The organism is Nonomuraea sp. NPDC049141 (genome assembly GCF_040648415.1).
Classification (GTDB): Bacteria; Actinomycetota; Actinomycetes; order Streptosporangiales; family Streptosporangiaceae; genus Nonomuraea.
On record NZ_JBEZDR010000015.1, the window covers coordinates 55,999 to 168,638 of the forward strand.

The window sequence follows — 112,640 nt, forward strand, 5'->3', positions numbered from 1 at the left end:
TCGTGCGTTTCGGCCGTGCCGCCGTCGACGCTCACCGTGACCGCGTTGAACAGCTCGGCGAACCGCCGCGCCATCGCGGGCGTCCTGATCATGGTGGCGTTGGTGATGATGTTCGACCTCAAGCCGCTCCGATTGGCATGCTCCACGATCTGGAACAGGTCTTTTCTGAGCATGGGCTCGCCGCCGGTGAAGACCAGGGTCGAGGCGCCGATATCGGCGATCTGAGAGACCAGGCCGAGCGACTCCTCGGTGTTGAGCTCACCCGGCAGGCACTTCTCCGAGGACGCGTAGCAGTAGGGGCAGCGAAGGTTGCACCCGTCGGTGATGGCGTAGTAGGCCATGCGGAGCGGCGGCTCTTTCAGCGTGATCCGCGGACGGTTCCCGTTGTAGTAGACGACCCACGCCAGAATGAGCTTGGCGAGGGCCCGATCGGTCTCATCGGTCTCTTCGAGCCGAGCGTAGGGTCGGGCCAAGGTCTGCAGGACGCCGAACTCACGCGAATCGAGGACACACCGACCGCCGGAATGCGGGTTGACGACCAGGTAGGACCCATCGTGCATGAAATAGGTGAGGTCTTCTGGTACGTCGAACAGCGAGTGGTTCCGGGCCAGCTTCCCAGACATCCATTTCCCTTCACGCTCTCTGCGGCAGGCGCGACCCCGGCCCTGTCCGGCGACATGCCACCGGGACCGCACCCGTGAGCCGTCGGATTTAGGTGGCCGGCTTGGACGGCCCGCCGGACCCGGACCCGGACCAGGCTCCGCACAGGCACGACGCCTCGGCCTCGCCCTCGTTGTGCACCTCGACCTCGGGCCGCTCCCACTGCCCACCCGCCATCACCAGCGGCAGTGCGGTGGGAAGCTTGCCCTTGAGCGAGATGAGCAGGTCGGTTTCCTCTTTGGTCAGGGTGGCGAACGCCGCCTCGACTTCCGCGGCGATCGGGTCGTTCAGGACGCCGGCTTCACGCAGAGCTTCCTTCGGATCGAAGGCCATGCCCTCACCTCTCCGTCTTGGGGGGATGCGTTGCAGGTCGAGTATCGGCTGGCGATGCGGAGGTGACACAACCCCACAAACGTGGGCTCACCGCCTTTCACCTGGCAGAGCTACGACCACACGAATGTGGGTGTCCGGAGCTCTTGCGATCGCCGATGAGCCGTTTCAGGCTTGTGGTTCATGAACGGAACCGGATCGGGCGGGTTCGACGCACTGGCCACGCTGCGGGCGGCCGGGCACCCCATCGACCTGCTCGATGAGCGGCAGCGAAGGGTGTTCGCCGAGCTCACGGCGACCGAGGTCGCCGTACTGAACTCGATCAAGAAGCGTCTGGACGACCACGCCGGCGAGGTGGAAGGACAGGAGCTCAAGCTCGTATGAGCGACAGGGACCCGCGACCCACCCGTCGTCACGTCGTGGTCCTGTTCATCGACATCGTCGGGTCGACGGAGCTCGCCGAGCGTCTCGACCCCGAACTGCTCCTGCGGATCCTCGATCGCTACTACGCCGCCTGCAGGACAGAGATCTTCGAGCACGGCGGCGCGGTGGAGAAGTACATAGGCGACGCGATCATGGCGGTGTTCGGCGTCCCGGCCGGCCGGGAGGACGACGCGCTCCGGGCGGTCCTCGCCGCGGACGCGGCGATGTCGGCCGTGCGCCGGCTCAGTGCCGAGATAGCCCCCACCCACGGAGTCCGGCTGGACGCCCACTGCGGCATCGCCTTCGGAGAGGTGATGGTCGCCGACGGATCCGGCTCGAACGTGCGGGTGATCGGTGACGCGGTCAACACCGCGAGCCGGCTGCAGTCCGCGGCGGGAGCCGGCGAGATCCTCCTGGGGGACGACGTGGCCCGCCTGGTCAGGCAGCACGCGCTGCTGGACGGCGTCCCCCCGCTCACGCTTAAGGGCAAGAGAGATCCGGTACGGGCGTGGCGGCTCATCGCCGTGGAGCCCGATCGCGGCGGGCCGGAGACCGACACGATCCCGTTGATCGGCCGGACCGAGGAGCTGCACCAGCTGACGCGCTTCCATGACCGCGCCGCACGCGACCGGCAGTGCTGCATGGCGACTCTGCTCGGCGTTCCGGGCATCGGCAAGTCCCGACTCGTCAGGGAGTTCCTGACGAACCTGCCCGAGGACGTGACCGTGCTCACCGGCCGGTGCCCGTCCTACGGCATCGGCGCCACGTACCGGCCCATCACGGAGATGCTCGAAGCACTCAACGGCGAGTGGCCCGCCATCGCCGAGGCCGTGGGCACGGAAGGCGCGCGGGCGTTGCGCGGGCTGGCGGGCCTCGGTGACGCGGACTACGAGGACACTCCCGGGGTCGCGGAGATCGCGCAGGCCGTACGGTCGCTCTTCGAGGTTCTCGCGCGGGACCGGCCGCTGGTGGTGGTGCTGGACAACCTGCAGTGGGCCGAGCCGACCCTGGTCGACCTGATCGAGGACTGCGCGGCGTGGCTCGCCGACGTGCCCGTGCTCCTCGTCTGCGTCGCCCGGCCCGAGCTCTACGAGGCCCGCCCCTCCTGGGGAGGGGGCATGACCTGCGCCATGTCGCTGGAACTCGGCCCGATGAGCCCGCCGCACATGACCCGGCTCGTCGCCGAGCTCCGCGCCGAGCGGGCGGACGTCGTCGCCCACGACGACGACGGCACGTATCAGCGGGTGATCCACGGTTCGGACGGCAACCCGCTCTTCGCCGAGCTGATGTTGGAGACCCTCGCCGAGGGCGCCGTCGCCCTCCCGCCCACCATCCAGGCGCTGCTCGGGGCCCGGCTGGATCGGCTGGGCGCGGCGGAGCGCCACCTGCTCGAGCGGGCCGCGACCATCGGGCAGTCCTTCACAGTGGAGCAGTTGGAGGCCCTCTTCGACGGCGAGCCTCCCATGACGGCGACTCCGCTGCGGCGGTTACAGCGCGACCGCCTGATCCGGCGCGGTGCGCTCCCGGGATCGTACGAGTTCACCCAGACCCTCACCCGGGAGAGCGTGTACGCGCTGACGAGCAAGGAGGTGCGCGCGGACTGGCACCGAAGGCTGGCCGACTGGTTCGGCGACCGGGCCGCTGCCTCGGACGACGCTCCCTTCGCCGGATCGGCGTCCGGAGACGTCAGCCGGCACCTGCTGGCGGCCTGCCGCCTCACCCGGCAGGTACGCCCCGGCGATCCGCTGCTGCCCGAGCTGACCGACCGGGCCGCGGACCGGCTCATCAGGGACGGCGGTCAGGCGTTGCACCGCAGAGACCTGCCCGCCGCGATCGCGCTGCTGGAGCAGGGACGGGAGATGCTGCCCCCGGGCAGGGACGAGCATCGATCGCTGGCCGTTCGCATCAGCGACGCGGAGCTGGGACGGGGGGAGGCCGGCGCGGCGGCCGCGGCCCTGGACCGCGCGGAGGAACTGCTGCCGGAAGACCCGCGGAACCGGCTCACCTGTGTGATCCAGCGGGAGATCCTCGCCCTCCGCTCGGGCGCCCGCGCGCCGGACCTTGAGTCCCTGCGCGGGCGGCTGGCGCTCGACCCCCGGGACGACTTGAGCTGGTGCCGGTTCCACCAGCTCCAAGCCCTGATCCACATAGAGGACGGCCGTTTCGGCGCCGCCGACCGGGCGCTTCGTGACGGGCTCGAGCGGGCCCGGCCGATGGGCGACCGCTACGAGGAGGACCGGCTGCTCGGCGGGCTGTGCGAGCTGGTGCAATGGTCCTCCACCCCCGTGCGGGAAGGGCTCGCGCTCTGCGCCGGTCTGCTGGCCCGGTTCGCCGGCGACCGCGCCCTGCTGGTGCCGGTGCTCGTCACCAGGGCCCGCCTGCTCGCGCTCTCCGGCGACCTCGGCGGCGCCCGTGAGGCGCTCGACACGGCCGGCCACTACGCGGCGGATCTGCACCTCGGCCTCTCGGCGATCGCGGTCGTCCAGGTGCGGGGGCTGGTGGAATCCCTGGACGGGAACCACGAGGCCGCGAGGGACCTGTTCGGGCGGGCCGCCGCCGCGCTCCGTACGGCGGGGCACGGGGCGTCCGCCGCCACCCTGGAGGTCTACGCGGCGCGTGAGACCCTCCGGCGGGGAGACGTCCGGCAGGCGGCGGAGGAGCTGGCGCGGAGCGAGGCGGGGGTGCCTCAGCTCCGCGGCGAGCTCACGGCCATCGCGATGAGAGGCACGATCGCATCGTTCGACGGTGCGCACACGGACGCGATGAGCGCCGCGGAACGCGCGACCGCGCTGCTCGAATCGACCGATGACCCTTGTCTTCAAGGCGACATCCTTGTGGAGATCGCCCGGATCCAGCGGGCCGCCGGACGCGACCCGGCCGAAGCGGCCCGCCGCGCGCTCGACGCGTACCTGAGCAAGGGCGCGAGCCTGCCGGCGGCGCGAGTCCGTGACTGGATGAGGGGACTGTCATGAGCACGCCGCCCTGGCGCCGGGCCCAGCGGGCGCACTTCCCCGGGGTGCCCGCGTGGGGGCTGGCCACCACCCGGCAGGCCCCGGAGTCCTTCCAGATCAGCCCGCTGGCGGAGGTGACCAGAGAGTGGGCATGGGGCCGGTCCGACGGCACCGGGGTACGCGTGTGCGTCGTCGACACGGGCGTGGCGGGAGACCATCCCAAGATCGGCGGCCTTGAGCGGTCGGTCGAGGTCGTCCGCGGGGACGAGGGCAGGCTGACCGTCGCCGAGTGCGCCCCCGCCGACCCCGCGGGGCACGGCACGGCCTGCGCCGGAGTGATCAGGTCGGTCGCCCCCGGAGCGGCGATCACCTCCGTCCGCGCGCTCACCGACGGGAAGTCCGGCACCGGCGACGCCCTCGTGGCCGGGCTGCGCTGGGCCATCGACGAAGGGTTCGACCTGGTCAACCTCAGTCTCTCCAGCACGAAGTCGGCCCTGCGGGAAGCCCTGCACGAGCTCGCCGACCGCGCGTACTTCCGGCGTTGCCTCCTGGTCGCCGCGGCGCACAACATGCCGGTGCTCAGCTTCCCGTGGACGTTCTCCTCGGTCGTCTCGGTGGCCAGCCACGACGAGGCGGACCCGATGACGTACTACTACAACCCGGCGCCACCCGCGGAGTTCCTCGCGCGCGGGGTCAGGGTGCCGGTCGCCTGGCCCGGCGGCCGGGAGGTCCGCAGCACCGGCAACAGCTTCGCGGCACCGCACATCACCGGCATCTGCGCGCTCATCCTGAGCAAGCACCCGTGGCTGACGCCGTTCCAGCTCAAGACGGTCCTCTACCTGACCGCGGACAACACCACGACGCAGAACGGAGAAGCCCATGTCCTCTGACTTCGCCGACTCTCCCGACTCCCTCGACGGCACCGAACACCGGCTGCTGCAGTCCATCGTCGAGGTGGCCCGCCACATGTTCGGGGCCGCCGCCGCGTCCATCTTCCTCGTGGATCCGGACACCGGTGACCTGGTCTTCGAAGCCGTGTCGGGCGCGGGCGAGAAAGAGCTGGTCGGGAGCCACTTTCCAGCGGGAACCGGGATCGCCGGCTGGGTCGCGGCGAGCGGGCAGCCGATGGTCGCGGACGACGTGTCGGCCGTGACGCAGTTCGCCCAGGACGCCGCGGAATCCACCGGTTACGTGCCCCGGACCATCATGGCCGCACCGCTCATCCGGTTCGAGGAATGCGTGGGCGTCCTGGAGGTGCTGGATCGCACGGCCTCCCGCAGCGATCTGGACGACGTGGAGCTCCTGGGCCTGTTCGCCACGCAGGCCGCCTGCGCCCTGGAACTCCTGCTCCGCGTACGACAGAGCGATGGCCGGGAGCCGGACGGCGACCCGCACGTGCTCCTGCGGCGGATCGGCGAGCGACTGCGGGGGAAGACCCCGTCGTCGGAGGCGGCGGCCGTACGCCTGCTCGCCATCGCCGACGATCTTCTCGCACCGTAGGTCGCCGCACCTTCCAGGATTGACCCTGACGCCACCCCCTTGATAGGCCTCAAGCGGGGGCCGTTGGCGTGGTTGGACGCCGCCACGTCACCTTCCGGCCACGCCTGTTTGAAGGGCGTCAAAGGGGAGAACCCTTCACATGGAGAAGATCAAGGACCTGCTTGAGTTTCAGGTGGAGGGACGCGGCACGAGGATCGCCGCTCGGCTCATCTCCGGTCAGGGCACGACGTCGCAGTGTGACGACATCCGGAAGGGACGACATGGCTGACAGCCATTCGCACGACGCACGCCCCGGGAACTTGTGGCCACTCGTCGGGCGCGCCGCGGCGCTGCGCACGGTCATGGAAGCGGCGACGCAGGCGGACGTCGGCGGTGTGATGATCGTGGGACCACCGGGTGTGGGCAGGACGCGCCTGGCCAAGGAGGCGGTCACCCGGCTGGCCGCGGCGGGCCACCCGACGGCCTGGGCGACCGGGACCCGTGCCGCCGCGGCGATCCCCTTGGGCTCATTGCTGCACCTCGCGGATGTCGCGGGCCCCGTCACGGGGCATATCTTCGGCCAGCTCGTGGAACGGTTCAGCGCTCCCACCGGAAAGCGGCCCGTGTTCGTCGTGGACGACACCCATCTGCTCGACAACGTCTCGGCCGCGCTCGTGTACCAGCTCGCCGTGCACACCAGGACCTTCGTGCTGCTCACGGTACGGCAGGGGCAGACGGCGCCCGACGTGATGACCGCCTTGTGGAAGGAAGGGGTGGCACGCCGCGTCGAGCTGCGGCCGCTGAGCGACAGCGAGATGGACACGCTGCTCGAACGCGGCCTGGGCGGCCCGCTGGACGCCGTCACGCGGCACACGTTCCGTCGCCTGTCCGCCGGCAACCCGCTCGTGCTGCGGGAGCTCGCGCAGTCCGCCCTGGAGGGATCGGCGCTGCTGCGGACCGACGGCCTCTGGCACCTGGGCGGTCACCTGCGGATCACCGGCCGGCTCGGTGATCTGATCGAGGCGCAGATGCAGGTCGACGATCCGGCCGTGCTGGCCGTACTCGAGGTGCTCGCCTGCAAGGAGCCGCTCGGCCAGCCCGTGCTCGAGGACCTCACCGGGCACTCCGCCGTGGTGCAGGCCGAACGGCAGGGGCTGGTGATGGTCGAACCCTCCGGAGCGCGACACCAGACGCGACTCGCGATACCCGCGTACGGGGAGGTCATCCGCGCGCGCATGCCACGCGCCCAGGCGCACGCGATCTGGGCCCGGCTGGCCGAGTCCCTTGCCGCGTCGCCGCGCCGTCGCGCGGACGACCCACTCGACCTGGTCATGTGGCGGCTCACCGCGGGCCTCGACTCCTCCGGGCAGGAACTGCTGGCCGCCGCGGAACGCGCCGCCGAACGGTTGGAGCTCGAGGTCGCCGAGCGGCTGGCGACCGCGTCCGGTGCCGCCGACGGCGGGGTGGACGCGAACCTGACCCTGGCCGAGGTGATGGCGCTGCAGGGCCGCTTCGTCGACGCGGCCGACGTGCTCCCGGCGCCAGAGGAATGCGACAACGACGAACGCGCCGACCGGCGCGCGATACTCAGGGAGAAGATCGAATACTGGCAGTACGAAACCGCACCGGCTCAGGGGAACCCGACCGGCGAGCGGGCGGCGGAGGCGGTGCGAGCCTGGACGATGCTGATCGAGGGACACGTCGCGGGATCCCTCTCCATCGGTACGGCGCTGCTCACCCGGCCGGGTCCGCCGCTGCCGGCGGAGGCGACGGCACGGGCGGCCACGGCGGTCGTGATCGCCGCGGGTCTCATGGGAGACATCCGCCTCATTGAACGCGCGAGCGCCACCGGTCTGGAGGTCGCCTCGGCGCACCGGATCGCCTCGCCGTGGACCCAGGCCCAGGTCGGCGCCGCCAGATGCCTCGCCCTCCTGCTGGCAGGCGCTCTCACCACCGCGGCCAAGGCCGTGGAGCTCGCGTATCGAGAAGCCGTCGAGACGCAGCTGGCGGCACCCATGGTCGGCGTGTGGGCGATCGTGCGTGGCCTGGTGGCGAAGGCTCAGGGACGGGTGAAGCTGGCACAGCAGGCGCTGCGCGAGGCGGTCGTGTTACTCAGCGAGCACGACCCGCTGCGATTACGGGGTGTCTACCTGGCCGAGCTGGCCGGCGCGCACGCGATGGCAGGAGACACCGTCCAGGCGGATGCGTGGCTCAGCCGAATGGACGGCTGCCCACCACCACGGGGTGCGCTCTTCGACGCCTGGATCGAGCGTGACCGCGCCTGGGTCGCCGCCGCGGCGCTCGATCTCTCCAGCGCCGCCGGCCACGCCCTCAGGGCCGCGAAGACCGCGGGCAAGGCCGGAGCGCCGATGCTCGAGGCCCTGGCGTTGTTCGACGCCGCGCGATTCGGCGCCGCGAACGAGGTGTGCGACAGGCTGCACCAGGTCGCCAGGGACACCGCCGCACCCGCGACGGCGGCCTTCGCCACGATGGCCACCGCGCTCGCCACGGACGACGCCCACCTGCTAGGAGAGGCGGCCGAGCGGCTGCATCGCCTCGGCCATCTGCTGCCCGCCGCGGAGGCGGCCGCGACGGCCCATCGGCTGCATGCCGGGGCGCGTCGGCGTACGGCGGCGAAGGCCGCGCTCGTGTTCGCTCGTGAGCTGCTGACCGAGTGCGACGGCGCCCGCACGCCGCTGACGGAGCTGACGGGGAGCGAGGTGTCGTTGACTCCTCGGGAGCTGCAGGTGGCGAAACTGACCGCGGCGGGATTGCCCAGTCGCGCCGTCGCCGACCGCCTCGGCCTCTCGCTCCGAACCGTCAACAACCATCTGGGCCGGGTGTACGCCAAGCTCGGGGTGTCCGGGCGCGACGCCCTCGCGCAGGTGCTGGGCCAGCCGGATGGCGAGGAGCCCCACGCTCAGGAGCTCCTCCGGGGTGATGCCTGCCGAATGCGGCCCAACTAGCCGCATTACATGGCATGTAATCGACACCACCCCTCGGCCGGTGTCAGCGTTCTCTCATGACGAACAGCAAAGAACTGATCATGTCCGGCTTCGCGGAGTTCGCCGCCGGCAACATCGAGGTCCTTGAGACTCTCCTGCGAGAGGACTTCGTCGAGCACAGCCCGGGCAACCCGTCCGGCAGACGCGCCTTCATCGACTTCATCAAGAACTCTCCCCTGGCCAGCTCGCGCCTTGAGCTCAAGCGGGTCGTCGCGGAGGGCGATCTCGTGGTGATGCACTATCACCTGATCCCGCGAGAGGGCGGGCGCGGGCTGGCGGTCGCGGACTTCTGGCGGCTCGAGGGCGGCCTGATCGCCGAGCACTGGGACGTGGTCCAGCCGGTCCCCGAGCCGGAGGAGGTGCCACACGGCATGTTCTGACGGGTTCGCGACGGTACCTCGTTGGTACCAGGTCACAGCCAATACGTGTCGTGTTCGCGGAAGAACTCCGCCCTCTCCTCCTCGCTCTTGCCCGCCAGGGTGAGCAGCCCCTCGAAGTATCCCTCTCGTGGCGCGCCCGGCGCGAAGTGCAGCAGCATCGACGCCGGCGCGCCCGATTCGTTACGGAACGCGTGTACGCCACCCTCCGGGACGTGCACGAAGTCGCCCGGCGTCGTGTCGATCCAGCGCCGCCCGTCGTAGATGCGCACGCTGCCGGACAGGATGTAGAACGACTCAGAGATCGACCGATGGAAGTGCGCCGCGGGACCGCTGGGCTCCGGTCCCATTTCCCAGCGGTACATCCCGAACTGTCCGTTGGTCGACGCACCGGTCGCCAAGTAGTGCACCGTGTTGCCGCTCGGATAGGTCAGCTCCGGCACCGCATCCGGGCGCCGGTATGTCGCGCTCAGCTCGCCGGCGTCACCGTCGTAGGTCGGCGGTGGATAGGTCATGGCTGTCCTGCCTTCGCGTCTCGGATCTTCATCAAGTACCGGACAAGTTACCCTGGTCCTTGATCAGCCTCCTGTTCCCGAAGTGGTCGCGAGGGTGAGGCGGGTGCCGACCGCCGCGGCGGCGAGACTGGCAACGGCGCAGACGAGGTAGACGCGGGTGAAGTCGGACACGCCATCGGCGGGAGTGTGTCCGGCGAACAGGGCCACCAGAACGGCGACGCCAAGCGCGCCTCCCACCTGGCGAGCCGCGATGTTCAAGCCGGTGCCCGCGGCGAAGCTCGGCGGCGGCACCGACAGGGCCGCCGCGCTGGAGACACCGACGCTCACAGCGCCCATCCCCGCACCGCTGATCAGACCCGCCGGCAGCCAGACGCCGAGGAAGTCCGGCTCCGCGGGCAGCCACAGCGCGAGCGCCCCGCTGGTGGCGGCGAGCGCGAGCGCCCCGATCACCGTCAGGGTCCGCGGCGATGGCCGGCGCGCGATGCGGCCGACGACGAGTCCCACGAGGGCCGACGCGATGGCGCCCGGGGTCATGGCCAGACCTGCCTGAAGCTCGGAGTAGTGCCACACCTCGGTAAGGAACAGCACGCACAGCAGCAGCGACGCGTACAGTGCGACGCCGAAGAGCACCGAGACGACGTTCGCGCCGGCATAGGCGCGGACGCGCCAGAGGGTGATCTGGACCGCCGGCTCAGCATGCCGCGAGGAGCGGACGAGTGAGACGCCGACTGCCGTCACGGCGCCCAGGAGGCACGCCAGAGTCCGGCCGTGCGTCCATCCCCAGCTCTGACCCTGGGTGACCCCGAGTACCAGAAGGGCGACCCCGCCGGTCAGCAGCATGGTGCCGATGACGTCGGGCAGACGCTTACGGGTGGTCACACCCGCGGGCATGCGCAGGGCGAGCAACCAGAGGGCGACCCCTGCGGGAACGTTGACGAAGAAGAGCGAGCGCCAGCCGAAGGCGTCCACGAGCACTCCCCCGAGCGCCGGTCCCAGGGCCGCCGCGACCGAGGCGGCGGCGCTCCAGAGGCCGATCGCGCTCGCGCGCCGCGCCACCGGGGTGTCGGCCAGCACGAACGCCAGCGACGCGGGCATCAGCGCCGCCGCCCCCACGGCCTGCGCTCCGCGCGCCACCAGCAACAGCCCGAACGTCGGCGCGAGCGCCGCCAGCAGTGACGCGACCGTGAACACCGCGACCCCCACGGCGTACAGGCGGCGGCGCCCGAGCGCATCGGCCATCCGCCCGGCCGGGGCCAGCAAAGCGGCAAAAATGATCGTATAGAGGGTTACCACCCATGACAGTGACGTCAGCTCGACTCCGCCGAAGTCGACCGCCAAGGCGGGCACCGCGAGGTTGGTGATCGTCACATCGAGGAACGCCAGGAAGGAACCTCCGCAGGCCAGCAACAGAGGGAGCCTGATAAAGGGTTCCGCCTTGGAACGAGAGATGCTCATGGCAAGCAGTCCAGCAGCGGGCGGTCATCGTGGTCTGGCAGGTTTGCGACGACACCGCCGCGCTGGACCGACATCATGGTCATGTCGGATTTCCGCCAGCCCCGATGGTCTGCCCCAGGCGATGCTGGCAGGGTGCATGACGACGTGGAGCAGTGCATTCGGGCGGTCCGATCCAAGGACGCCCGGTTCGACGGCTGGTTCTTCGGGGCGGTGATCACCACCGGGATCTACTGCAGACCGAGCTGCCCGGTGGTGCCGCCCAAGGTGGAGAACATGCGCTTCTATCCCAGCGCCGCCGCGGCGCAGCAGGCCGGGTTCCGGGCGTGCAAGCGCTGCCGTCCCGACGCCAGCCCGGGCTCCCCCGAGTGGAACCAACGCGCCGATGTGGTGGCGCGGACGATGCGCATGATCGCTGACGGCGTCGTCGACCGCGACGGCGTGCCCGGCCTGGCGGCACAGCTCGGCTACAGCACCCGGCAGATCGAACGGCAACTGCTCGCCGAGCTCGGAGCGGGACCGCTCGCACTCGCGCGGGCGCAGCGGGCCCAGACCGCCCGGCTGCTGATCGAGACCACGGCCCTGCCGATGGGCGACGTCGCCTTCGCGGCCGGGTTCGCCAGCATCCGCACGTTCAACGAGACCGTGCGGGAGGTCTTCGCCCTGACGCCGACCCAGCTCCGGGATCGCGTCGCCCGTGGACGCCCGGCCGACACCCCCGGGGTGCTGTCGCTGCGGCTGCCGTTCCGGGCTCCGCTGTGCCCCGGCAACCTGTTCGGCCACCTCGCGGCCACCGCCGTACCAGGGGTGGAGGAGTGGCGCGACGGCGCTTATCGCCGTACCCTGCGGCTGCCCCACGGCCAGGGCATCGCCACCCTGCGCCCGCAACCCGACCACATCGCCTGTCAGCTGTCCCTCACCGACCTGCGGGACCTGTCCACCGCGATCAGCCGGTGCCGGCGTCTCCTCGATCTCGACGCCGACCCGGTCGCCGTCGACGATCTGCTGCGCGGGGACCCGGTGCTGGCTCCCGTCGTGGACAAGGACCCCGGCCGCCGGGTGCCCCGTACCGTCGACGCGTTCGAGTTCGCGGTACGGGCGGTGCTCGGGCAGCAGGTGTCCACCGCGGCCGCCCGTACCCACGCCGCCCGGCTGGTCACCGCCCACGGTGAGCCGATCACCGACCCCGCCGGAGGCCTCACCCACCTGTTCCCCGATCCGTTCGCGCTGGCCGGCCTGGACCCGGCGGCGCTCGCCCTCCCCCAGGCCCGCCGCACCACGCTCACCGGGCTGATCACCGCTCTGGCCGCCAACGAGATCGACCTCAGCGTCGGAGGCGACTGGCACCGGGCGCGGGCACAGCTCTCGGCCTTGCCGGGACTCGGGCCCTGGACCGTCGAGACCATCGCGATGCGCGCCCTCGGCGACCCGGACGCCTTCGTCCCCACGGATCTCGGCATCCGCGTGGCCGCCCGCGAACTCGGGCTACCCGCCACCCCCGCCGCGCTCACCCGCCGCGCCGCGGCGTGGCGGCCATGGCGCGCGTACGCCGTTCAGTACCTGTGGGCCACCGGCGACCACCCCATCAATCACCTGCCCACCGACTCGCGAAAGAACACACCATGACCCACAGGACGCACACGGTGGTGGACAGCCCTGTCGGCCCGCTCACCCTCGTCGCGGACAACGGAACCCTCGCCGGCCTCTTTATGCGAGGCCAGCGACACCGACCTCCGGAGGAGACCTTCGGCGAACCCGACCCGGCACCCTTCACCGAAGTCGCCAACCAGTTGCAGGCGTACTTCGACGGCCGGCGAACGGTCTTCGAGCTGCCCATGGTCTTCGCCGGAACCCCATTCCAGCAACGGGTCTGGGCCGCACTGCGGGACATCCCCTACGGCGAGACGATCACCTACGGTGAGCTGGCCGACCGGATCGGCCAGCCGACAGCGGCCCGTGCCGTGGGCCTGGCCAACGGCAAGAACCCGATCGGCATCATCGTTCCCTGCCACCGCGTCATCGGCTCCACCGGCAACCTCACCGGGTACGGCGGCGGCCTGGCGACGAAGCAGTATCTCCTCGGCTTCGAGGAAGGGGTCAGCGGGGCCTCCCTCTTTTGAACCGGTCGGCACCGGGCGGGGAACGCGACATGCCCGCCCGCCTGACCTCGCTGTCCCGTCGCCGCACCCGAATCTGCTGGTCGTGAGGCGGTGGTGCAACCGCCTCCCGCTCGCCGGTGTTCCTCTCCTGTCGGCTCGATCGCACGCCGACGGCCGGCCGTGAGGTCGGACGCGACAGTCACCGGACGAGAGGGAAGCAATGACCGAACTCGATGCCATCACCGGGGCGCGGGACAGGCCCGCCGACGATCGGATGACGTCCCGGCACCGTCTGATCCTGAGCCTTCTGCTCGGTGCCCAGTTCATGCTCGCGGTCGATTTTTCGGTCCTCAACATCGCCGTGCCCACCATCGGATCCGAGCTCGGCTTCGGGCTGAGCAACCTGCAGTGGATCGTCACCGGATTCATGCTGCCGGCAGCGGGCTTCACGCTGCTGTTCGGCCGCGTCGCCGATCTCTTCGGCCGGCGCAACCTCTTCCTGGTGGGCATACTCGTCCTCGGCGTGACGTCGCTGGTCGGCGGCCTCGCCCAGTCACCGAGCATGCTCCTGGCGGGCCGCATCGGACAAGGGCTCGCCACCGCGCTGGCGACGCCCGCCGCGATGTCGCTGCTGACCACGTCGTTCCCCGAAGGCCCGCTACGCCGACGCGCCCTCGGGCTCAACGGAACCCTGCTCACGGGTGGCTTCGCGCTGGGCTCGGTGCTCGGCGGCGTCCTGACCGAACTGCTGAGCTGGCGCTGGGCATTTCTGATCAACCTGCCGGTCGTCGTCCTCATCCTCGCTCTCGGGTCGCGCGTTCTGAGCGACACCAGCGTCCGGACCCGCAGCCGGCTCGATGTTCCCGGCGCGGTCACGGTCACCGGCGCTCTGCTGAGCCTGGTCTACGGCATCTCCGCGACCGAGCAGAGCGGCTGGGGCGACCCCGCCGTCATCGGCTGCCTGGTTCTGGCCGTGGTGCTGATGGTGGCCTTCTGGTTCATCGAACTGCGCAGCTCCAACCCGCTGGCGCCGGTCAGCGTGCTCAAACGGCCCACCGTGCGCTGGGGCAACTGCGCCGGGCTCTTCGTCATCAGCATGCCCAGTGCGGTGGTCTTCCAGATGACGCTCTATCTCCAGGACGTACTCGGCTACAAACCGCTCACCGCGGGCCTCGCGTTCGGCGGATCCAGCATCGCGGCCATCGTGGGCGGCCTCCTCGCTCCTCGCGTGATCGGCGCGATCGGCAGCAAGCGGACCCTCGTCACCGCCCTGACGGTTCAGGGCCTCGGCATCCTGGCGCTGCTCACCGTGGACGAGGGCGACGCCGGAATCTACCTCGTCCTCACCGCCGTCGCGGTCGCCTTCTTCGGTCACGCCATGGGCCTCGTCTCCTACACGGTCATCGCCACCTCCGGCCTGCCCGACGAAGAGCAGGGTCTGGCCACCGGCCTGAGCACGATGAGCCAGCAGATCGCCCTCACCCTCGGTACTCCGGTGCTGGCCGCCGTCGCGGCCTTCGGCACCCACACGGCCAACGGCGTGGCGGCGACCATCGGCGACACCCTTGACGGCATGCACCGGGCAGTGCTCGCAGCCGCGGTCGCGAGCCTCGTGATCGCGGCCCTGGTGGCCGCCTTCTTCCGCCCCGAAGCCGCGGCCCGCACCAAATGAACCCGCCCCTCCGACCCATCCCCGCCGGCGATTCCCGTCCCGGCACGCCGCCTGCGGACGGCCTCAGGGCGCGCGTTGGGTGATGGCGTGTACGGCCGGGCGGAGTACGTGGCATCGCGAGTTCGGACCTCCCACCGCGTCGTCGGCTCCACCGCCGACCTCACCGGGTACGGCGCTCAGCTTCGAAAGAGGCGCCATCGGAGCCTCCCTCTTTTGAACCGAGGGCCATCGGTTGCGCGGAACCGCGACAACAGCGGGCGCGGATACTGAGGCAGAGCACTTGTTCGATAGGTGCGGTAGCCCGTGATCAACACTGCCAGCTGGAGTTGCGACGGTGTCTCGCGGGATGAACTTCGAGATCATCGAGAGCCTTGGCGGCGAGACGGCCATCGGTCGTGGCATTGACCCATGAGGCTCCCTGAGTAGCACCGCCAGGTATTTCCTGGCGCGCTACTTGAAGCCGGTCGGTCCCGTTGATCGCTGTTGATTCACGGCCGGACCATAGCATCGCGCGGCGAGGCAGGCGCTCCAGTCCCGTCGGGCAATGCCAGCCCACCGAATAGGAGGGGGCCCGGAACGATGTCCGGGTCCCCTCCTCAAACAGGCACCATGGGCCTTAGCCGATCAAGCCGAGTGTCGCATTTGCTGGCCCAAAACTAGCTGCAGCCGCTGGTCGAACCGCAGCCCTCGCAGACGTAGCAGCTGCCCGCCGGGCGCATCTTGGTGCCGCAGGTCATGCAGAGCGGCGCGTCGGCGGTGATGCGCTGGTGGTTCTCCAGCGTGAGCTGCTCCCGCACCGGCTCCTGCTCGGGCTTCGCCTCGATCGGCGCCGACTGGGCCAGCGCCTCACGGTCCACCGTCTCCTGCTGCGCGGCCGGGTCCTCGCCACGCTGCTGCGCGGCGCGCTCGGCCGCCGAGAAGATGCCCAGCGCCGCCCGCTCGTCGTAGGGCAGGTGGTCGAGGGCCAGGCGGCGGAAGATGTAGTCCATCACCGAGGTGGCCATCCGGATATCGGGGTCGTCCGTCATCCCGGCGGGCTCGAAGCGCATGTTGACGAACTTGCTCATGTACGTCTCGAGCGGCACGCCGTACTGGAGCCCTATCGAGATCGCCACCGAGAAGGCGTCCATGACGCCCGCCAGCGTCGAACCCTGCTTGGACATCTTCAGGAAGACCTCGCCGAGCCCGTCGTCGGGGTAGGACGAGGCGGTCATGTAGCCCTTGGCGCCGCCGACCGTGAAGCGGGTGGTCATGCTCGGCCGCTGGTTGGGCATCCGGCGCCTGGTGGGCCGGTTGACCTCGATGACCCGGACCTCCGGCTCGGCGACCTCGGCCGCCTTGTCGACCCTCTCGGCATCCTTCTTCGTGCCGCCGGCCGACAGCGGCTGGCCGACCTTGCAGTTGTCGCGGTAGACCGCCAGCGCCTTGAGGCCGAGCTTCCAGCCCTCCAGGTAGACCTGCTCGATGTCGTCGATCGTGGCCGACTCCGGCAGGTTGACCGTCTTGGAGATCGCGCCCGACAGGAACGGCTGCGCGGCGGCCATCATGCGGACGTGGCCCATCGGGGCGATGGCCCGCTCACCCATCGCGCAGTCGAACACCTCGTAGTGCTCCCTGCGCAGGCCGGGGGCGTCGACGACGTGGCCGTGCTCGGCGATGTACTCGACGATGGCCTCGATCTGCTCCTGCTGGTAGTTGAGCTGCCGGAGCGCGCGCGGGATCGTCTGGTTGACGATCTGCATGGAGCCGCCGCCGACCAGCTTCTTGAACTTGACCAGCGCCAGGTCCGGCTCGATGCCGGTGGTGTCGCAGTCCATCATCAGGCCGATGGTGCCCGTGGGCGCGAGCAGGCTGGCCTGGGCGTTGCGGTAGCCGTACTTCTCGCCGAGCTTGAGGCACTCCGACCACTGGCGGGACGCCTCGGCGTGGATCTTGGCGTCCGTCGTGCCGACCGTGCGCAGGTCGTCGTTGGCGGCGGCGTGCTTGCGCATGACCCGCTTGTGCGGCTCGGCGTTGCGGGCATAGCCGTCGTACGGGCCGACGACCCCGGCCAGCTCGGCGCTGCGCCGGTAGGACACACCGGTCATCAGCGACGTGATCGCCCCGGCGACCGCGCGGCCGCCGTCGGAGTCGTACGCGTGGCCGGTGGCCATGAGCAGCGCGCCCAGGTTCGCGTAGCCGATGCCGAGCTGGCGGTAGGCGCGGGTGGTCTCCCCGATCTTCTCGGTCGGGAAGTCGGCGAACGTGATCGACACGTCCATGGCCGTGATGATCAGCTCGGTCAGCTTGACGAAGTTGGCGACGTCGAAGGTGTCGTCGTCCTTCAGGAACTTCAGCAGGTTGATGCTGGCCAGGTTGCAGGAGGAGTTGTCGAGGTGGACGTACTCGCTGCACGGGTTGCTGGCGGTGATGCGCCCGGTCTCGGGGGTGGTGTGCCAGTCGTTGATCGTGTCGTCGTACTGGACGCCGGGGTCGGCGCACTCCCAGGCGGCCTTGGCCATCTTGCGGAACAGGTCCCGCGCGTCGACCTTCTCGATCACCTCGCCGGTCAGGCGGCCACGCAGGGCGAAGTCGTCACCCTTCTCCACCGCGTGCATGAACTCCTCGGAGACACGCACCGAGTTGTTGGCGTTCTGGTACTGGACCGAGACGATGTCCTTGCCGCCCAGGTCCATGTCGAACCCGGCGTCGCGCAGCGCGCGGACCTTGTCCTCCTCGCGAGCCTTGGTCTCTACGAACTCCACGATGTCGGGGTGGTCGACGTCGAGCACGACCATCTTGGCCGCCCGGCGGGTGGCGCCGCCGGACTTGATGGTGCCCGCGCTCGCGTCGGCGCCGCGCATGAACGAGACCGGGCCGCTGGCAGTGCCGCCGCTGGAGAGGAGCTCCTTCGAGGAGCGGATGCGGGACAGGTTGACCCCCGAGCCCGAACCGCCCTTGAAGATCACACCCTCTTCCTTGTACCAGTCGAGGATCGACTCCATCGTGTCGTCCACGGCCAAGATGAAGCAGGCGCTCACCTGCTGCGGGCTCGCGGTGCCCACGTTGAACCAGACCGGCGAGTTGAACGCGAACACCTGGTGCGTCAACGCGTGCTTCAACTCATGGTCGAAGATCTCGGCGTCCTCGTCGGTGGCGAAGTAGCCGTGCTCGACCGCGGTCTTCGTGTAGACGCCGACGACCCGGTCGACCAGCTGCTTGAGGCTCCACTCGCGCTGCGGCGTGCCCACGGCGCCACGGAAGTATTTGGTCGTGACGATGTTGGCGGCGTTGACCGACCAGAACTCGGGGAACTCGACACCCCGCTGCTCGAAGTTGATCGAGCCGTCGCGCCAATTGGTCATGACGACGTCGCGGCGCTCCCACTTGATGTCGTCATAGGGGTGCACACCGGGCTTAGTGAAGATCCGCTTCATCTTGAGCCCCTTACGCGGACGCTTACCTCCGCGCGTGACTGAACCGCTGGCCGTCTCCGTCATGACTCCCCCTTCTCCGCCTTCAACTGTTCGATCTCGGCTTCGAAGTCCGCCAGGCTCTCGAAACCGCGATATACCGATGCGAACCGCAGGTAGGCCACCTCGTCCAACTCCCGCAACGGGCCCAGGATCGCCAACCCCACCTCGTTGGAGGGGAGCTCGGCGGCACCCTTGGCCCGGATGGCCTCCTCAACACGCTGCCCCAACTGGGCCAGCGAATCCTCGCTCACCGGCCTGCCCTGGCAGGCCCTTCGCACTCCCGCGACGACCTTGTCGCGCGAGAACGGCTCCGTCACTCCGCTGCGCTTGCTCACCATCAGCAGTACGGTCTCCTGCGTGGTGAATCGGCGCCCGCATTCCGGACAGGTACGGCGGCGCCGAATGGCCGCGCCGTCCTCTGTCGAGCGGCTGTCGATGACCCTCGTGTCGGGATGACGACAGAACGGACAATGCACGCTTTCGCCCTCCTCGACCACGTGGCCACCACAGGCGTAAAGCGCTCGTCGGCGTACGCTCGCGCACGCACCACGGCTCGGCATGGTGCGGTCACGGAAACACAATTTGTGGTGAACTACATCGGTGTAACTACTAGATGTTGTGGTCCAACCGTAGAAGCGAGCGACCATGAACGCAAGTTGGGCGCGGCCTTCTCGCCGAAGTCGCTGATCAGCGCAGCCACCTTAGTCCGACCCGGGCGTGTCGTCGTCAACACCGGGCCGGGAGGGCGTGTTCCTGGGCTCGCGCGTCACCTTGGTTCGCCCGTCTCACGTGGGTGAACACAGCTCACAGGCATCTCGTACGGCACATCTGTCCGCACTCGTCGCCGGGGTTTCGGTTGGGGACAGACCATTTCCGGGCCTGTACCGGCACGGCGCTTCGGGGGGTGCGATACGGGCTCCCGACTCGCCGACGCCGCAGCCGGCCCACCCGACAAGGGGCCGCACGCTTGGACGGCGGCGAGCCCGGACCGCCGGCGATCGCCGGGAGGCGACCCGGCTTCGCCGCGACGTACGCCTCCGCCGACGGCCGCCCGTAGGCACCGCGGTGGCCGCCCGTAGGCACCCCGGTGGCCGCCCGCGGACACCGTGGCCCCGCCAACCAGACCGTCCAGGTCGGCCCGGCCATCAGGAAGGCGGCCGAAGCGGTTCTCTGTCCGTGTTTGCCGCTCAGCGCTCGTTTCCCGGCTTACGGTAAGGCGCGGGCGCTCGGGACGTACAGGCGGGTGCCGGGGCGGATGAGCGAGTCGGACAGGCCGTTCAGCCGCTTGATCTCGGTCACGACCGCTCCGGGGTCGTTCTCCTCGGGAGCCACCGCGTCGGCGATCGTCCAGAGCGTGTCCCCCTCGTGGACGGTCACCCAGGGCAGACCCGCGTGACTCGGTACGGCGGGCGCCACGTTCGCCAGGCTGACCGCGCGGGTGCCGAGCCAGAACCCGCCCAGGGAGAGCAGAGCCATGGCCATCACCAGCACGGCCCGCCCCCTCCGCGTGAGCCGTACGGGGGGATTGCGCCTCGGGGCACCGGCACGCCTCCTGGACAGACGGGTCCGATCTGCGGGCAGGCCGCCCTTGCGCCGGGGGCGGCGCGCGTACGAGCCCGGCACCTCACGGGCCCGACCACCGGAACGACCAGCCGCTTCACGGGCCTGGCCACTGGAACGACCAGCCACCTCGCGACCCCGACCACCGGAACGACCAGCCACTTCACGGCCCCGACCACCAACACGCCCACCCGCACCCCGAGACCGCGCACCGTAACGGCCCCCCGCCCCGCGCGACCGCCCCTTGGACCGGACTGCCGCCTCGCGGGACGGATCCTCCGCTCCTTCACGCAGCAGCGCCTCCACGTGGCTATCCCGCGCACGAAGCGACGAGTTCCCAGCCTCGGCCGATCGCCCAGCCTCCGTTGTGCGTCTGGGGACCGCTGAGCGACCAAGTCCTGCCGAGCGCCCGGACTCCGCCGACCGCCCAGCCCCCGCTGAACGTCCGAGGTCCGCTGAGCGACCAAGTCCTGCTGAGAGCCCGGACTCCGCCGACCGCCCAGCCTCCGCTGAACGTCCGAGATCAGCTGAGCGACCAAGTCCTGCTGAGAGCCCGGACTCCGCCGACCGCCCAGCCTCCGCTGAACGTCCGAGATCAGCTGAGCGATCAAGTTCCGCTGAGCGCCCGGGCTCTGCTGAGCGCTCGGTTGCGCCCATAGGCCGTACACCTTCGCCAGGCGGCGGCGTGTCGTCGGCGTCAGGGCGCGGCGCGGGCACGAGCCGCAGGAGCGGCCTTCCCTGTGCCGAAGCCCGACGGCGGACGGGCCCTCCGCCAACAGATCCGCCCCCGGCACGCCCGCCGCCTCCCCTGGGACGGCCTCCGCTGCCGTATTCGGGATGACCTCCGCCCCCACGTTCAGGGTGTCCCCTACCCTCGCTACCGGAACGCCCTCCGCCCCCACCCTCACTGCCGGAACGCCCTGCATCGCCGATTTCGCGAGGACGGCCGCCCCCGCTCCGGAGACGCCCCCCATCCCCGCTTCCGGAACGGGCGCCACCCTCGCCCCCAAGCCGGCCTTCACCCTCAGGACCGGCGGATCTCATACTTGCGGATCCTGGACCGACGGACCTCGAACCAGCGGACCTCAGACGAGCGGGCAGAGGACCGACAGATCCCGGTCTGGCGGACTCTGGACCGACGGACCCCGAACCAGCGGGTTCCGAACCAGTGGGCCCGAGAGCTGACGGCCCCGCATCGGCAGACCCCGAGCTAGTGGGTCCTGAATCTGACAGCCCCGCACCTGCGAACCCCCGACCCGAGGGCCGAAGAGCGGCAGGCTCCGGCTCTCGGCCGCCGGAGCGGTCACTGACATTCGTATGTTCGAAACTTGGCCGGCCGGCGGAATCGCCACCCCGGCGGCCGTCCCCCTGGTCCGCACCCGCTTTTCCGGCCCGCGGCGCCGGTCTCCGGGTGGCGTCTGCCAGAAGGGTGAGGCGCTTGACGTCTTCGCTGGTGGCATCTGTGATGGTGGTCGCTCGCATGTTTGACCTCCCCGCCGTCCCGGCCCGAAAAAAAGACCCAATAAAGATCGGCAAATCGAACACGGTGTCGATCGAACTCCCGTACGATGTTGTACACCACGCTGCCAACAATTTCGAGGAAGACTCGAACAATTGTTTGAAGATGATCTTCAACAGCGATACGGTCGCTGTGTGCGACACGAAGACCACGGACCGGGAGATTCGCCGGTGAGGCGGGCCGCCGGGCGAGGAGGCAGATCATGAGCGATCGGGATGACACCAACGGGGTCAGTGACCTCGCGGTGCGTCGGCGTGACTCCCTGGGCCTGACGCCCAGGCAACGCAAGATCCTCGAGGTGATTCGCGACTCGGTCCAACAGCGCGGATACCCGCCGTCCATGCGCGAAATCGGCGAGGCCGTACAACTGACCAGCACGTCCAGCGTGTCGCACCAGTTGACGGCGTTGCAGCGCAAGGGCTACCTGAGACGTGACCCGCACCGGCCGCGCGCGCTCGAGGTGCGCCTGCCCGGCGAGCCCGTGCTCTGGGTCGACCCCGACGCCGCCGAAACCGACTCTCCGGTGAGCAGGCCCACGGCCGCCTACGTGCCGCTGGTCGGCCGGATCGCCGCCGGTGGTCCGATCCTCGCCGAGGAGAGCGTCGAAGACGTCTTCGCCCTGCCCAAGCAGTTGGTGGGTGAAGGCACCCTCTTCCTCCTGCAGGTCGCGGGTGACTCGATGATCGAGGCCGCCATCGCCGACGGCGACTGGGTCGTCGTACGCCAGCAGCCGGTCGCGGAGAGCGGCGACATCGTGGCGGCCATGATCGATGGCGAGGCCACGGTGAAGACGTTCAAGCGCAAGGACGGCCACGTCTGGCTGGTGCCGCACAACTCCAACTACGACCCGATCCCCGGCGACGAGGCCAGCGTCCTGGGCAAGGTCGTGGCGGTCCTCCGCCGCCTCTAGCACCTGCGGATATTTCAGGCGTACGGCAGGGTGACGGGCCTGCCATACGCCAGCAGCACCGTACGCATACGACAGAGGGCATGGCAGGCAACACGCCTGCCATGCCCTCTGTCCGTGTCGAGTTGCCGGAATTCCCACCCCGAGAAGCTCGCCCGAGCCAGCGATACGGCTGGGACGGCTGGGACGGCGGCCGTTGGATTGTTGCCGCCGCTCGTCGATGTTCGCGACCGCCGCGGCGGAATCCTCCTCGGCCCGCAGCAGCGCCGGCGGCCGGTGCCGGCTTGTCCAACCGGTCAGGCGTCGACGGGCTCGGCGGTCCGCTCCCACAGCGACTTCATCTCGGCATACCCCTGTTCCAGGGTCTCCACCATGGCCTCCCGGGCCCGCTCTCCGTCGCGGCGCTGGATCGCCTGGGCCACGTCGGTGTGCAGCTGCAGCGCGTGCTCGTCCGGATGATGAGGCATCAGGTGGTGGTGGTGCCGGCCGGCGAGCACCTCGGTGACGATCAGTTGCAGTTTCGCGAACATCTCGTTGCCGGAAGCGACCAGCACCCGCCGGTGGAACTCGATGTCCAGGTCGACGAAGCGGGCCACGTCGCCGGCCTTCCCGGCGGCCCACATCTTGGCCGCGAGCCCGACCAACTCGCTCGCCTCGTCGTCGTCGACCCGCTCGGCGGCCAGCCAGGCGGCGTACGGCTCGATAGCGGTCCGCAGCTCGGTGAGCGAGCGCATCTGCGCCATCCGCCCGGCTGAGGCGAGCCGCCAGCGGATCACCTGCGGATCGAAGACGCTCCAGACCCCGGGGGGCTGGATCATGATCCCGACCCGGCGCCGGGTCTCGATGAGCCCCATGGACGCGAGCACCCGCAGCACCTCGCGGATCACCGAGCGGGAGACCTGGTAGCGATCGACCAGGTCTTCGATGCTCAGGACCGAACCAGCGGCCACGTCGCCGCTGCATATGGCGGTGCCGAGGTGGTCGAGGACGCGTGCGTGCAACCCGGCCTCCGCAGGGGCGGGCCGAGCGGGGGCGGTCCCCGGGGCGGACTGATTCACGGGAAAGAGCATATCAGTTGAAGCCTGACTCTTGAATAAGTCTGCTTTTTGGGCCTAGCATCCCGTCATTAAGCAGATGTTAAGAGAGTGTGGCGCTCTTCGCGGGGGATGGCGGCCATGACAGAAAGGTGGAATGACGTGCTACGTCGATCGATATTCGGTACATCTCTGGCCATGGTTGCCGCCATGGGCCTGACCGCCTGTGGCGGTGGCGGCGACAGCGGCGCGTCCAAGACGGTCCGCATCACGCTGACCAACCACGTGTGGACCGAGAACATCAAGCAGGCCCTGCCCGAGTTCGAGAAGCAGACCGGGCTCAAGGCCGAGATCACCCAGCTCGGCGAGGACCAGCTCTCCGACCAGTACAACGTCAAGCTGAACGCCGGCTCGTCCGACATCGACGTGATGATGTACCGCCCTCTTCAGGAGGGCAGGCTCTTCGCCAAGAACAAGTACCTGGCCGACCTGTCGGAGCAGGTGAAGGCCAACAAGGACTGGGACTTCGGCGACTTCCAGGCCGGCCCGGTGGAGGCCACCACGTACGAGGGCAAGCCGGTCGGCGTCCCGATCATCACCGAGCAGGAGGTCCTCTACTACCGCAAGGACCTGCTCGGCAAGGCCGGCCTGAGCGCCCCGCCGAAGACCCTCGACGAGCTCAAGGCCGCCGCCGCCAAGATCAAGGCGGCCGAGCCGGACGTCGCCGGTTTCGTCGCCCGTACCGGCAAGTCGGCGGCGGTCACCCAGTTCTCCAGCTTCCTGTACAGCTTCGGCGGCGACTTCGTCGACGGCAGCGGCAAGGCCGCGGTCAACAGCGAAGCGGCCAAGCAGGCGTACGCCTACTACGGCGGGCTGATCAAGGACTCCGGCCCGGCGAACGTCAGCACCGACATGAGCTGGTCCGAGGCGATGGCCATCTTCACCCAGGGCAAGGCTGCCTTCTACACCGAGGCCAACTCGCTCTACAAGAACGCCACCGACCCGGCCAAATCCAAGGTCTCGGACAAGGTCGGCTTCGCGCCGTTCCCGGCCGGGCCGAGCGGTTCCAAGCCGTACAACATCCCGGCGTGGGCACTGGGCATCAACTCCAACTCGGAGAACACGGGCAACGCCTGGAAGTTCATCGAGTGGGCCACCAGCAAGGCGCAGACGCTCGCCCAGCAGAAGTCCGGCGTGCCGGGCGCCCGCAGCTCCGTCTGGACCAATCCGGAGGGCACCTCGACCTTCCCGAAGGACATGGTGGCGGCCATCGCGGCCAGCACCAAGGACGGGGTGGGTCATGACCGGCCGCGGGTCGTGAAGGTCGCCGAGTCCCGAGAGATCGTGGGCCAGCCGATCGTCGACGCGATCACCGGCAAGGACGCCGCCGCGGCCGCCGACACGGCCAACGCCGCGTTCCAGAAGTTCCTGGACGACGAGGCCAAGTAAGCGGCACCGCCGACCCCTGGAGTCCCCATGGCAACGATCACCACAGCCACCACCGAGTCGCCGCGAGGCGCCCCCGCCGCCCCCGACACGCCCGGCTGGCTGCGCTGGGCCGACGACCACCGCAAATGGCTCTTCGCCGCGCCCGCGATGGTCTTCGTCGCCGCGCTGCTCGTGTTCCCGCTGGCCTGGACCGGCTATCTCAGCCTGACCGACGCCGAGGGATCCGTCCGCGCGGAGAGCGAGTTCGTCGGCTTCCAGAACTACCTCGACGTCCTGTCGGACACCGAACGGTTCTGGCCCGCGGTCGGGCGGACCGCCACGTTCACCGTCGTCGCGCTGCTGTTCGAGGTGGTCCTCGGGATGGCGATCGCGCTGCTGCTCTGGCGGCCGTTCAAAGGGCAGCGGTGGGTCCGGGTCGCCATCCTCATGCCGCTCGTGGCCACCCCGGTGGCGGTCGGCATGATGTGGCGGCTCATCTTCGACCCGAACATCGGCCTGGCCAACCAGCTACTCGGCTGGTTCGGCATCGGGCCGCAGCCGTGGCTCGCCGGACAGCACTCGGCCCTGCCCACCACGATCTTCATCGACGTGTGGCAGTGGACGCCGATGGTGGTGCTGATCCTGCTCGCCGGGCTCACCTCGCTGTCGGAGGAGCCGCAGGAGGCGGCGCGCATCGACGGCGCCAGCACCTGGCAGCGCTTCCGGCACGTCACCCTGCCGCTGCTGATGCCCACGCTGACCGTGGCGGTGCTGCTGCGCGGCATCGACGCGCTGAAGACCTTCGACATCCTCTACGCCACGAAGGGCCGCGGCGGCGGTTCGTTCCACGAGGTGGAGACGCTGAACGTGTACGCGTACGGCCTCAGCTTCGACTACAACGAATACGGCGTCTCCTCCACCGTCCTCATCATCTTCTTCCTCATCATCATCGGGGCGATGTGGGCCCTGACCACCCGGCGCAAGGAGGCGCAGCGATGAAGCCCCGGTCCGCGTACCAGGTGTTCCGGGTGGTGGCGCTCACCATCGTGGTGCTCGCACTGGTCGCGCCGCTGCTCTGGATGATCACCGCGTCGTTCAAGACCAACGTCGACATCTACGACACGGGCAAGGCACTGGCCTTCTCGCCCACCGTGGACAACTACGCCAAGGTGCTCCAGCAGGCGAACTACGTCGAGTTCATCGTCAACAGCCTCTGGGTGGCGTTCGCCGCCACCGTGGCGTCGCTGATCCTCGGCGTGCCGGCCGCGTACTCGATGAGCCGGTTCAACATGCGGAAGTCCGCACTGGTGGTGCTGATGGCCCGGGTCATCCCCGGTGTCTCGCTGCTGGTGCCCTGGTACTACGTCTTCTCCAACCTGAAGATGGTCGGCGGCTTCGGGGTGCTGATCATCAGCCACATGTTCGTCTCGCTGCCGCTGGTGGTCTACATCATGATGGGCTACTTCGACAGCCTGCCCGAGGAGCTGGAGGAGGCGGCGCTGGTCGACGGGCTGACCCACGTCGGCGCGTTCCGCCGCATCACCCTGCCGCTGTCCGTGCCGGGCATCGCCACCGCCGGGATCCTGTCCTTCATCTTCTCCTGGAACAACTTCATGTTCGCGCTCGTGCTCTCCGACGCCGACACCAAGACCCTGCCCGTGGCGATCTTCGACTTCGTCGGCTACGCCAGCATCGACTGGGGCGGCCTGATGGCCGCGGCCACCGTGGTCACCGTGCCGATCATGGTGATCGCCCTGTTCGTGCAGAAGTACGTGGTCTCCGGCCTCACCGCCGGCGCGACGAAGGGCTGACCGGCATGACGACCATCGCGCGCATAGAGACCTTCCTCGTCGCCCCCCGCTGGCTGTTCGTCCGGGTGGAGACCGACTGCGGGATCGTCGGCTGGGGCGAGGCCACCTGCGAGGGGCGCTCCGAGACCGTACGCGCCGCCGTCGACCAGCTCGCGGAGCTGCTGGTCGGCCGGGACGCACTGCGCATCGAGGACCACTGGCAGGTGCTGACCAAGGGCTCGTTCTACCGGGGCGGCCCGATCCTGGCCAGTGCCGTGGCGGGCCTCGACCAGGCGCTCTGGGACATCGCCGGCAAGCACTTCGGCGCCCCGGTGCACCAGCTGCTCGGCGGTCCGGTCCGTGACCGGATCCGGGTGTACGGCTGGGTCGGCGGCGACGAGCCCGGCGAGGTCCGCGACCACGTCGCAGCCCAGGTCGAGGCCGGGCTCACCGCGGTCAAGATGAACGCCTCCGGCAGGATGAGCCCGGTCGCATCGATCGCGGAGCTGGACGGCGTGGTCGCCCGGGTGGCCGCCGCCCGCGAGGTGCTCGGCGACCACCGCGACGTGGCCGTCGACTTTCACGGGCGGTTCACGCTGGCCAACGCCCGCCGGGTGGCGCCGCTGCTGGAGCCGTACCGGCCGCTGTTCCTGGAGGAGCCGGTCGTCCCGGAGAACTCGCACCTCATCGGCGAGTTCGTCCGCTCGACCACCATCCCGGTGTCGACCGGGGAGCGGCTCTACAGCCGGCAGGAGTTCCTGCCCGTCCTGCAGGCCGGCATCGCGGTCGCCCAGCCGGACCTCTCGCACGCCGGCGGCATCACCGAGGTACGCAAGATCGCAGTGCTGGCCGAGGTGTACGACGTGCAGCTCGCCCCGCACTGCCCGCTCGGCCCGATCGCCCTCGCGGCCTGCCTGCAGGTCGGCTTCGCCACGCCGAACTACCTGATCCAGGAGCAGAGCATCGGCATCCACTACAACCGCGGCGCGGAGGTGCTCGACTACTGCCTCGACCAGACCCCGCTGACCTTCGTGGCCGGGCACATCGAGCGGCTCACCGCGCCCGGCCTGGGCATCGAGATCGACGAGCAGGCGGTCCGCTCGGCCGGCAAGAGAGGGCACGCCTGGCGCGGCCCCATCTGGCGGCACCCGGACGGCTCCTTCGCGGAATGGTGACCCTGACCCGCGACCTCACCGAAACCCTCGCCACCACCCGGCTCCTGGCGATCATCCGGGCACCGGCACCCGGCGAACTCCTCAGCCGGTGAGCGGTCGGTGAGTCCACGGTGAGCCATCGCCGTCACTGTTGAGCCATCGCCGGATCCACCGAGGGCCCGGCCGCTGAGCGAGGAGCAGAGATGGATGTTCTGGCAGGCAAGACGGCATTGGTGACGGGCGGTTCGCGTGGCATCGGCCGGGCGGTGGCGCTGCGACTGGCCGCCGAGGGCGCGCTGGTCGCCGTCCACTACGGCAGCGACGAGGGCGCGGCCAAGGAGACCGTGGGGTGGATCGAGGAGGCAGGCGGCCGGGCGTTCGCCGTTCGGGCCCGGTTCGGTGACGACGGCGCGGTGGATCAGCTGTTCGAGGGCCTGACCGCAGGGCTGGCGGGACGCGGGCTGGACATCCTGGTCAACAACGCGGGTATCAGCTCGGGCAACCCGATCTCACAGGTCACACCGGAGGAGTTCAGCAGGCTGCTCGCGATCAACGTCGCCACCCCGTTCTTCGTGATCCAGCGCGCGCTGCCGCTGCTGAACGACGGCGGCCGCGTCATCAACATGGGCTCGACGGCCAGCCGGTTCGCGGTCTCCACGCAGATCGGCTACACCATCAGTAAGGCAGCGCTGGAGTCGATGGCTCCGTCGCTGGCCAACGAGCTCGGCGGGCGGGGCATCACGGTCAACACGGTCGCGCCCGGCGCGGTGCGGACCGACCTGACCGCGGGCTATACCTCCATCCCCGAGGTGGTCGCCGGGCTGGAGTCGATCACCGCGCTCGGCCGGCTCGGCGAGCCCGAGGACGTCGCCGACGTCATCGGCTTCCTGGCGGGGCCGCAAGGCCGGTGGGTGACCGGTCAGACCATCGACGTCTCGGGGGGCACCTACCTCGGCCCGATCGCCCCCCGCGCGTGACCATCCCCACATGGGATGGGCTGGCAGAACCAGAGGTGGTTTCTAGAATGACCGCGTGACCGACATAAAGCGGGCAGAAGACATCAAGGCAACGCATGACGGATTCAAGTGGGCCAAAGCCGCCCCCGGCGTAATCCCCGCCTGGATAGCCGACATGGATCTCCCCACCGCTCCCGAAGTCGTCAGCGCGCTCCAGCGTCGGGCCGAGGGGGATCTCGGCTACCCCACCTGGCTTGACAGCCCTCAGTGCGGGCCCCTGGCCGAAGCGTTCGCCGAGCGCATGGCTGGGCGGTACGGCTGGCGGGCGGATTCCGAGCATGTGCGTAGCTACAGCGACATCAATCAGGCGCTCCAGGTGCTGCTCCACGTGTGGACGCGGCCCGGTGACGGGGTGGCCGTACACACGCCCACCTACCCGCCCTTCCTCGGGACGCTGGAGGGCATGGAACGCCCCCTGCATCCCATCCAGCTACGCCCCGATGGGCCCAGCGGGGGGTCGTGGCGGTTTGAGGTGCCTGATCTGTCTGGGTGCAAGGTTCTGTTGCTGGTCAATCCCCACAATCCCACCGGCCGGGTCTTCACGCGTGAAGAGTTGACCGAGCTGGCTGAGCATGTCGAGCGGCACGATCTTCTCGTCATCTCCGATGAGATCCACGCCGACCTCGTCTATGCCCCGCATCAGCACATCCCGTTCGCCACCATCCTGCCCGAGCGCACCGTCACCCTGACCTCCGCCACCAAGGCGTTCAACCTGGGCGGGATCCGCTGCTCGGTCGCTCACATCGGCTCGCCGGACATGCGGAAGGTCCTCGCCGCGCAGCCGCCCTTCGTGTTCGGGTCGGCGAACCTGTTCGGGGTGGAGGCCACGGTGGTGGCCTGGCGGCATGGCGACGCCTGGCTTCAGGAGACGCTCGCCCTGCTGGACAGGAATCGCCGCACGATCGCCGAACTCCTGCCCGAAGAGGCTTCCTACCGCATGCCGGAGGCCACCTACCTGGCCTGGCTCGACTACGGGCGCCCGGGTGTGCAGGAGGTGCTCGAACGCGAGGCCAAGGTCATGCTGAGCGACGGCGCGACGTTCGGGCCCGGTGGCGCGAACTACGTCCGGCTGAACTTCGCCACCACCGAGCCGATCTTGGCCGAGATCCTGCACCGGATGCGGGGCTGAGGCCGATGACACAAAAGAAAAGCTAGAAACGAGGGAAGTCCGTCTCTTCCACCCCCGACGGCCCAGCGCCCACCGAGTCCTTCTTCATGGACTCTGCCACCAGATACTCCAGCCGCCCAGTTATGGCCCCCTGAATCAAGATAAGGGCCATGGACAACCGCCATCCCACCTTGATGCTCCCCAGCAGGGAAGCCGGGTTGACGGACGCGGCCAGGCGCAGCGCCATGATCAATCCCAGCTCGCTCACAGTCGTCCAGAACGCGAGTGTGTGCAGCAGGTTCAGCTGCCGCACCGCGTCCTGCAGCCCGACGGCCCGGCCTGCGGCGTAGTCGGCGAGCTGGATACCCGCGGTGACGAAGTCGCGTAACTTCTGGTCGGCCACGTCCTTGGCGCCGCCGTGCCACGCGGCCGCCAGCGCCTCCAGCTTCATCGGGTCCCCGGCCCCGAAGGTCTGACCCAGGGTGTTGGCGGCGTGCCGCCAGGCCGCGATGGCCTCGTCGACCTTCTCGTCGTGCCAGGTCACGGTGACCAGCCAGAGCATGAGACCGGTTAGGGCCGTGGCCGACATCGTGGCGGCGACCTTGAGCATGGACAGCGTGCGCTGGCTCAGGTTCGCCATCTTCGCCGCCTCGGCCGGCAGGTTCGCGATCCCGGCGGCCGAGCCGCGCTGGAAGTAGGAGGACGCCTCCGCCAGCCGGACGAGGGTCACACCCGAGGTGCCGAGCGACATGAGGCCCTGTACCACACCGTTCCGGACCTCCGGCTCAGGCGAAGGCGCGTCCCCGCGTACGAGAGGCTGCTGGTGGTGGCTGACGGCAAGGACCGCGCGCATGACGTCGTTGGAGGCCCGCACGTACCCGTCGGCGGTGAGCTTCAGGTTGCGCGAGATGCCCTCGGCCGACTCCACGCCTCGTTTCGCCCGGCTGTTGAACTCGTTACTGGCCTGGTTGTGGCGGTCTCTCGCCGTGGCACCGGCCATGCCGAACGTCCCCAAGGGGAGCTCTGGAACGGCGAGCCCTTCAAGGGCCTTGCGGATGTCCTGGGCATTGAGTCCGGTTTCCCGGATACCGCTCTGACGAAAGCCGAGAGGTTCCACCGCCTTATGCCTGAGGGGAGAAGGTGGGCGGGAGCCAGGGGCGAGACGCTAAGGGCTTCATGGGGTCAACCCTGCCGACGGGACCCGCTCCGATCATCATCGGAGCGAATCCCGTGATGAATCCGTTATGTCGTGAGAGGCGGCAGGTCTGGAGGTGTGGCCGCCGGATGCTCGGCCAAGGCGGCGAGTGCGAGTTCGACCGCCTTCTCCAGCTGCGGATCGCGACCGGCCACCCGGTCCTGCGGCGTGATGATCACCTCGATGTCGGGGTCGACGCCGTAGTTCTCCACGCCCCAGCCCTGGCCCGCCAGCCAGAACGAGTAGCGAGGCTGGGTCACCACGGTGCCGTCCACCAGCGAATACCGCGAGTCGATGCCGATCACCCCGCCCCACGTCCGGGTGCCCACCAGCGGACCGAGCCCCCGGTTCTTGATGCCCGCGCTGACGATGTCGCCGTCCGAGCCCGCGAACTCGTCGGTGACGGCCACGATCGGGCCACGCGGCGAGTCCTCGGGGTAGCGCATCGGCTCGTAGCCGCGCGCGTGCGCCCAGCCGGAGACCCGGCGGGACAGCTTCTCCAGGACGAGCTCGGAGGTGTGCCCGCCGCCGTTCTCGCGTACGTCCACGACCAGCCCCTCGCGGGCCATCTCCGTACGCAGGTCACGGTGGAACTGCGCCCACCCGGAGGCCACCATGTCGGGTACGTGCAGGTAGCCGAGCCGCCCGTCCGACGCCTCCCTGACGTAGGCCCGGCGGCCCTCCACCCAGTCGTGGTAGCGCAGCTGCGTCTCGTCCGAGATCGGGGTGACCACCACCCGGCGCGTCTCGCCGCCCGACGCCGGTCGTACGGTCAGCTCGATGGGCTGGCCGGCCGTGCCGGACAGGGCGGCCAGCGGGCCGCGTACGGGATCGACGGGCCGGCCGCCCACCGCCACGATCGCGTCGCCCGCGCGCACGGCGACGCCCGGCGCGAGCAGCGGTGAGCGCGCGTCATGGTCGGACGACTCGCCGGGCAGGATCCGCTCGACGCGCCAGACGCCTTCCGGGTCGCGGGTGAGGTCGGCGCCGAGAAGGCCCTGGCGGCGGCGCGGGTCGTAGGATCCGCCGCTGGCGCGGGCGTAGGCGTGCGAGGTGCCCAGTTCGCCCTGTACCTCCCAGAGCAGGTCGATGAGCTCCGAGTAGGCGCCGATCCGTTCGACCAGCGGCGCGTAGCGGTCGAGCGCGCCCTGCCAGTCGACGCCGTTCATGTCCGCGCGCCAGAAGTGGTCGCGCATCAGCCGCCCGGCTTCGGCGTAGCCCTGCCGCCACTCGGCGATCGGGTCGATCTGGACCGTGATCCGGTCGAGATCGATGGTGACGACCTCGTCGCCCTCGCCGCTGGCGCGGGTCTGCAGGCCGTTCTTGCCATTGAGTACGAGTCTGGTGCCGTCGCCGCTCACCTCGAAGGCGCGCATTTCCCTGCCGAGCTCGGACTTGGCGCGCTTCTTGAGGTCGTAGCGTTCGAGGACGGTCTCGGCCGCCGAGTCGGTGCCGTCGCCGAGCTGCCCGGCGACGGGGTGGCGCAGCCAGAGCAGGGCGTCCTTGGCGGTGCGCAGGTTGCGGTAGTTCGCGGCGGGGACGGGCACGGGCACCACCCGCGAGGCCAGCCCCTCGGCGTCCACCTCGGTGCGCGGCGGCTCGGCGTCCTTCTTGTCCGAACCCTTCTTCTCCTCCGAGGCCGAGGCGGGCTTGTCGTCCTCGCCGTTGAACCCGCGCCCCTGCAGGCTCGGGTCGAACGGTGAGGGCGTCGTCGCCTGCAAGGGCACGATGTACGGCCGGCAGCCGGCCGGGAACGACAGGTCGAACACATGCGCGTCGTAAATCGGATCGAACGTCCGCACCGACAGGAACGCCAGATGCTTCCCGTCCCTGGTGAACACCGGGTCATAGTCGGCGAACCGCAGCGGCGTCACGTCGATGACGGAGGTCCCGTCGAGGCGGCCCATCCTGATCTGCGACAGCCGCTCGTCGTGCGGATGCACCCAGGCCAGCCAGGACGAGTCCGGCGAGAACGTCAGCCCACTGACGTCGCCCTGCGTGGTGCGATCCAATTCACGGACATTTCCGGATTCGAGGTCGACGACCAGCAGCCGCCCGTCGTGCGTGGCCGCGGCCGCGTGCTTGCCGTCGGGCGAGGCGGCCAACTGGAGCACCCGGCCCAGCTCTCCCGCCGCCAGCGTACGGATCTCACCGCCGGGCGTGCCGATCTCCAGGCCGTCCTCGCCGGTGGCGTCCGACACCCAGACCGCCCGGCCGTCGGCGTCGAGCACGCGCGGCAGCCGTACCCGGACCCCGGGCTCCACCCGCAACGCGCCCGCGGGCCCGTCGCGGTGGGTCACCCAGTGGGCGGTGCCGCGGATCTCGACCGCGCTCGCCCGGCCGGTTTCGTCCGGCGAGAACCCGCCGACGCGGGCCGGCGCCGGTCGCCGCGCGCGAGCCGGGCGCGGCCCGCCGAGCTTGACCTCCAGCTTGTACGGCTCGGCGTCGAGGCTGTCCAGCACCCACAGGTCACCGGCATGGCTGTAGACCACCCGCTCCCCGTCGGTCGAGGCGTGGCGGGCGTAGAACTCGTCGTGCCCGGTGTGCTTGCGCAGGCCGGAGCCGTCGGGCAGGGCCGAGTACACGTTGCCGGTGCCCTCGATGTCGGCCAGGAAGGCGACGCGGTCCCCCACCCACATGGCCGACCAGTACTGCGCGCCGCTGTCGGCGAACAGCCGGGCGAACTCACCGCTCCCGTCGGCGTCGACCCAGAGCTTGCCCGCCGTACCACCCCGGTAGCGCTTCCACTGTGACGGCTCGCGCCAGATCGAGGACACGGTCGCGACCCGGTCGCCACTGACGGCGGCCTCGCTCACCCACCCGTACGGCAGGCGCACCGCCTGGCCCCCGTCGAGCGGCACCGCGTACGCCCAGGTCCTGGTGCGCCCGCCCTCGCCCGCCGCGCTGACCGCGAGCACATCCCCGCCGGCGGTCCAGCCGCGCGCGCCGGTCGTCGAGCTGCCCCAGTGGGTCAGCCGCTCGCCCTCGGCCCCGTCGAGCTCGGCGGCGAACACTTCGGGCTGTCCCTCACGATGGCTGGTCCACGCGATGCGGGCGCCGTCGGGCGAGAACCTGGGGAACGACACGGGCGTGCGGTCGGCGGTGAACCGCCATGCCCGTCCGCCCGTGACGGGTGCCAGCCAGACATCGTCGTCGGCGACGAAGGTGACCAGGTCACCGTGCAGATGTGGATATCTCAGGTATGCGCCAGTTGTCACAGCAGCACACTAGTGCGCGTCCGGCCGTGGAGGCTGCCCTTGAAGTCTTGGTCAAGGCCGGTCGCCGGGCGCGTGTGTTGGATGCTAGGGGGCACGACCCGAACGCGACGTCGGTTTCGGGAGGAATCATGAAGATCTTCGCCCGCGCCTACCAGTGGCCGCCTCGTGTGGCCGCAGGGGCGTACATCCTGAACTCCGGGCTGTCCAAGGCCCAAGCCGATCGGGACACCGCGACCGGCGTGCACGGCATGGCGGCCACGGCCTTCCCGTTCCTGGGCGAGCAGGACCCCGAGACGTTCGTGGGGCTGTTCTCGAAGGCGGAGATCGCCGTGGGGGCGGCGCTGCTGCTCCCGACAGTGCCGTCGCTGGTCGCGGGGGCGGCGCTGACCGCGTTCGCCGGCGGCCTGCTCGGCTTCTACCTCAAGATGCCGGGACTGCGCGAAGAGGGCAGTCTGCGCCCGTCGCAGCAGGGGATCGGCATCGCCAAGGACATCTGGCTGCTGGGCATCGGGCTGGGCCTGGTGCTGGACGAGCTGACCCGACGTTAACGCCCGCAAGCCCGGGTAGGCGGCACACCATGGCAGAAATCGGATACACCCTGATGTGCGAGCAGACTCCGGCCCGCCAACTCGTGGACGACGCTGCCGCGGCCGAGCGAACCGGATTCGACTACGCGGTCATCTCCGACCACTATTTCCCCTGGCTCGAGGAGCAGGGTCACGCGGCCTACGCCTGGTCGGTGCTGGGCGCCGTGGCGAACGCCACCGAGCGGCTGCCCCTCATGACCTATGTGACGTGCCCGATCATGCGTTACCACCCGGCTGTGGTCGCCCAGCAGGCCGCCACGATGGGCGTGCTCAGCCAGGGCCGGTTCACACTGGGGCTGGGCTCCGGCGAGAACCTGAACGAGCACGTGATCGGCGAGGGCTGGCCACCGGTCAACACCCGGCACCGGATGTTCCGCGAGGCCGTCCAGATCATCAAGGAGCTGTTCTCCGGCGACTACGTCACCTACCAGGGCGAGTTCTTCGACGTGGACTCGGCCAAGCTCTACGACCTGCCCGAGCGCCCGGTACCGATCGGCATCGCGGCCTCCGGCGGACAGTCGGCGGACCTCGCCGCCGAGCTCGGCGACCTGTTGATCATCAATGAGCCGATGCCGGGGGCGGTGGATCAGTTCAACGCGCTCGGCGGATCGGGCAAGCCGGTGTACGGGCAGCTCGCCATCGCCTACGACACCGACGCGGAGGCGGCCAAGGAGCGGGCCCACCGGCTGTGGCGCTGGTCGGCGGCCGGATGGAAGGTCATGGCCGAACTGCCGGGGCCGGTCAACTTCGCCGCCTACGCCGACTATGTACGGCCCGAGGACGTCGCCGCCAGTGTGCCGTGCGGCGACGACGTGGACGCGGTGGTCGAGGCGGTCAAGAAGTACACCGACGCCGGCTTCACGCACGTCGCGCTCGTACAGATCGGCCACGACCAGCAGCAGCCCTTCTTCGACTGGGCCGAGAAGGAACTGCTGCCGGCGCTACGCCGCCTCTGAGCGGAGCTCGTCAGGGGACGATGTTGACCAGCTTCGGCGCCCGTACGATCACCTTGCGCGGCTCACCCGTCAGGTGGGAGCGGACCTTCTCCGACCCCAGGGCCAGCGCCCTCAGGTCGGCCTCCGAGATGCCGGGCGACACCTCCAGGCGGTCACGCACCTTGCCGGCCACCTGGACGACGGCGGTCACCGACTCCTGCACCAGCAGCGCGGGGTCGGCGGTGGGCCAGCCGGCCCGGCCGACGCCGGTGCCGCCCACGTGGCCCAGGCGCTCCCAGCCCTCCTCGGCGGTGTAGGGGGCCACCAGCGACAGCATGACGGCCAGCGTCTCGGCCGCCTCGCGGACCGCGGGGTCGGCGGCACCGGGACCCGAGTCGATGGCCTTGCGGGCCGCCGACGTCAGCTCCATCATGCGCGCGATCGCCACGTTGAAACGCTGGGACTCGACCAGCCTGGTGACCTCGTCGATCGTGTGGTGGGTGACCTTGCGCAGCTCGACGTCGCCGCCCTCGAACGGCACCCCGGGCTCACTGGCCACCTCGGTCATCACGCGGAAGGCGCGGGCCAGGAACTTCTGCGACGCGGCCGGCGACATGTCGGCCCAGTCGATGTCCTCCTCGGGCGGCCCGGCGAACAGCATGGTCAGGCGGACCGCGTCGACGCCGAAGTCATCGATCTGCTTGCCCAGGTCCACGCCGTTGCCCAGGGTCTTCGACATGGCCTTGCCGCCGTTGATCACCTGGCCCTGGTTCAGCATGCGCAGGAACGGCTCGGTGAAGTCGAGCATGCCCATGTCGTGCAGCACCTTGGTGAAGAACCGCGAGTAGAGCAGGTGCAGCACCGCGTGCTCGATGCCGCCGACGTACTGGTCGATCGGGCCCCACTTGCGGACCTGCTCGACGTCGAACGGGCCCTCGGTGTAGCCGGGCGAGGTGTAGCGCAGGTAGTACCAGGACGAGTCGACGAAGGTGTCCATCGTGTCGGTGTCACGCTGGGCGGGACCGCCGCACTTGGGGCACTCGACGTTGACCCAGTCGGTGGCGCTGGCCAGCGGGGACACACCCTTCGGCGCCAGGGCCTCGCCACGCAGGTCGGGCAGCGTGAGCGGCAGCTGATCGTCGGGGACGGGCACCTCACCGCAGTCGACGCAGTGGATGATCGGGATCGGCGTGCCCCAGTAGCGCTGCCGGGACAGCAGCCAGTCGCGCAGCCGGAAGTTGATCGCGCCCGTGCCCCTGCCGTCGGTCTCCAGCACTTCGATGATCTTGGAGATGGCTTCGGTCTTGGTCAGCCCGTCCAGCGGGCCGGAGTTGACCAGCTTGCCCTCGCCCGGCGTGGCCTCGCCGGTCTCGCCCGGGTCGGCCAGGCCGGTGTGCACGACGACCTTCACCGGCAGCCCGAACTTCAGCGCGAAGTCCAGGTCGCGCTGGTCGTGGGCGGGGACGGCCATGATGGCGCCGTGGCCGTAGTCGGACAGCACGTAGTCGGCCGCCCAGACCTGGATGCGCTCGCCGTTGACCGGGTTGATCGCGTAGCGGCCCAGGAAGACGCCGCTCTTGTCCTTGTCGGTGGACAGCCGCTCGATGTCGCTCAGCTTGGCCGACTCGGCCCGGTAGGCCTCGAACGCCGCGCGCTGCTCGTCCGTGACGATCTCGTCGGCCAGCGGCGCGTCGACGGCCACCACGAAGAACGTCGCGCCGAACAGCGTGTCGGGCCGCGTGGTGTAGACGTGGACCGGCTCCTCGCGGCCCTCGATCTCGAACAGCACGTCGGCGCCCTCGGAGCGGCCGATCCAGTTGCGCTGCATGGTCAGCAGGCGCTCCGGCCAGCCCTCCAGCTGCTCCATGTCGTCCAGCAGCCGCTGCGCGTAGTCAGTGATCTTGAAGTACCACTGGGTCAGCTCGCGGCGGATCACGTCGGCGCCGCAGCGCTCGCACTTGCCCGCCACGACCTGCTCGTTGGCCAGCACGGTCTGGTCGTTGGGGCACCAGTTGACCAGGCCGCCCTTGCGGTAGGCCAGGCCGCGCTCGAAGAAGCGGATGAACAGCCACTGGTTCCAGCGGTAGTAGTCGGGGTCGCTGGTGTGCAGGCGGCGCGACCAGTCGAAGGAGATGCCGTAGCGCTTGAACGAGCCGGCCTGCGTCTCGATGTTGGCGTAAGTCCATTCGGCGGGGTGCGCGTTCCGCTTGATGGCGGCGTTCTCGGCCGGCAGGCCGAAGGAGTCCCAGCCGATCGGGTGCAGGACGTTGTAGCCCTGCTGGAACCAGAAGCGCGCGACCACGTCGCCGATCGCGAACACCTCGGCGTGGCCCATGTGGAGGTCACCGGAAGGGTAGGGGAACATGTCCAGCATGTAGCGCCGCTCACGCGTGTCGGCGGCGTCCTCGCTGGCCCGGAACGGGTCCTGCTCCTCCCATCGCTGCTGCCACTTGGCCTGCAGCGCCTGCGGGTTGTACTCACTCACGGCGGTTGTCCTTTTGGATTGTGTCGGACCCATAAGAAAACCCCTCGTGCGCACAACGAGGGGCCAGCCGCGACGGCGAGATGTCAGAGCCGTCGCGGCCCGCTAAGAAGCAGGGTCGCGGAACGCATAGGTCAAGCCTAGCGCACCTCTTCGGCTGAATGCGGGCCATCGATCCGGCCTAGTGGGCACAATGGAACCTTCTGGTCTGGTGAGACCCGATGGTGATCTATCCGTTGTGACCTCTAATGTCCCATTAGAATACTGTCGTCGCCGTGGTGTACCTAGTTGAGCCAGAACATCCAGAAGGTGGCCTGCCCATGCAGGACCCACCGACGGATCCGCACGGCTTCGCGCGTTTTACTGCGAAACCCCTGGTCTCGCGTGAGATCATGCCGGATGCGTCAAATCCGGACATAACCTCGGGAGGTACGGCAGCAATGGCAACGGAGAATTCCGGAGCACCCCATCTGCCACCGTCCTGGCCCGAGGCGCCACAGCCGGAGGTGCCGACATCCTGGCCCGAGGCGCCTCGGCAGGACTCGTCATGGCCCGACTCCTCACGGAGCGGCGCCGGTCAGTCACCATGGCCGGACCCGGCACAGTCACAGCCTTCGTGGCCCGACCCCGCGCAATCCGCACCGTCGTGGCCGGACCCCGCGCAGTCGGCGCCGAACTGGCCCGACCCATCGCAGTCGGCGCCTTCTTGGCCTGACCCGTCGCAGTCGGCACCGAACTGGCCCGACCCATCGCAATCCGGGTCCTCCTGGCCCGACCCCTCGCGGCACGGCGCCCCGCCGCCGCAGGGGGCGCAGCAGTCCCGCCCGGATGCCGCCTGGTCCGAGGCTCCGCCCGCGTCGAACGCCTGGTCGAACCTCGGCCATCCCGACTCCCGGCCCCAGCCGCGTCCCGGCGACCCGCTGGGGCACCCGGCATCCCCGGACAACCAGCCCACGGCGTACCACCAGTTCCCGAATCCTCTCGGTGAGCGCGCGTACCCGCCCCAGGACGACCGGGGGGCGCCACGCGGCGACTTCGACCAGCGCGGCGGGCCGCGCCCCGGCTTCGACGACCCGGGGGCACCCCGGTCCGACTTCGACCACCGCGGCGGGCCACAGCCCGGCTTCGACCAGCGCGGCGGGCCGCAGCCTGGCTTCGACGACCGCGGCGCGCCCCGCTCCGGCTCCCCGCTGGACGGCCCACGGGGTAACGTCACTCCGCTGGACGGCCCGCGCGGCAACGTCACTCCGCTGGACAGCCGGCGTGGTGGCACTCCCCTGGACGAGCGTGCGGTGCCGCGTTCCGCGCCCTCTCCGGACGACCGCCTGGTCGCGTACGGTCAGGCGCCGGGCCAGGCCCCGCCCCAGGCGCCGGGCGCCGAGCACCACCAGGGCGAGCACCACCAAGCCGAGCACGGCAGGCCGGGCGGCAACCTGAGCCGCGACCCGTCCGACCCGGAGAACAGGTTCGTGACGGCCGGCCAGATCAGCGGCTCCCGCACCCCGCCGCCCGAGCGCCAGCAGGAGCTCTGGGACAACGTCTTCGGCGACGACTACCAGGCGATGGGCGAACCGGATTCGCTGGACAACCCCGGCAAGCCCATCTGGATCTACGCCCTGGCGGGCTCGGTGGCCCTCGCCTTGGTCGGCGCCGTCCTCTGGGCGTTCCTCGCCGGCCCTCTGGCGGCCGACAAGCCGACCGCCAGCAGCAGCGCGGCCGCCAACGCCAAGTCCAGCGCGTCGCCCAGCTCCACCCCCGCCAAGACGACCAACTCGATCCCCCGCCTGCCGCGGTGGTCCGGCAAGGCCGCCCCCGTGCTGGGCACCGTCGCCAACCCCACGGCCGGCATCACGATCCCGCGCCTCGGCGGCACCTGGCAGCAGGACCAGCGCACCACCGTCAAGACCACGTACGGCTTCGACACCCGCCAGTACGTCGTGACGGGCAACAACACCTCCGCCCAGATCCTCACGGGCCCGCTTCCGGCCAAGCTGGCGTCCTCGTTCACCAGTGAGGACGACCTGGAGCCGGTGATCAAGCAGGTGGTGCTGAACGCCCGCAAGCGCTTCTTCCCCACGGGCAACACGGTCCGCAAGATCGCCCAGCAGCCGATCAAGGTCGGCCAGTCCTCGGGCCGTGTCATCGCCTACGCCCTCACCTCGGGCACCGAGAAAGCCACCATCGTCACGGCCGCGATCAACACGGGCAAGGACGTACCGGCGATCGTCTACATGTCGATCCCGTCGACCAGCAAGCAGCTCCTGCCCGACGTCAACACGATCATCAAGCAGATGAAGGTCACCACGTCCTGACCCCCGGGTCCCGGGGGCCAGAACGTTCCTAGAAGGTGCACTCCAGGCGCTTGATGCCGTTGATGAAGCTGGAGTGCAGGCGGTCCGGCTTGCCCGCCTCGATGCCCGGCACCCGGCGGAGCAGCTCGCGGTACATCACCGTGATCTCCCGCCGGGCCAGGTGCGCCCCCAGGCAGAAGTGCGGCCCCGGCCCGCCGAATCCCACGTGCGGGTTGGGCGAGCGGGTGATGTCGAACCGCTCGGGGTCCTCGAAGACGGCCTCGTCGCGGTTGGCCGCCCAGTAGAACAGCACCGCCTTCTCCCCCTCCCGGTACAGCTGCCCGTTCATCTCGAAGTCCCTGGTCACCTTGCGGCGCATGAAGTTCACCGGCGACCCGAGCCGGACGATCTCCTCCACGGCCCCCGCCGCCCGGCTCTCGACGTCCTCCAGCCAGAGCGCCCGCTGGTCGGGGTTGTTGGTGAGCAGGCGCAGGCCGTACGAGATGGCGTTGCGGGTGGTCTCGTTGCCCGCCACCACCAGCAGGATGAAGAACGACCCGAGCTCCTGCAACGTCAGCCGCTCACCGTCGATGTTGGCGTTGACCAGGGAGGACGTCAGGTCGTTCGTGGGGTGGTCGGCGCGGTAGGAGGCCAGGTCCTGGACGAGTTGCTGGAGCTCCGCGCCGGCGTTGAGCAGGAGCGGGACCACCTGGCTGACGTCGCCGCCGGTGTATTCGGGGTCGAAGCCGCCCAGGATGAGGTTCGAGCGGTCGTAGACGAACTGGTAGTCACGCTCGGCGATACCCATCATGTCGCAGATGATCTTCAGGGGCAGGCGGGCGGCGACCTGGGTGACGAAGTCGCAGCCGGGACCCGTGTCCAGCAGGTCGTCCACGATCTTGGTGGCCGCGGTGTTCACGTCCGCCTCGAACTGCTTGATCATCTTGGGGGTGAAGGCCCGGGAGACGATCCGGCGGAGGCGGGCGTGCCGGGGGTCGTCCATGTTGATCATCGAGCCGAAGTACTCGGCGAACTCGGCGGGCATGTCGGGGATGTTCGTGGCGCCGCCGCTGCCCGAGGAGAAGATCTCCGGATTGCGGCTGGCCTCCAGGATGTCGGCATGCTTGACCAGCGCGTAGTAGCCGGGGCCCGGCTGTGCGAAGTCGACCACGGGCTCGGCGAAGAAGGCCGGTGTATCTCGCGCCCGCAGCCGGTCGAAGGCCTCCCTCCGCTCCGCCATCGGCTTGGCCCAGAACTCACGATCCGACAGGTCGAAGTCAAGCACGTCCATGAAACACCATCATTCGATTAGCGGCCTATGCACGTCAACGTGATCGAAGTACACCGTACGTCCGCGTGGGCGGGCGCGCGCGGAAAATCGGTGGCCTCGGCAGGCGGTTGATCTATAGCGTGGGCCCATGACGTTCTTCTTCTTCCTGCGTTAGCGACCCGCCGGCGGGGCGTGGATGACCCACCGCCGGTGATGCGGGACGGTCTGCCGCCGTCCCGGGTCGCGACGTGGGAGAAGGACACGTGCATACGCTTGCCGTGGCCAGGGCGGTGCGTGGCATCGAGCCCCTGGTGGCCGCGGAGATCCGACGTGCCGGGCTCGGGGTGGTGCGCGGGATGCGCCACCGTGAGGTGTGGTTCGAGCCGGCCGAGCCGGGGCCTGAGCTGCTGGGGCTGCGGATGGCCGACGACCTGCTGCTGGTGGCGGCCGTCGTGGAGGGGATCGGGCCCGACAGGGAGTCCCTTGCGCGCCTGACGCGGGCCGCTCGCGAGATCGACACCGAGAGCCTGACGAAACGCGCCGAGCAGATCACCGGCCGAGCCGCCAGAAGCCCGTGCGGGGCACTGGACGGCAGGCTGTGGGATGGCGGGCTGTGGGATGGCGGGCTGTGGGATGGCGGGGCGCCGGACGGCGGGGTGGAGGTGTCGGCGTCGTTCGTCGGGCGGCGGAACTACAGCCGGTTCGACCTTGAGGACGCCGTCGGGGCCGAGCTCGCCCGGCCGCCGGGCCTGACGTACCACTCGCGCCGCGACGGCCGGGTACCGCCCGAGGGGTCGATGGCCTGGAGGGTCACGGTGGAGGGCGAGCAGGCGGTCATCGCGCTGCGGGTGCCCCCGAGGCCGCTGCACCGCAGGCCGTACAAGACGGAGTCGATCCCGGGGACGCTGCATCCACCGGTGGCCGCCGCCATGGCCGGGCTGGCGCGGCTCGACCGCGCCGCCACGGTGCTCGACCCCTGCTGCGGAGCCGGTACGACGCTCATCGAGGCCCGCGCGCTCGCCCCGCACACCCGCCTCCTCGGCCTCGACCACGACCCGCACGCCGTTCACGTCGCCGCCGCCAACGCCGCCCGCGACGCGACGGACGGGATGAACGTCCGAGACACGGCTCGCGGCTTGGCTACCCCGGACGCGACAGGCAGCGTCTGCAGCGCCCCAGGCGCGACAGGCGGCATTTGCGGCGTCCCGGACGCGGCGGGCGGCGTTTGCGGCGTCCCGGACGCGGCGGGCGGCATCGCCTGGGGGGTGGCCGACGCGGGGCGGATTCCCCTGCCGGGGGGCAGCGTGGACCGGGTTCTGGTGAACCCGCCCTGGGACCGTCAGGTGGCCCCGACCGGCCGCCTCCGCCGCGACCCCGCCCGACTGTGGCGCGAGATCCACCGTGTCCTGACCGTCGGCGGCATCGTCGTGGCGCTCCTTCCGAAGCCCTGGCAGCCGCCCGGATTCAAGGTGAACAGGATGGTTCACCTCACCCTTTCAGGGCGTCATCCAGTCATCGCGGTCCTCAGGAGGTCACCCAGTCGAGGATGAGCCGGTTGACCTCCGCCGGCTGTTCGAGGTGCAGGAAGTGACCCGCGCCGGCCACCAGCTCGGTCCGCGACCCCTCGGGCAGGTGGCTCTGCGCGTCCTTGACCAGGTCGGCCGCGAGGCAGCCGTCCCGCGACCCGTGCAGGTAGAGGATCGGCCCGGTGGTCGCGGGCTCCGGTGCCGGGTGGCGCCCGGTGGGCGGGGTGGTGCCGAGCATCGCCCGGTAGTAGCCGATGGCCGCCGCCAGGTTCGCCGGTGCGCCGATGCTCTGGCGGACGAACTCCAGGTCCTGCTGGGCGTCGTAGCCGGGAGACCAGTCGCGCCAGAGCCCTTCCAGGAAGCCGGGGGCGGCGGCGGCCGTCTCGGCCAGGCCGGTCTGGAAGAGGAAGACGTAGAACGAGCGCTTGAGCTGCTCGTACTCCAGGAACCCGGCCATCATCGCGGCCGTCGGCGGCACCGCCATGGCCACGGACCTGCGGAAGCGGTCGGCGGTCGCGTAGACGGGGAACGCGCCCCAGTCGTGGCCGACGAGCACCGCGGCGGAGTCGCCGCCGAGTTCCTCGTGCAGAGCCCGTACGTCGGCGACGAGCGCGCCGCCCTCGTAGGCGCCGTCGGCGGGGATCTCGGTCGGTGCGTAACCGCGCATGAACGGCGCGACCGCGCGGTAGCCACGCTCGGCCAGCGCCGGAAGGAGGTGGCGCCAGGTGTGGGCCGTGTCGGGGAAGCCGTGCAGGCAGAGGGCCAGTGGCCCTTCCCCTACGGTCAGATACGCGAACTCCACCCCATTGGCGTGGACAGTCCTGATCTCCATGACTGCGAAACCTAGCATTCGGCTCCCGGTTGGAGTACCACTTCGCTTATGCGACGAGGTTGGGTGTTAGCACTCGCTTCTCTCACGATCGTGCTCGTGGTCGTCGACCTGACGGCTGTGACGATCGCCCTGCCCGCCATCCGCTCCGATCTGGGGGCGAGCCTGCCCGAGGTGCAGTGGGTGGTCGACGCCTACGCGCTCACGCTGGCCGCCGTCCTGCTGCCGGCCGGAGTCCTGGCGGACCGGTACGGCCGACGCAGGCTGCTGGCGATCGGCGTGACCATCTTCACCCTGGCCTCCCTGGCGTGCGCCCTGGCCCCGAACGCGCCACTGCTCGACCTGGCCAGGGGCGTGCAGGGCCTGGGCGCTTCGGCCCTCTACGGCACGACGACGCCGCTGATCGCCTCCGTCTATCCGAAGGGCCCGGAACGCGGCAAGGCGCTCGGCATCTTCAGCGCGGTGTCGGGGCTGGCGATGACGCTGGGCCCGGTCGTGGGCGGCGCGCTGACGGCGGGGTTCGGCTGGCGGGCCATCTTCTTGATCAACCTGCCCATCGGCGTGTTCGTGCTGGTCGCGTTACGGCAGCGGGTGGAGGAGTCGCGGGGCGCGGGGCATCTCGATCCGCTGGGCATCGTGCTGATCAGCGCGGCGCTGTTCGCGATCATCCCGGCGCTCATCCACGACCTGCCGTGGCTGCTGGTGGCGGGGCTGGTGCTGCTGGCCGCGTTCGTGCTCGTGGAGTTGCGGCGGCGCAATCCGATGGTCGACTTCGGGCTCTTCAGGGACCGGGTGTTCGCGGTCGGGTCGGGCACGACACTGCTCATGCTGGCCGCGCTGCTCGGCGCGTTCACCTATCTCACGCTGTACGTCCAGGGGCCGCTCGAGGCGACGCCCGTCGAGGCGGGGGTGCGGTTCCTGGCCTTCAGCGCGGCAGCCGTCATCGGGCCGGTGGCGATCGGCCGGGTGCTGCACCGCTGGCCGATGGGCGTGCTCATCGCGGTCGGCCCGGCGCTGATCGCGGGCGCGCTGCTCGTGATGGCGATACCGGCCGCGAACCGGTGGACGCCGATCATGTTCGGGCTGTTCCTCGGCGGTCTCGGCCTGGGCGCCGGGAACGTGGTGGCCAACCAGGTCGGCCTCACCGCGCCCATGGACCGGGTCGGCATGGCCACGGGCATCGTCAACACGCTCAAGCAGGTCGGCACCGCCGTCGGCGTGGCCGTGCTGGCGGCGCCGTACAGCTCGGGGATCGGCACGATGCTGCTCGTGGCGGCCGGGCTGGCCCTGGCCGGCGCGCTGCTGCCGGTGGCTCTGGCCGGCCCGCTGATCAGCCGGTCTCCTCGACCCCCCGCAGCAGACAGCGCAGCCCGAACTCGAACTGATCGGTGAAGTCCAGGTCGTCGGCCTCCACCACACTCCTGGCGAACTCCGGATAGTCACCGCTCGCGACGACCTCCCGGATGTACGGGGCGACGCTCGCCCGCCACTCCTGCTCGGTCATCCCCGTACGGCGGCTCGCCTCCTGCTCGGCGAGCTCCCTGGCCACGGCCCCCAGCACATAGTCGCCGATCAGCGCCATGACCGCGGAGGCCCGCGTGATGTCGGGGGTCAGAGCGACGGCGGCCTTCAGCGCCGCGTCGAAGCGGCGTAGCGAGTTGGGGCCGAGCGAGGGCCTGCTCGCCAGCAGCGCGCCGAGCCAGCCGTGGCGCAGCAGCGTCGACCGCTGCCGGCGCGCCACCTCGGCCAGATCGGCCCGCCAGTCACCGCTGACCTCCTGAGGCGGGTCCTCGCCCCAGACCGCGTCGGCCATCAGGTCGAGCAGCTCGTCGCGGTTCGCCACGTAGCGGTAGAGGGAAGTGGTGCCCGACTTCAGCTCGGCCGCCACCCTGCGCATCGACAGGGCGTCGAGGCCCTCCGCGTCGGCGATCCCGATCGCGGCGCGCACGACGCGCTCGACGCTCATCGCCTGCCGCTTGGGCGAGTACGGCTCGCGATTCCACACCAGAGACATCCGGCCACCCCCTCTGGACGCCATCGTACGACAGTGGTTACAGTGTTCCCACAAACGGGAACACTGTTCCCACAACCGGAAGGGGAAGCGCCATGCACGACGTCATCATCGCCGGAGGCGGCACGGTGGGCCTGAGCGCGGCGGTGTTCCTCGCGCACCACGGCGTCCGGGCGCTGGTGGTCGAGCGCCGGCCGGGGCCGCAGATCCATCCGCGCGCCACCGGCCTGGGCATGCGCACCGCCGAACTGCTGCGCGAGGTCGGCCTGGAGGAGGCCGTCAACGAGGTGGCGGTCAACATGACCGGCATGACCCTCGGCAAGATCACCGTTGACACGCTGGCGGGGGCCGACCTGGCCGCCCTGGCCAAGACCGTCCCCACCCGCGCCCAGACCGTCGCGAAGATGGACTACACGCCGGCCCGGATCCGCGGCACCTGCCCGCAGAACCGGCTGGACGCGGTGCTCCTCGACAAGGCCCGCGACCTGGGCGTGACCGTCCGCTACGGGGCCGACGTGGTCTCGGTCGAGCAGGACGGCGAGGGGGTGACCACACAGCTGTCCGACGGGACCGCGCTGCGGGCCCGCTACCTGGTCGCCGCCGACGGCGCGCGCAGCAAGGTGCGCTCGGAGCTCGGCATCGGCCTGTCGGGCCCCGGCGTGCTCGGCCCCTCCATGAACAACATCCTGTTCCGCGCCGATCTGAGCGGGCTCACCGGCGAGTACACCTTCGGCCTCTGCGAGATCACCAACCCGGCGGCGCCCGGCATGATCATCACGATCGACGGCGAGAGCGAGTGGGTGTTCCACACCGGCCTGGAGCCCACCGCCGACCTGATCAGGACCGCGATCGGCGACCCCGGCCTGGACGTCGAGATCCTCAGCGTGCTGTCCTGGCGGGGCCGCGCCCAGGTGGCGGACCGGCTGTCGCTGGGCCGGGTGTTCCTGGTCGGGGACGCGGCGCACGCCGTACCACCCACGGGGGCCTTCGGCCTCAACACCGGCGTCGCGGACGCCCACAACCTGGCGTGGAAGCTCGCCTGGGTACTGTCGGGCAGGGCCGCGCCCGGCCTGCTCGACACCTACCACGACGAGCGGCGCCCGGTGGCGGTGCTGGCGATGGAGCAGTCGCTGCTGCGGATGCGCGACCTGAGGCTCCACTTCGACGGCGGCCCGGACGCGCCCCGGCTGCGTGCCGAGGCGGGCGCGGTGAACGCGCCCATCGTCCACCTGGGCTACCGCTACGGCGCCACGATCAGCGAGCTGCCCTCGACCGAGGACGTGGCGCTCACGCTGGACGGCTCGCCCGGCTCGCGGCTGCCGCACGTCTGGGTCGGCGACCGCTCCACGCTCGACCTGGTCGGCTCGGCGTTCTGCGTGTTCGCCGCGGCGCCGGTGACCGGGCTCGACGTGCCGGTGCACGTGGTCGACGGCTGGCCGTACGGGACTCTGCTCGTACGACCGGACGGGTTCGTGGCCTGGCGCGGCGAGGAAGGGCTCGCCGAGGCACTCAGAAGGTGTACTTCAGGTGCTTGATCCCGTTGATGAAGTTGGACAGCAGGAAGTCGGGCTCCCCCTCCGCCCTGATGCCCGGCAGGCGGGTGAACAGCTCGCGGAACATCACGGTCATCTCCCTGCGCGCCAGGTGGGCGCCCAGGCAGTAGTGCGGGCCCGGGCCGCCGAAGCCGACGTGCGGGTTCGGATCGCGGGTGATGTCGAACGCGTCGGGGTTCTGGAACACCGTCTCGTCGCGGTTGGCCGAGTTGTAGAAGAGCAGAACCTTGTCGCCCTTCTTGTAGTGCGTGCCGTTCATCTCGTGGTCCTGGGTGAGCGTGCGGCGGAACTGGATCACCGGCGTGGAGTAGCGCACGATCTCGTCGCACGCCTTGGTGACGCGGCCGTCGAAGTCGGCAAGGAGCAACTCCCGCTGGTCCGGGTGGTCGGTGAAGAGCTTGAGCCCGTACGCGATCGCGTTGCGGGTCGTCTCGCTGCCGGCCACCACCAGCAGGATGAAGAACGAGCCCAGCTCCTGCGAGGTGAGCCGCTCCTCGCCGTTGACCAGCAGGCTGACCAGGTCGCCCGTGGGATGCTTGCGCCGCTCGTCGCCCAGGCGGGCGGCGAGGCGGTTGAGAGAGAAGCCCGCGTGCAGCAGCTTGGCCAGGCCCCGGGCCACGTTGACGCGGCTGAACTCGGGGTCGATGCCGGTGTACTCGGGGTCGGCGTTGCCGAGGATCACGTTGGTCCGGCGAAGCACCATGTCATGAAATGTCGCCGGAATCCCCATCATGTCGCAGATAACGCGGACGGGGAGCCGGGCGGCGATCTGCGCCACGAAGTCGCCCGGCCCCTCCTTGATCGCCTGGTCCACGATCTCGGCGGCGGCCGTGGCCAGGTCCTCTTCCATCTTGGACAGGATGCGCGGGGTGAAGGCCCTGGACACGATCCTGCGCAGCCGCGCGTGCCGCGGGTCGTCCATGTTGATCATCGACCCGAAGTACACGGCCAGCCAGCGCGGCATGTCGGGCACGCTGTTCGAGCACGGCTCGCTGCTGAACACCGCCGCGTTCCTGCTGGCCTCGGAGACGTCCGCGTGGCGCACGAGGGCGTAGTAGCCGGGGCCGCCCTTGATGAACGGCACAGCCTGCTCCGTCAGGAACACCGGCTGGTCGAGCTGCCGCAACCGGCGGAAGGCCGCCATGCGCTCGGCCTGGGGCAGCCCCCAGAACACGAGCTGCGAGATGTCCAGGTCACTGGAGATCGTCATGAACCAAGCCTTCTGCAAGCGCTCACTTACGTCAAGAGCGCTCGGCGATGAGCTCGGCCCCCTTCTCGCCGATCATGATGGCCGGGGCATGCGTGTGCCCACGGTTGAGGGTCGGCATGATCGACACGTCCACGACCCTGAGCCCGTCGAGGCCGCGTACCTTGAGCGACGGGTCGACGACCGACTCGGCGTCGGTGCCCATGCGGCAGGTGCCGACCGGGTGGTAGAGGGTCTCGCCGCGCTCGCGGATCCACTGGGCGAGCTCGGCGTCGCTCTCCGGCCCCGCGTACGGGGCCATCGGCCCGCCCGCGTACGCCTTCATCGCGGCGGTGGCGAAGACCTGTTTGGCCGTCTTCAGCCCGGCGACGAGCCGCTTGACGTCGGCCTCCTGGGTCAGGTAGCCGGGGTCGATCACCACCTCGCGGCCGTTCAGCCCGATCCTGCCGCGGCTCTCCGGCTGCAGCAGCACCACGCCGACGGTCAGCCCGTGGCCGGTCGGCGGCGTGAGGCCGTGGTCGATGAACGGGCCGGGCGCGAAGATCAGCTCGATGTCGGGGGCGGGCTCCTCCGGCGAGGTCCTGATGAACGCCACCGCCTCGCCGACGTTCGTGGTGAGCATGCCGGAGCGCAGCACGATGTAGCGGAGCAGGTTGCCGATCGACTCCGCCTTGGTCAGCGTGACCGGCTGCTTGGACTGCACGTACACACCCGTCGACAGATGGTCCTGCAGGTTCTTGCCGACTTCCGGCAGGTCCCGCACGATCGTCACGTCCGCGTCGCGCAGCTCGTCGGCCGCGCCGACGCCCGAGCGCATGAGCAGGTACGGCGAGCCGATCGCGCCCGCCGACAGGATGACCTCCCGCTTGGCCCTGACCTGCGCGCCGCCGCCGTGCTCGATGCCGACGGCCCGCGTGCCCTCGAAGACCACCCGGTCCACGGTCGCGCCGGTGATCACCGTCAGGTTGGGCCGCTTCAGCGCCGGGCGCAGGTAGGCGTCGGCGGCGCTCCACCTCCGGCCGCGGTGCTGCGTGACGGGCGTAGGACTGTAGCCCTCGTTGGAGCGGCCGTTGAGCTCGTCGAGCCGCTCTAATCCGAGCTCGCCGCAGGCTTTGAGGAAGGCCGCGGTGGTGACGTTGGGGCTGCGCAGCTCGGAGATGAACAGCGGGCCCGCCGTGCCGTACGCGCCGCCGCCGTTGCTGCCTACGCGGTGCTCGGCCTTGGTGAAGTACGGCAGGACGTCTTCGTAGGTCCAGCCGGGGATCCCCCACTGGTCGTAGTCGCGCTGGCAGCCGCGCACCCACATCTGCGCGTTGAGCGACGAGGAGCCGCCGATCACCCGGCCCCTGGGCCAGTAGAGCTCCCGGCCGGACATCTCGCTCTGCTTGGCGGTCGAGTAGTTCCAGTCGTAGTCGGTCTTGAACAGCTTGGCGAAGCCCGCGGGCATGCGGATCTCCAGCTTGTCGTCCTGCCCGCCCGACTCGACCAGCGCCACGGACACCCCTGGATCGGCCGACAGCCGGTTGGCCAGGACGCACCCCGCCGACCCCGCCCCGACGATCACGTAGTCGTACTCCATCGCGCCCCTCCCAGGGGTAAGTAATCTGGTACTTGCTTACTCCAGGCGGACTACGGCGTCCATACACCTATCTGCCCCCAGTGTTACCCATGGTGGGCCGCGTCCAGCGGAGTTCGGCAGGTTATGGAGTTTGCACCTACCGGTCGGTATGTCCTTGCTGCGATGATGGCGCCGCAAGCCGCATACAGGGAGGAAGGCGCTCATGCTCAACCTGTCGATCGTCCTGGAGGACAGCGCCAGGAACACCCCCGACGGCACCGCCATCGTCTTCGGTGACATGCGGCTGCCGTACTCGATGATCGACACAGTGGCGAACCAGGTGGCGAACCTGCTCGTCTCTCGTGGCATCGCCAAGGGCGACAAGGTCGCGCTCGCCTGCCCGAACCTGCCGTACTTCCCCTTCGTCTACTACGGCATCCTCAAGGCGGGGGCGACGGTGGTGCCGCTCAACGTGCTGCTGCAGTCGCGCGAGATCGCCTACCACCTCGACGACAGCGACGCCAAGGCGCTGTTCTGCTTCGAGGGCACGCCCGAGCTGCCGCTGGGCGAGCGGGGCAAGGCCGGGTTCGAGGGGGCCGAGGGCTGCGAGCACCTGTTCGTGCTGCCCGCCACGCCGCTGGCGACCGAGTCGGAGTACGGCGAGTCGATCTGGGCGGCGCTCGGCGGCATGCCCGGCGAGTTCGAGACCGTGCAGACGGCGCCCGACGACACCGCCGTGATCCTCTACACCTCCGGCACCACCGGCCAGCCCAAGGGCGCCGAACTCAGCCACCAGAACATGCTGCTGAACGCCATGGCCAGCGACAAGATGTTCCCGCGCGGCGACGGGGGCGACACCTATCTGGCGGTGCTGCCGCTGTTCCACTCCTTCGGCCAGACCGTCGTCATGAACACCGGCTTCCTGCGCGGCGCCACCGTCGTGCTGATGCCCCGCTTCGAGCCGGGCGAGGCGGTCGCCCTCATGCGCAAGGAGGGCGTCACGTTCTTCGCCGGGGTGCCGACGATGTACTGGGGCATGCTCACCTCGATCCACGCCGAGGGGGCCGACGTGCCCACCACGCTGCGGATCGCCGTCGCGGGCGGGGCGTCCTCCCCCGTCGAGGTGCTGAAGGACTTCCAGCAGACGTTCGGCCTCGGCATCCTGGAGGGCTACGGCCTGTCGGAGACCTCCCCGGTGGCCAGCTTCAACCAGCTCGGCCGGCCCACCAAGCCGGGCACGGTCGGCACCCCGATCTGGGGCGTCGAGATGAAGCTGATCGACGGCGACTGGAAGACCGTCGAGGGCGAGGGGCCCGGCGAGATCGCGATCCGCGGCCACAACATCATGAAGGGCTACTACGGGCGCCCCGAGGCGACGGCCGACGTGCTGCGGGACGGCTGGTTCCGTACGGGCGACATCGCCACCCGCGACGCCGACGGCTACTACTCGATCATCGACCGCTCCAAGGACATGATCATCCGCGGCGGGTTCAACGTGTACCCGCGCGAGCTCGAAGAGGTCCTCATGACACACGAGGCGGTCTCGCTGGCGGCCGTCGTGGGCGTGCCGCACGAGTCGCACGGCGAGGAGATCAAGGCGTACGTGATCCGCACCCCCGGCTCGACCACGACCGAGGAGGAGCTGATCGCCTGGGCCAAGGAGAACATGGCGGCCTACAAGTACCCGCGCGTCGTGGAGTTCCGCGACGCGCTGCCGATGACCGCCACAGGCAAGATCCTCAAGCGCGAGCTCAGGTAGCCCTGTTCTCCAGCCTGGTTCCCGCCTATCGGGACCGCTGCGCGGCGACGGCCCGGCCCATCGCCGGGTCGTCGCAGAACGCGCCGTCCACGCCCAGGTCGAGCAGCCTGGTCAGCCAGCCCATCACGTCGCCGGTGGCGCGCGGGAAGGCGGGGCTGGCCGGGTTACCCAGCCGGTAGTCGAGGGGGAGCTGGGAGTTCTCGTTGCGGATGGTCCAGACGTGCACGTCCAGCCGCCTGCGGTGGGCGTCCGCGACGAGCGTGGTGGGCTCCGTCAGCTTGCCGTCCGCGCCCACCGGCACGACGCGGCGGGTGTCCACACCGATCCCGTTCGCGTACGAGGCCACCTCGCGCAGCCCTTCGGGCTTCACCATGTCGTCATAAGTGCGCGGATCGCCGGCCGCGACCCAGTCGTACGGCGCCCCGCCGAACGTGATGAGCTGGATCAGCGGCAGCCTGGTCTTCTTGCGCAGCTCCCGCAGGTTCGCGGTCTCGAACGACTGGATGTACGCCTTGCGCACGTGGTTGGCGTTCAGGATGTCGAGCAGCGGCTCCTCCAGCGACAGGCCGATGGAGTCGAAGTACGTCGGATGCTTGGTCTCGGGATAGACGCCCACCCCGTGGCGCTGCGCGAGCCGCACGACCTCCTCGAACGTCGGGATCTCCGCCACCCCGTCGAAGGCCGTGTTGTCGGGCCGCAGGTCGGGCACGCGTTCCTTGGCCCGCAGCGTCTTCAGCTCGGCCAGTGTGAAGTCCTCGGTGAACCAGCCGGTGATCGGCCGCCCGTCGACCGTCTTGGTGGTGCGCCGGTCGGCGAACTCCGGATGCGCCGCCACGTCGGTGGTGCCGGTGATGTCGTTCTCGTGCCTGGCCACCAGGATGTGGTCCTTGGTGGAGACCAGGTCGGGCTCGATGTAGTCGGCGCCCATCGCGATGGCCGCCTCGTACGAGAGCAGCGTGTGCTCGGGACGGTGGGCGCTGGCGCCGCGGTGACCGATGACGACGGGAGCCTGGGCGCGGCGCTCGGCCGTGGCGGCGTGGGGCTGGAGCAGCACGACGGCGACCGTACCACCGGTCAGGACGGCCAGGGCACTCGCGAATAATCTGCGCGTCAGCATGCCGGGAACGATAAACCGGCAAAGTGGCCGGTGAGTGACGACCGGGCACACAGCCGTTGATCTCATGACCGGCGCGGCGCGGCGGCCGGGGTGACCTTGAACGTGATGCCCTCCATCAGCCGGTTGCGCTTGGTGTTCTGGAAGGCGGCGATGCGCCACCGGCCGTCGGCGTCGCGGACCAGCGTGTACGTCTGCACCTTGGGCAGCTTGCCCGGCCGCTTCTTGGCCACGTCGCCCCGGCCGAGCACGACGGCCGTGTCAGTGCCGTAGAGGCGGACCTCGACGATCTCGTTGAACATCCTGGTGCCCTTGAGCACGCTGTCGAACAGCGCCTGGTGCCCGCCCGCGATGTCGGCGCGGCCACGGTAGACGGCGCCGAAGAACGCCGTGTAGCTCGCGTCCTCGGTGAAGCAGGCGGCGTAGGCGTCGCCGTCGCCCCGGTTCCAGGCGTCCTCCATGGCCGTGAACAGCTCCCGGATGGCCTGCTGGGCGTCGCGCGTGGTGTTCATCCTCTACCCCTCTGATAGCTTACTCAATGCAGTGTCTGCATTTAATGTTTATCTGCTTGATTGCAGATATTAGATTAGAGAAGAGGGTTCGCAGTGTCAACAGACCCGAGCGCGGTCTTCCGCCGCTACCTGAGCGCGATGGTGCTCAACAGCCTGGCGAGCGCCGAGGCGGCCGGCCTGAACGCGACCGACTACTACGCGCTCAATCTGCTCGACCTGGCGGGCCCGCTCACTTCGGGCGAACTGGCCGCCCAGACGGGCCTCACCACGGGCGCCACCACCCGCTTGATCGACCGCCTGGAAAAGGGAGGCCATGTCCGCCGGGTCCCGGATCCGGCGGACCGGCGCAAGGTCATCGTGGAGGCCGCCGGCCAACCGGAGTCCCTGGACGAGGTCCTGGCCGGCACTCGGCGACGGCTCGGCGAGCTGCTGAGTGGCTATTCTGAGGAGGAGTCAGCGATCTTGTTCGACTTCTTCCATCGGGCCGCGGCCGCCTATCAGGAGGCGACGGACGAGCTCGTCAACAGCAGAAAGGGCTGAGCCGTGCTGGCGCTCTTCGACCTGGACAACACCCTGATCGACCGCCTCGACGCCTTCCGTCGCTGGGCCGCCGAGTTCGCCGCCGACAGGGGGCTGGGCTCGGAGGACGTGGCCTGGATGATCGAGCTGGACGCCGACGGCTCCTTACCGATGAGCACCTTCTTCACCCACGTCCGCGAGCGGTTCGCGCTCGCCGAGTCGGCGGACTCGCTGTGGCGCGGCTACCGGGAACGCCTGCCACAGCTCGTCACCTGCCGGCCGGCCGTACTGGAGTCCCTCGATCGGCTGCGCCTGTCCGGCTGGATGGTGGGCATCGTGACGAACGGCATGACCGACAACCAGTCCGGCAAGATCCACCACAGCGGCCTGGTGGACCGGGTGGACGGCTGGGCCATCTCCGACGCCGAGGGCGTCAGGAAGCCGGCGGCCGAACTGTTCGAGATCGCCGCCCAGCGCTGCGGCACCACGCTGGCGGACGGCGACTGGATGGTGGGCGACGACGTCGAGAAGGACGTGGCGGGCGGGCGGAGCGCGGGCCTCCGTACGATCTGGATCGACCGCGGCTTGTCCCCCGGACTGTCCCCGGGGGCCGACCACGAGGTGACCGACGTACTGGACGCGATCGCCCTGCTCGACGTCGTCCCTTAGAGGGGCTTCAGGCTGGGAGGTTGCCGAGCAGGGCGTTGAGCGCGCCGGGCTCGGCAGCGCCGCCTGCCGCCAGGACGACGCCCTGCCGGTCCGTCAGCACCGCGTACGGCGGCCAGGGGATGCCGTGACGGTCGAACACCCCCGGATCGATCACCAGCGGCAATGAGACCTCGTGCGCGGCCAGGTAGTCGCGGACCTGCCCCTCCTCCGCGGCGCTCACCAGGACGACGTCCACCCGCTCCGCCGCGACGAAGGCGGGCAGCATGGCGCTGCAGACACCACACGTCGGCGCGATCAGGGCGTACAGGACGCCGAGCTTTTCCGAGGTAAGGGCCGCGGGCTGTGGGGTCACGTCCCAGTGGGTGCCGGGGCGGGGGCCGACGCGGCCGCGCTCCGCTGCTCCGATCAGCCGGCCCGGCAAGAAGGTCAGCGCCAGGTACGCCGCTCCCACCAGCAGGTGGACGAAGCTGAACGGAGAAGCTCCCGCGACGGCGGCCATGACCGCCAGCGCCGCGAGCAGGCCGGTACGGGTCACGGTGGCGGGGCCGACGAGATCGCGGTCGCCGAAGCAGCCGCAACCGACGCTCAGCCCGCGCCGCAGCACGGACGCCATCGCGGCGAGGAAGGCGGCGAACAGCACCGCCGCGAGGAGTGCGCCCCAGCGCCGGGTGGGTGGCGCGGTGAGCAGCCCGGCCGCCGCCAGCTCCGCACCCACCACCACGACGGCGGCGGCGACCGTGAGCCGCTGCGGGATCAGCTGGTAACCCGCGATATCGGCGGCGAATCCTGACAGGTCACGAGCCTTGCTCACAGCCGCGTACAGCAGCACCGCGATCAGAGCCGCATAGGCCGACGTCAGAATGATCACCGGACCGCCCCGGAGCGTCTCACGGGAGCATCGCGCCAAGCGGTCATGTGACCGCCTCCCGGTAGGCCTGGGCCTGGAGGGTGTACATGTCGGCGTAGGAGCCGCCCTTCTCCATCAGCTCGGCATGCGTGCCCTGCTGGGCCACCCGCCCGTGGTCGAGGACGTAGATGCGGTCGGCGTACCGGACGCTGGCGAGCCGGTGCGTGATGAGGACGATGGAGCGGCCGTCGGCGTGCTTGCGGATGCGCTCGAACAGGGCGTGTTCGGCGCGCGCGTCCAGCGCGGAGGTCGGCTCGTCGAAGATCACCAGGGCGGCGTCGCGATAGAAGCCACGGGCCACGGCGATCCGCTGCCACTGCCCGCCCGACAGGTCGTGGCCACCTCGGAAGCGCTGGTCGAGCAGCGAGTCGTACCCTTGTGCCAGCCCCGCCACCACCTCGTCGGCCCCGGCGGCGGCCGCGGCGGCGGCCAGGCGCTCTTCGTCCAGCGGGCGGCCCATGAGGATGTTCTCGCGGAGGGTCAGCGGCCATCGGGTGTGGTCCTGGGCGATCACCGAGATGAGCCCGCGCGTGTCGAGGTCGGCCAGGTCGGCGCCGTCCCAGCGGATCGTCCCCGAGTCCGGCCGGTACAGCCCGGCCAGCAGCTTGGCCAGCGTGGTCTTGCCGGAGCCGTTCTCGCCGACCAGCGCGATGACCTCGCCGAACCCCACCGAGACGCTGATCCCGGTGAGCGCGGGGCCGCTCGCCCCCGGGTAGCTGAACGTCACCTGGTCGGCGGTCAGCCGCCCGGACGGTTCCGGCGCCGCCGTACCGGATGGCTGTCGCACGCGCGAGGCGGCCAGCGCGCGGAACGACAGGTAGTCGCCGAAGTAGAGGCCCGCCTCGTACAGCCGGTTCATCATCTGCACCAGCGCGGCAAGTGACATCTGGCCGGCGCGGATGGCCAGCACGGCCGCGCCCGCCACCGCGAGCGGGATGACGCCGAGGGCCAGCAGCCCGGCGAGCGCGGCGTAGACGGCGACGGTCGCGGCGCCGGTCAGCAGGTCGCCGGCGGCCTTGGTGACGGCGCGGCGGCGCGCGACGTCGAGTTGCACATCCTGTTCGAGGTCGGCGACGTTCCCGTACTCGCCGAGCAGGAAGTCGCGCAGCGCGAACGCGCGCACCTCGGCGGCGGGCAGCCGCTCGGCCATCAGGTCCGACAGCATGAACTTGCGCCGCCGCGCGGCCGACAGCCGGTAGTACGCCTGGTACTGCAGGCGTGCCGCCCGTATCGCGGCCCAGCCCGCGGGCACGACCGTGACCAGCAACAGCGGTGTCAGGAGCGGGTGCATGAGGCCAAGCGCCACGGCCGAGGCCAGCACACCGATGGCTCCGCCGATCACGGCGACCGTCACCTCGACCACGCCCGCGGCGTCGGGCACGCCGCTGTCGCGGGCCCTGCGCATCGCGTTGTGGAACTCGTCGTCGTCGAACGCGGTCAGCTCTACCTGGGTGGTCAGCTCGAAGAGCCGCGTCTCGGCCAGCCGTTCGACCTGTACTTTCAGCCGCGCCTGGGCCCAGGTGGCGGCGGTCAGCAGCGTGCCGCGCAGCCCGGCGGCGGCAGCGACGAGCGCCAGCGAGGGCAGCGCCGCCCGGATGCGCTCGGGCGTCGGCCCGCCGGCGAACAGCGAGGCGAGCACGTCGGAGGTCGCGACCAGGCCGTAGACGGTGAAGACGCCGGCCACCAGGTTTCCGGCCAGCGCGATGATCGTGTCGCGGCGGTGGGCCTCCCATGCCATCCGCAACGCGGACATCACCAGGTACGGCAGGCGGCGCGCGATCTTCGACAGGCTCGCCGTCAGGAGTTCGTCGTCGTGGCTCTCCCAGTAGGCGACCGCCAGTCCCGACCTGTCCGCCGGAACGTCCGGGGTTCGCTTCTTCCAGAACGACTTCATGCGGGTGACCAGATCACCTAGCCAATCTAGGTGACCAATGTGTCAGCGTAAAGCCCTGTTGTAAATGATTTGTTCCGGAGGCGGTGCGACCTGGCACTTGTTGAGTGGCGTCTGGACATGGTTGGTGAAATATGCACATAATGCGTCCGTTTGGCCGCGACAGGCGATTCCTATCGCGGTCAGGGCGCGGGTAACGGCACCTACCCAGTGCCGTCCCGAGGCTCGAATCCACCGTCGGCCACCTACCGGTGGCCAAGGAAGGAGCCCTCATGTCCGTTCTTACGCTTGAGCCCCGCGACGCGGGCGTTCTGGAGTACGAGGACCTCGCCATCGACTTCGAAGGCGAGCTCACCGCACTGCTCCACGGCCCGCAGGCTTGCGTCAACACCTGCAAGCGCACCGTGTGCTCGACATTCCCCTGCTGCCCTTCGATCGTGTAATCGCGCGGTAACGCGTTCGGCGTCCACGGCGACGCACGACTTGTTCCGTAACGCGGCGGAAAGGCCATCGGCGCACTTCCGGTGGCCTTTCTTGGAGCATCCGGCCGCCCCGGCGCAGAAGGGTTATCCCGTTGACAGTAAATGTGGTTGTCACCCTTACCCATTTTGCCGATTCGAATAATAGGGAAATCTACGAGGGCGACACCTGGGTCAGTGTTCACGACCCGCGTGCGACGACGCCCAACCAGGGCTGGAAGCTGCACGTCTCCGCCCGTCCCGGCACCCTGGCCGCCACGCTCGACCGGGTCCTGCCCGTCCTGGCCGACGTGTCGTGCGACTTCAAGGTCGCCTGCTCGCCCGGCAAGCTCGCTGAACTCAACTCCGGAGACCTCGACCCAGGCGCGGTCGGCAAGGCCATCACCATCTACCCGCAGCCGGACGAGGTCGTCCCCCTCGGCCACCGGCTGGCCGAGGCACTGGCGGGGCTGACCGCGCCGCGCATCGTCAGCGATCGCAGAGTGCGCCCCGACGCACCGGTCTATTACCGGTACGCCCCCTTCGCCCCGCAGTACCGCGTAGACGAGAACGGTGACTTCGAGCTGATCATCGTCGCTCCCGACGGCGAGCACCTGCCGGGCGCGGCAGGACCCGAGTTCTCCTGCCCGCCGTGGGCGACCGACCCGTTCCGCCCGCAGGGCGGCGTCCCGGGCCCGTCCCGGGAGAGCGTTGACAGGCCTGAAGCGCCCGCCAAGCTGATAGGCAACCGGTACCGCCTCACGTCCGGCGTCATGCGCGGCCCGCGCGGCAACGTCTACCGGGCCGAGGACGCCGACGGCCGGCCGGTCGTGGTCAAGGAGTCCCGCGCCTACGTGGGCGAGAACGCCGAAGGCTGGGACCTGCGCATGTACCTGCGCAACGAGCTGCGCATCCTCAAGGCCCTGGACGGCGTCGCGGGCGTCCCCACGCCGATCGACCACTTCCGGCACGGCGACGACGAGTTCCTGGTCATGACCGACGCCGGCAGCCTGGACCTCAACCGGTTCGTCGGCGAGCGGGGCCGTTTCACCGAGGACGGCGACCCCACCGAGGACAGCGGCGGCAGGAACCTCGCCGCGCTGGCGGGCCGGTTGCTGGAGGTGCTGGACACCGTGCACGCGCGCGGCGTCGTCGTCAGGGACTTCTCCCCCAAGAACGTGGTGCTCGGCGAGGACGGCGGCTGCACGCTGATCGACTTCGGCAACAGCAGGTACGAGGGGCTGCAGCTTCCCGGGTGGAGCCGTGGCTACAGCGTGCCCGGACAGCAGGCGGATCACCCCTCCGAACCCGCCGACGACTACTTCTCGCTCGGGGCGACGCTGTTCTTCGCGGCGACCGGGATGAACCCCATCATGATCGACTCCGACCAGGCCCGGAACGTCGAACGGACGTTGATGTGCTTGGCGCGGATGTTCCCCGGCGTCACGACGGGCGTCATCGGGCTGCTGCCACGCCTGCTGAGCCTCGACGCCGGGGAGCGTGTGTCGGCCGCGGCCGACATGAGGGCCGGAGCCGGGCCGTCGGGCCGTACGGTGTCGCGATCCGACGGGGTGCGGTTCACCGGTGATCTGCTGTCGCGGGTCCTGGACCACACCACCCGCGCATGCGTACGGTTCGCCGAGGGCCTGATGGACGGCCCGGCGGACCGCACGTCGAGCCCGCCGGTGACGAACGTCTACGGTGGGTCGGCCGGCGTCGGCATGGAGTTGCTGCACCACCCCGAGGCCAAGGCCGTCGCCGCCGACCTGGCTCGCTGGACGGCCCGCGTCATGCCGCCCACCGCGCTCCCCCCGGCGCTCTACTTCGGCCGAACCGGAACGGCGCTGTTCCTCGCCGCCGCGCGGCTGACCGCCGTCCCCGAACTGCCGGATCCTGGGCCGATCGTCTTGGAGGGCGAGCAGCGCGCGGACCAGGCGCACGGCGTCGCCGGGATCGGCGCGGGACACCTCTCGCTGGCCGCGCTGGAACAGGATCCCCGCCACCTGGAAGTGGCCGCCGAATGCGCCAGGCTGCTCGTCTCCGGTGAGGTGACGGACTCCAAGGACGCGGTGGCACCGGCCCAGGCCGGTTCGGGGGTGAACGTGGAGATGGCTTTCGCCCACGGCGCCGCCGGCTGCGCGGAGTTCCTGCTCTCCTACCACGAGGCCACCGGCGACCACGACGCCGGGCAGGCGGCCAGGGAGCGCTTCGAGTCGCTGGCCACCGCCACCGAGGCCATGCTCGGCGAGCTCACCGGACCGGACGCCAAGGCCATGGGCGCGTCCTGGTGCCAGGGCATCTCCGGCATCCTCGGCCCGCTGGCGCACGCGGCGACCGCGTACGGCGAGGACCGCTACCTCGATCTGGCGGAGCGTGGCGCCCGCGCGAGCCTGGCCATCGCACCGCAGGCGTGGGTCGTGTCCCAGTGCTGTGGCCTGGCGGGCATCGGCGAGGCGCTGATCGACCTGGCGATGGCCACCGGCGACGACGGCTACTGGCAGGGCGCCGAGGAGGTCGTCGAGCTGATGCTGATGCGCGCGGGCGGCGAGGTCTCCACACCGGTCTTCACCGGCAACGACCTCGACAAGCCCGGCTACACCTGGGCGACCGGCGCGTCCGGCGTCCTGTCGTTCCTCCGCCGCCTCGACCGCCGCACCGGCCCTCGCCTGTGGACGGCGAACTGGCGCCTCCCCTGATGGACGACAGCACTGAGCTCACGAGGACGTGGCGGTGGGCATCCGGGTGAAGCTCGCGCGATAGGCGCTGGGAGTGAGCCCGACCCGGCCGACCATGTGCTTGCGCAGGGAGTCCGCGCTGCCCAGGCCGCTCTTCTCCGCCACCTGATCCATGGGCAGCTCGGTGGTCTCCAGCAGCTCTCTGGCCCGGTCGATGCGCCGGTGCAGCAGCCACTGGAGCGGGCTCAGCCCGGTCTCCGCGTGGAAGCGCCTGGTCAGGGTACGCACGCTTGCCTTGGCGTGACCGGCCAGGTCGGCCAGGGTGAGCGGGCGATCGAGGTGCGCGAGCGCCCAGGCCCGGGTGAGGGCGAGTGAGGTGCCGCGCTCGGGAGGCAGCGGGGTCTCGATGAACTGGGCCTGGCCGCCCGGCCGTACGGGAGGGACGACCGCGAGCCGCGCGGCCGCGTTGGCGACCGCCGCGCCGTAGTCCACCCTGACCAGATGCAGGCACAGGTCGATGGCGGCGGCGGCGCCGGCCGAGGTGAAGATGCCGCCGTCCTCGACGAAGAGGAGGTCGGGCTGGACCTCGACCGAGGGGAAGCGGGTGGCCAGGTCGGCGGCCAGCCCCCAGTGGGTGGTGGCGCGGCGCCCGTCGAGCAGGCCGGCCTGGGCCAGTACGAACGCACCCGTACACAGGGAGGCGATTCGTGCGCCACGGTCCGCGGCCTTCCTCAAGGCGTCGAGGGTCTCCATGGGAGCCTGCTCGCCGCCACTGCCGACGGCGATCACCGTGTCGGCGCCCTCCACCGTGTCCAGGCCATCCGTCACCACGATGTCAGGGCCCCCGACTGTCGGCATCGGGCCGGGCCGCGCCGTACAGACGCGCACGTCATAGTGGGGAACGCTGTTGAACACCATGAGAGGGATCGAGACGTCGAAACCCAGCACGGGGGGCACGACGACTGCGGCGACACGGTGCATGGCCAGATCCTCCGGATAGTCGGCATTCCGGCCACTATGCTACGAGGCCGCAAGTCGGCACCGTTGTCATCATGAAATTTCACGTGATCGTGGGTCGCGGGGCCGCCGCGTCGAAGACCGCTCTGCTGCTGGCCGAGGACGGCGAGCGGGTACGAATGATCAGCCGGACCGGCGGCGGGCCCGAGCACCCGCTCATCGAAAAGGTCGCCGCGGACGCGACCGACACGGATCGGCTCACCCAGCTGACGGAGGGGGCGACCACGCTGTTCACCACCGCCGCCCCGCCGTACCACACCTGGCCCGAACAGTTTCCGATCATCTCGGCGTCGCTGCTCACCGCGGTGCGGCGGACGGGCGTCGCCTACGTCATGCTCGGCAACCTCTACGCCTACGGGCCGGTGGACGGGCCGATCAGGCCGGACTTCCCGCTGGCCGCGACCGGGCCCAAGGGGCGGGCCAGGGCGCTTGTCTGGGAGGAAGCCGCCGCCTCGGGGGTGAAGGTCACCGAGGTGCGGGCCGGTCAGTTCTACGGCGCCGGCGCGTTCTCGGTGTTCAGCCTCATGGTGCAGCGGCAGGTTCTCGACGGCAGGCTCGCCCTGGTGCCGCAGGAACTCGACCTGCCCCACAGTTACTCGGCGATCGGCGACACCGCACGCACACTGGTCGCCGCCGGCCGCGACGAGCAGGCGTACGGCCGGGCCTGGCACGCGCCCACCTCGACCCTGTCGGTGCGGGAACTGGCCGGGCGGCTCGCCGAGCTGGCGGGGGCGCCGAAGCCCCGGATGGAAGAGATGACCGAACGCGATCTGGTCCTGCTCGCGTTCACTGAGCCGTTCTGGGCGGAACTGCACGAAGTGCTCACCAAGCCCGGCCACCCGTTCGTCGTCGACTACTCCGAGACCGAGAAGATTCTCGGCGTGGGCGCCACACCGGTCGACGACGTGCTCCAGGAAATGATCTGAGTCAGTCGATGGCGTCGGCGAGCCGGGCGGTGAGGTCTCGGATGTGGGCGATCAGTTCGGGTGGCTGGTGTATCCGGAAGCGGAAGCCGAACAGCGCGACGTAGATGGCGAGTTCGTCGAGTGAGTTGGATCCGGTATGGAGCAGGCAGCTGTCCAGGTCGACGGCCTCGATGACGCCGACGGTGGGCGGGATCCGTTCGGCGGCGGTCTCGGCCGAGGCGTACAGGGTGATCCGGGCCTGGTAGCGGTAAGGGGCGGTGGAGACGCCGAGCGCGAGGTAGCCGGCGAGGTCGACGTCGGGTGCCTGCCGGGGCGTGAAGCGAGGACCGGTGGGGATGCGGGGACGGATCCGGTCGACCCGGTAGGTCCGCCAGTCGCCCCGGTCGGTGTCCCAGCCCACCAGGTACCAGCGCCGGCCCGTGTGGACCAGCCGGTGCGGTTCGGTTTCGCGTACCGAGTCGGTGCCGTCGTGGCTCCGGTAGTCGAAGCGGAGTCGTTCGTGCTCCCGGCAGGCGGCGGCGACGCCGGTCAGCACGTCCGGGTCCACGGTGGGGCCGCCGGTGGGGAGCGTCACGGTGACCGAGTGCAGCAGGTTGACCCGGTGTCGCACCCGCGACGGCAGCACCTGTTCGAGCTTGGCCAGTGCGCGTAGCGAGGTCTCCTCGATGCCGTTGACCGTACCGCTGGCGGCGGTGCGCAGCCCGATGGCGACGGCCACGGCCTCCTCGTCGTCGAGCAGCAGCGGCGGGAGCTTCGTTCCGGCGCCGAGCCGGTAGCCGGCCGCGCCAGGGGTTGCGTGCACCGGGTAGCCGAGGTCGCGCAGCTTCTGGATGTCGCGGCGCACGGTCCGTACGTCGACCTCGAGGCGCTGCGCCAGGTCGGCGCCGGTCCAATCGCGCGGGGTCTGCAGCAGCGAGAGCAGTTGCAGCAACCGGGCAGACGTTTCCAACATGTTCCGCAGATTACTGCTCCTAGGACAGAAGTCGTCCTAGCTTGCTCGTAGCGTGTGCGACATGAGCGAAGAGATCACCGCATTTGAGATCAAGATTCCCCAGGATCGCCTCGACGACCTGCACCATCGGCTCGACCAAACCCGCTGGCCGGACGGACTGCCCGGCGCCGGCTGGGAGGCCGGGGTGCCGCTGGGCTACCTGAAGGATCTGGCCGCCTACTGGCGTACCGGTTACGACTGGCGCGCCCATGAGGCGCGACTGAACGAGTTTCCGCAGTTCACCACCGACATCGACGGACAGAGCGTGCACTTCCTGCACGTCCGTTCGCCGGAGCCGGAAGCGCTGCCGCTCGTCATCACCCATGGCTGGCCCGGCTCGGTCGTGGAGTTCATGAAGATCATCGGCCCGCTGACCGACCCGGCGAGCCATGGCGGAGACCCCGCCGACGCCTTCCACCTGGTGGCCCCGTCGCTGCCGGGCTTCGGCTTCTCCAGCCCGCTCGCCGCCCCGGGCTGGGACACCAGCCGGGTGGCCCGCGCCTGGGCCGAGCTGATGGAACGCCTCGGCTACCACCGCTACGGCGCGCAGGGCGGGGACACCGGGGCGATCGTCTCCCCCGAACTGGGTCGCATCGACCCCGATCACGTGATCGGCGTGCACGTCAACAACCTGGGCACCTTCCCCTCCGGGGATCCGGCCGAGCTGGCCGGCCTCACCGAGGCCGACCAGGCCCGCCTCGGGCTCATGTCGACCTGGAGCCATGACATGGCCGGGTACGCCATCGTCCAGTCGACCCGGCCGCAGACGATCTCCTACGCCCTCACCGACTCACCCGTGGGCCAGCTCGCGTGGATCGTCGAGAAGTTCAAGGAGTGGACCGATCCGAGCGCCGACCTGCCCGAAGACGCCATCGACCGCGACCTGATCCTCACCGACGTCTCGGTGTACTGGCTGACCGGCACGGCCGGATCCGCGGCCCGCATCTACTACGAAGGTGCCCGCAGCTGGGGTCAGGCCCAGACGCGGTCATCGGTGCCGACCGCGGTGGCGGTGTTCCCCAACGACCTCACCCTTCGGCCCCTCGCCGAACGCGACCACAACGTCGTGCGCTGGACCGAGTTCAGCCGCGGCGGGCACTTCGCCGCCATGGAGGCACCCGACCTTCTGGTCGACGATGTACGGGAGTTCTTCCGCCGGTTCCGCTGACGGCCGAGCTCGCCTGGTACGCGAGCTTGAGACCACCGTCCGGACCTACGCCGAGCGCTCCTGGCGATGGCGGGTCAGTGTGAATGAACCGCTTCGTGAGCCTCTTCGAGAGAAGCTCCCGCCAAATGCGCCGCGATCCCGCCGACGAAGTTAGGGCACTCGAAGATGTCCTTGTGCGGGCAGGCCAGGCCATGGGCGATGGCAGTGCGCGCCACCTGCGCCTGGGCAATCCGTTGATCCAGCTCGGTGAGTTTGCGTTGGTACAGCTCCCGCCAGCCGTCGCCGGTCGGCGAACGAGACGCGATGAACGCTTTGATCTCCCGCAGCGTGAAACCGACATCTCGCAGCATCACCACCACACCCACCAGCCCGACCGCCGATGGCGGATAACGCCGTTGGCCGGAGACGCGGGCCGGCGCCGGGAGCAGGCCGAGCTCCTCCCAGTAGCGCAGGGCGGAGGTGGCGACACCGGTGCGGTTCGCCAGCTCACCAATCGTCAGCTGTTCATCCATTGACTTCAAGCGTACTTGAAGCCGTTGACTGCGATCATGCGATCTCTCAAGCAACGCGTGATCAGATACCTGGTGGGCCAGGCCCATCACCCCCGGGGCATCGTCGGGTGGGCGAACGGCTGGATGTTCGCCCATCGCCCGTCCAACCGGCAGCGCAACATCTGGGCGGTGTCGTTGCTGGACGTACGGCCCACCGACCGGGTGCTCGAGATCGGCTTCGGTCCCGGCGTCGCCATCGCCGAGTTCGCCGGCCGCGCCACCCGGGGCCACGTCTACGGCATCGACCACTCACGGGCCATGGTCCGGCGGGCCACCCGCCGCAACGCCGCCGCCGTCCGCGCCCACCGCGTGCACCTCACGCACGCCTCCGTGGAGCGGTTGCCGAGCTTCGGCGATCCGCTCGACGCCATCCTCGCCGTCAACTCCGCGGGGTTCTGGCCCGACCCGGTGGAACGGCTCCGCGAGCTACGCCGCCTGCTCCGCCCCGCAGGACGCGTCGCGCTCGTCAGCCAGCCCCGCTGCCCCGGTGCCACCCGGGACACCACAGCCCGAGCCGCCCGAGAACTCCAGAACCTGCTCACCCAGGCCGGCTTCACCCATCTCCGGGTCGAGACCCTTGAGCTCGACCCGCCCGTCGCCTGTGTGCTCGCCAACAATCCGACCGGTATGCCGTCATGACCGCGGACAACACACCGGCCGGCTTCCCCGCCGACGTCCTGCGGAAGTGGACCGCTGATGATCTACCGGGATTGTCGGCGCCGTCCGGCATGCTGGGCTCTGCCGCCAAGAGTTCGGAAGGGATGTCCTCGTGCCGATCCGGATCGCCAGCCGTCGTCGTTCGGCGGCCTCGCTCGCCAAGGCCTTTCCCGGAGCTCAGATCATTGACGTCACCTCCAAGGCGGCTGAGCCATGGGTGCGGTTGAGCCCGTTCTATCCGCACGGCGGCATCCCGGTGCCGCAGACGCCCGGCGTCACCGGTCAGTCGGTCGAAGGAATCTGGCAGGCACTCAAGGTCTTCGAAACCACGGACGTCGACCTCACCAAGCTGGACATCACCACCATGGTCGGCCTCAAGCGCACCGTCCGCAGATACGGCCAAGTGCGAGGCCACCGCGATGGCTTACGTGGGGAGCGGTTGCTGGGATACGAGACGGCAAGACGTCGCATCTACTTGCCCGCTTACCGGTGGGTCCTGGAGAACAAGACCACCGACCTGATCGAACGCCTCCGCGGCCTCGCCGACGAGCAGGAGGTTCTGCTGCTCGACTACACCACCAACGGCGAGGTCACGGATCCCGGGACGCCGCTGTCCCACGCCGCGCTCGTACGCCTCTACCTCCAGAACGAATGGCCTGACGAGGACGATCAATCGGTACGGCTGGATCGCACTGCCTGCAATTCGCTGGTCGTCCCCTGAGCGGCACGACCTGAGTCTCCAACTCGGTATCCCGGTGGTCTATCTCGCCCTGGCCGACACATCTAGCCGGTCCGGCGAAGCGTTCAGGACGAGCGTCCGAGCGGAGCGAGGTCCTTCAGGGGGCGGGCGTCAGCCCGCCTGGGAGAACGTCCGGAGCGAAGCGCAGGCCCTTTAGGACGGGCACAGGTGTGAGGGGCCCGCCAGACCCCTCACACCGGAAAGCTCTAGGGCCAGTCGATCGACGGTCGCAGCGGGACCCCGGAGCGTCCCTCCGAGTCGAGTTTGACGCCCAGCACCTGGTGCAGCTGCACCTTGTTGCGTTCGAAGCCCACGATGCAGCCCGCCATGTACAGCGCCCAGACGCGGGCAGTGCCCATGCCCACCTCCTGCACCGCATCGGCCCAGTTGGCGTCGAGGTTGTCGCACCAGTGCCGGAGCGTCTTGGCGTAGTGCTCGCGGAGGTTCTCCTCGTGGCGGATCTCGAAGCCGAGGTCCTCCATCTGCCTGACCAGGTAGCCGACCGACTCCAGCTCGCCGTCGGGGAAGACGTAGCGGTTGATGAAGCCGCCCTTGTTGAACGTCTTCTCGGTGCCGGTCGGCCGGGTGATGCAGTGGTTGAGCAGGCGGCCGCCCGCCTTGAGCTTGCTGTTCAGGAACGAGAAGTAGGACGGGAGGTTGTGCTTGCCGATGTGTTCGGTGAGACCGATGGAGCTGACCGCGTCGAAGCCCGTCTCGACCACGTCGCGGTAGTCCATGAAGCGGACCTCGGCCAGATCCTGGAGCCCGGCGTCGATGATCGCTTTCTGGGCCCATTCGGCCTGCTGCTTGCTGAGGGTGACGCCGAGGGCCTTGACGCCGTAGTGCTTGGCGGCGTGCATGACCATGCCGCCCCAGCCGCAGCCGACGTCGAGCAGTCGCATGCCGGGCTCGAGGCCGAGCTTGCGGGCCACCAGGTCGAACTTGGCGTATTGCGCTTCCTCCAGCGTCGACTCCTCCGAGGGGAAGACGGCGCAGGTGTAGGCCATGGACGGGCCCAGGACCCACTCGTAGAAGCGGTTGGAGACGTCGTAGTGGTGGTGGATCGCCTCGGCGTCACGCTGCTTGGCGTGCCGGGAGCCGAGCTTGGCCAGGGTGCTCGAGCGGATCTCCTGCGGCGGCGCCGGGACGCGCATCAGGAGCGGCTTCAGCCCCAGCGAACGGACGGCCGCGAGCTTCTCCGAGGCCGTCAGGTCGTTGGTGGTGATGTTCCACATGCGGTCGAGCAGGGTGTACATGTCGCCGTGGATGTCGATGTGGCCGGAGATGTAGGCCCTGGCCAGGCCGAGCTCTCCGGGCGCCTGGGCGAGGTAGGCGACCGCTATCGGGGACTTGACCTCCAGGGCGAGGTCCGCGCCGTCGGGTCCCGCCTTGCTGCCGTCGTAGGCCATGAACGCGATGTTGGCTTCCGAGCCAACGATCTTCTCAAAGATGGATGCGAGAGCCATCTGCTCACCTTCCCCGTACACACTTGTCGTACAGGTCAAGCATTCGGCCGTTCGGGTCGTATTCCTGCTTGACCGGCCAGTAAGCATCGCCGTTGTACAGCTGCCAGAACTGCTCACGAGCGTAGAAAGAGGTCGAGTAAAGCGACTTGTGCCCGTCGAGTTCGTGCACCGAGTTTTCGATGAGACGGTTGTAGTAACCGTCGAACTGCCCCCGAGGCAGCGGCACCATTCCCCAGAAGCCGAAGTTGATGTACAGCTTGCCGGGCTCCATCGGGTAGATCGGCCAGCGGGACGAGGCCCGCAGCGGGCACATCCACACCGGCGTCATGCCGACCTTGTCGTGGAAGAACTCCAGGAACTCCGCGCCCCGCTCGACCGGGATCTCGACGTCCTGGATGACCGATTCCTGAACGGGCTGGCCGCGCCATCGGTCGACGCGCGCGACCACGCCGTATTTCCGGTCGAGCGCGACCAGCCGCCGGTAGACGTCGGAACGCATCCAGCGGCGCGGCATCAGCGAGCGGACCACCGACTGCTGGACGCCGAAGGCACGCGAGCACCAGAACCAGTCGGTGTCCCAGCGCCAGAGGTAGTCGCGGATCGTCAGCCAGTCGCGGTTGCGCTGCCTGATCGACTGGTAGTAGATGCGCATGCCGGTGTAGTCGGAGGTGTAGGGGGCGCGCTCGGCGAAGCGGCCGACCGTGATGTAGAGCTCCCCCGGCTCGAAGAAGACGCCGTCGACGAAGTCGACGGGCTCCCCGTCATGCTCCATGCTGTCGCAGATCTCCTGCAGGGCCAGCATGCACTTGTCGGCGTCGGTGAACTTGACGTGCGTCAGCTTGACGTACGGCTCGACCTTCCTGAGCTTGATCTTGATGCGCAGGGCGTAGCCGAGCGTGCCGTAGGAGTTGGGGAAGGTCCGGAACAGGTCGCGGTGCTCGTTGTCGTCGCGGGCGATGACGACGCGACCGTCGCCGGTCAGGATCTCCAGCTCCTCGACCGACTCGTGCGGCAGGCCGTCCCTGAAGCTGGTCGACTCGATCCCGAGCCCCGTCACCGCGCCGCCCAGCGTGATCGTCTTGAGCTGGGGCACCACGTACGGCATGAGCCCGTGCGGCAGTGTGGCATCGACCAGGTGCTCGTAGGTCGTCATGCCCTGGACCTCGGCCGTCATCGTCACCGGGTCGACGCTGATGACCTCGTCGAGCTCCCTGGCGGAGAGCTTGGCGGTCTTGCCCGAGTCGCGGAATCGGAAGAGGTTGGACGTGGCCTTGGACAACCGTGGTGAAGCGTCCCCCGGGAGCTCCGCGTACGACTGCCTGATGTGCTCTACTGCCCGTTGGTGTGTCGACATCGACGTCGTCACTGAAGCACCCCCTTGAGCTGGTAGAGATCGTCCTGAAGAAGGTATCTCCCTGGACTGACATCGACCAGACCGGGGTCGTTAAAGACACGAAAACTGTTTATCGTGCCAGGTCGTATGCCTACGCGGTGGGCGAACCCTTAAACTTCCGGCGGATGATCGGAGATATACCGTTTATCACATTCTCTACCTCGCGCCCGTCCAGCGCCGCCGTGAGGTTCGCCATAGTGGCCGTGAGCAGGCGTCCTGTGGACTCCGGCGTCACTCCGGCGACATGTGGCGACAGCAGCACCCCGTCGAGCTCGCGCAGCGGGTCGCCGTCGGGCAGCGGCTCGATGTGGAACACGTCGAGCGCGGCGCCGCCGAGATGACCCCCGGTGAGCGCACCGACCAGCGCCGCCTGGTCGACGACCCCGCCCCTGGCCGCGTTGACCAGTAACGCGCCCTGCTTCAGCCGCCGGGGATCGATGAGGCCGCGGGTCTCGTCGGACAGCGCGATCACCACGACGACCACGTCGGAGGTGGACAGCAGCGGCTCCAGCTCCTGGTAGCCGGGCTCCTCGCGGGGCGTGCGGGTCCAGTAGGACACCTGGCAGCCGAACGCCCGGAACAGCCGGGCGCAGGCCGCGCCGATCGGGCCGAAGCCGACGATGCCGACCTGCCGGCCGTGCAACTCGCGGGGCTGGAGGCTCTGCTGCGGCCAGTGGCCCGCGCGGACGGCGGCGTCGGCTTCGGCGAGCTTGCGGGACAGGGACAGGGCGGCGGCCAGGCACCACTCGGACACCGCGACGGCGCTGACGCCCGCCGTGTTGGCCAGCGGCACACCCGCGGCGGCCAGGGCGCTCAGGTCGTGGCCGTCGACGCCGACCGAGGGCTGCTGGACGAAGGCCAGGCGGGGCGCGGCGGCCACCGCCTCCGCGTCGAGCGCCATCAGCGCCGTCCAGTCGCCGAGCACGATCTCCGCCTCGGCCAGCGAGGCGAGGAGCGCGGCGCGGTCGCGGGCCGGCGGCACCCGCACGGTCACCCGGTCGCCGAGTGGCGCGAGCAGCCGCCGCAGCGGCTCCTCGGGGAGCGGCGGCAGCGCGAGGAGATCCCAGGGCGACATTGCACTCATGCGGCCACCGTAAAGCTGGCGATCACCTGCCGCATCAACCCCTGGTCTCGTTTCCACTGGGCCTCGGTGGCCGTCCACGACAGGATGTAGGCGGTGTCACCGATCGCCACCGCCCGCTGCATCTCGTGATACTTCGTGCCCTGCGTGCTCCACGGCGCGTCGCCGGTCGCCCCCGCCGTGTAGGTGAACTCCCATTCCACGGCCTTGGTCCCCTGGTGCGTGACGGCCCTGCGGCGCAGGGTCTGGAGGTCCGTGGCGTTCTGCTTGAAGGTCTCCTGCGAGTCGCGGACGAGCTGGTTCGGGTCGAGGTTGACGTAGACGGCCTCGACGCCCAGGTGCGCGGCCCGGTCCCGGCGGGTCCACTCGGTGTACGCCTCCTTGCGCGCGCCCTTCCAGCCGACGGGCCGCATGATCGACCAGCCGTCGGGCGACGTCCAGGCCCGTACCGTCGGCACGACCCTGGTGCGGGTGGGCGTCGGCGTGGGAGTGGGCGTCTCGCTGGCCTCGGCGCTGGGCGACGCCGTGCTCGGCGCGGCGCTGACCGCCACCGCGCTCTGCGTGACGACCGGCGCCCCTTCGGCCGCCCCGCTCAGCTTGAAGAAGGCGAACCCGCCGCCCGCGACCACCAGCGCCGCCGCAGCGGCGGCCGCGACAAGGGTACGACCGCCGCGGCGCTGCTTCGGCTCGACCACGACCCGGTCGTTGTTCGGCTGCTTGGCGGCGACGACGGCGGCCAGCAGCGCGTCGGCCTGCTCGGCGTTGACCCGTTCGTGCGGCTCCTTGCGCAGCAGCCCTTGCAGGGCCGGGTGCATGATCGGCGGGATCCGGCGGTAGTCCGGCTCGTCGCTCAGCAGCGCGTTCAGCGTGGCCATGGGATCGCCGCGCTCGAACGGCGACCGCCCGACCAGCGTGGCGTAGAGCGTGGCGCCGAGCGACCACAGGTCGGAGGCGGGCCCGGACTCGGCCGCGCGCACCCGCTCGGGGGCCAGGAAGCTCGGCGAGCCGGTCACCATCCCGGTCTGGGTGAGCGACGCGTCGCCCTCGGCGGTGGCGATGCCGAAGTCGGTGAGCACGGCCCGGCCGTCGTCGGTGAGCAGGATGTTGCTCGGCTTGACGTCGCGGTGCAGGATCCCCTCCGCGTGCGCGGCCCGCAGCGCCGACAGGACCTGCCGGCCCACGTCGGCCGCCTGCCGCACCGGAAGGGCTCCGGACGTGGCGACGACCTCCTCCACGGACGGGTACCGCACCAGCTCCATGATGATCCACGGCCTGCCGTCCTCCTCGACCACGTCGTAGATCGAGACGACCGACGGGTGGTTCAACCGCGCCGCCACGCGTGCCTCGCGGGCGGTGCGGAGGAGCTGCCGTTCCTGGTCCGCCCGAGGCAGTCCCGGGGGGAGGAGCACTTCCTTCACGGCGATCTGCCGGTTGAGCAGTGTGTCGCGGCCCTCCCAGACCACGCCCATACCGCCCCGCCCCAGTTCGCGCAGTAACTGGTAGCGCTTGGCGACCAGCCGGTTGCTATCCGAAACCATGTCCAACCCTTATAGACCCACCCGAACAGTGGGCAAGTTTCCCATACCTCGCGTATGTCTGCCTGAAGGTCGGGAAGGCGTCTTGCCACAGGTCACCGAATGTTGTTCTACTGGGGCCAGCCGAGTCGTAGGAGATGCCGATGTCTGAAGGCCGTCAGGGCCCGCTCTCCGGGGTCCGGGTGCTGGAGCTCGCGGGGCTCGCGCCAGGGCCGTTCGCCGGGATGATGCTCGCCGACCACGGCGCTGACGTGCTGCGCGTCGATCGCGTGGCCGCCGTGTCCGACGAGCCGCGCAAGGACGTCATGGACCGCGGCAAGCACACCATCGGCCTGGACCTGAAGTCGCCCGAGGGCGTCGCCGCGTTCAAGGAGCTGGCCGGGCACGCCGATGTGGTGATCGAGGTGTTCCGGCCCGGGGTGGCGGAACGGCTCGGCATCGGACCCGACGACCTCCACGCGGTGAACGAGCGGCTGATCTACGGCCGGATGACCGGCTGGGGACAGGACGGCCCGCTGGCCACCACCGCGGGCCACGACATCGACTACATCGCGATCTCCGGCATCCTGTCGATGCTCGGCCGTGAGGGCGGCAAGCCGACGCCGCCGATCAACATCCTGGGCGACTTCGCCGGCGGCGGCCTCATGCTCGCGTACGGCGTACTGCTCGCCCTGTTCGAGCGGGAACGCACCGGCAAGGGCCGGGTGATCGACGCGGCCATGGTCGACGGCGCCTCGATCCTGTTCGCGATGTTCTACCACGGCGTGCAGAGCGGCTTCTGGGGCGCGCGCGGCACGAACCTGCTGGACACGGGCGCGCCCCAGTACGACACCTATGAGACGGCCGACGGGGAGTTCCTGGCGGTCGGCTCGCTGGAGCCGCAGTTCTGGGAGGCGATGGTGACGCGGATGGGGCTGTCGGACCTGCCGGACCGCGGCGACAGGAAGCAGTGGCCCGCGCTCAGGACCCGGCTGGCCGAGGAGTTCAGGTCACGGACGCGGGCGGAGTGGGAGGCGGTGTTCGAGGGCTCCGACGCGTGCGTGTCGCCGGTCCTGTCCATGGCGGAGGCGGTACGGCATCCGCACAACGTGGCCAGGGGCGCCTTCGCCGACGTCGGCGGGCTCAGCCAGCCGGTCCCCGCCCCGCGCCTGCTCGGCGTGCCGGGCCAGGACCTCTCGCCCGCCACCCGGCTCACCGACCTGTCCGCCTGGGGTCTGAGCGCCGAGGCGGCGGAGAAACTGCGCTCCCAGGGAGTGCTGGCCTGACCTGAACCCCGACCTGAGGGAGTCCCGGCCCGACATGAACCCCGACCTGCTCGACGGCGCCCTGTACGCGGGCGACCCCGCACCCGTCTACGCCTGGCTGCGCGCCCACTCCCCCGTCCACCACGACGCCGCGAACGGGCTCTGGGGCATCTCCCGGCACGCCGACATCTCGGCCATCGAACGCGATCCCGGGCTGTGGACCAGCACCGGCGGCTACCGCCCCCAACTGCCGTCCGACCCGTCGATGATCGGCATGGACGACCCCGAGCACGCCGAGCACCGCCGCCTCGTCTACCGCCGCTTCACCCCGCGCCACGTCCACGAGCGCTACGCCGGCCGCGTCCGCGAGGTCGTCACCGAGCTGATCGACCAGGCCCTGGAGGCCGGCACCGTGGACGCGGTGCCGACCCTGGCCGCGCCGCTGCCCGCCCGCATGATCGGCTGGCTGCTCGGCTTCCCCGACGCGGACTGGCCGCGGCTCAAGCACTGGTCGGAGACCACGATCGTGGCGGGCGGCGGCCTTCGTTACGTCACCCACGAGGCCGCGGTGGCCGCGGGCGAGTTCGGCGAGGCCGTGCTGGCCCTGGCCGAGGAGCGCCGCAAGTGCCCGGCCGACGACCTGGTGACCCTCTGGTCCGGCCGGGCCGGCTACGACGACGACCACCTGGCGAACGAGGCGCTGCTGCTGCTCGACGGCGGCGCGGAGACCACCCGCACGGTCATCGCGACCGCGATCGACGCGCTGATCCGCCATCCGGACCAGTGGCGGCTGCTGCGCGAGGACCCGGGCCGGATCGAGAACGCGGTCGAGGAGTTCATCCGCTGGACCACGCCGATCCTCAACATGTGCCGCTCGGCCACCCGCGACACCGACCTGCACGGGCAGCGCATCGGCCGCGGCCAGCAGGTCCTGCTCATGTACGGCTCGGCGAACCGGGACGAGACGGTGTTCGAACGCCCGGACGTCTTCGACGTGACGCGGAAGGCGGGCGGGCACATCGCGTTCGGCCTGGGCACCCACTTCTGCCTGGGCGCGGCCCTGGCCCGGCTGGAGTTACGGATCTTCTTCGAGGAGTGGATCGACCGGGTGGGCTCGGCCGCCTGGGCCGACGACGCCGGTCCGCGCATCCTGCCCAACGCGTTCGTCCGCGGCGTCACGTCGTTTCCCGTCGTCCTCTCGCCGCGCGGGTGAACTGGTCGTCGAAGCGACGGGGGAACGGCACCATCCGGTGCTTGTGCCGGTACGGCGCGGCCTGCCGTACCACGTTGAAACCGGCCGCGGACACGATGCGGCCGGCCGTGGCGAACAGCGGCCAGGCCGGACGGACGGCGAGATGCGCGACCTCGGCCGGCAGGCCGGGCGGCGCGGCGGGCGAGACGAGCACGAGGCGCGGGCTGAGCCCTTCCAGGGCGGCGCTCTCCCGCGCGTACGCCACCAGCTCCAGGATCTCTTCGGGCGGCCCGGAATGCACGATCAGCCAGTCCCCGGGAGCCGTCGCCGCCAATGGGCCCGGCGGATCCCGGAGCGTCAGCGGGGCGATCCGATCCGAGACCGAGCGCAGGTACGCCAGGTGCGGCTCGCTCACCGGCTCGGCCAGCCACGTCTGGGCGAAGCGGAGCGGCCGGTCGGGGATCAGCGGCCGGTAGGCGTCCCAGCGCAGCAGCCTGGCCAGGTGCACGACCGGCACCCCCGGCGGCACCCCCGCCGCGTCCAGCTCGCCGTCGAGCCCGGCGGGGAAGGCGTCCACCACGATCTCGTCGGCCCGCGAGAGCGCGGCCGGATCGCCCGGCCATTCGGTGAGGATCGTGGCCGCAGCGCCCGGATGGACGGTGTGCAGATAGGCACCGACCCGGGTGAGATGGCCGAGCCCACCGCCCCTGGCATAGCAGACGATCACGCGCTGTCGGGTGGAGCAGACGAGCCTGCGTTGTTGGACAAAGCGGACGAGCCTGCGCTCTCGCTGAACACCCGCAGGTAGCCCTCCGTCTCGGCGGCCACCGTGAAGTCCCTGCGTACCCGCTCGGCCGCCGCCGTGCCCAGCTTGGCGAGCTGCTCGTCCGTGGCCCGCGCGGCCCGGTCGACCGCCGCCCGGCACTCGTGCGGGTCTCCGGCGGCGAAGCGGAAGCCGATCTCGTCGTCGACCAGGTCGGCCAGCCCGCCCGCGTCGGAGACGAGCAGCGGGACGCCGAGCGCCGCGGCCTCCAGGGCCACGTTCGGCAGCCCGTCGTAGAAGGACGGCAGCGCGACCAGGTCGCAGGCGGCGTAGAGCGCGGGCAGCTCGTAGCGGTCGAGGAACGGCAGCCGCGTGTGCCCGGCGGGCACGGCCAGGTGCTCCTCCAACTCCCCGACGAGCAGCAGGTGGAACAGGTCGGCGTGCCCCGAGGCGGCCAGCGCGTCGAGCAGGAAGCCGACACCCTTCTTGTTCTTGAGCTGCCCGATGAGCCCGATCGTGCGCCGGCCCGCGGCGGCCCGCCTGGCCAGGCCCGCCGCGCGTTCGGAGGGCAGGATCTGCCAGCTCGACGTGTCGATGCCGTTGGCCACCCACCGCACCCGCGCTTCCGGAACGAGCGCCGACACCAGCGGGGCGTGCCCGGAGGCCACCACGCACACCGTCGCCGAGGCGCGTAAGGCGTCGAGCAGGGCGCCCCTGCGGCGCAGCGAGAACACCCCGGTGTCGAAGTCGTTGCCACGCAGCAGCGTCACCAGCGGGGCACCGAGCCAGGCGGCCAGGATCGGGGCGCCGAGCATCGCGTACGTGCCCCCGAACGCCACCACGTGCGTGTACGACTCGCCGCGCAGCGTCGTCCACAACCGGCGCAGAGCGTGCTCGGGATTGTCCTCCAGCGGCACGGTGAGCAGCCGCCCGCCCCGCTCGCCGCCGATCTGCCACGGCCGGTCCCGCCTGGTCAGATGCGCGACGTCGATCTCCGCGCCCGCCTCACGCAGGCCCCTGACGATGCGGTCGCAGGACTCGGCCATGCCGCCCCTGCTTGGCGGGTAGTGCTCGGTGAGCCACAGCAGCCGCATCAGCTGTCCACGAAGTCGCGGTCGTCGCCGTCGCCGAAGTCGCCGAAGTCGCCCTGGTCCTCGGGGTCGAAGGCGCCTCTGTCGTAGTCGTCGAACGAGCCGTACCAGCCGGGGTCCGAGTACGTGGACGAGGTGCTGTAGTAGTGGTGGCGGCGGAAGCCGCTGGTCCACAGCGGGTCGTACGGGGAGCTGTACCCCTGGGCGGCCGCGCACTCGGGGCAGACGCCGCCGGGACCGGCATGCCGGTCGCAGATCGGCCTGCCGCACCACCCGCAGGCGGCCACCGGCGCCCGGCCACAGCGGCCGAGCACGAAGAATCCGGTGCTCACCATGCACGGGGTCACGCGGCCCGCCTCCTCTGCGTCCATCTGAACGGCTCGGTCGCCGCCGTCATGATCACCCCGAGCTGGTCGCGGTCGGCGGGCAGCGGCACCTTGGCGGCGGCCCTGATCACGGTCTTGACGCCCGGACGGACCTTCACCTGGATCCACCACGGCGGCGGGCTGCCCGGGCGCATGGGCGTCTGGCCCTTGGCCAGCGAGCGGCTGGTCTGGATCCGCTGGACGCCCTTCGTCTTGGTCTTGCTCTTGCGCTTGCCACGCGGGTTGACCTTGACGATGTGGCGGTACCTGACGACGTCGGTGACGGCGAGCGTCAGCACGCTGCCGTCTCGCAGCTCCGAGCGGGCGCTGAGCCACGCGTCGGTCACCCACCACTGTTCGGCCCGGCGCACCGGCCGTACGGCGGGCAGGGCCTGGCGCGGCCCGGTCTTGCCGGGGACGCCGTGGCCGCGCAGGTCGGCGGTGATGCCGACCATGCCGCGTCCGACGTCTTCGCAGAGCACCCTGATCAGCGGTACCAGCACGCTCTCCGTCCGTGTGGGCAGCCGCCACTTGCGCCTGCGGACGAGCGCGTCATGCCGGGCGAGGCTGTTCAGCAGCGCCGCCCACTCCGCCCTGGGCATCGTGGCCGACAGCGTGTGCTCCCAGATGAGGGCCTGGTGCAGCGGGTGGAACCCGGCGATAGCCGCTCGCGTCTTCCGCCAGAACATGGTGCGAAGCATTACACACGGTTGTAGACCTCGGCGAGCTTTGCCCGGGAATCGGCCCAGGTGGGCACCCTGCCACTGGCCCGCGCCGCCATCGCCCGCGCTTGTCCGGGGTACTCCAGGAGGATCCGGATCGCGCGGGCCAGCTCGGCGGGCCGGTCGGGCGCGACCAACCGGCCGTCCTCCCCCAGGATCTCCCGTACGGCCGGCAGGTCGGAGGCGACGACCGGCGTGCCGGCGGCCATCGACTCCAGGATCTTGAGCGGGGCGCAGCCCTGGTCGAGGTTGCGCGGGCAGGCGGTGAGCGGGGCGGCGGACACCGCCGCGCCGGCCAGCCAGCCGGCCACCTCGTCGTGGGGCAGCGTGAACCGCCACATGATCCGCTCGGCCACGCCCAGGCGGTCGGCGAGGCGTTGGAGGGGTTTGGCGCGGCGTTCCGGGACGGAGGAGCAGACGACCAGGCGCAGGTCGGTCAGGTCGGCGAGCCTGGCGAAGGCACGCAGCAGCACGTCCACGCCCTGCCAGCGCTGGAGGGCGCCCACATAGATGATGTAGTGCTCCGGCGCGCCAGGCGGCCTGGCGCGCGGCACCGACGACGCACCGGCGACAGGGTCGGCGGCGTTCGGTACGAGGAACACCTTTTCCGGATTTATCCCCATTGTGCGGATGGCGTCGCCGATGACGCTCGATGGCACGACAACGGCGTCCGCCTGTTCCAGGCAGTGCGCCTCCAGCCGCCGCAACTTGGCCACCGTGGCGGGGGCCGTCTGTGGCCAGGTGTGCGCCAACTCGATGGACGGCAGCCCGTTCACCTCGTACACCACCTTGTGCCGGTGCCCGAGCACCGGCAGCGCGCTCCACGGGTCACGCACGTGGACCAGCTCCAGCGTGTCCAGGTGCGGCGCGAGATGGCGGGCGACCCAGTGCGAGTACGCCTCTGCCCGGTCGATCAGGTTGGGGATCTGCTCATCGAACCTGGCGATCTCGACGTCACCCTCTCGCTGGTAGCGCGGCAGCCCGCCCCCGCCCAGCACCCCCAGCAGCCCGCCGCCGAACCGGTCGAACAGTTCGGCCGCCATCTGCCCGATGTGCACCGCCGACCCCTTGCTCGAAGGGAACCGGTCGAAGGCGAAATAGGCGGCACGCACGGCGCGCAGTCTATTCGTGGCTTCCCGCCGGATATCTACTGGCGCACGCTCTCGTACGCCGAGTAGTCCTTCAACGCGATCGAGTCGTGCAGCCGTATGCCCTTGCTGCCGAGCTTGGCCGCGGCCTTGCTCACCGCGACCGGCACGTGGCCGATCAGCCGCGCCGCCTGGGTGAGGGCCCACAGGTCGAACCGGGTGCCGGGCACGATCCGCTTGGCCGCCCCGACCGCGAACGCGCGGCTGCGCCGTACGTACTCGCCGATCTCGGCCTCGTAGGCGGGGAAGGCGCGCTCGTGGTCACCGTGCGCGGCGGCCAGCTCGCCGGCCAGGATGTACGCCCCGACGACGGCCAGGCTGGTGCTGCCGCCCACGGCCGGCCCCGGGCAGTAGCCCGCGTCGCCGACCAGCGTCACCCGGCCGCGCGACCAGGTGTCCAGGCGGAGCTGGGTGATGGAGTCGAAGTAGAAGGCCGGGGTGCGGTCGAGCTCCGCCATGAGCCGGGGGACCTCCCAGCCCACGCCCGCGAACCGCTCGCGCAGCAGCTCCTTCTGCCGGGCGACGTCGCGGTGGTGGTACTGGAGCTGCTCCGGCGTCCTGAACAGGAACAACGCCCGCGCGTCTGCCAGGTGCGCCGCGCCGTACATCCCGGCCACCCGCCCGAGGCCGGACAGTCCCTCCATGCGGCCGTCGAGGCCGAGGTAGTTGGGCACCGAGAAGACGGCCAGGTAGGCGCCGATCCAGGTGGCGAAGCCTGATTCCGGGCCGAAGACCAGGCCGCGCACGTTCGAGTGCAGCCCGTCGGCGCCGACGACCAGGTCGAACCGCCGGTCCGCGCCGCGCTCGAACGTCACCGTGCCGTCCTCGCCGATGGCGGTGATGGAGTCGTCGAAGACGTACTCGACGTCGTCGCGGGTGGCGTCGTAGAAGATCTCGCTGAGGTCGTCGCGCATGATCTCGACGTGCCGGTCCGACACGGCCGTGAACACCCGCCGCAGGTCGACCTCCACGGCCCCCTCCGCGCCCTCCCGGTACATGGTGAGCCAGTTCGTGCCGGTCTTCCTGGCCATGATCGGGTCGATCAGGCCCATCTTCTCGACGATGTCCATCGCGGGCCTGAACAGGTCGATCGCGTGCCCGCCCGTCTTGCGGAGCGACGGGGCGCGCTCCACGACGGTGACGTCGAAGCCGTACCTGTTGAGCCAGTACGCCAGGGCAGGTCCGGCGACGCTCGCGCCGGAGATCAGGATCTGCATGGTGGCACCTCCTTACTTAACGGATGGTAAGCCAGCGCAACGACAGCCGCAAGGGCTTACTTAACGATAGGTAAGGGATAGGCTTGGACCATGGCGAGGCCCAGTGACACCAAGGCGCGCATCCAGGCGGTGGCGCGCGAGTTGTTCGTCGAGCAGGGAGTGCAGAACACCAGCCTGCGGCAGATCTCCGACCGGCTGGGCATCACCAAGCCCGCCCTCTACTACCACTTCGCCTCACGCGACGAGCTGGTCAGCAGCATCATCCAGCCGCTGGTCGAGGACATGGAGCGGTTCGTGGCCACGCGCGAGTCCGGTGACGCGCGCGAGCTGCTCGAGGACTACTTCGACATGATCTGGCGGCACCGCGACATCACCGTCATGATCGTGCGGGAGATGTCCATGCTGGGCTATCTCGACCTGGGTCAGCGCATGTTCGACTGGCGGCGGCGGCTCATCACGCTGCTGCTCGGCCCGGACCCCGCCCCCGCCCGGCACATCCACGCGACCGTGGCGATCGGCGGGATGTCCGACTGTTCGGTGGAGTACGCCCACCTGCCCCTCGACGAGGTCAAACCGGCGGCGGTCGAAGCCGCCGCGGCCGCGCTCGGCCTGTGAGCCCATGACCCGAGCCCGATCGGGCTCGGGCTCGGGAAACGGCTAGTAAACGGCGACATAGAGGTCGGCGCCACCGGGGTGGTGCACCTCAAGGTCCGTCGTGAACGCCCGTGGGGGCGTACCGCCCGACTCGCTGTGCTTCCACACCTGCTGCCAGGCCTCGACGATCGCCTGCGGCATCTGGCCGCGCGCCTCCACTCGCAGGGCCGTGCCCGCGGGCACGCGTACGGCGACCATGCCCTCGGGCAGTCTGGGCACCGTCCGGACGCCGATGCCGACGATCTGCGTGTAGGCGCCGTGCTGGTCGCTCTCGTAATCGGTCAGGACCGCATAAAGGTTCTCGTCGACGCGTCCCGGGACGTGCGCGAACGCCCCGGGGGCGCCCGCTCGTTGCCACAGCACGGGCAGCTTCGCCCTGGCGGGGTCGATCTCGTCGGCGTTCGACGTGCGTACGGCGATACCGACGACGGTCAGCTCGTTTCTCTCAGTGACCTCCACAGGCCCTCCACCCCCTAAGTTTCCTGGCCGATCATATGGCCACGAGACAGGGGAAACCCCTCGTTAGGGAGTCAGCGCATAAGATGGACGAACGTGAAGTTCCTTAACGGCCTCGCGCCGCAATACGACTTGACGTACAGCGACGTGTTCATGGTCCCGTCGCGTTCCTCGGTCGGCTCCCGGCTCGCGGTCGACCTCTCGACCAACGACGGCACGGGCACCACCATCCCCATCGTCGTGGCCAACATGACCGCGGTCGCCGGCCGGCGCATGGCCGAGACCATCGCCCGCCGAGGCGGCATCACGGTGATCCCGCAGGACATTCCCATCGACGTCGTGGCGGAAGTCGTCGACTGGGTCAAGAAGCGCGACCTGGTCCACGACACGCCGCTCACGCTGACCCCGCACGACACCGTCGGCGAGGCCATGCAGCTGCTGCCCAAGCGCGCCCACGGCGCGGTCATCGTCGTCGACTGGGACAACCAGCCGGTCGGCGTGGTGACCGAGGCCGACTGCCAGGGCGTCGACATGTACACGCAGCTGTCGCAGGTGATGTCGAGCGAGCTGCTGACGCTGCCGGCCGGGCTGGAGCCGCGCGCGGCCTTCGACCGGCTGCACGGGGGCCGCCACCGCCTGGCGCCCATCGTCGACGCCGAGGGCCGCCTGGTCGGCATCCTGACCCGCACGGGCGCCCTGCGCGCCACGCTCTACCAGCCCGCGCTCGACGCCGCCGGCCGGCTGCGCATCGCGGCCGCCGTCGGCGTGAACGGCGACGTCGCGGCCAAGGCCAAGGAGCTGCTCGATGCCGGGATCGACTGCCTGGTGGTCGACACCGCGCACGGGCACCAGGAGAAGATGGTCTCCGCCCTGCGCGCGGTCCGGGCGCTCGACCCGGGCGTGCCGGTGGCGGCGGGCAACGTGGTGACCGCCGAGGGCGTGCGCGACCTGGTGGACGCGGGCGCGGACATCCTCAAGGTGGGCGTCGGCCCCGGCGCCATGTGCACGACGCGGATGATGACCGGGGTGGGGCGGCCGCAGTTCTCGGCCGTGCTCGAATGCTCGGCGGAGGCGCGCCGGCTCGGCCGGCACGTGTGGGCCGACGGTGGCGTCCGGCACCCGCGTGACGTGGCTCTCGCCCTGGCGGCGGGCGCGGCGAACGTGATGATCGGCTCCTGGTTCGCCGGGACGTACGAGTCTCCCGGCGACGCGCGCACCGACGCCGACGGGCGCAGGTACAAGGAGAACTTCGGCATGGCGTCGGCGCGGGCCGTGCGGCTGCGCACGGCGGAGGACAGCGCGTTCGACCGGGCCAGGAAGTCGCTGTTCGAGGAGGGGATCTCGACCTCGCGCATGTACCTGGATCCGCGGCGGCCGAGCGTGGAGGACCAGATCGACGCGATCGTGGCCGGGTTGCGGTCGTCGTGCACGTACGCGGGGGCGACGAACCTGGAGGAGCTCCACGAGCGCGCCGTGGTCGGCATCCAGAGCGCCTCCGGCTACACCGAGGGCATGCCGCTCCACCAGAGCTGGTAGCGCGAAGCCTCAGGTGCGTAGCGCGGAGCCTCAGGTGCGGCGCCAGCCGCCCGCCGCGTGGATCCCGCCGTCGACGTGCACCGTCGTGCCGGTCACGAACCTGGCCAGATCGCTGGCCAGGAACACCGCCGCGCCCGCCGCGTCGGCCGGCTCCCCGAGGTGCCCGAGCGGCGGCAGCCGTACCGGCTCGAACGGCCCGTCCACCATCCGCTCCCGCACCTCGGCCTCGCCGTCGGTGGGCAGCCCGTCGGGCGCGATCGCGTTCACCCTGATGCCCAGGGGCGCGAACTCCAGCGCGAGCGACTTCGTCAGGCTCTCCACCCCCGCCTTCATCGCGGCGTAGACCGCGAACCCCGGCGCCGCCTGATGCGCTTCGCTGGAGGTCACGTTGATGATCGACGCCCCGGCTCCCATCATCGGCAGCAGCCGCCGGATCATGCCGGTGACCTGCGTGAAGTTCTCCTCGATCAGGGTCCGCTCGCCGCGGACCGTCGTGTCGGCGAACGCGGCGTGGAACGTCCCGCCCGCGTTGTTCACCAGCACGTCCACCCGCCCCCACCGCTCCCGCACGGCCTGGGCGAACACCTCGACGGCGACCGGATCCCGCACGTCCAGCGTCATGGCGAACTCGCCGCCGTATGGGGGCTGGTCCCGGTCGCAGATCGCGACCAGAGCCCCGAATGCCGCGAACGTCTCCGCGATCGCCCGCCCGATCCCCCGGGCCGCCCCGGTGATCACGGCGACGCGCCCGGTGAGCAGGATCGCATCAGGAGAAAGGGCGGCCATGAACGCTGACCTTATCCCGACCGCATAGAGTCGTCGGGTTCATTCCTGATCGCCAATTCTCAACAGGAGTAATTCGTGGCACTCGAGAAGCCGGAAATCGACTTCCCCGGGGGCAACCCGCCCGCCGACCTGGAGATCACCGACATCGTCGTGGGTGACGGCCCCGAGGCCAAGCCCGGCCAGAGCGTCAGCGTCCACTACGTGGGCGTCGCGTTCTCGACCGGCGAGGAGTTCGACGCGTCGTGGAACAGCGGCAACGCGTTCGAGTTCCCGCTCGGTGGCGGGCGCGTCATCGCCGGCTGGGACCAGGGCGTGGCCGGCATGAAGGTGGGCGGCCGCCGCAAGCTGGTCATCCCGCCGCACCTCGGCTATGGCAGCCGCGGCGCCGGCGCCCGCATCAAGCCGAATGAGACGCTCATCTTCGTGGTCGACCTCCTGGCCGTCCGTTAACACGCCGGGGCGGGCCCCAGGCCCGCCCCGCCCCTTCGGGGGCCCAACACCGGACAAAATGCTGGTCTAAGCGCGGCGGAATTGTCGGCGAAGTACGGCAACATAGGGCATGTGCTGTTGATCGACGTGGTGCGGGTTTCTGAGGCGGTGACACGCACGTCGGCCCGGCTCGGCAAGATCGGCCATCTGGCGGAGCTGCTCGGCAGGGTCGGCGCCGATGAGGCGGAGATCGCCATCTCCTACCTGTCGGGTGAGCTGCCGCAGCGCCAGGTGGGCGTGGGCTGGCGGACCCTTCAGGACCTGCCCCCCGCCAAGCTGGCCGCCACCGCCACCCTCACCGACGTCGACGCGCTGCTGTCGAGGATCAAGTCGGTCTCCGGCCAGGGTTCGCAGGCGGCGCGCAAGACGCTGGTCACCCAGCTGTTCGCCGGGCTGACCACCCAGGAGCAGGCGTTCATGCTCAGGCTGCTCGGCGGCGAGCTGCGTCAGGGCGCCCTCGACGGGGTGATGATCGAGGCGATCGCCAAGGCGTCGGGCGCGCCGTCCGCCGACGTGCGGCGGGCGCTGACGCTGCGCGGCTGGCTGCCGGCCGTGGGCGCGGCGGCGCTGGCCGGCGGGGTTGAGGCTCTGCGCGCGGTCAAGCTGGAGGTGGGCCGGGCGGTCTCGCCGATGCTCGCCGGCAGCGCGCCCAACGTCGCCGCCGCGCTGGAGAAGGCGGGCGCACCGGCCGCGCTGGAGTGGAAGCTCGACGGCGTACGCGTGCAGGCGCACCGCTCCGGCGACCAGGTCCGGGTGTTCACCCGCACGCTCGACGACATCACCGCCCAGGTGCCCGAGCTCGTGGAGGCCGTGCTCGGCCTGGCCTCCGACGACCTCGTGCTCGACGGCGAGGTGATCGCGCTGCGGCCCGACGGGCGGCCGCACCCGTTCCAGGTGACGGCGAGCCGGGCGACGAGCAAGACCGACGTGCCGCGGCTGCGGGAGCGGACGCCGCTGAGCGTGTTCTTCTTCGACGCGCTGCGGGTGAACGGGACCGACCTGCTCGACCTGCCCTACTCCCTGCGCCAGGAGCTCCTCGCCGAGACCGTCACACCCGGTCTGCTCACGCCGCGGATCGTCACGGGTGACGTCTCGGAGGCGGAGAAGTACTTCACCGACGTGATCAAGGCCGGCCACGAGGGTCTGGTCGTCAAGTCGCTGACCTCCCCCTACGCGGCCGGCCGCCGGGGGGCTGGGTGGATCAAGGTCAAGCCGCGTCACACGCTCGATCTCGTCGTGCTCGCGGCCGAATGGGGCCACGGCCGCCGCGAAGGCAAGCTGTCCAACCTGCACCTCGGCGCCCGTGACCCGGAGAGCGGCGGGTTCGTGATGCTGGGCAAGACGTTCAAGGGCCTGACCGACGAGCTGCTCGCCTGGCAGACCGAACGCTTCCTTGAGCTGGCCGAGGGGCCCGCCGACGAGTGGACGGTCAAGCTCCGTCCCGAGCTGGTCGTGGAGATCGCGTTCGACGGGGTGCAGCGGTCGCCGCGCTACCCCGGGGGGATGGCGCTGCGGTTCGCGCGGGTGCTGCGCTACCGGCCCGACAAGCGGGCGGCGGACGCCGACACGGTGGAGACGGTCCGCTCGCTCATGTTCTGAGCACGGCTTCTGGCACGACCGGTCAGTTCGGCATGCCCCAAAGTGCCGTCAACCTACCCCCAAGGTGACACAGTCCGCGTTCTCCGGATGTCCCAAGATCCCCGGCGTACGCTCAGCGTCCTGGCAAACTTGTGACCAAAGTGAGATATGTCACTGAACGTCCCATTAAGTTGTCTTTACTCGCTGTTTGTCGCATATGTTCGTCCACGTTCGCGGGGCACCCGCCCTGCGTGTGGGATTGGCCGACGCGCACCCCCGATCAGCCCCCGACCTGGCCTTTCCCTGTCCTGTCCCCTAGCTAGGACTGTGGTTACCTTGGGCCAGCACTCCGCCAAGCCGAGCCGTCCGAACCCGGAGCGTCAGGCTCCGACCAAGCGCCGTTGGGTCACCGTCGCGGCCGGCGCGGCCGTCGTAGCCGCCGCCTCGACCACCGCCTGGGCCGCCGTCGCCAACGACGACGCCCCCAAGACCACCGCGGCACTCGATGTCGCGCCGTCCCCCACGTACACGAGGTCCGACACCCCGTCGAAGACCCCCCAGCCGAACAAGCTCAGCACCAAGTCGGCGACCCCCAAGCCGTCCGAACCCAAAACCACTGCCCTCCCCAAGGCCGCAGCGGCCCAGCCGAAGACCAAGCCGGCCGACGAGGCGAAGACCGTGCCGGTCCGCAAGGCGAAGACCGAGGCCGCCAAGCCGAAGACCCGCGTGATCAGTTCGGGCACCTGCGGCGCCTCCTACTACGACGAAGGGCAGATGACCGCCAGCGGCGAACGCTTCGACCCGTCCGCCATGACCGCCGCGCACAAGACGCTCCCGCTGGGCAGCAGGGTCCGCGTCACCAACCCGGCGAACGGCGATTCGGTCACGGTCCGCATCAACGACCGCGGCCCTTACGTGGGCGGTCGCTGCCTCGACCTCTCGTCAGCCGCCTTCTCCGCCATCGGCAACACGGGCGCCGGTGTCATGCGGGTCAAGTACGAGGTCCTGGGCCGCTCCTGACGCCGAGACCCGCGGTGCGTTAACCTCCACCCATGCAACACCTGTGTGACTGATCAGCAGCCGCCCGGCGCTCGACCCGCCGGGCATCCCGCGAAGCGATCCCCCTTCGCCCGTCCGGCCTTCCCGGTCGGACGGCTCGGCTGCTTGGAGTCACCAGGTGTCATCCGTTCCTTCCCGCCTGCCCGGAGTCGCGCTGCTCGACCTGCTGCGCGGCAACCCCGACTTCCGCCGGCTCTTCCTCGCCTCGGCCCTCAGCCTGACCGGCGACTGGTTCACCTTCGTCGCCCTGAACGCCTTCGTCTACCACCGCACCGGCTCGGCCGCGCTGACGGCTCTGCTGTTCGCCGTCGAATCGCTGCCCGGCATCCTGCTGATGCCGCTCATCGGCTCGCTGACCGACCGCCTGGACCGCCGCCGCCTGCGCATCGCCTGCGACCTCGCCGCCATCGTCCCCCTGGCGGGTCTGCTCGCCGCCTTCCACCTGGGATCGGTCCCCTTGGCGCTGGTCTCGCTGGCCGTGCTGTCGGTGTCGGCCGCGGTGTCGAGCCCGATCCCCGAGGTCGTCCTCCCCAACCTCGTCGCCCCCGACCGGCTGCCCATCGCCCAGGCCACGCTCGGCAGCCTCTACTCCTCCAGCCTGCTGCTCGGCGCGGGGCTCGGCGGCCTGGTCACGGCCGCCTGGGGCAGCACGGCCACCCTGCTGATCGACGCCGCCTCCTTCGCCGCGTCCGCCGTCCTCATCGCCCGCATCCGCCGCCCGTTCTCCACCGCCCCGGTGACCCGCCGCATGCGCGTACGTACCGACACTTCCGAGCTGTGGCGCTTCATCCGTGACACCCCCACCGTGTCGGCCCTGCTCTGGCTGACGGCGGCGCTGCGCCTGTGTTACGGCATCGTCGGTCTCCTGCCCGTCTACGCACTCGAACGGTTCGGCGCCACCGACGCCGGAATCGGCGTCCTCTACCTGGCGCAGGGCATCGGCTCCGTGCTCGGGCCGTTCCTGGGCCGGCGACTGATCGGCACGTCGCCGCCGCCCATCGACACGTCACCGCTGACCGGCACGTCGCCGCTGACCGGGCCGTCGTCGCGGCGACGGCTGCTCGTGCCGGGCGGCGCTCTCGCCGTGTTCGGGCTGGGCTACCTCGCCCTGGCCCAGGCCGGCAGCCTGTGGTCGGGCATACCCGCCGCCATGGCCGGTCATCTCGGGGTGGGCGCGTGCGCGATCCTGGCCATCAACGGGCTGCAACTGGCCAGCCCCGACCACATCCGCGGGCGCGTGATGGTCACGGCGTTCGGGCTGTCGTCGGGGTTGCAAGGGGTGTCGTCACTGGCGGTGGCTCCGCTGACCGTCGCGTTGGGCATGACGGGGGCCACGCGCCTGCTCGGCGTACTCGCCGTCGGCTTCGCCCTGGTGTGGCTCCTGTACGCACTCCGCCTGCCCAAACCACCTGGCGAATCCGATCGGTGAGGCCCGCTATAGGGTGGCGTACGGGCGTACCTGTGACGCCCGTCGCCGCCCCGAGGAGTCCCCGGGACTCGTCGCCGACGCCAAGGGAGCATCCTGACCAGGTCTGATGCGTCAGTGACGATCCCGCAGGCGCTCGCGGGCGGGTTCGAGTAGCCGTGCCCGCGAACGGCGTCGTGCGGATTCTGCTCGCGGAGGACATGCACATCCTTCGCGAAGCGCTGGTCGAGCTGCTGTCGCTCGAGACCGACCTCATGGTGGTCGCGGGGGTCGCCTCGGGCCTGGAGATCGTGCCTGCCGCGCTGGAGCACCGGCCCGACGTGGCCGTGATCGACATCGACCTGCCGGGGTTGGATGGCATCTCGGCGGCTGCCGAGCTACGCGAGCTGCTGCCCGACTGCCGCGTCCTGATCTTGACGGCGCTGGCCAAGCCGGGCACCCTGCGCAGGGCACTCGGTGTGCAGGTCGCTGGGTTCGTCCCGAAAGACATCCGTCCGGCCGAGCTGGCCGCGGCGATCAGGACCGTCGCCGCCGGTGGACGGGTGGTGGACCCGGCTCTGGCCCTGGGGGCGTTGGAGGCGCCGGAGAGCCCGCTCTCTCAGCGGGAGACCGAGGTGCTGCGCCTGTCGGCGAGCGGGGCCCAGCCCGCCGAGATCGCCGAGCGGCTCTTCCTGACCTACGGCACGATCCGTAACTACCTCGCCTCAGCCGTCACCAAGCTGGGAGCCCGCAACCGGGTGGACGCCATCCGGATCGCCACCGAGTCCGGCTGGATCTGAACCGAACTCGGCGACCACCTCGAACCTTCCGCCGGGGTGACGCACCGCCGCCAACCGCCCGCCGGTGCGCTGCGCGAGACTGCCGAGCCCGGACCCGTGCCGGCCCGCCTCCGTGGGCGATCCGGACATGGCGCCGTCGTTGACGACGCGCAACCGTACGAGCTCGTCAGTGCCGGAGATGGTCATCTCGCAGGTACGGGCCTGGCTGTGCCGCAGGACGTTGGTGATGGTCTCGCGGAGCGCGGTGGCCACCGCCGTATCGACCTCGGCCGGCAGAGGGCCCGTCTCGACCTGTGCCGCCGCCTCGATCCCGGCGGCCGTCAGCACCTCAAGCGCCGTGTCGAGCTCGGCCGCGAGCCGCAGTTCGACCCGGTCGCCGGCGATGGACTCCAGCTCCACCAGCGCCCGTTCGACCAGCGCCACGAGCGCGGCGAGCTCGGTCCTGGCCCGGTCGGGGTCCGTCTCCAACAGCCGTTCGGCCAGCTCGCCCTTGAGCGCGACCGCCGACAGGCTGAAACCGAGTACGTCGTGCAGGTCGCGCGCGACCCGGGTCCGTTCTCGCCGGACCGCGGCCTGGGCGAGCTCGTGCCGGGCCCGGTCCAGTACGGTGATCAGCCCGGTGAGGCGCCCCAGGCTGTACACCAGCCACGCGAGCATGACATGACCACCGAAGGTGGCCAGCACGTTCGAGAGGGGATAGCCGCGCGTGGCGGCCTCGTACAGGAGCCAGGCCAGGTGCCCGGCCAGGACGACACCGGCGATCCCCCACGATCGAGGCGGTCGTACGGTGAGCAGGACCTTGCCGGTGAAGAAGCTCAGCACACGATCCCAGGAGCCGGGGATGACCGCGAGCGGAAGCAGGAACAGCAGGGCCTGCACCACGAACGCGGCCCGGTTCTGCGGCAGGACCTGCAGGATCACGATCCCGATGAGCCCGAGCAGCGCCCAGGCCAGCGTCGTCGGACCGGCCTCGTCCACGTAGTAGAGGTTGATCATCACGAGCACGCACTGGATGAGCAGTACCGCGAGCAGGACGAACCGCGCCAACCGTGGTGAGTCGATCCGCGCAGGGGGCTCGGCGATCGTGGTGGCACGGTAGGCGCCGGCGGTCGCGCGCACCTCCGCCAAGGTCCGCCGGGCGAGCCCGACGCCCTCGCGGATGTCGTGCCGGGCGTCCACCGGCTCTTCCCGGACCGCTTTCCGCATCCGGAACGCGATCGCCCGCAGTTTCCCGCCCAGGACGTTCCGCAGCTCGCCGTCCAGCCGCAGGCGTTCCCTGACCAGCGCCAGCCGGGCCAGTTCTCCCCGGGTGTCGTGCAGCCGGCGCGCCGTCCCGACGAGCGCGGCCAGGCTGAACACGATGAGACCGTCGTCCGCCGTGACGATCATGAACCAGATCGAGTCGTAGACCCCGTACCCGAGCAGGGCGGCCGCCGCGCCGGTGGCGGCCAGGACAAGGACGAACAGCGGCCACGCCGGCCGCGCCGGGAGCACGCACAGCACGCCGGCCGCCACCGTCCACGGCATCCAGTCCCACTCCGGCCCGACCACGAGGAAGGGCAGCAGGTAGAGCAGCACCAGCGCCGACAGCAGCCCATACCGGACGGCCGGGCGCCAGCGCCGCGCCAGGATCGCGATCAGCGGCGGATACGACGCCATCGTCAGCAGCAACGCGAGCGGGGCGACCTCGCGCCACACCCCGCTCATCGTGCGGATGTAGAACAGGATGCCGAACGACGCCCACAACATGCCGCCGGCGAGCCGCAGCGGGAGGTCGTCAGCGGTCCGCGCCACTCAGCTCTCCCAATGAACCGTGCAAAATGCATATCCGCCTGGTTACAGGGACACTATCGGCGCCTTCCCGGCCACTGTCACCCTTTGCCTGGGAAAGCACCCAGGCCATACAAAAGTAGGGAATCCAAGCTGATGGCACCCACCGAGATTCTGCCGGTCATCGCGATCGTGTCGCTGGTCACGGTCGAGTTCGGCGGGCATGCGCTGCTGCGCTTCATCACCACCGATCACGAGAAGCTGGGCGAGTTCCGCGAGCGGTTCTTCCGGGCCGGCCACGCGCACGCCGGGGTGTTGCTGCTGCTGTCCCTGGTCTACCTGCTCTACCTGCCCCGCGCCGGTTTCTCCATCGGTCTGGAGTGGCTGGCCGGCGGGGTCCTGCTGGCGGGGGTGCTGGCGCAGTCCGGTGGGTTCTTCCTGCATCTGGCCGTCGGCGAGCAGGGCGCCCGCTCATCCGGCACGATGCTCACACGCGTCGGGGGCCTGCTCCTCGGCGTCGCGCTGATCACCCTGGCCCTCGGCCTCATCGGTGCCGCATAGATTTCGCGAGTTGATGGGAGACATGATGATCTTAGTGACCGGTGCCACCGGCAATATCGGCTCGTCCTTGGTGACCGCTCTGACCCAGTCCGGGCAGCAGGTACGCGCGCTGCTACGCGACCCGCAGGCCGCCACACTGCCCGCCGGCGTTGAGCCCGTCACCGGCGACCTGAACCAGCCCGACAGCCTGGCCGATGCCCTGGTCGGCGTGCGGGGCGTGTTCCTGCTGCCGGGATATGCGGACATGCCCGGACTGCTGGCCTACATACGCCGGGCCGGAGTGCAGCGGGTCGTGCTGCTGACGAGCGGCTCGGCCGCGCAAGCGGACATGAACAATGCGATCTCCCGCTTCATGGCCCTGTCCGAGCGCGCCGCGCGGGAGTCGGGTGTGCCCTGGACGTTCCTGCGGCCCCGGGCGTTCATGTCCAACGCGCTGCGCTGGCTGCCGCAACTCCGGGCCGGTGATCTGGTACGCGTACCGTTCGCCGGGGTGGCGGCCGCCGCCATCGACCCCGCCGACATCGCGGCCGTCGCGGCCCTGGCGCTGACCGGCGACGGGCATGAGGGCCGGATCTACGAGCTGACCGGCCCGGACTCGCTGCTGCCCGCGGACCAGATCGCCGTGCTGGCCAAGGTGCTGGGCAGGGACCTGCGCTGCGAGGCGCTCCCGAATGAGGAGGCCCGTGCTCAGATGGAGGCGAGCATGCCGGTCGAGTACGTCGACGCCTTCTTCAGCTTCTACGCCGACGGCACGCTCGATGAGTCACAGGTCCTGCCGACCGTGCGAGAGGTGACCGGACACCCACCCCGCACCTTCGAACAGTGGGCCGAGGCACACGCCGAGGCCTTCCGCTGAAGACGGGTGGAAAGGAGCGGTCGGCGAAAGGAGCGGTCGGCGAAAGGAGCGGGCATGGAGGCGGAGAGCCGTGACGCGGGACCGTCGGCGCCGCTCATGTCGGCGATCGTGACCGAGCACTTCGTGCTGCAGTCGGCGGCCAGTACGACGGTCAGCGAGGCGCTCGGGCGTTCGTCGCTGTACCTGTCGGCGTTGTCCAGCAGTCTGATCGCGCTGGGGTTCGCCTCGCAGACGCCCGGTCTGCTGCTGCCGTTCGCCGCCGCCGCGTTGCCGACGGTCTTCGTGCTGGGCGTGTTCACCACGGCACGGCTCGTCGACACCGGGGTGCAGAACGTGTCGTACCTGAGCAGCATCGCTCGCATCCGCGGCTACTACCGCAAGCTCGACCCTGAGGCGGCGCGTTCCGGCGTCTGCCTCGCCCTGCTGACCTACTACCTCATGACGGACCACCACCTGCCGGCCGCCCTGGCCGTCGGGCTCCTCACCGCCGCCGCCGGCCTGACCGCGTTCTTCCGCTACCAGCACCAGCGCTACCTGAGGGTGCAGCGCTTCGGCGGTCAGTCCCGTTCGGGCACGGTCATCTCGCCAAGGAGGGACCAGTCGTCCTGAGGCACGATCGCGTTCACGATGCGCGGCGTCTCGGCGAGGTACTGAGGAAGGATCTGCTGGGCCTTCCTGAAGTGCTCCGACTGGACGTGCGCCGCCCCGGCCTCGCCATCGCGGAACGCCTCGACCAGCACGTACTCGGTCGCATCCGCCAGACTGCGCGACCAGTCGAACCACAGGCAGCCAGGCTCGTCGCGGGTCGCCTGGGTGAATTCGGCCGCGATCTCGGGGAACCGGTCGGCGTGCTCGGACAGGACGCGGAACTTCGCGGTGATGAAGATCATGAGGCCATTCTTCCGGTGGGCCGCCTTCAGGTCGAGGCCAACCTCAGTCGGCTGATGTCAAGCATGCTTTGACATCAGCCGACGGCTTATGCGTCACTTCACCAGGCGCACCGTCATCGGATAGCGGAATGGATTCTCCGAGAGCGCCGAAATACCACCGGCGATGGACAGAACAACCGCCGCCACCCAGATGACCGGGATGAGCACCACCCCGATCAGGGTGAACGGCAACAGGAATGTCGCCCCCACCACGGTGAGCTGGAAGTTCAGCGCCTCCATCGCGTGCCGTCGGATGTACGGTGAGGTCTTGCCGCCCGTCAGCAGCAGGATCAACGGCCCGACGATCGGGAACCCCACCAGCGTCAGCAGATGAGCCGCCGAAGCCCCGAGCCGTTCGTTGCTCTCCGTCGGCGCCTCGCGCCGAACCGGCGCGGGCATCGGCCGGATCCGGGGGACGGCGCTCACGCCGTACAGCTCCGCCATGATGGGCATCAGATCACCGTGCGTGCGCGCCGTCATCGCGCGCTCCAACCGGTCGTCGAACTCAAACTTGTCGAACCGGCCCTCCGCGTACGCGGCCTGGACGTGCTCGACCACGTGCTCACGGTCCTGGTTGGTGACGCGCAGATGAGCGGGCGGCACCTGTCCCGGGCCCGGGGGTGTGGGTACCCCAGCCATAACAGCCATGCCTCTCCTTAGAATCGGGCAGTCACCCTCCATACTGAAGGGCCCCACGTCATCGTGGCCATCCGGAGAATCCCCGATGTGTCCCCTAGATCACCCCGACGCGCGCGGCCGTTTGACGGTATAAAAAGGACTCATGAGATGGCGAGACCGCTACGGCATTCGGCGGCTGCGCGGTTCCAAAATCGCGAAGTTCGACCGGGAAGCCACTGACGCCGATATCGAAGCGCTCATCGCCTTCGCCAAATCCCGGCGAGGCGTCGAGTTCTTCGTCGAGCCGGAGACCTTCGCGACGGACACCACGGCCGTCGCCGTGGCCGACGACGGCGAGTGGACCCGCCGCCGGGTCGGCTCCCCCGCCGTGATCCACAAGGTCGCCCGAGACCTTGCCCTGCCGGTGTACGACGTCCAGATCATGGGCTACCCGCCACGGATGCGGGCTTACAACGAACGACGGCGACGCGAGGAGAATCTGTAACCGTCGCCGACGTCATCGCGTCTCCACCCGCTCAGCGCCGGCCAGCACGTCCCGCACCGAGGTCCATCCGGCGAGAGCGTTCCGGACGTCCGCCCGGGTCTCCTCCTGCACCGCCTGCGCGTGGGCCCGCTCGAGCACGTCGTCCAGGCGCTCGGGCCGGCCGCTCGTCGCGGACCGCACCGCCGTCTCCACCATCGCCAGGCTCATCACGTTCTCGTGCACCTCGCCGGACGGCGGCTCCCCGGTCCGGAGCGCCCGCACGAACACCTGCAGAGCGCCGGCGATCCCGGAGTACGGCGAGCCGGCCGGTTCACCGGCCGGCACCTCGGCGTCGAGGACCGGCTCGTGGTCGCCGTCCCAGAGCGCGGTGCCCTTCTCGCCGCTGATCCGCCAGGTCCCGTTCCACGAGGTGATGTCGCCGGGACTGCACCAGCTGCCGTTGTAGACGTACCGGGTGCCGCCCTCCATCTCGAACACCACGGTCGCGTTGGCGTCCCCCGCGTACCAGCTCCAGGGCGGGTTGTACGACTGGCAGTACGCCGTCACCGGCTCGGCCCCGAGCAGGAAACGCGCCGAGTCGAAGGCGTGGATCGCCATGTCGACGAGCAGCGGATACGCCATCAGATCGCGAAACCCACCGAACCGCTCGGACCGGAAGAACGCCGTGCTCACCGTCCCGATCGCGCCGAGCCGCTCGGTCATCCCCCGCAGCGTGGCGAGCTGCGGGTTCCAGCGGCGGGACTGGCTGACCATGAACAGTTCGCCGGTGACCTCGGCCGCGGCGGCCATGGACAGGGCCCGGCTCACGTTCTCCGCGACCGGTTTCTCGCCGAGCACCGGCAGGCCGGCGAACAACGCCGCGGTGGTCACCGGGTGGTGCGCCTCGGGGATGGTCACGTTGATCAGCGCCTGGGCGCCGGTCTGCCGGGCGAGGGCGACGGCGTCGGTGCCGACCGGGAGATCCGGCAGGCCGGCGTCGTCGGCCGACGCGCGGGCCAGCGCCACGTCCAGGTCGGCGATGCCGCTGAGCGCCACCTCGGGCGAGTCGGCGACGGTGGCCAGCCAGGCCCGGCCCATGCTGCCGGCGCCGGCGATGACCACCCGGAGCGGATCCGCCGGGCTGGAGGGGATCGTCCGGAAGCTCACTGGAGCGGCCCCGTGTAGCCCTGGCCCTGGAAGAACTCCCCGGTCGCGTACCGCAGGAGCACGGGATGGCTCCGTTCCGGCCGGTCGGTGCGGGCCCAGGCGACGCCGTTCGCGATGACCCGGCGCACGTCCTTGTGATGGTAGGTGGGGTACGCCTGGTCCCCCGGCCGGAAGTAGAAGATCTTGCCGTGGCCGCGGCGGAACGTACAGCCGCTGCGGAACACCTCCCCGCCGGTGAACGAGCTGACGAACACGAGCTCGTCCGGTGCCGGGATGTCGAAGAACTCCCCGTACATCTCGTCCTCTTCGATGATCAGCGGGTGCGGCACGCCCTTGGCGATGGGATGTGTGGGGTCGACCGTCCAGATGAGCTCACGGTCGTGCTCGTCGCGCCAGCGCAAGGTGCAACTCGTACCCATCAGCTTGGTGAAGATCTTCGACCAGTGCCCGGAGTGCAGCACGACGAGTCCCATCCCGGACAGCACATGCCGGTGGACGCGCTCGACGACCTCGTCGGCGACCTCGTCGTGCGCCGCGTGACCCCACCAGGTGAGCACGTCGGTGCCGGCCAGCACCTCCTCGGTCAGGCCGTGCTCCGGGTCGTCGAGGGTCGCCGTCCGGACGACGCAGTCGTCACCGAGGTTCTCCTCGATGCCCTCCGCGATCGTCGTGTGCATGCCGTTCGGATAGATCTTCGCCACGTGCTCCTCGATCTGCTCGTGGCGGTTCTCACCCCACACCGTCACACGCAGCGGGCCGGCAGTTCCGTTTGTCATGTCGAACCTTTTCTGCAGGGGGTTGCTGGATTCACTTGACGGCGCCGGCCGTCGTGCCCGCGGCGACGTATCGCTGGGCGACGACGAGCAGGACGATGGCCGGGACGGAGGCGAGCACGGCGGTGGCCATGACCGAGCTCCAGTCGTTCACGTACGTCCCGATGTAGGTGTAGAGCCCGAGCGTCACCGGGCGCACGTCCTCGGTCGTGGTGAGCGTGAGGGCGAACAGGAAGTCCGCCCATGAGAAGAGAAAGGTGAACAGGGCCGCGGTGATGAGCGCGTTGCGGCTCATCGGCAGCACGATGGAGATGAACGTCCGGACGTGGCCGGCCCCGTCGACCCGGCCGGCCTCCAGGACTGCCGGCGGGATATTGATCATGAACGCGCGGACGATCAGGATCGCGAACGGGATGCCCGCGGTCGAGTCGGCGAGGATCAGGCCCGGGATCGAGTTGAGCAGTCCCAGGTCGTTGTAGGCGGTGTAGAGCGCGTTCGCGATGACGATTCCCGGGATCATCTGCGAGATCAGGATCCCGAAGAGGAACGCGCCCGCGAAGCGGACCTTGAACTTCGCCAGGGCGTACGCCGCCGGCATCGCGATCACCAGGCTGAACACGACCGAACCGAGGGCGACGACCAGGCTCGTGACCAGGTTGCGGCCCTGCTGGCCGAGCGCGGTGGCGTAGCCGTCGAAGCTGAAGTCCAACGGCAGCCACGGGGTGCCGACCGCCGAGCCGCCCGGCTGCAGCGAGACGTTGACCATCCAGTAGATCGGGAACAGCAGCACGGCGAGGATGACGATCCCGACGACGGTGCTGCCCCAGCCGGCCCGGGTGCGCCTTGTGGTGGTGGTCATGACGGCCTCACTCGTCCACGGCACGCCGGTTGGCGCGCAGGTAGAAGATGGCGAACACCAGGGAGATCGCGATCAGGATGTTGCCGAGCGCGGCACCCTGACCGAAGTCGAACTGCTGGAACGACAGGTGGTACGACTGCGTCGCGATGGTCTGGCTGGCATTGGCCGGGCCGCCGCCGGTCAGCGCCAGGATCACGTCCAGCACCTTGATCGTGTAGACCACGCCGAGCACCAGCACGACGCTCACGACCGGGCGCAGCAACGGCCAGGTCACATACCGGAAGCGCTGCCAGCCGCCCGCCCCGTCCAGCGCGGCCGCCTCGTACAGGTCCTCCGGGATGTCCTGGAGCCCGCCGTACAGGATGGTCAGGTTGAACGGGATGCCGATCCAGATGTTCACCATGATCACCGCCACCAGGGCCAGTGAGGTGCTGGTCAGCCAGCCGGGGTGGTCGCTGGCCACCCCGACGGCGGCCAGGAACCGGTTGAGCGCGCCGTTGTCCTTGTCGAGGATCCACCGCCAGACCGCGCCGGAGGCGATCAGCGGGATCAGCCACGGCAGCAGCAGCAACGACCGGAGCACACCGTTGAGCGGGAAGCGGCGCCGGAAGAACATCGCCAGGGCCAGCCCGATGACGAACTGCGCGGCGATAGAGCCGGCGGTGAACAGGACGGTGTTCAGCATGGCCTTGCCGAACACCGGGGACGACACCACCGCGGCGTAGTTGGCGAACCCGACCCACGGCGCCTCGCCGGTGTAGAAGGTGCTCGTCGAGTACTCCTGGAAGGCCATCACGAAGTTCTTGACGATCGGGTAGCCGAAGAACGCCACCATGTAGATCACGGCCGGAGCCAGGAACAGCACCTGCGCGGCACGGTTCTGGAAGCGGTGCGACTGCCAGAAGCGGGGTCCGGCTACCGCCACGGTCGCCGGCGGTGGACTTGTCTGACGTACCATCGTGGACTGTTGTGGGGGCTCAACCATTCTGGGCCGTTTCCAGGGCCTTTTCCGGTGTGGCCTGGCCGGTCAACGCGGACTGGAAGGCGGTGTAGATCTTCGTGGCCGCCTTCGGCCAGTCCGCGCCGAGTTCGCCGGTGCGCGCCCGCGCGGTCGGGATCTGGTCCACGAAACCGGCCATGTTCGGGTTGCTCGAACTGAACTTCTCCAGCAGCGCCGTCTTGGTGGGGATGGTCTGGGTGCCCTTGGCGAGGCTGAGCTGGTTGTCGTCCGAGTTGAGACAGGCGACGACCTTGGCGGCCTTGGCCTGCCTGTCCTTGTTCCCGGTCTGCGGGACGGCCCACGTCTCACCGCCGAGCGGCGCGACGATCGGTTTGCCCGCGACCGGTGCCGGGATCTGCGCCACCTCGTACTTGACACTCTTGTCCTCGTCCAACGCGGGGAACTGCCACGGCCCGTTGATCGCCATCGCGGCCTTGCCTGCCCGGAACTGGTCGTTGACGTCCGCCTGGGTCCAGTTGAGAGCGGACTTCGACACCGAGCCGTCGTTCATCAGGTCGACCCACAACTGCACCGCCTGCGCGGTCTGCGGCGTCGCGATGTTCTTCTCGTCGCCACCGTTGGACCACATGAACGGCAGGAACTGCCACGTGCCCTCGTAGTTCGCGGGTGCCGAGAACGCCAGCCCGTACGTGCCGCCGGAGGTCAGCTTCTTGGCCGTCGTCCTCAGCTCCGCCCAGGTCGTCGGCGGCTTCACGCCGGCCTTGTCGAGCAGGTCCTTGTTGTAGAACAGCCCGATGGTGTTGGTGATCGGCTGCAGGCCGTAGAGCTTGCCCTTGTACGTCGAGGCGCTGACCACGCCTTCCACGTACCCGTCGGCCTTGAGCCCGAGGTCGTTCAGCGGGGTGAGGGCACCGCTCTGGGCGATCTGCTGCAGATCGGGGTTGTCCAGCATCAGGACGTCCGGAAGGGTCCGCGAGGACGCCTGCTGGAGCACCTTCTGGATCAGGGTCGCGCCGGGCACCGCCTCGCGCTGGATGGTGACACCGGCCTGCTTGCCACAGGCGTCGATGGCCTTCTGCCAGACCGTCTTGCTCGGCTCGTTGTTGTAGTAGTCGAGCACCCGCAGGGTCGAGGAGTCGCCGCCGCTGTTCGAGCCGCCACCGTTCGAGCCGCCACCGCAGGCGGTGAGTGCGAGGGGCAGGGTGAGCATCGAGGCGAGCGCGGCCTGGGCTCGGCGGGAGCGGGGGGAGCGGATCATGTCGTGTCCTTTCGGATACGGAAGGTTTCCGGGCTGGATCAGGTCCGTGTCGATACGTATCGACTGCGGTCATATGGGGATCCGTCGATGCGCATCGACGATGCGTATCGCGGGCTCGTGGCCGACGGTGATCAGTTGGAGGGAGTAGGCATCACGGTCGTACGACGGGTGAGTCGTGGCGCGACCAGGTCAATTGCGGGACGTTCCACCCCGGAACTTGGATCGAGTAACCAGAACAGCGTCTCCATCGCGCGCCGCGAGACGTCGCGCGGTTCCCCGGAGACGTTCGTGTACGGCGGATCGGACTGCTCGGCCTCACGGTCGGTACTGAGTCCGATGAGGGAGAGGTCACGGCCCGGCACGACGTCCCGCTTCCGCAGCGCGTTCAGCAGCGGCACGATCGTGTCGCTGTGCGGCACCACCACTCCGAGCCGCCGACGCCCGCCGGTCCATCGGGCGAGGAGCTGGTCGGCCGCGGCGGCCTCCTGTCCACGTTCGACCGGTTCGATCACCGTCAGCGGAAGGCCGCGCACCTGCGCCTGCCGCCGCGCCGATCGCAGAACGCGACCGACGAAGTTCAGGCCACGCTCGATCGACGAGGACGGATAACCCATCACGACGATCTCGTCATGCCCGGTGCCGGCCAGCTCGTCGACGGCCATCCGGGCCGCCTCCTCGAAGTCGAGGTCGACGCAGTGCAGCCCGGCCGGGTCGGCCGGCACACCGATGAGCACCACCGGAACGGACAGCGCGGCGGCCACCGGAACCCGCTCGTCCTGCTCCTCGATGTCCATCATGATGATCGCGTCGCACAGGGCCCGTCCGGCGAGGCGCCGCAGACCCGCGGAGCCCTCGTCCGCGGTCACGAGCAGAACGTCGTGATCGTGGGCGCGGGCGGAGCTGGTGATGGTCTCGATGAACGGCAGCAACCCGAAGGTATCGCCCCCGATCCCGAACCGCACGACCAGACCGACCACGCGGGTACGACGCCCCGCGAGAGCCCGGGCACCGGAGTGCGGCTCGTAGGTGAGCTGTTCCATCGCGTCAAGGACCCGCCGCCGCGTGCGCTCGGAGATGGGCCGCTTGCCGGTCATCACATAGGACACGGTGCTCTGCGAGACACCGGCGACACGCGCGACGTCCTTGCTGGTGAACGCCGCCATGACACCTCCCTGGAGGACATCGTCGATGCGTATCAATCGCCAGTGCCGATACGCTACGACGGGTGACGTCCGGGTCACAAGACATCTCCCCGCAATATTTCTGGAATCCCGGCGAATCGACAGGGTGGGCGGGAATCGTGGTGGCGAGAGGGCATGTGCCCTGGATCGACGAAGAGTAGACGATCTAGACCTTTGATCCTTGCACCTCGTATGGTCGCCGCATGACGACGGTGCTCTGCGTACCACAGTGGCAAGGTTCGGCATCCAGCAAGGCGCCACAGCTGATGGCCGGTGCTCGCCGCGCCGCCGAACTCGTTCCCGCCGATGCCGTGGCGACCGTGCCGGTGCTTGAGACCGGAGGGGACAAGACGGCCGGGATCCGCGCGTTCGACGTGCTTGTAGAGAACCAGCGACTGACGCGGAAGGCACTGGCCGCCATCGACGACCGAGTGATCACCATCGGCGGCGACTGCGCGGTCGACATCCCGCCTATCGCCACTGCCCACGCCCGCTATGGGAGCGCCTTGACGGTGCTGTGGATCGACGCGCACCCGGACGTCTACAGCCCGCAGACCCTGCCATCTGGCGCCTTCCACGGGATGGTGGTGCGCGCACTGCTCGGAGATGGACCAGCCGCCCTCACACCGGAGCACCCGCTGAGGCCCGAGCAGGTGATCATCGCCGGAGAGCGGGCGGGCGACGTATCCGAGCACGAATACCTCGCGAAGACCGGCCTGCGCAGGTACGGCGTCGACGACCTGGAGCGCGCGTTCGACGGCCTGCGCGGCCCCGTGTACGTACACATCGACCTGGACGTCCTGGAACCGACCGCCTTCAGCGCGACCTGCTACCCGGAGCCGAACGGCGTACAGCCGCAGCGCCTGATCGACCTCGTCTCCCAGGTGGACGACATCATCGGAGCAGCCATCACCGAACACGCGCCATCCAGCGACGACGTCAACCCCGGCGAGGCCGACGTGATCCGCCGACTGGGAGCTGCGCTCACGCACTGACGAGTCGACATGTCCTCGGCCTGCCGGTGTATGCCGTCCAGATCTTGGACCATCCGCCTCGGATGCGTGCGTACAACGAACGGCTGCGTCGCGAGGAGAACCAGTAAGTACGGCTCAACGAGGGACGACCTGCGCCCTGACACCAGGAAGATCGTCAAACGCGGCGGACGAGTCCATCGTGATCACCGTTCTCGCGGCCGTCGCAGCGGTCAGCAGATCGTACGCTCCCCGCTCTCCCCTCTCGCCGGACATGCACCATCAGACGAGCATGAACCCAGGCGATGCCCCTATCCACTCGCGAACGCCTGCACCGTCACCAACGCGTCCTGCTTGCCAGCGACTTCTTTGCTCGCTCCAAAACTTGCGGGTCGTCTTCAAAATATGCAGCATCAAAAGGACTTATGGCCAAGTAGGCATGTGGTTGATTCGCAGAATCCAGTCCCACTAGCGTCGGCCGATTGTCCGCAGAGATATTCCACCCGCGACGCGCTAGAATCTTCACAGCTTCATCAAGCGCATTTCCTTTCTTTGTGGTAGCGACATGGACTACTTGCGTGTTGGTGACTTCGATGTCTCCGCCTGCGTCGCCTTCACTTGTAGTCTCAGCAACCACCTTACCAATGCTGCGCACGTCATCAAGAACCCTCGAATCGACTTGGAATCTCGTGGACCCACATCCCGACAAGAGAAGACAGGAACTTAAAAGAATAAGTGTCAGCACACTGCGCACTCCACCGTTCCATCTGTTTCGAGTTAGTATCATTCTCCGAGCATCCCTTTTTAATTGCACATCCGGCGGTTCGACCTGACGCATGTCCAGCACCTGACAGCCACCCCTCCGAACACCCAGGCATCCTCGAGATAATCTTGTCGAGCTATCGCAATATTCGCATTTGTTGTTTCGAGGGTCCCGCCTCGCATCCACGCTTGGTATTTTCTGGGGCTCAGCGAGGGAAGCTTTCCCTCCGCCGATTCCGCACCTTCACCGTCGCCGGCATCCCGCCGGTCAGCGGGAAGCTGACCTACGCGGTCCACTGGGACGGCGGCGGGAACTTCCGCTGGAGCACGACCTCGGCGACGGTGGCGGTCAAGTACCCGGTTTCGCTAACGCTGACAGGTCCGGCCAGCGCATCCACCGGCACAAGGCTGACATTCAACGGGATAGTGCAGTCGGGTGGCCTGGACTATTCGAGGATCCCCCTCCTGGTAGAGCGGACCGTGACCAACGGCAGCGTCACCACCAAGTTGCCGCGGGTGATCCCTCGCGTCGACGGGTCGTACAGCTTCACCGACAGACCAGTCGGGGTCGGCGACTACTCATACACCGTCCAGTGGGTCGGAAACGACACGAACATCCCCGCGAAGGCGAGCCACAACGTGCGAGTCCAGGGATAGCCCACACCAACGACCGCGACCAACGCCGCTCAGCTTCATCTCCGAGCGGCCTGCGACTCGGTGGTTCGGTGGCGGAAGGAGTGCAGTGGGCCGGGACCTGCACTCGAAGACTCTATCCGCCACCACCGTCACCGAGCCCCTCGACTCCGGCATTCCCGGCTAGTGACAGAGCCGTAGCCGGACCGGCAGACTGTGCCGGTCCATTCCCGATCATGATGAGAGCGCCCATGAAACGCTGGATCACCCTGGTGGCCGTGACCCTGGTCTCCGCCGTGCTGGTCACTCCGCCCGCCCAGGCCGCCGTCGACCCGGTCGCCTCGCTGAAGAAGCAGATCGCCAAGGGTCAGGCGGTGCGGGTGGTGGAGTCGGGCGGCCTGTACCTCGGCCGCGACCAGGACATCTTCCGAGTGGAAAGCCGCGGCGTCCTGATGCTCGGCGGGACGGGTGTGGGCTCGGCCGACATGACCCGTACCCTCCGCCCCGGTTTCCGGATGCGCGACCAGATGAAGACGGGCGCCTGGGACGCGGCGAAGGTGGGGACGGAGTCCAAGCCCAACCGCTCGATCGTGGTGAACGGACAGCTCTATCGGTCAGGCCCGCTGTACGCGCCCGTGCTGCCCGAGGGCAGGACGTGGGCGGCGGGAGGCCGCAGGAGTGCCACCGCAGCGGCGTACGGGGACCAGTTGATCAACGTCTTCGAGCCTGCCACGTTGAAGACGCTGCTGGCCACGGCTTCCAGCAAGCGCCCCCAAACGTACGGATCCGCCCTGAAGGCCACCATGTACCGGGGCACGATCACCTTCCGTCAACTGCACGCGGTCTCTCCCACCTTCCGCGCCCTGATCGGCACCCGGTCCCTGGCCCGGGTCGCCGCAACGAAGATCAGCTGGATGCTGCACATCGACGATGGCCAAGGCCGGGCCCTCACCCTGAGCACCGGCTGGCCCGTCTCCGGCGGTCGCCGGGCGGGGGTCTTCTCCCAGTACCCCGGCCGGGATCACCCGAGAACTCTGGGCATGCGCGTCTCGACGCCGCGTCCCGCACAGGTGGCGCCGGAATCGTCGCTGACGGGGACGCTGCCCCGTCCCAGTGCCCTGCTCGACTTGACCTTCTCTTCGGGCGCGTAGGCAGCGGGCCGAGCCTGCGGCGCACCCCTTTTCACCACTGACGCCGGCATCCGCGTGATCACAGCGCTCACGCCAGCTCCAGCCGCGAGCGTGGTACAGACGATTTCGATCCTCGCTGTCGCCGCCTCTTAAGCGGCGGCAGTACCAGAAATCGAGGCAACCATGAGGAAGGCAACGGGCGTGTTCCTGGCGCTCATCACCCTCTGCTCTTGCGGTAGCCAGGGTGAGTACACCGTGGATACGCCTGTTGACCAGGTGAGCCTTTCCCAGGAAGGCACCGTTCTGACTGCGGAGGTCATGGGTGTGGCAGGGGATCCGGGGGGCACTCCCTGCACGAAAGTCGGTCGGGCCGAAGCGGTGGAGACACCAACCACCGTTACTGTTCGAGTTGATCTGACGCACTGCGCTGACGGCCCTGCGGGCACCCCCATAGCGGGTGCCGGCTGGAGCCACACGGTAGATATCCCGCTCAAGTCCGCGCTCGGAAAGAGGACCGTCCAAAACACGAAGGGCCACCGTCTCAGGGTCAAACGCCCGAAGTGACGGATTCTCGCCGGACAATCCGGGCGGTCGGCGAGACCCCTGACGCACCGTTGTCAGTTCTACAGCCCCAAAATCGGGGCTGGTCAGGAGCCGCACCAGGCTGGCTGGTCTGGTCCGGTCGGTGGCCATCTGGCCAGTCAGTGGTCAGGCCCGGCAGGTGGCCGGGCTGGCGGGGGCCCGTTGGTGGTCGGAGCAGGTGGGAGCGGTTGGGCGTGGGGCTGCGGGATGAGGTGCGCAGATCAGGCCGCTGTTTCATGGTCTTCGTCGAGGATGTTGATCAGGGGGATCAGCCAGCCCGCGTGGACAGGGCCCATCGCGGTGTCCAGTTCGGCTGGGGTGGGGAGGCGGTCGAGCAGGGTGGCCGGGGACAGGAGTTGCTGGAGGGCGTGCATGAGGAGATTGGCCATCGAGTAGGTCGGGTCGGTGGTCAGGGCGCGTTCGAGGGCGATGGTGGCCAGGACGCTGTCGCCGGTGCGCCAGGAGGCCATGGCGAGCAACGACGCCACCGGTGGGATGAAGCGTGGTTCCAGGCGGCGGGTGAGGTCTCTCCAGAGGGTTGCGTGGGTATCACCGGCGAGGGTCCACGCTTCGTCGCGGATTCTGATCACCGCCAGGTCCAGGCCGAGTCTCGCCGCTTCCACGTCGTCCAGGCGGCCGCCGGCGGCGTGGGTGGCCAGGGCGGCGCGGACTCTGATGATGCCCCGGGCGACGAACTGCTGGGCGAACGCGTTCACGTCCGTGGTCTCCATCAGTCTGGTGCGCAGGTCGGCGACGGCCTCCGCTGTGGCGCGGCGTATCGCGACCCGGACGGGGCCGGTGATGGGGGCGATGGTGCGTTCCAGGCTCTGGCGGTTGGGGAGGGCTACCAGGCCGTGGACGGTCGCCTCGGCGGCGATCTGGGTGGTCGTGGGGTCATACGGGGTGCCCTCGGGTGGGCAGCAGTGCGGGGTGTCGCAGATGTAGGACCAGTAGCGGCCGTCTTCTGCTCGTAGTGCCTCGTCCACGCCGACGCCTGACCTGGCGGCCAGGTGGCGAGCCTCGTCCACGGCGGGAGTGACCCGGTCTCCGGGGCCGTAGCCGATCACGATGATGCGGGTGATGGCCTCCCGCTCGAACAGCGCGGCCAGCGGGTCGAGCGTGCCCGGTGGGAAGGGCAGGGGCCAGCGGGTCGCCACCTTGGCCTGGCCGTGGGCGAGGCCGAGCACGATCAGGCTGTCAACCGGGTGGAAGCCCACGAGATAGGGCACGGCGGCCAGGACGTCGGTGGGGCTGGTCAGGGTCAGGCAGGGCTCGGAGGCGTTGGTCGTCATGAGGCATGAGGGTGCCTGGGCGGAGGGGGTCCGGGACGCGCCGAACCGCGTTCTGGGGATGGCGGGGTGAAGGTGAAGCAGGGTTGTGGATAACCATCGGCTCGGAACGACAGGTCAGGCAGTGGTCGTCGGGACCAGGCGGTTGCGGACGAGCAAGGCCGCCCCCGCCACCGCCGCCGGCATCGCGATGACCGCCACGAACGGCACCAGGAACAGCAGGAACACCACCACCCCGAACCCCAACGCCCCCGCCTTGTTCCCCCGCAACAGCGCGAACCGCTCCTTCCGCGCCATCCCCCGCCGCTCCAACGCCAGCGTCGTCAGCTCCACCGTCAGGAAGAACCCGGAGACCATGGCCCCCAGCACCGGCGCCACCGTCTGCCCGACCACCGGCACGAACCCCAGGAAGAACAGCGGCACGGTGAAGAGCAGCACATACCCCAACGTCACCAGACTGTCCCGCAGAGACCGGGGCAAGGTCCGCCACCACGGCTGCTCCTCCGCCCCCGGCAGCGGATCCACCATGGCGGACAGCTTCTCGTAGAACGGCTCCCCGACCGCCAGCGTGAGCGCCGTGAAGGTCAGCACCGCCAGCGCCAACCCGCCGAGGACCAGCGCGATCGCGATCAGCGTCCGGAAGAGGTCCCGCCACCCCCACGTGTCGGCGAATGGCGTAAGAAATTCCGCCATATCCGTGGCGTTCGTGCCGAGGAAGATCAGCGCCACCACATAAACCGCGAAAGCCAGCAGCGCCGGGATCAGCCCGAACAGCCACCACCGGCCATGCTTGGCGACCCAGCCCACACCCTGCAGGAAGAAGCCAACACCCGCCACGAAGTCGCGCACTGATCGCATGCCCGGCAGGCTAGCGCCAGAATGCGGTCACCGCGTAGCCCAGTTCGTCGAACAGGTTGCGGACGAGCGGCAGTGAGATGCCGAGCACGTTGCCGTGGTCGCCCTCGATGCCGTCGACGAACCAGCCGCCCCGCCCCTCGATGCTGAACGCCCCGGCCAGGCCGAGCGGCTCGCCGGTGTCGGCGTAGGCGGCTATCTCCTGGTCGGACGGCATGCCGAAGTGGATCACGGTGGTGGACACCTCGGCCACCTGCCGGCCGGCGGGTACGTCGATGACGCAGTGGCCGGTCACCAGGCGTCCGGTCCGGCCGCGCATGATCCGCCACCGCTCGGCCACCTCCTCGGCCGTGGCCGGCTTGCCGTACGGCCTGCCGTCGAGCTCGAGGATCGAGTCGCAGCCGATGACCAGTCCCTCGTCGAGCCCGCTCGCGACCGCCGACGCCTTGGCCTTGGCGAGCTCGAGGGAGAGCGCCGCGGGCGAGTAGGCGGAGTATGACTCCTCGTCGACACCGCTGACGATTACCTTGGGGTCGAGTCCGGCGCTGCGGAGCAGGGCCAGCCGGGCGGGGGACGCTGAGGCCAGGACGATCACCGCATCAGCTTACCGTTCACCGATCGAGGTTCGGCTGCCCGGGTCTGTCCATGGTGTCGTCGTCGAAGATGGCGGCGAGAAGAGGTCGCAGCTCGTCGGGCAGCGCGGCGTCCTCCTGTTTCAGGGCGTCGGCGACGGCCTCGGTGCCCATTCTCCCGCGGGTCGCCCGTACGGCCAGCAACGACATGATCATGGGTGCGACCAGTGGCAGCAGCCTCATGATCGAGCGGGACTCGACCGCCAGCAACCGGGACAGTCCCTCGGCCGCCTGCTCGGTGCCCTGCCCACCGAGTACGTGCCCCAGGATGCTCAGCCCGTCACGCGACAGCGACGCCACGTCGCCGTTGAACGGGTCCGCGTCCACATGGTCGTCCAGCGCGCCGCGCAGCGCCTCCGCGCCGTCAGGGTGCGCGGCGTTGCGGGCCAGGCCGCCCACGATCGTTCCGGACACCAACGTGAGAGCGCTGTGGGCCGTGGCGATATCCGTACCGAGCAGCCCGGCGACCTCCTCCAGCCCGGCATCGCCGAGCTCTGAGAGAAGCTCGTCGTTGAGTGTCACACCGGAGACGTGCCCGGCGCGGCCTCTAGCTACGTTCCGGCCTTGTCCAAGGTCCCGGAAAGCCCGGCGGCGGCGTAGGCACTGGCCTCGTCGAGCGTCTCGTGCTCCAGCAGGGCGGCGACGATGGCGTCGAGTTTGTCGCGGTTGTCGCCGAGGACACGCAGCGCGCGTTCGTAGCACTCGTCGACGATCCGCCGCGCCTCCTCGTCCACGGTGGCGAGCATGGCGGGCGACGCCTGCGGGGGCTGGCCGTCGTTCGGCAGGATGGTCAGCGGGCCGACCTTCTCCGACATGCCCCAGCGCCCGACCATGCCGCGGGCGATCATCGTGACCTGCTCCAGGTCGTTCTCGGCGCCGGTGGTGATGACGCCGAACACGACCTGCTCGGCCGCCATGCCGCCGAGCGCGCCGGTGATGCGGCCGCGGAGGTACTGCTCGTCGTAGGCGTAACGGTCGGTGTCGGGCGTGGACAGCGTGACGCCGAGCGCCCGCCCGCGCGGGATGATCGAGATCTTCCTGACCGGGTCGGCGCCCGGCTGCAGCATGCCCAGCAGCGCGTGGCCGGCCTCGTGGAAGGCGGTCCTGGTGCGCTCCTCCTCCGGCATGACGATGCTGCGCGCCGCGCCGAGCTGCAGTTTCTCCAGCGCGTCGGCGAAGTCGGCGATGCCGACCTTCTCCTTGCCGCGCTTGGCGGCGAGCAGCGCGGCCTCGTTGACGAGGTTCGCGAGGTCGGCGCCGGTCATGCCGGGCGTGGTCTTGGCGATCTGGTCGAGGCTGACCTCGCCGTCGAGCGGCACGCTCCTGCTGTGGACGGCCAGGATCGCGGTACGGCCGGCGGCGTCGGGCAGCCCCACCTGGACCGTGCGGTCGAACCGCCCCGGCCGCAGCAGAGCCGGGTCGAGGATCTCGGGCCGGTTCGTGGCCCCGATGACGATGACGCCCTCGACCCCGGAGAAGCCGTCCATCTCCGTGAGGATCTGGTTGAGCGTCTGCTCGCGCTCGTCGTGCCCGCCGATGCCACCGGCACCGCCTCTGGACCGGCCGACGGCGTCGATCTCGTCGATGAACACGATCGAGGGGGCGACCTTGCGCGCCTCCTCGAACAGGTCGCGCACCCGTGACGCGCCCACGCCGACGATCATCTCGATGAACTCCGACGCGCTGGCCGAGAAGAACGGCACGTTCGCCTCACCGGCCACGGCGCGGGCCAGCAGCGTCTTGCCGGTGCCGGGAGGCCCGGCGAGGAGTACGCCCTTGGGCAGCTTGGCGCCGAGCCTGCGGTATTTGTCGGGGTCCTTCAGGTAGTCGACGATCTCGACGAGCTCGTTCTCGACCTCGTCGATGCCCGCCACGTCCTCGAACGTGGCCCGCACCTGCCCCGCCTCGACCGGCTTGGCCGCCTTGGACCTGCCGAGGCCGCCCAGCCCGCCGCCGCCCATCATGCTGGCGCCGCGGCGCATGACCCAGATCCAGAGCCCGGCCAGCAGCAGCACGGGGAGCAGGGAGAGCAGCAGGTTGACGAAGAAGCCGCGCCCGCCGTTGATCGGATCGGCCTTGATGTCGACCCCAGAGGTCTCCAGCTGCTGGTAGAGCTGGTCGTTGTTGGCGAAGGCGGGGATCTCCGTCTTGAACTTCGTGTACGACTTGTTGCCGCTGTCGGGGTCCTTGGCCGCGGCCCGCAGATCGCCCTCGACCGAGAGGCCGGTCGCGTAGATGTCCTTGACGTTCTTCGACGTCACCTGCTTGGTGAACTCGGTGTAGGACACGGTCTCGACGGAGCCGGTGTCGAAGAAGGACGAGACCAGGAAGAACGCCGCGTAGACGACGAGCAGCGTGATGACGAAGCGCCACCAGTTGATCTTCGGGCGGCCGCCGCCGGTCGAGCCGGGCAGCCCTTCCGCGCGCCAGGGCGGCTTGGGCTTCTCCCTGTCAGGCGCCTGCGGCTTACCCGAGCGCTTGTCAGGCGCCTTTGGCTGACCTGAGCGTTCCACGGCGTCACTCCCCCATATCGCCGCACCATGATCTTCTAGCCTAGAACACGCACCCCGGAAACCACGCGCGTGATGTCACGCCACCTGGTCCGCTGTGAGTCCGGCACTGTCACGAACGCCAGCCCCGGCTTGGCCATTCCCCCGTCGAGCACCACAACGGCCGCCCGGGAGACGTGCTTGCCGTACCGCACCTGAAAGATGAGCAGCCAGCCGCCCTTGTCCGGCTGGGAGGCCAGCCAGCGGATCCGCGCGCCCTTGGGGTGGTGGTTGAGCGTCCAGCGGGCGGCGAGCAGCGCGGTGTCGCGCACCGACTTCTGCGCCTCGATCGGGAGCGGGCAGGTGACGAGCATGCCCCGCTGGTTCGAGCCGCGCCGCAGCGGGAGCACCTGCTTGCTGGTGAACGGCGCCGCGTGGTGCGCCTTCCACGGCTTGGCGAGCCTGGGCACGGCCAGTCCGGTGCGCCGGTCCTGGACCACCCGCTTGCCGGGCTTGGCCATCGCCACCCGCCTGGCCTTCTTCGGCAGCTTGGGGAGCCTGGGGTCGGCGTACAGGGCCTCCATGGCCGTGTACCCGGGCGCCAGCGACGAGCCGGGAGAGGGCGTCGTCCGGGGAGCGGGCGCCGCGGTCGCGGAATCGATCGTCGCCGACGGTTCGGCCGAGACAGAAGGGGCGGGTCCGGACGAGGCCGGCACGGTCGATGGCGCGGCAACCGGCCGTGTGGCGACCTCGTCCGGCCGCGGCGGGAGCAGCATGACCAGCGTGACAGCGACGACCGCCACCGCGGTCGCCACTGCGAGCCCCCGGTATACATCCCGCATCCGCATATCGCCGATGCGAGAGCGTCTGGGCGGAGAAACGGGGGTTCCCGGTCTGGCAGCAGTTCTCACACGGGAACCTGTGGTCCCATCATCCCCATCGAGCACGATCGGGAGCGTACGACAAATCCCAGCATTCCGCTTATGAAGCTACCGAAGTGTCATCATGGCTTCGTGGAACAGGTGGAGCTCCGATTTGACCCGGCCTCTCAGGCTTCCGAAACGCACACGAACCTCTCCGCGCTACGGCACGACGGCAGCGGCCTGTGGGTGGCCGGTGACGAGACCGCCACCATCGAGCATCTGGCCTGGTCCGGGGCGCACTACGCGGGCCAGCGCACCTTCCGGCTGGCCGACTACGTACCGCTCCCCGCGGGCCCCGAGGACGAGGCGGACATCGAGGGCCTGGCCCGGGCCGACGGCCAGCTGTGGGCCGTCGGCTCGCACAGCCTCAAGCGCCGCCGCGTCAAGTCGAAGGACCCGGCCAAGGCCGCCAAACGGCTGGCGACCGTGATCCGCGAGGAGAACCGCTTCGTCCTGGTACGCCTGCCGCTGGACCCCGCCACCAACGCCCCGCTGCCGGGCGCGATCCTGTCGGGCCGGCACAACCTGGCCGCCCACCTGGAAGACGACCCGCACCTCGCGCCGTTCCTCGCGCTGCCGGGCAAGGACAACGGCTTCGACATCGAGGGCATCGCGGTGCTGGACGAGCGGGTCTACCTGGGCCTGCGCGGCCCGGTGCTGCGCGGCTGGGCGGTGGTCCTGGAGATCAGACCGGTCGAGACCGAGCCGGGCGAACTACGGCTGGGCGCGCCGTACCGCAAGCACTTCCTGGACCTGGGCGGGCTGGGCGTGCGTGACCTGTGCCCGTACGGCCGCGACGTGCTACTGCTCGCCGGCCCGACCATGAACCTCGACGGGCCGGTACGCGTGGTGCGCTGGCGGGTCCACCAGGCCGGCGACGTGGTCCCGGCGGAGGAGCTGGAGACGGTCGTCGAGCTGCCGTACGGCATCGGCTGCGACCATCCCGAGGGGATGGCCCTCATGCCGGACGGCAGACTGATGATCGTCTACGACAGCCCGTCACCCGCACGGATCACCCCGGCGGGCGGCGTCCTGGCCGACGTGTTCACGATCTAGCAACCCGCCCGCACAGCCACGGCGCGTCGGCGACGAACGTACACGAACCCGGCTCGATCTCGGTGAACCCGGCGTCGCGCACCACAGGCAGCCCCGCCGCAACCATCGACGCGAAGTCGGCCGGCGCCGCGGTGCGCACGGTCACGCCCAGCCCGGCCGCCCGCCAGGCGTCGCGCTCGGCCTGGTCGCTGGCCCACCAGGCGAGCTGGGCGGCGTGCCCGGCCTGGGCCATGGCCTTGCCCGCCGACATGGCGAGCCCGGGGTTGGCCCACAGGATCGGCGGCGCCGCGGGCGTGAGTTCGCCGCCGTCGGTCAGCTCGGTGCCCGAGACCTGCAGCCTGGCGAGGTCTCTCGGCCAGTCGTCGAGCGGCACCGGCGGGTGCACGCGCACCTCGGCCGTACGGTGCTCGATGGTACGGCCGGGCAGCGCGACCGCCCTGCGCCACTCGGCGCCCCTGGCCCTGCGCACCACCTTGCGGATCTTGCCGGTGGACTGCCAGGTGTGCAGCTCCTCGCCCCACTCGCCGGGGTCGTCAAGCAGGCTCAGCACCGCCATCGCGGCCGCCTCCAGCGCGTCGGTACGCTCGGGCGGCGTCGCTCTCTCGATCCTGACCACCAGCGGCAGGACCATCAGTTCAGACTCGTTCATCGCCCTCTAGCATGCCCGATCGCCAGGGACATGCCGGCGGCCAGGAGGCAGAGCGCACCCGAGACGTACCAGGCCAGGTCGTAAGCGCCCAGGTGGTCGCGGGTGAGCCCGGCGCCCACGGCG

General features: G+C 69.8%; 104 protein-coding genes (2 of these 104 only partly in view). 50 read left to right on the top strand and 54 right to left on the bottom strand.

What is annotated here, in order from left to right; translation table 11 throughout:
* Positions 1-623, bottom strand: the start of a protein-coding gene (gene stsB / locus AB0B91_RS38745; protein WP_358330807.1) for a StsB family radical SAM/SPASM domain sactipeptide maturase. Its footprint begins 820 nt before the window's first position; only the first 623 of its 1,443 coding nucleotides appear in the window; its start codon is at positions 621-623; the stop codon falls past the left edge of the window.
* An 88-nt stretch (positions 624-711) separates the two neighbouring features.
* Positions 712-993, bottom strand: a complete 282-nt coding sequence (locus AB0B91_RS38750) for a StsA-related sactipeptide RiPP (RefSeq protein WP_358330810.1) — start codon at positions 991-993, stop codon at positions 712-714.
* 180 nt (positions 994-1,173) lie between these two features.
* Here AB0B91_RS38750 and AB0B91_RS38755 point away from each other — a divergent pair, with 180 nt between their 5' ends.
* From AB0B91_RS38755 to AB0B91_RS38785, 7 genes are all read left to right on the top strand, one after another.
* Complete coding sequence (locus tag AB0B91_RS38755; RefSeq protein WP_214635615.1) at positions 1,174-1,374, top strand: aroma-sacti cluster domain-containing protein; 201 nt, start codon at positions 1,174-1,176, stop codon at positions 1,372-1,374.
* Positions 1,371-4,385: an AAA family ATPase gene (locus AB0B91_RS38760; RefSeq protein WP_358330813.1), complete on the top strand. Its 3,015-nt coding sequence runs from the start codon at positions 1,371-1,373 to the stop codon at positions 4,383-4,385. The genes AB0B91_RS38755 and AB0B91_RS38760 overlap by 4 nt, the downstream gene beginning before the upstream one ends.
* Positions 4,382-5,254 carry a S8 family serine peptidase gene (locus tag AB0B91_RS38765; protein WP_358330816.1) on the top strand — a complete coding sequence of 291 codons (873 nt, stop codon included), beginning with the start codon at positions 4,382-4,384 and terminating at the stop codon, positions 5,252-5,254. The genes AB0B91_RS38760 and AB0B91_RS38765 overlap by 4 nt, the downstream gene beginning before the upstream one ends.
* Complete coding sequence (locus AB0B91_RS38770) at positions 5,244-5,864, top strand: GAF domain-containing protein (RefSeq protein WP_358330819.1); 621 nt, start codon at positions 5,244-5,246, stop codon at positions 5,862-5,864. Before AB0B91_RS38765 ends, AB0B91_RS38770 begins: the two co-directional genes overlap by 11 nt.
* 139 nt (positions 5,865-6,003) lie before the next feature.
* Positions 6,004-6,132: a hypothetical protein gene (locus tag AB0B91_RS38775; protein ID WP_358330821.1), complete on the top strand. Its 129-nt coding sequence runs from the start codon at positions 6,004-6,006 to the stop codon at positions 6,130-6,132.
* A complete protein-coding gene (locus AB0B91_RS38780) occupies positions 6,125-8,809 on the top strand; it encodes a LuxR C-terminal-related transcriptional regulator (RefSeq protein ID WP_358330823.1) in 2,685 nt (894 codons plus the stop codon). The genes AB0B91_RS38775 and AB0B91_RS38780 overlap by 8 nt, the downstream gene beginning before the upstream one ends.
* 56 nt (positions 8,810-8,865) lie before the next feature.
* Positions 8,866-9,228: a nuclear transport factor 2 family protein gene (locus tag AB0B91_RS38785; RefSeq protein WP_358330825.1), complete on the top strand. Its 363-nt coding sequence runs from the start codon at positions 8,866-8,868 to the stop codon at positions 9,226-9,228.
* A gap of 32 nt (positions 9,229-9,260) precedes the next feature.
* On the opposite strand, the gene AB0B91_RS38790 is transcribed toward AB0B91_RS38785, so the two are convergent.
* Together AB0B91_RS38790 and AB0B91_RS38795 are read right to left on the bottom strand one after the other, a co-directional pair.
* A complete protein-coding gene (locus tag AB0B91_RS38790; RefSeq protein ID WP_358330827.1) occupies positions 9,261-9,740 on the bottom strand; it encodes a cupin domain-containing protein in 480 nt (159 codons plus the stop codon).
* A 63-nt stretch (positions 9,741-9,803) separates the two neighbouring features.
* Positions 9,804-11,195 (bottom strand): DHA2 family efflux MFS transporter permease subunit, encoded by a 1,392-nt coding sequence (locus AB0B91_RS38795; RefSeq protein WP_358330829.1) that lies wholly within the window; start codon positions 11,193-11,195, stop codon positions 9,804-9,806.
* A 132-nt stretch (positions 11,196-11,327) separates the two neighbouring features.
* On the opposite strand from AB0B91_RS38795, the gene AB0B91_RS38800 reads away from it, so the two are divergent.
* From AB0B91_RS38800 to AB0B91_RS38810, 3 genes are all read left to right on the top strand, one after another.
* The gene (locus AB0B91_RS38800) at positions 11,328-12,818 is read left to right on the top strand and encodes an AlkA N-terminal domain-containing protein (RefSeq protein WP_358330832.1); all 1,491 of its coding nucleotides are present in this window, start codon (positions 11,328-11,330) and stop codon (positions 12,816-12,818) included.
* Positions 12,815-13,312: a methylated-DNA--[protein]-cysteine S-methyltransferase gene (locus AB0B91_RS38805; protein WP_358330835.1), complete on the top strand. Its 498-nt coding sequence runs from the start codon at positions 12,815-12,817 to the stop codon at positions 13,310-13,312. Before AB0B91_RS38800 ends, AB0B91_RS38805 begins: the two co-directional genes overlap by 4 nt.
* Positions 13,313-13,511: 199 nt before the next feature.
* Positions 13,512-14,963 carry an MFS transporter gene (locus AB0B91_RS38810; protein WP_358330838.1) on the top strand — a complete coding sequence of 484 codons (1,452 nt, stop codon included), beginning with the start codon at positions 13,512-13,514 and terminating at the stop codon, positions 14,961-14,963.
* 63 nt (positions 14,964-15,026) lie between these two features.
* Here AB0B91_RS38810 and AB0B91_RS38815 read toward each other — a convergent pair whose 3' ends face one another.
* The 4 genes from AB0B91_RS38815 to AB0B91_RS38830 all read right to left on the bottom strand — a co-directional run bounded on the left by AB0B91_RS38815 (position 15,027) and on the right by AB0B91_RS38830 (position 19,894).
* Complete coding sequence (locus tag AB0B91_RS38815) at positions 15,027-15,161, bottom strand: hypothetical protein (protein ID WP_358330841.1); 135 nt, start codon at positions 15,159-15,161, stop codon at positions 15,027-15,029.
* Positions 15,162-15,619: 458 nt separating this feature from the next.
* Positions 15,620-18,442: a vitamin B12-dependent ribonucleotide reductase gene (locus tag AB0B91_RS38820; protein WP_358330843.1), complete on the bottom strand. Its 2,823-nt coding sequence runs from the start codon at positions 18,440-18,442 to the stop codon at positions 15,620-15,622.
* Positions 18,439-18,894 (bottom strand): transcriptional regulator NrdR, encoded by a 456-nt coding sequence (gene nrdR, locus AB0B91_RS38825; protein WP_214636146.1) that lies wholly within the window; start codon positions 18,892-18,894, stop codon positions 18,439-18,441. Before nrdR ends, AB0B91_RS38820 begins: the two co-directional genes overlap by 4 nt.
* Before the next feature lie 730 nt (positions 18,895-19,624).
* On the bottom strand, positions 19,625-19,894 hold the full coding sequence (locus AB0B91_RS38830; RefSeq protein WP_358330846.1) for a LysM peptidoglycan-binding domain-containing protein: 270 nt from the start codon (positions 19,892-19,894) through the stop codon (positions 19,625-19,627).
* A gap of 1,522 nt (positions 19,895-21,416) precedes the next feature.
* Between AB0B91_RS38830 and AB0B91_RS38835 the strand changes: the two genes are divergently transcribed.
* Both AB0B91_RS38835 and lexA read left to right on the top strand, forming a co-directional pair.
* The gene (locus AB0B91_RS38835; protein ID WP_214635600.1) at positions 21,417-21,671 is read left to right on the top strand and encodes a hypothetical protein; all 255 of its coding nucleotides are present in this window, start codon (positions 21,417-21,419) and stop codon (positions 21,669-21,671) included.
* Between the two features lie 28 nt (positions 21,672-21,699).
* Positions 21,700-22,407, top strand: coding sequence for a transcriptional repressor LexA (lexA, locus tag AB0B91_RS38840; protein ID WP_358330849.1), 708 nt, complete (start codon positions 21,700-21,702; stop codon positions 22,405-22,407).
* A 293-nt stretch (positions 22,408-22,700) separates the two neighbouring features.
* Here the strand turns inward: lexA and AB0B91_RS38845 are convergent, their stop codons facing one another.
* The gene (locus AB0B91_RS38845; RefSeq protein ID WP_358330852.1) at positions 22,701-23,462 is read right to left on the bottom strand and encodes an FCD domain-containing protein; all 762 of its coding nucleotides are present in this window, start codon (positions 23,460-23,462) and stop codon (positions 22,701-22,703) included.
* Positions 23,463-23,636: 174 nt separating this feature from the next.
* Between AB0B91_RS38845 and AB0B91_RS38850 the strand changes: the two genes are divergently transcribed.
* From AB0B91_RS38850 to AB0B91_RS38875, 6 genes are all read left to right on the top strand, one after another.
* Positions 23,637-24,887: a sugar ABC transporter substrate-binding protein gene (locus AB0B91_RS38850; protein WP_358330855.1), complete on the top strand. Its 1,251-nt coding sequence runs from the start codon at positions 23,637-23,639 to the stop codon at positions 24,885-24,887.
* A gap of 27 nt (positions 24,888-24,914) precedes the next feature.
* Positions 24,915-25,865, top strand: coding sequence for a sugar ABC transporter permease (locus tag AB0B91_RS38855; RefSeq protein WP_358330858.1), 951 nt, complete (start codon positions 24,915-24,917; stop codon positions 25,863-25,865).
* Positions 25,862-26,677, top strand: coding sequence for a carbohydrate ABC transporter permease (locus AB0B91_RS38860; protein ID WP_358330861.1), 816 nt, complete (start codon positions 25,862-25,864; stop codon positions 26,675-26,677). Before AB0B91_RS38855 ends, AB0B91_RS38860 begins: the two co-directional genes overlap by 4 nt.
* Positions 26,678-26,682: 5 nt before the next feature.
* A complete protein-coding gene (gene dgoD / locus AB0B91_RS38865; RefSeq protein ID WP_358330865.1) occupies positions 26,683-27,831 on the top strand; it encodes a galactonate dehydratase in 1,149 nt (382 codons plus the stop codon).
* Between the two features lie 182 nt (positions 27,832-28,013).
* On the top strand, positions 28,014-28,787 hold the full coding sequence (locus AB0B91_RS38870) for an SDR family oxidoreductase (RefSeq protein WP_358330868.1): 774 nt from the start codon (positions 28,014-28,016) through the stop codon (positions 28,785-28,787).
* A gap of 55 nt (positions 28,788-28,842) precedes the next feature.
* Complete coding sequence (locus AB0B91_RS38875; protein ID WP_358330872.1) at positions 28,843-29,955, top strand: aminotransferase class I/II-fold pyridoxal phosphate-dependent enzyme; 1,113 nt, start codon at positions 28,843-28,845, stop codon at positions 29,953-29,955.
* Between the two features lie 22 nt (positions 29,956-29,977).
* Here AB0B91_RS38875 and AB0B91_RS38880 read toward each other — a convergent pair whose 3' ends face one another.
* Positions 29,978-30,934 (bottom strand): hypothetical protein, encoded by a 957-nt coding sequence (locus AB0B91_RS38880; protein WP_358330875.1) that lies wholly within the window; start codon positions 30,932-30,934, stop codon positions 29,978-29,980.
* Between the two features lie 242 nt (positions 30,935-31,176).
* Positions 31,177-34,347 (bottom strand): PDZ domain-containing protein, encoded by a 3,171-nt coding sequence (locus tag AB0B91_RS38885; RefSeq protein ID WP_358330878.1) that lies wholly within the window; start codon positions 34,345-34,347, stop codon positions 31,177-31,179.
* 128 nt (positions 34,348-34,475) lie between these two features.
* On the opposite strand from AB0B91_RS38885, the gene AB0B91_RS38890 reads away from it, so the two are divergent.
* On the top strand, positions 34,476-34,895 hold the full coding sequence (locus AB0B91_RS38890; RefSeq protein ID WP_358330881.1) for a hypothetical protein: 420 nt from the start codon (positions 34,476-34,478) through the stop codon (positions 34,893-34,895).
* 29 nt (positions 34,896-34,924) lie between these two features.
* Positions 34,925-35,890: a TIGR03557 family F420-dependent LLM class oxidoreductase gene (locus AB0B91_RS38895; protein WP_358330884.1), complete on the top strand. Its 966-nt coding sequence runs from the start codon at positions 34,925-34,927 to the stop codon at positions 35,888-35,890.
* A 10-nt stretch (positions 35,891-35,900) separates the two neighbouring features.
* Here the strand turns inward: AB0B91_RS38895 and leuS are convergent, their stop codons facing one another.
* Complete coding sequence (gene leuS / locus AB0B91_RS38900) at positions 35,901-38,387, bottom strand: leucine--tRNA ligase (protein ID WP_358330887.1); 2,487 nt, start codon at positions 38,385-38,387, stop codon at positions 35,901-35,903.
* 404 nt (positions 38,388-38,791) lie between these two features.
* Here leuS and AB0B91_RS38905 point away from each other — a divergent pair, with 404 nt between their 5' ends.
* Positions 38,792-40,663 carry a hypothetical protein gene (locus AB0B91_RS38905; protein WP_358330890.1) on the top strand — a complete coding sequence of 624 codons (1,872 nt, stop codon included), beginning with the start codon at positions 38,792-38,794 and terminating at the stop codon, positions 40,661-40,663.
* A gap of 28 nt (positions 40,664-40,691) precedes the next feature.
* On the opposite strand, the gene AB0B91_RS38910 is transcribed toward AB0B91_RS38905, so the two are convergent.
* Positions 40,692-41,933 (bottom strand): cytochrome P450, encoded by a 1,242-nt coding sequence (locus AB0B91_RS38910; RefSeq protein WP_358330893.1) that lies wholly within the window; start codon positions 41,931-41,933, stop codon positions 40,692-40,694.
* Positions 41,934-42,175: 242 nt separating this feature from the next.
* Here AB0B91_RS38910 and AB0B91_RS38915 point away from each other — a divergent pair, with 242 nt between their 5' ends.
* Positions 42,176-43,462, top strand: a complete 1,287-nt coding sequence (locus AB0B91_RS38915; protein WP_358330896.1) for an RNA methyltransferase — start codon at positions 42,176-42,178, stop codon at positions 43,460-43,462.
* Here AB0B91_RS38915 and AB0B91_RS38920 read toward each other — a convergent pair.
* A complete protein-coding gene (locus AB0B91_RS38920; RefSeq protein ID WP_358330899.1) occupies positions 43,437-44,270 on the bottom strand; it encodes an alpha/beta hydrolase in 834 nt (277 codons plus the stop codon). The genes AB0B91_RS38915 and AB0B91_RS38920 overlap by 26 nt on opposite strands.
* Positions 44,271-44,333: 63 nt before the next feature.
* On the opposite strand from AB0B91_RS38920, the gene AB0B91_RS38925 reads away from it, so the two are divergent.
* Positions 44,334-45,659 carry an MFS transporter gene (locus tag AB0B91_RS38925; RefSeq protein ID WP_358330902.1) on the top strand — a complete coding sequence of 442 codons (1,326 nt, stop codon included), beginning with the start codon at positions 44,334-44,336 and terminating at the stop codon, positions 45,657-45,659.
* Here the strand turns inward: AB0B91_RS38925 and AB0B91_RS38930 are convergent.
* Positions 45,598-46,281 (bottom strand): TetR/AcrR family transcriptional regulator C-terminal domain-containing protein, encoded by a 684-nt coding sequence (locus AB0B91_RS38930; protein WP_358330905.1) that lies wholly within the window; start codon positions 46,279-46,281, stop codon positions 45,598-45,600. The two genes, AB0B91_RS38925 and AB0B91_RS38930, sit on opposite strands and share 62 nt — an antisense overlap.
* 92 nt (positions 46,282-46,373) lie before the next feature.
* On the opposite strand from AB0B91_RS38930, the gene AB0B91_RS38935 reads away from it, so the two are divergent.
* Positions 46,374-47,813, top strand: a complete 1,440-nt coding sequence (locus AB0B91_RS38935) for an FAD-dependent monooxygenase (protein ID WP_358330908.1) — start codon at positions 46,374-46,376, stop codon at positions 47,811-47,813.
* Here the strand turns inward: AB0B91_RS38935 and AB0B91_RS38940 are convergent.
* Both AB0B91_RS38940 and AB0B91_RS38945 read right to left on the bottom strand, forming a co-directional pair.
* Positions 47,788-49,041 carry a cytochrome P450 gene (locus AB0B91_RS38940; protein WP_358330911.1) on the bottom strand — a complete coding sequence of 418 codons (1,254 nt, stop codon included), beginning with the start codon at positions 49,039-49,041 and terminating at the stop codon, positions 47,788-47,790. The two genes, AB0B91_RS38935 and AB0B91_RS38940, sit on opposite strands and share 26 nt — an antisense overlap.
* Before the next feature lie 31 nt (positions 49,042-49,072).
* Positions 49,073-50,617, bottom strand: a complete 1,545-nt coding sequence (locus AB0B91_RS38945; RefSeq protein WP_358330914.1) for a GMC family oxidoreductase N-terminal domain-containing protein — start codon at positions 50,615-50,617, stop codon at positions 49,073-49,075.
* Between the two features lie 202 nt (positions 50,618-50,819).
* On the opposite strand from AB0B91_RS38945, the gene AB0B91_RS38950 reads away from it, so the two are divergent.
* Positions 50,820-52,355 (top strand): long-chain fatty acid--CoA ligase, encoded by a 1,536-nt coding sequence (locus AB0B91_RS38950; RefSeq protein WP_358330917.1) that lies wholly within the window; start codon positions 50,820-50,822, stop codon positions 52,353-52,355.
* A gap of 25 nt (positions 52,356-52,380) precedes the next feature.
* Here AB0B91_RS38950 and AB0B91_RS38955 read toward each other — a convergent pair whose 3' ends face one another.
* The gene (locus AB0B91_RS38955) at positions 52,381-53,472 is read right to left on the bottom strand and encodes a glycerophosphodiester phosphodiesterase (RefSeq protein WP_358330920.1); all 1,092 of its coding nucleotides are present in this window, start codon (positions 53,470-53,472) and stop codon (positions 52,381-52,383) included.
* Between the two features lie 62 nt (positions 53,473-53,534).
* On the bottom strand, positions 53,535-53,981 hold the full coding sequence (locus tag AB0B91_RS38960) for an SgcJ/EcaC family oxidoreductase (RefSeq protein ID WP_358330922.1): 447 nt from the start codon (positions 53,979-53,981) through the stop codon (positions 53,535-53,537).
* A gap of 93 nt (positions 53,982-54,074) precedes the next feature.
* Here AB0B91_RS38960 and AB0B91_RS38965 point away from each other — a divergent pair, with 93 nt between their 5' ends.
* Both AB0B91_RS38965 and AB0B91_RS38970 read left to right on the top strand, forming a co-directional pair.
* Positions 54,075-54,521 carry a MarR family transcriptional regulator gene (locus AB0B91_RS38965; RefSeq protein ID WP_358330925.1) on the top strand — a complete coding sequence of 149 codons (447 nt, stop codon included), beginning with the start codon at positions 54,075-54,077 and terminating at the stop codon, positions 54,519-54,521.
* 3 nt (positions 54,522-54,524) lie between these two features.
* On the top strand, positions 54,525-55,169 hold the full coding sequence (locus AB0B91_RS38970; protein WP_358330928.1) for an HAD-IA family hydrolase: 645 nt from the start codon (positions 54,525-54,527) through the stop codon (positions 55,167-55,169).
* A gap of 7 nt (positions 55,170-55,176) precedes the next feature.
* Here AB0B91_RS38970 and AB0B91_RS38975 read toward each other — a convergent pair whose 3' ends face one another.
* Together AB0B91_RS38975 and AB0B91_RS38980 are read right to left on the bottom strand one after the other, a co-directional pair.
* On the bottom strand, positions 55,177-56,037 hold the full coding sequence (locus AB0B91_RS38975) for a MauE/DoxX family redox-associated membrane protein (protein WP_358330931.1): 861 nt from the start codon (positions 56,035-56,037) through the stop codon (positions 55,177-55,179).
* Between the two features lie 43 nt (positions 56,038-56,080).
* Positions 56,081-57,970 carry an ABC transporter ATP-binding protein gene (locus tag AB0B91_RS38980; RefSeq protein ID WP_358330934.1) on the bottom strand — a complete coding sequence of 630 codons (1,890 nt, stop codon included), beginning with the start codon at positions 57,968-57,970 and terminating at the stop codon, positions 56,081-56,083.
* A gap of 269 nt (positions 57,971-58,239) precedes the next feature.
* On the opposite strand from AB0B91_RS38980, the gene AB0B91_RS38985 reads away from it, so the two are divergent.
* Both AB0B91_RS38985 and lanL read left to right on the top strand, forming a co-directional pair.
* The gene (locus AB0B91_RS38985) at positions 58,240-58,410 is read left to right on the top strand and encodes an SflA family class IV lanthipeptide (RefSeq protein ID WP_358022491.1); all 171 of its coding nucleotides are present in this window, start codon (positions 58,240-58,242) and stop codon (positions 58,408-58,410) included.
* 143 nt (positions 58,411-58,553) lie between these two features.
* The gene (gene lanL, locus AB0B91_RS38990) at positions 58,554-61,121 is read left to right on the top strand and encodes a class IV lanthionine synthetase LanL (protein WP_358330936.1); all 2,568 of its coding nucleotides are present in this window, start codon (positions 58,554-58,556) and stop codon (positions 61,119-61,121) included.
* A gap of 18 nt (positions 61,122-61,139) precedes the next feature.
* Here lanL and AB0B91_RS38995 read toward each other — a convergent pair whose 3' ends face one another.
* Positions 61,140-62,081, bottom strand: coding sequence for a helix-turn-helix domain-containing protein (locus tag AB0B91_RS38995; protein ID WP_358330939.1), 942 nt, complete (start codon positions 62,079-62,081; stop codon positions 61,140-61,142).
* Positions 62,082-62,152: 71 nt separating this feature from the next.
* Between AB0B91_RS38995 and AB0B91_RS39000 the strand changes: the two genes are divergently transcribed.
* Entirely contained in the window at positions 62,153-63,043 is an 891-nt protein-coding gene (locus tag AB0B91_RS39000; RefSeq protein ID WP_358330942.1) for an NAD-dependent epimerase, read from the top strand.
* Between the two features lies 1 nt (position 63,044).
* Here the strand turns inward: AB0B91_RS39000 and AB0B91_RS39005 are convergent, their stop codons facing one another.
* Positions 63,045-63,995: a YafY family protein gene (locus AB0B91_RS39005; RefSeq protein ID WP_358330944.1), complete on the bottom strand. Its 951-nt coding sequence runs from the start codon at positions 63,993-63,995 to the stop codon at positions 63,045-63,047.
* Between the two features lie 61 nt (positions 63,996-64,056).
* On the opposite strand from AB0B91_RS39005, the gene AB0B91_RS39010 reads away from it, so the two are divergent.
* A complete protein-coding gene (locus AB0B91_RS39010; protein ID WP_358330947.1) occupies positions 64,057-65,202 on the top strand; it encodes an epoxide hydrolase family protein in 1,146 nt (381 codons plus the stop codon).
* 74 nt (positions 65,203-65,276) lie between these two features.
* Here AB0B91_RS39010 and AB0B91_RS39015 read toward each other — a convergent pair whose 3' ends face one another.
* On the bottom strand, positions 65,277-65,714 hold the full coding sequence (locus AB0B91_RS39015; protein WP_358330950.1) for a MerR family transcriptional regulator: 438 nt from the start codon (positions 65,712-65,714) through the stop codon (positions 65,277-65,279).
* Positions 65,715-65,750: 36 nt separating this feature from the next.
* Here AB0B91_RS39015 and AB0B91_RS39020 point away from each other — a divergent pair, with 36 nt between their 5' ends.
* Together AB0B91_RS39020 and AB0B91_RS39025 are read left to right on the top strand one after the other, a co-directional pair.
* The gene (locus AB0B91_RS39020) at positions 65,751-66,392 is read left to right on the top strand and encodes a methyltransferase domain-containing protein (protein ID WP_358330953.1); all 642 of its coding nucleotides are present in this window, start codon (positions 65,751-65,753) and stop codon (positions 66,390-66,392) included.
* 130 nt (positions 66,393-66,522) lie between these two features.
* Positions 66,523-67,131: a hypothetical protein gene (locus AB0B91_RS39025; protein ID WP_358330956.1), complete on the top strand. Its 609-nt coding sequence runs from the start codon at positions 66,523-66,525 to the stop codon at positions 67,129-67,131.
* 224 nt (positions 67,132-67,355) lie between these two features.
* Here the strand turns inward: AB0B91_RS39025 and AB0B91_RS39030 are convergent, their stop codons facing one another.
* The 4 genes from AB0B91_RS39030 to AB0B91_RS39045 form a co-directional block, all read right to left on the bottom strand.
* The gene (locus AB0B91_RS39030) at positions 67,356-68,615 is read right to left on the bottom strand and encodes a cyclopropane-fatty-acyl-phospholipid synthase family protein (RefSeq protein ID WP_358330959.1); all 1,260 of its coding nucleotides are present in this window, start codon (positions 68,613-68,615) and stop codon (positions 67,356-67,358) included.
* Positions 68,616-68,619: 4 nt separating this feature from the next.
* Positions 68,620-69,969 carry an FAD-binding oxidoreductase gene (locus AB0B91_RS39035; RefSeq protein ID WP_358330962.1) on the bottom strand — a complete coding sequence of 450 codons (1,350 nt, stop codon included), beginning with the start codon at positions 69,967-69,969 and terminating at the stop codon, positions 68,620-68,622.
* 130 nt (positions 69,970-70,099) lie between these two features.
* Positions 70,100-71,092 (bottom strand): NAD(P)-dependent oxidoreductase, encoded by a 993-nt coding sequence (locus AB0B91_RS39040; RefSeq protein WP_358330965.1) that lies wholly within the window; start codon positions 71,090-71,092, stop codon positions 70,100-70,102.
* The gene (locus tag AB0B91_RS39045) at positions 71,089-72,627 is read right to left on the bottom strand and encodes a serine/threonine-protein kinase (protein WP_358330968.1); all 1,539 of its coding nucleotides are present in this window, start codon (positions 72,625-72,627) and stop codon (positions 71,089-71,091) included. Before AB0B91_RS39045 ends, AB0B91_RS39040 begins: the two co-directional genes overlap by 4 nt.
* 140 nt (positions 72,628-72,767) lie before the next feature.
* On the opposite strand from AB0B91_RS39045, the gene AB0B91_RS39050 reads away from it, so the two are divergent.
* The gene (locus AB0B91_RS39050) at positions 72,768-73,889 is read left to right on the top strand and encodes a CaiB/BaiF CoA-transferase family protein (protein ID WP_358330971.1); all 1,122 of its coding nucleotides are present in this window, start codon (positions 72,768-72,770) and stop codon (positions 73,887-73,889) included.
* A gap of 34 nt (positions 73,890-73,923) precedes the next feature.
* A complete protein-coding gene (locus AB0B91_RS39055; protein ID WP_358330974.1) occupies positions 73,924-75,081 on the top strand; it encodes a cytochrome P450 in 1,158 nt (385 codons plus the stop codon).
* Here the strand turns inward: AB0B91_RS39055 and AB0B91_RS39060 are convergent.
* Genes AB0B91_RS39060 through AB0B91_RS39085 form a run of 6 tightly spaced genes read right to left on the bottom strand, consistent with a single transcriptional unit; the run spans position 75,044 to position 80,366 of the window.
* Positions 75,044-75,787: a hypothetical protein gene (locus AB0B91_RS39060; RefSeq protein WP_358330977.1), complete on the bottom strand. Its 744-nt coding sequence runs from the start codon at positions 75,785-75,787 to the stop codon at positions 75,044-75,046. The genes AB0B91_RS39055 and AB0B91_RS39060 overlap by 38 nt on opposite strands.
* A complete protein-coding gene (locus AB0B91_RS39065; protein ID WP_358330980.1) occupies positions 75,784-76,917 on the bottom strand; it encodes a glycosyltransferase family 4 protein in 1,134 nt (377 codons plus the stop codon). The genes AB0B91_RS39060 and AB0B91_RS39065 overlap by 4 nt, the downstream gene beginning before the upstream one ends.
* Positions 76,917-77,261, bottom strand: coding sequence for a hypothetical protein (locus AB0B91_RS39070; RefSeq protein WP_358330983.1), 345 nt, complete (start codon positions 77,259-77,261; stop codon positions 76,917-76,919). Before AB0B91_RS39070 ends, AB0B91_RS39065 begins: the two co-directional genes overlap by 1 nt.
* Entirely contained in the window at positions 77,258-77,968 is a 711-nt protein-coding gene (locus tag AB0B91_RS39075) for a hypothetical protein (protein WP_358330986.1), read from the bottom strand. The genes AB0B91_RS39070 and AB0B91_RS39075 overlap by 4 nt, the downstream gene beginning before the upstream one ends.
* 11 nt (positions 77,969-77,979) lie before the next feature.
* The gene (locus AB0B91_RS39080) at positions 77,980-79,113 is read right to left on the bottom strand and encodes a glycosyltransferase (protein ID WP_358330989.1); all 1,134 of its coding nucleotides are present in this window, start codon (positions 79,111-79,113) and stop codon (positions 77,980-77,982) included.
* A 35-nt stretch (positions 79,114-79,148) separates the two neighbouring features.
* A complete protein-coding gene (locus AB0B91_RS39085; RefSeq protein WP_358330992.1) occupies positions 79,149-80,366 on the bottom strand; it encodes an FAD-dependent monooxygenase in 1,218 nt (405 codons plus the stop codon).
* Between the two features lie 90 nt (positions 80,367-80,456).
* On the opposite strand from AB0B91_RS39085, the gene AB0B91_RS39090 reads away from it, so the two are divergent.
* Positions 80,457-80,981, top strand: a complete 525-nt coding sequence (locus tag AB0B91_RS39090) for a TetR/AcrR family transcriptional regulator (protein ID WP_358330995.1) — start codon at positions 80,457-80,459, stop codon at positions 80,979-80,981.
* 42 nt (positions 80,982-81,023) lie between these two features.
* Here AB0B91_RS39090 and AB0B91_RS39095 read toward each other — a convergent pair whose 3' ends face one another.
* A complete protein-coding gene (locus AB0B91_RS39095; RefSeq protein WP_358330997.1) occupies positions 81,024-81,479 on the bottom strand; it encodes a GyrI-like domain-containing protein in 456 nt (151 codons plus the stop codon).
* 93 nt (positions 81,480-81,572) lie between these two features.
* Here AB0B91_RS39095 and AB0B91_RS39100 point away from each other — a divergent pair, with 93 nt between their 5' ends.
* Positions 81,573-83,012, top strand: a complete 1,440-nt coding sequence (locus tag AB0B91_RS39100) for a GuaB1 family IMP dehydrogenase-related protein (protein WP_358331000.1) — start codon at positions 81,573-81,575, stop codon at positions 83,010-83,012.
* Between the two features lie 30 nt (positions 83,013-83,042).
* Here AB0B91_RS39100 and AB0B91_RS39105 read toward each other — a convergent pair whose 3' ends face one another.
* Complete coding sequence (locus AB0B91_RS39105; protein WP_358331003.1) at positions 83,043-83,798, bottom strand: SDR family oxidoreductase; 756 nt, start codon at positions 83,796-83,798, stop codon at positions 83,043-83,045.
* Between the two features lie 75 nt (positions 83,799-83,873).
* On the opposite strand from AB0B91_RS39105, the gene AB0B91_RS39110 reads away from it, so the two are divergent.
* The 5 genes from AB0B91_RS39110 (at position 83,874) to AB0B91_RS39130 (ending at position 89,129) form a co-directional block, all read left to right on the top strand.
* Positions 83,874-84,248 (top strand): FKBP-type peptidyl-prolyl cis-trans isomerase, encoded by a 375-nt coding sequence (locus AB0B91_RS39110; protein WP_358331006.1) that lies wholly within the window; start codon positions 83,874-83,876, stop codon positions 84,246-84,248.
* Positions 84,249-84,359: 111 nt separating this feature from the next.
* Positions 84,360-85,886, top strand: coding sequence for an ATP-dependent DNA ligase (locus tag AB0B91_RS39115; RefSeq protein WP_358331009.1), 1,527 nt, complete (start codon positions 84,360-84,362; stop codon positions 85,884-85,886).
* Between the two features lie 315 nt (positions 85,887-86,201).
* Positions 86,202-86,885, top strand: coding sequence for a septal ring lytic transglycosylase RlpA family protein (locus AB0B91_RS39120; protein ID WP_358331012.1), 684 nt, complete (start codon positions 86,202-86,204; stop codon positions 86,883-86,885).
* Between the two features lie 157 nt (positions 86,886-87,042).
* A complete protein-coding gene (locus AB0B91_RS39125) occupies positions 87,043-88,353 on the top strand; it encodes an MFS transporter (protein WP_358331015.1) in 1,311 nt (436 codons plus the stop codon).
* Between the two features lie 155 nt (positions 88,354-88,508).
* On the top strand, positions 88,509-89,129 hold the full coding sequence (locus tag AB0B91_RS39130) for a response regulator transcription factor (protein WP_358331018.1): 621 nt from the start codon (positions 88,509-88,511) through the stop codon (positions 89,127-89,129).
* Here AB0B91_RS39130 and AB0B91_RS39135 read toward each other — a convergent pair.
* A complete protein-coding gene (locus AB0B91_RS39135) occupies positions 89,055-90,923 on the bottom strand; it encodes a histidine kinase (RefSeq protein ID WP_358331021.1) in 1,869 nt (622 codons plus the stop codon). The genes AB0B91_RS39130 and AB0B91_RS39135 overlap by 75 nt on opposite strands.
* 132 nt (positions 90,924-91,055) lie before the next feature.
* Between AB0B91_RS39135 and AB0B91_RS39140 the strand changes: the two genes are divergently transcribed.
* Genes AB0B91_RS39140 through AB0B91_RS39150 form a run of 3 tightly spaced genes read left to right on the top strand, consistent with a single transcriptional unit; the run spans position 91,056 to position 92,925 of the window.
* Entirely contained in the window at positions 91,056-91,460 is a 405-nt protein-coding gene (locus AB0B91_RS39140; RefSeq protein ID WP_358331024.1) for a hypothetical protein, read from the top strand.
* 22 nt (positions 91,461-91,482) lie between these two features.
* Positions 91,483-92,316 (top strand): NmrA family NAD(P)-binding protein, encoded by an 834-nt coding sequence (locus AB0B91_RS39145; protein WP_358331027.1) that lies wholly within the window; start codon positions 91,483-91,485, stop codon positions 92,314-92,316.
* Between the two features lie 54 nt (positions 92,317-92,370).
* Positions 92,371-92,925 (top strand): hypothetical protein, encoded by a 555-nt coding sequence (locus tag AB0B91_RS39150; RefSeq protein WP_358331030.1) that lies wholly within the window; start codon positions 92,371-92,373, stop codon positions 92,923-92,925.
* Here AB0B91_RS39150 and AB0B91_RS39155 read toward each other — a convergent pair.
* Together AB0B91_RS39155 and AB0B91_RS39160 are read right to left on the bottom strand one after the other, a co-directional pair.
* Positions 92,874-93,206 (bottom strand): putative quinol monooxygenase, encoded by a 333-nt coding sequence (locus AB0B91_RS39155; protein WP_358331032.1) that lies wholly within the window; start codon positions 93,204-93,206, stop codon positions 92,874-92,876. The genes AB0B91_RS39150 and AB0B91_RS39155 overlap by 52 nt on opposite strands.
* 93 nt (positions 93,207-93,299) lie before the next feature.
* The gene (locus AB0B91_RS39160) at positions 93,300-93,893 is read right to left on the bottom strand and encodes a DUF1707 and DUF4870 domain-containing protein (RefSeq protein WP_358331035.1); all 594 of its coding nucleotides are present in this window, start codon (positions 93,891-93,893) and stop codon (positions 93,300-93,302) included.
* Positions 93,894-94,026: 133 nt separating this feature from the next.
* Between AB0B91_RS39160 and AB0B91_RS39165 the strand changes: the two genes are divergently transcribed.
* A complete protein-coding gene (locus AB0B91_RS39165) occupies positions 94,027-94,368 on the top strand; it encodes a hypothetical protein (RefSeq protein ID WP_214642774.1) in 342 nt (113 codons plus the stop codon).
* A gap of 12 nt (positions 94,369-94,380) precedes the next feature.
* Here AB0B91_RS39165 and AB0B91_RS39170 read toward each other — a convergent pair whose 3' ends face one another.
* From AB0B91_RS39170 to AB0B91_RS39195, 6 genes are all read right to left on the bottom strand, one after another.
* Complete coding sequence (locus AB0B91_RS39170; RefSeq protein WP_358331038.1) at positions 94,381-95,514, bottom strand: Gfo/Idh/MocA family oxidoreductase; 1,134 nt, start codon at positions 95,512-95,514, stop codon at positions 94,381-94,383.
* Complete coding sequence (locus tag AB0B91_RS39175; RefSeq protein ID WP_358331041.1) at positions 95,511-96,290, bottom strand: ThuA domain-containing protein; 780 nt, start codon at positions 96,288-96,290, stop codon at positions 95,511-95,513. The genes AB0B91_RS39170 and AB0B91_RS39175 overlap by 4 nt, the downstream gene beginning before the upstream one ends.
* Positions 96,291-96,321: 31 nt before the next feature.
* Positions 96,322-97,146 carry a carbohydrate ABC transporter permease gene (locus AB0B91_RS39180; RefSeq protein ID WP_358331044.1) on the bottom strand — a complete coding sequence of 275 codons (825 nt, stop codon included), beginning with the start codon at positions 97,144-97,146 and terminating at the stop codon, positions 96,322-96,324.
* A gap of 7 nt (positions 97,147-97,153) precedes the next feature.
* Entirely contained in the window at positions 97,154-98,071 is a 918-nt protein-coding gene (locus AB0B91_RS39185) for a sugar ABC transporter permease (RefSeq protein ID WP_358331047.1), read from the bottom strand.
* Between the two features lie 52 nt (positions 98,072-98,123).
* The gene (locus AB0B91_RS39190; protein ID WP_358331049.1) at positions 98,124-99,365 is read right to left on the bottom strand and encodes a sugar ABC transporter substrate-binding protein; all 1,242 of its coding nucleotides are present in this window, start codon (positions 99,363-99,365) and stop codon (positions 98,124-98,126) included.
* Positions 99,366-99,496: 131 nt separating this feature from the next.
* Complete coding sequence (locus tag AB0B91_RS39195; RefSeq protein WP_358331051.1) at positions 99,497-100,528, bottom strand: LacI family DNA-binding transcriptional regulator; 1,032 nt, start codon at positions 100,526-100,528, stop codon at positions 99,497-99,499.
* Between the two features lie 221 nt (positions 100,529-100,749).
* Between AB0B91_RS39195 and AB0B91_RS39200 the strand changes: the two genes are divergently transcribed.
* Positions 100,750-101,541 (top strand): arginase family protein, encoded by a 792-nt coding sequence (locus tag AB0B91_RS39200; protein WP_358331053.1) that lies wholly within the window; start codon positions 100,750-100,752, stop codon positions 101,539-101,541.
* Positions 101,542-101,854: 313 nt separating this feature from the next.
* Here AB0B91_RS39200 and AB0B91_RS39205 read toward each other — a convergent pair whose 3' ends face one another.
* Positions 101,855-102,355: a hypothetical protein gene (locus AB0B91_RS39205; RefSeq protein WP_358331056.1), complete on the bottom strand. Its 501-nt coding sequence runs from the start codon at positions 102,353-102,355 to the stop codon at positions 101,855-101,857.
* Positions 102,356-102,468: 113 nt separating this feature from the next.
* Between AB0B91_RS39205 and AB0B91_RS39210 the strand changes: the two genes are divergently transcribed.
* Together AB0B91_RS39210 and AB0B91_RS39215 are read left to right on the top strand one after the other, a co-directional pair.
* Positions 102,469-102,936, top strand: a complete 468-nt coding sequence (locus AB0B91_RS39210) for a hypothetical protein (protein ID WP_358331058.1) — start codon at positions 102,469-102,471, stop codon at positions 102,934-102,936.
* 227 nt (positions 102,937-103,163) lie between these two features.
* Positions 103,164-104,063: a hypothetical protein gene (locus AB0B91_RS39215; protein WP_358331060.1), complete on the top strand. Its 900-nt coding sequence runs from the start codon at positions 103,164-103,166 to the stop codon at positions 104,061-104,063.
* Between the two features lie 782 nt (positions 104,064-104,845).
* Here the strand turns inward: AB0B91_RS39215 and AB0B91_RS39220 are convergent.
* From AB0B91_RS39220 to AB0B91_RS39245, 6 genes are all read right to left on the bottom strand, one after another.
* The gene (locus AB0B91_RS39220; RefSeq protein ID WP_358331063.1) at positions 104,846-105,916 is read right to left on the bottom strand and encodes a DUF4192 domain-containing protein; all 1,071 of its coding nucleotides are present in this window, start codon (positions 105,914-105,916) and stop codon (positions 104,846-104,848) included.
* 114 nt (positions 105,917-106,030) lie between these two features.
* Entirely contained in the window at positions 106,031-106,771 is a 741-nt protein-coding gene (locus tag AB0B91_RS39225; protein WP_358331066.1) for an EI24 domain-containing protein, read from the bottom strand.
* Positions 106,772-106,781: 10 nt separating this feature from the next.
* Positions 106,782-107,363, bottom strand: a complete 582-nt coding sequence (locus AB0B91_RS39230) for a nucleoside triphosphate pyrophosphatase (RefSeq protein WP_358331069.1) — start codon at positions 107,361-107,363, stop codon at positions 106,782-106,784.
* A gap of 16 nt (positions 107,364-107,379) precedes the next feature.
* A complete protein-coding gene (locus AB0B91_RS39235) occupies positions 107,380-107,922 on the bottom strand; it encodes a DUF937 domain-containing protein (protein ID WP_358331072.1) in 543 nt (180 codons plus the stop codon).
* A 29-nt stretch (positions 107,923-107,951) separates the two neighbouring features.
* Positions 107,952-109,913, bottom strand: coding sequence for an ATP-dependent zinc metalloprotease FtsH (ftsH, locus tag AB0B91_RS39240; RefSeq protein WP_358331075.1), 1,962 nt, complete (start codon positions 109,911-109,913; stop codon positions 107,952-107,954).
* 35 nt (positions 109,914-109,948) lie between these two features.
* A complete protein-coding gene (locus AB0B91_RS39245; RefSeq protein ID WP_358331078.1) occupies positions 109,949-110,731 on the bottom strand; it encodes a hypothetical protein in 783 nt (260 codons plus the stop codon).
* A 171-nt stretch (positions 110,732-110,902) separates the two neighbouring features.
* Between AB0B91_RS39245 and AB0B91_RS39250 the strand changes: the two genes are divergently transcribed.
* Positions 110,903-111,868 carry a DUF3616 domain-containing protein gene (locus tag AB0B91_RS39250; RefSeq protein ID WP_358331081.1) on the top strand — a complete coding sequence of 322 codons (966 nt, stop codon included), beginning with the start codon at positions 110,903-110,905 and terminating at the stop codon, positions 111,866-111,868.
* Here the strand turns inward: AB0B91_RS39250 and AB0B91_RS39255 are convergent.
* Positions 111,858-112,517 carry a peptidyl-tRNA hydrolase gene (locus AB0B91_RS39255; protein ID WP_358331084.1) on the bottom strand — a complete coding sequence of 220 codons (660 nt, stop codon included), beginning with the start codon at positions 112,515-112,517 and terminating at the stop codon, positions 111,858-111,860. The two genes, AB0B91_RS39250 and AB0B91_RS39255, sit on opposite strands and share 11 nt — an antisense overlap.
* Positions 112,514-112,640: the final stretch of an MFS transporter gene (locus tag AB0B91_RS39260; RefSeq protein ID WP_358331087.1), read on the bottom strand. 1,136 nt of this gene lie beyond the right edge of the window; 127 of the gene's 1,263 nt are visible here — the last part of the coding sequence; its start codon lies off the right edge, out of view; the stop codon is at positions 112,514-112,516. The genes AB0B91_RS39255 and AB0B91_RS39260 overlap by 4 nt, the downstream gene beginning before the upstream one ends.

Bases quoted from the DNA above. Each gene is read 5' to 3' on its own strand.
- AB0B91_RS38775 (WP_358330821.1), top strand. From the start codon at position 6,004: ATGGAGAAGATCAAGGACCTGCTTGAGTTTCAGGTGGAGGGACGCGGC.
- AB0B91_RS38810 (WP_358330838.1), top strand. From the start codon at position 13,512: ATGACCGAACTCGATGCCATCACCGGGGCGCGGGACAGGCCCGCCGAC.
- AB0B91_RS39200 (WP_358331053.1), top strand. From the start codon at position 100,750: ATGACGACGGTGCTCTGCGTACCACAGTGGCAAGGTTCGGCATCCAGC.
- AB0B91_RS39160 (WP_358331035.1), bottom strand. From the start codon at position 93,893: ATGGCTGTTATGGCTGGGGTACCCACACCCCCGGGCCCGGGACAGGTG.
- AB0B91_RS38780 (WP_358330823.1), top strand. From the start codon at position 6,125: ATGGCTGACAGCCATTCGCACGACGCACGCCCCGGGAACTTGTGGCCA.
- AB0B91_RS38765 (WP_358330816.1), top strand. From the start codon at position 4,382: ATGAGCACGCCGCCCTGGCGCCGGGCCCAGCGGGCGCACTTCCCCGGG.
- AB0B91_RS38785 (WP_358330825.1), top strand. From the start codon at position 8,866: ATGACGAACAGCAAAGAACTGATCATGTCCGGCTTCGCGGAGTTCGCC.
- AB0B91_RS38945 (WP_358330914.1), bottom strand. From the start codon at position 50,617: ATGGAGTACGACTACGTGATCGTCGGGGCGGGGTCGGCGGGGTGCGTC.
- AB0B91_RS39000 (WP_358330942.1), top strand. From the start codon at position 62,153: ATGAAATTTCACGTGATCGTGGGTCGCGGGGCCGCCGCGTCGAAGACC.
- AB0B91_RS39065 (WP_358330980.1), bottom strand. From the start codon at position 76,917: ATGCGGCTGCTGTGGCTCACCGAGCACTACCCGCCAAGCAGGGGCGGC.
- AB0B91_RS38770 (WP_358330819.1), top strand. From the start codon at position 5,244: ATGTCCTCTGACTTCGCCGACTCTCCCGACTCCCTCGACGGCACCGAA.
- AB0B91_RS38935 (WP_358330908.1), top strand. From the start codon at position 46,374: ATGCACGACGTCATCATCGCCGGAGGCGGCACGGTGGGCCTGAGCGCG.
- AB0B91_RS39140 (WP_358331024.1), top strand. From the start codon at position 91,056: ATGGCACCCACCGAGATTCTGCCGGTCATCGCGATCGTGTCGCTGGTC.
- AB0B91_RS38940 (WP_358330911.1), bottom strand. From the start codon at position 49,041: ATGACGATCTCCAGTGACCTGGACATCTCGCAGCTCGTGTTCTGGGGG.
- AB0B91_RS39035 (WP_358330962.1), bottom strand. From the start codon at position 69,969: ATGTCGACACACCAACGGGCAGTAGAGCACATCAGGCAGTCGTACGCG.
- AB0B91_RS39005 (WP_358330944.1), bottom strand. From the start codon at position 63,995: ATGTTGGAAACGTCTGCCCGGTTGCTGCAACTGCTCTCGCTGCTGCAG.
- AB0B91_RS39075 (WP_358330986.1), bottom strand. From the start codon at position 77,968: ATGTTCTGGCGGAAGACGCGAGCGGCTATCGCCGGGTTCCACCCGCTG.
- AB0B91_RS38790 (WP_358330827.1), bottom strand. From the start codon at position 9,740: ATGACCTATCCACCGCCGACCTACGACGGTGACGCCGGCGAGCTGAGC.
- AB0B91_RS38895 (WP_358330884.1), top strand. From the start codon at position 34,925: ATGGCAGAAATCGGATACACCCTGATGTGCGAGCAGACTCCGGCCCGC.
- AB0B91_RS38755 (WP_214635615.1), top strand. From the start codon at position 1,174: ATGAACGGAACCGGATCGGGCGGGTTCGACGCACTGGCCACGCTGCGG.
- AB0B91_RS38815 (WP_358330841.1), bottom strand. From the start codon at position 15,161: ATGGCGCCTCTTTCGAAGCTGAGCGCCGTACCCGGTGAGGTCGGCGGT.
- AB0B91_RS38955 (WP_358330920.1), bottom strand. From the start codon at position 53,472: ATGCTGACGCGCAGATTATTCGCGAGTGCCCTGGCCGTCCTGACCGGT.
- AB0B91_RS39020 (WP_358330953.1), top strand. From the start codon at position 65,751: ATGCGATCTCTCAAGCAACGCGTGATCAGATACCTGGTGGGCCAGGCC.
- AB0B91_RS39030 (WP_358330959.1), bottom strand. From the start codon at position 68,615: ATGGCTCTCGCATCCATCTTTGAGAAGATCGTTGGCTCGGAAGCCAAC.
- AB0B91_RS39085 (WP_358330992.1), bottom strand. From the start codon at position 80,366: ATGCAGATCCTGATCTCCGGCGCGAGCGTCGCCGGACCTGCCCTGGCG.
- AB0B91_RS38995 (WP_358330939.1), bottom strand. From the start codon at position 62,081: ATGCACCGTGTCGCCGCAGTCGTCGTGCCCCCCGTGCTGGGTTTCGAC.
- AB0B91_RS38820 (WP_358330843.1), bottom strand. From the start codon at position 18,442: ATGACGGAGACGGCCAGCGGTTCAGTCACGCGCGGAGGTAAGCGTCCG.
- AB0B91_RS38985 (WP_358022491.1), top strand. From the start codon at position 58,240: ATGTCCGTTCTTACGCTTGAGCCCCGCGACGCGGGCGTTCTGGAGTAC.
- AB0B91_RS39010 (WP_358330947.1), top strand. From the start codon at position 64,057: ATGAGCGAAGAGATCACCGCATTTGAGATCAAGATTCCCCAGGATCGC.
- AB0B91_RS38980 (WP_358330934.1), bottom strand. From the start codon at position 57,970: ATGAAGTCGTTCTGGAAGAAGCGAACCCCGGACGTTCCGGCGGACAGG.
- AB0B91_RS39165 (WP_214642774.1), top strand. From the start codon at position 94,027: ATGAGATGGCGAGACCGCTACGGCATTCGGCGGCTGCGCGGTTCCAAA.
- AB0B91_RS39050 (WP_358330971.1), top strand. From the start codon at position 72,768: ATGTCTGAAGGCCGTCAGGGCCCGCTCTCCGGGGTCCGGGTGCTGGAG.
- AB0B91_RS38880 (WP_358330875.1), bottom strand. From the start codon at position 30,934: ATGGCCGGTGCCACGGCGAGAGACCGCCACAACCAGGCCAGTAACGAG.
- AB0B91_RS39150 (WP_358331030.1), top strand. From the start codon at position 92,371: ATGGAGGCGGAGAGCCGTGACGCGGGACCGTCGGCGCCGCTCATGTCG.
- AB0B91_RS39205 (WP_358331056.1), bottom strand. From the start codon at position 102,355: ATGCGTCAGGTCGAACCGCCGGATGTGCAATTAAAAAGGGATGCTCGG.
- AB0B91_RS38890 (WP_358330881.1), top strand. From the start codon at position 34,476: ATGAAGATCTTCGCCCGCGCCTACCAGTGGCCGCCTCGTGTGGCCGCA.
- AB0B91_RS38920 (WP_358330899.1), bottom strand. From the start codon at position 44,270: ATGGAGATCAGGACTGTCCACGCCAATGGGGTGGAGTTCGCGTATCTG.
- AB0B91_RS38870 (WP_358330868.1), top strand. From the start codon at position 28,014: ATGGATGTTCTGGCAGGCAAGACGGCATTGGTGACGGGCGGTTCGCGT.
- AB0B91_RS39225 (WP_358331066.1), bottom strand. From the start codon at position 106,771: ATGCGATCAGTGCGCGACTTCGTGGCGGGTGTTGGCTTCTTCCTGCAG.
- AB0B91_RS39090 (WP_358330995.1), top strand. From the start codon at position 80,457: ATGGCGAGGCCCAGTGACACCAAGGCGCGCATCCAGGCGGTGGCGCGC.
- AB0B91_RS38760 (WP_358330813.1), top strand. From the start codon at position 1,371: ATGAGCGACAGGGACCCGCGACCCACCCGTCGTCACGTCGTGGTCCTG.
- AB0B91_RS38950 (WP_358330917.1), top strand. From the start codon at position 50,820: ATGCTCAACCTGTCGATCGTCCTGGAGGACAGCGCCAGGAACACCCCC.
- AB0B91_RS38910 (WP_358330893.1), bottom strand. From the start codon at position 41,933: ATGGACGTGCTTGACTTCGACCTGTCGGATCGTGAGTTCTGGGCCAAG.
- AB0B91_RS38855 (WP_358330858.1), top strand. From the start codon at position 24,915: ATGGCAACGATCACCACAGCCACCACCGAGTCGCCGCGAGGCGCCCCC.
- AB0B91_RS39255 (WP_358331084.1), bottom strand. From the start codon at position 112,517: ATGAACGAGTCTGAACTGATGGTCCTGCCGCTGGTGGTCAGGATCGAG.
- AB0B91_RS39040 (WP_358330965.1), bottom strand. From the start codon at position 71,092: ATGAGTGCAATGTCGCCCTGGGATCTCCTCGCGCTGCCGCCGCTCCCC.
- AB0B91_RS39105 (WP_358331003.1), bottom strand. From the start codon at position 83,798: ATGGCCGCCCTTTCTCCTGATGCGATCCTGCTCACCGGGCGCGTCGCC.
- leuS (WP_358330887.1), bottom strand. From the start codon at position 38,387: ATGGGTCCGACACAATCCAAAAGGACAACCGCCGTGAGTGAGTACAAC.
- AB0B91_RS39055 (WP_358330974.1), top strand. From the start codon at position 73,924: ATGAACCCCGACCTGCTCGACGGCGCCCTGTACGCGGGCGACCCCGCA.
- AB0B91_RS38860 (WP_358330861.1), top strand. From the start codon at position 25,862: ATGAAGCCCCGGTCCGCGTACCAGGTGTTCCGGGTGGTGGCGCTCACC.
- AB0B91_RS39190 (WP_358331049.1), bottom strand. From the start codon at position 99,365: ATGATCCGCTCCCCCCGCTCCCGCCGAGCCCAGGCCGCGCTCGCCTCG.
- AB0B91_RS38905 (WP_358330890.1), top strand. From the start codon at position 38,792: ATGGCAACGGAGAATTCCGGAGCACCCCATCTGCCACCGTCCTGGCCC.
- AB0B91_RS39180 (WP_358331044.1), bottom strand. From the start codon at position 97,146: ATGACCACCACCACAAGGCGCACCCGGGCCGGCTGGGGCAGCACCGTC.
- AB0B91_RS38805 (WP_358330835.1), top strand. From the start codon at position 12,815: ATGACCCACAGGACGCACACGGTGGTGGACAGCCCTGTCGGCCCGCTC.
- AB0B91_RS39145 (WP_358331027.1), top strand. From the start codon at position 91,483: ATGATGATCTTAGTGACCGGTGCCACCGGCAATATCGGCTCGTCCTTG.
- AB0B91_RS39045 (WP_358330968.1), bottom strand. From the start codon at position 72,627: ATGGTTTCGGATAGCAACCGGCTGGTCGCCAAGCGCTACCAGTTACTG.
- AB0B91_RS39155 (WP_358331032.1), bottom strand. From the start codon at position 93,206: ATGATCTTCATCACCGCGAAGTTCCGCGTCCTGTCCGAGCACGCCGAC.
- AB0B91_RS38960 (WP_358330922.1), bottom strand. From the start codon at position 53,981: ATGAACACCACGCGCGACGCCCAGCAGGCCATCCGGGAGCTGTTCACG.
- AB0B91_RS39215 (WP_358331060.1), top strand. From the start codon at position 103,164: ATGAAACGCTGGATCACCCTGGTGGCCGTGACCCTGGTCTCCGCCGTG.
- AB0B91_RS38750 (WP_358330810.1), bottom strand. From the start codon at position 993: ATGGCCTTCGATCCGAAGGAAGCTCTGCGTGAAGCCGGCGTCCTGAAC.
- AB0B91_RS39175 (WP_358331041.1), bottom strand. From the start codon at position 96,290: ATGACAAACGGAACTGCCGGCCCGCTGCGTGTGACGGTGTGGGGTGAG.
- AB0B91_RS38830 (WP_358330846.1), bottom strand. From the start codon at position 19,894: ATGGCTCTGCTCTCCCTGGGCGGGTTCTGGCTCGGCACCCGCGCGGTC.
- AB0B91_RS38795 (WP_358330829.1), bottom strand. From the start codon at position 11,195: ATGAGCATCTCTCGTTCCAAGGCGGAACCCTTTATCAGGCTCCCTCTG.
- AB0B91_RS39220 (WP_358331063.1), bottom strand. From the start codon at position 105,916: ATGACGACCAACGCCTCCGAGCCCTGCCTGACCCTGACCAGCCCCACC.
- lexA (WP_358330849.1), top strand. From the start codon at position 21,700: ATGAGCGATCGGGATGACACCAACGGGGTCAGTGACCTCGCGGTGCGT.
- dgoD (WP_358330865.1), top strand. From the start codon at position 26,683: ATGACGACCATCGCGCGCATAGAGACCTTCCTCGTCGCCCCCCGCTGG.
- AB0B91_RS39245 (WP_358331078.1), bottom strand. From the start codon at position 110,731: ATGCGGGATGTATACCGGGGGCTCGCAGTGGCGACCGCGGTGGCGGTC.
- AB0B91_RS39195 (WP_358331051.1), bottom strand. From the start codon at position 100,528: ATGGCGGCGTTCACCAGCAAGGACGTCGCGCGTGTCGCCGGTGTCTCG.
- AB0B91_RS39015 (WP_358330950.1), bottom strand. From the start codon at position 65,714: ATGGATGAACAGCTGACGATTGGTGAGCTGGCGAACCGCACCGGTGTC.
- AB0B91_RS38930 (WP_358330905.1), bottom strand. From the start codon at position 46,281: ATGTCTCTGGTGTGGAATCGCGAGCCGTACTCGCCCAAGCGGCAGGCG.
- AB0B91_RS38850 (WP_358330855.1), top strand. From the start codon at position 23,637: ATGGTTGCCGCCATGGGCCTGACCGCCTGTGGCGGTGGCGGCGACAGC.